The following is an 88,973-nucleotide window of genomic DNA, read 5'->3' as shown; positions in this document are numbered from 1 at the left end:
TCCCCCTCTCCCTCCCCCCCCCCCCCCCCCCCCCCCCCCCCCCCCCCCCTCCCCCCCCCCCCCCCCCCCCCCCCCCCGCCGCCGGAGCGCTCAGGCGGCGCTGAGCACCGGCACCTTCGCCAGCGCGCGGATGCACGCGGCCACCTCGTCGGCGCGCTCGTAGGGCAGCATGTGCCCGGCCTTCGGGAAGTAGACGAACCTGGCGTCGGGCAGTTCGTCGGCGATCACCCTGGCGTGCGGGACCGGGCACAGCCGGTCCAGCTGCCCGGCGAGCACGACCGCCGGCGTGCCGCGGAGGGCGGCCAGCGCGAGCCGGCGGTCGTGCCGGGTGATCGCCTCCAGGAAGCCCGCGATGCTCGCGGGATGCGCGCGCAGGGCCTGTGCCGAAACCTCCAGCACGTCCGCCCGAGCCGCCCCCCTGCCGAACGCGAGCCAGCGGGTGAACGGCGCCAGGAACCCCGGACTCCCTGGCAGGGTGTCCTTGCGCCGTCGTTCCAGCAGGCTCCTCACCCGCGGTTCAGCCCTCGTCACGCCGCGCCCGGCGAGGCCGGGCAGGCCGAGGGTGAGCCGGTTCATCTCGCCGGACGAGGTGGCCACGAAGGCCACCCCGGCCACCCGGCGCGAAACCAGATCGGGATGCCGCTCGGCCAGCGCCATGATCGTCATCCCGCCCATCGAGTGCCCGGCGAGCACCAGCGGGCCGTCCGGCACCACCGCGCCGAGCACCTCGGCCAGGTCGTCGGCGAGCTGCTCGATGGTCGCCGTGCCGGGCGTCGCCGGCGCGGACGCGCCGTGCCCCCGGTGGTCGTACCGCAGCAGCCGCTGCCCGCGCAGCCGGTGGACCACCGGTTCCCAGCAGGTCAGGTCCTGCGTCCAGCCGTGCACCAGCACCACCGTCGCCGGGGCGTCGTCCGGACCGCTCAGCTCCAGGTGCAGCCGCGTGCCGTCGGCGGTGGTGAACTCGCGCGGGCTCATCGGGCCGGGAGGAGGAAGGACTTCCTCCAGAAGTGCATCCCCGGTTTGCCGATCAGGCCGGACTCGTCGAGGAACGGCATGATCTTCTCGCCGGCGAAGGCGATGGTCTGCTGCCAGTTCGGGTTGTTCAGCGCCGCCCGGACCCCGTCGCGCGGCCGGATGCCGACCGCCTTGTAGACGTACGGGTTGATGAACGCCCGCGTGACGAAGTACGAGATGAGCGCGATCAGGAACTGCTGGTAGACCAGCTCGGACCGGCTCAGCTTGGCCATGCCGCGGGTGACCTCCTCCCGCGCGAAGGTCACGTGCCGCGCCTCCTCCAGCACGTGGATCCGGTTCACCATGCGCACCAGCGGCTGGATCTCCGGGTCGTTCATCTGCTCCCGCTGCAGCCGGTCCAGCACCTCCTCGGCGACCAGGATCGCGCCGTAGCGGGCGGGCCCGTAGCTGATCGCCGGCAGCAGCTTGGCCGTCTGGCGCAGCGTCGGCACCGGGCCGTACGCCGGGCAGCCGATCCGGTCGGCCAGCCGGGCGAACATCGTCGAGTGGCGGCACTCGTCGGCGACCTCGGTCAGCGCGTACTGCGCATGGCTGGAGGTCGGGTCGGTTTCGTAGACCTCCTTGAGCAGCATCTGCATCAGCAGGATCTCGAACCAGAGCCCGGTGGTCGCCACGCTGGCGATCTCGTGCTTGCCGAGTTCGATCCGCTGCTCGGGGCTGAGCTTCTCCCACAGCTCCGTGCCGTAGAGGCTGGACCGGTGCTCCGGGATGTAGCGCTTGCCCGGCACCAGTGGCGCGTCCCAGTCGATGTCCACTTCGGGGTCGTAGAACTTGTTCGCCGACGACTTGAGCAGTCGTTCCGCGGTCTTCTCCCGACCGGCGTCCTTGAGCGTCCGCGTCATTGCCGACCTAGCCTTCCCACACCCGCACTTGTGTGTAACTTGAGGTAACAGTTACCTCTGGTAGCATGCGGAACATGGTCGGCCGTGTCAAGCGCAACAGCAAGCAAGCCAGCAAGCAGGTCCCGTCCGGCGAGCCGGAGACCGGGGACGCCAGGCGCGACCGCTGGCGCAAGCACCGCATCGCCCGGCGCGCGGAGTTCGTCGAGGCCGCGCTGCGGGCGCTGGACCAGCACGGGCCCGACCTCGGCATGGAGGACGTCGCCGCCGAGGCCGGGGTGACCAAGCCCGTGCTGTACCGGCACTTCGAGGACAAGGCCGACCTCTTCGTCGCACTCGGCCAGCGCGGTACGAACATCCTGTTCGAGCGGCTGATCCCGGCGATCAACGCCGAACTCGCGCCGCTGCCGCGCATCCGGATGGCGCTCGACGCGTTCTTCGGGGTGATCGAGGAACACCCGAACCTGTACCGGCTGCTGGCGCGCGGGTCGTGGCCGGACAAGCCGGTGGACTCGGACGTGGTCGCCGAGGACAAGGAACTGATCGCCACCGCGCTGACCTCGCTGCTCGGGGACTACATGCGGATGTTCGGCATGGACTCGGGCGCGGCGGAACCGTGGGCGCACGGCATCGTCGGGCTGGTGCAGAACACCGGGGAGTGGTGGCTGGAACGGCGGTCGATGAGCCGGGACAGCGTGGTCGAGTACCTGACCCAGCTGATCTGGGCGGCGATCGACGGGCTGCTGCGCCAGCGGGGCGTGGTGGTGGACCCGAACCTGCCGCTGGAGCAGAACAAGGTCGTGCAGATGGCACGGGGAAAGGAAGAACCGGCGTGAGCGCACACGAACACGACGACGAAGACGGCTACACCGGCGAGGCGACCGTCGTCGTCGGCGAGACCGAACTGGCGGTGCGGGTCCAACTGCGCGGTCACTTCCAGCCGATCGACGGCTACTACCACTGGTACGGCCGCATCAACGCCTCCGCGGAACTGTCCGAACTGCTCGGCGGCAAGAAGACCAAGGCCGAGATCCGCACCCCGGAGGGCAGCGCGGCCGGCGAACTGTCCGATCCGGACCCGTGGGACCGCTACCGCGTCATGGGCACCAGCACCCCGCCGTTCCGCGTCCCCACCACACTGGCCGAAGTGGAAGCCGCCACCGCCTGACCCCGTTCCCGCGAACCACCTCCGCGGAGGTGGTTCGCGGGCGGGTCAGGCCACGCGCTTGGGGAGGAGTTTGACCGGCCAGCGGGAAGCCTGGTGCAGGACCCACTCCAGCGGGCCCCGGCCGACCCACTTCTTCCAGGCGACCGCGAAGACCAGGGCGACCCCGCCGAACCACAGCCAGTGCGACAGGCTGAACGCGTCCTTTTCCCGGAACAGCAGCCAGATCGCCACGAAGTGGCCGGCGTAGGCGGTCAGCGCGATCGACCCCAGGTCGGCGACCGGCCGCAGCAGCCTGCCGAACCGGCGCGTGAGCAGCAGGCACCCGCCGATCACCACCGCCGCGACGCCGATGCAGCCCACCAGGTCGAACGGGGTGTAGGAGTGCCCGTTCGCGACGAACTCCCAGGCCAGCGTGGTGGTCGGCGGCGTGCCGAACGACTGGTTCACGTTCAGGTCGTAGTACTCCGCCGGGCTCATCCCGGCCGCACCCGCCGCCGGGATGAGCGAGCGGTAGATCTCCTCGCGGCCGCCCAGCACGTCGGTGGCCAGCCACGACGAGGTGTACGCCACCGCCGCCGTGATCGCACCACCGGCCACCAGCCGGCGGCACACCAGCTCCGAGCGCAGGTCCATCCGCCCGATCGCCATGCCGGCGAAGACGTACGCCAGCAGGCTCAGCGCCGGGAACGTGCCGGTGAGCAGCAGCACCTGCAGGATGTAGTCGAACGACGCCGTGCTGAACGTCTCGACGGTGGCGTCCGGGAGCCACAGCACCAGGTCGCGCGGCGCGATGTGCGAGCGGATGGCGAACGAGAGGAACGGCAGCACCGTGGCGCAGAACGCGGCACCGGCGATCAGCGCCGGGATGCCGAGCCGCAGGAACGGGATGGCCAGCACGAAGCAGGCGCCGTAGTAGGCCAGGATGACCAGGTAACCGGTGTGCAGGTTGGTCAGGAACAGGCCCAGCGCGATCAGCAGCGGCGCCCTGGTCAGCAGCCGCAGCACCACCTGCGCCCACGGCCTGCCGGTCTTCGGCACCTCACCACCGGACATCAGCGCTATCGACACCCCGGCGAGCACCGCGAACAACGCCGCGGACCGGCCCTCGAACGGCAGGAACGCCAGGTTCAGGCCGCCGTGCGCGGGGTGCGGGCCGACGTGCACCGCGTACATGCCGAGCACCGCGACGCCCCTGGCGACGTCGACCCCGGTCAGCCGCAGCGTCCGCTGCTCGGGCAGCGGGCTCTGGTCCAGCACGCCGGCGCGTGCCTGTGCCGCAGTGACGCCGTCCACCCCATTTCTCCGCATCGACGGCCGGAGGGCCCCGGAAAACTCCGGTCCAGTGTGCCCTGTGTAGCTGATGCGGTGCTGAGGGTGTGGCAAAAATAACGATGTGAACACTTCCGGGGGAAGCCGCTGGCGGCCTCCCCCGGTCAGCGGCTATGCGCCGACGGCGAAGCCGACCTTGCGCACGTCGTTCGGCGCGATCTCGACGTACGCGATGCGGTCGGCGGGCACCAGGAACTTGCGGCCCTTGTCGTCGGAGATGCGGAACAGGCCGTCGGCGGCGTTCAGCGCCTCCGAGACGAGCTTTTCCACCTCCTCGGCGGACTGGCCGCTGGACACCACGAGTTCACGTGGGGTGTCCTTGATGCCGATCTTGACCTCCACCTGGGACCTCCGCCCGAAATCAACAACAGGGAAACGACAAATCCCAGGCTAACCGAGTCCGAGCACCTGCATCCGCTTGGTGTGACCCTGCTGGAGGCGCCGGAACAACTGCGCGATGCCGGAGAGGTCACCCGAACCGCTGACGATCAACTCGGCGAGCCCGTCGCGCTCGGCGACCACGTACTGCGCCTGGGTCAGCGCCTCGCCCAGCAGCCGCCGCCCCCACAGGGCGAGCTTGTCGCGCTGGGTGCGCTCGGCCTCGATCGCGGCGGCCACCTCCTGCTCGGCGAAGGCCGAGTGCCCGGTGTCGGCCAGCACGGTGAGCACCAGGTCCTTGGTCTCCGGGTCCAGCCAGTGCGCGATCTCGCGGTACAGGTCGGCCGCCAGCCCGTCCCCGACGTACGCCTTCACCAGTGATTCCAGCCACGATTTCGGCGCGGTCGAGGCGTGCCAGGCGTCCAGCGGGCGGACGAACGGCTCCATCGCCCGCTGCACCGCCACGCCGTGCCTCGACAGGTACTCCGACAGCTGCTCGTAGTGGCCGATCTCGGCGGCCGCCATGCACGACAGCGCGGCGCGCCCGCCCAGCGTGGGGGCCGATCTCGCGTCCTCGGCGAGGCGGTCGAACGCGGACAGCTCGCCGTACGCGAGCACCCCGAGCAGATCGACGACACCCTCGCTGATCTTGTCTTTTCCGTCGGTCACGCGGTGAGCCTAGCCGCCCTCAACGGGTGACAGAGATCACGTGGCGGGCGCGGCGTGTAGTCGTTCCCGGAATTCGACGGGGTACACTTCGCGTTGGATCAAGAGGATCTGCCGCACCACGACGGCGCGTCCCCTGGCGGAAGGCCGGGGCTCGGAGCGCCGGGGTAGCGGTGACATGTGTGCGTACGCCTCCACACCGACGGCATTCCCGCGAGGGCCAACCCGCGGTCGAGTGTCACGAAGCCAGGCAGTGCGCGCTGGTACGAGAGAGGCGATCACCCTGACCGCAAGCGAAAACCACGAAGAGAACATCACTGCCGGTAGCGATCCGGTCGCGCTGGAGCACAGCGAGACCGGCCTGCCGGAGACCGACCCGTCCCACCCGCTCCAGGCCGGCGCCCCGGTCGAGCCCGAAGCACCCACGTTCGCCGAGTTCGGCGTGCGCCCGGAGATCGTGCGCGCACTGGCCGAGAGCGGTATCGAGCGCACCTTCGCCATCCAGTCGCTGACCCTGCCGCTGGCCATGGCCGGTGACGACCTGATCGGCCAGGCCCGCACCGGCATGGGCAAGACGCTGGGCTTCGGCGTGCCGCTGCTGCACCGCATCGTCACCCCCGGCGACGGCACCCCGCAGGCGCTGATCGTGGTGCCCACCCGCGAGCTGTGCCTGCAGGTCGCGCGCGACCTCACCGACGCGGGCAAGCACCTGGGCATCCGCACCCTGGCCATCTACGGCGGCCGGCCGTACGAGCCGCAGATCGCCGCCCTGCGCAAGGGCATCGACGTGGTCATCGGCACCCCCGGCCGGCTGCTCGACCTCGCCGAGCAGCAGCACCTGGTGCTGGGCAAGGTCCGCAACCTGGTGCTGGACGAGGCCGACGAGATGCTCGACCTCGGCTTCCTGCCGGACATCGAGCGCATCCTCGGCATGGTCCCCGAACAGCGCCAGACCATGCTGTTCTCGGCCACCATGCCGGGCCCGATCATCACGCTGGCCAGGACCTTCCTCAACCAGCCGACGCACATCCGCGCCGAGGAGAACGACGCGGGCGCGGTGCACGAGCGCACCACCCAGTTCGTCTACCGGGCGCACTCGCTGGACAAGACCGAGCTGATCGCCAAGGTGCTGCAGGCCGAGGACCGCGGGCTGTGCATGATCTTCACCCGCACCAAGCGCACCGCGCAGAAGGTGGCCGACGAGCTGGCCGAGCGCGGCTTCGCCGCCGCCGCGGTGCACGGCGACCTCGGCCAGGGCGCCCGTGAGCAGGCGCTGCGCGCGTTCCGCGCGGGCAAGATCGACGTGCTGGTGGCCACCGACGTCGCCGCCCGCGGCATCGACGTGGACGACGTCACGCACGTGATCAACTACCAGACGCCCGAGGACGAGAAGACCTACGTGCACCGCATCGGCCGCACCGGCCGGGCGGGCAAGACCGGGGTCGCGGTCACCCTGGTCGACTGGGACGAAGAGGCGCGCTGGAAGTTCATCTCGGACACCCTCGGCCTGGACAAGCCGGAGCCGGTGGAGACCTACTCCACCTCCCCGCACCTGTTCACCGACCTCGGCATTCCGGAGAGCGCGTCGGGCAGGCTGCCGCTGGCCAAGCGCACCCGCGCCGGGCTGTCGGCCGAGCCGGAGGAGAACCTCGGCGGCAAGCGCCGCGGGCGCTCGGAGACCGAGTCCACGGTCAAGCGCACCCGCCGCCCGCGCCGCCGGACCCGTGGCGGGGCCGACGCGGCCGCCGCCATCGAGGCCGCGGACGCCGCCGCCGCGAAGCCCGAAGCCGAGAGCGGTGGCGAGGAGCGCACGCGCCGCCGCCGCACGCGTGGCGGGGGCAGCAAGCCGAACGGCGATGCCTCGGCCACCAACGAGAAGCCCGAATCCGCGGCCGGGGAGAGCGGCGAGCGCCCGGCGCGCCGCCGTCGCCGCCGCCGCGCCGGTGCCCCGGCCAACACGGCCGACACACCGGCTTCGGCAGACTGAGCACGTGCCTGAGCCCCACCCGACCGAAGACGTGCTGGCCGCCTCCACCCCCGCCGGGGAGGAGGCGGCCTTGCCGGTGGAGAAGCCGGTGGAGAAGCCGGGCAAAGCTCGCAAATCGCCGTGGAGCCGTGGCCGCGACAAGGCGATCGCCGTCGGCCTCGCGGTCGTGGTGCTGCTCGCCGCCGGGGTGGTCTGGCTGACCAGCGACAGCCGCGCCACCGTCTCGGAAACCGCGGACGCGGCGCCGTCGCTGCCGGACGCGCCCGCCGAGGTGCCCGGCACGCTCACCGAGGTGTGGCAGGCCCCGAGCGCGGCCACGCCGATCCCGGTGGCCGAGGGCACGTCGGTGGTCACCGGCGACGGCGGTGAAGTGGCCGGCCGGGACCCGATGACCGGTGCGGTCCGCTGGCGCTACGCCCGTGACCTCCAGCTCTGCACGGTCGCCGGGGTGTGGTCGAAGGCGCTGGCGTTGTTCCGCAAGGACCACGGCTGCAGCGAGGTCACCCAGCTCGACCCGGGCACCGGCAAGCGCACGGCGTTGCGCAACGGTGACGCCGAACTCGGCACCCAGCTGGTCGACGACGGCTCGCACGTGACCACCAGCGGCACCAGGCTGCTCAACACCTGGCGCGACGACCTGGTGCGCAGCCTGGAGTACGGCGAGGTCCCGGCGCTGACGAACCCGGGCAAGCAGCCGCGCACCGGCTGCGCCTACTCCTCGGTGGCCGCCGGTTCCGGCAAGGTCGGCGTGGTCGAGCAGTGCCCGGAGGACCCGGCCGACCGGCTGACCCTGCTGAAGTCGACGCCGAAGGAGAGCGACGAGCCCGAGGTGAACTTCAGCTCGGTCACCGCCGGGCGCGGGGTCCGGCTGGTGGCCGTCTCCGGGGAGGCCACCGCGGTGGCGTTGCCGGAGCAGAACCTGCTGGTCATCTACGACCAGGACGGCAACCAGCGCACCGCCTACCCGCTGGAGCTGCCCGCGGCGGACCGGTCGGCCCCGCAGGGCCCGGTGCAGCCGGTGACCAGGGGCACCCGCGGCTTCTACTGGTTCACCGGTTCGAAGACGGTGGCGCTGTCCAGGGACGGCCTGAGCCCGCAGTGGACGCTGAACGGCACGCTGGGCCCGGCGGTGAGCTTCGCCGGGCAGCTGGTGGTGCCGGTCCCCGGCGGGCTGGCGGTGATCGACGAGGGCACCGGCCGCACGCTCCGCACCATCGGCGTCGACCGGCACGGCTACCGCGGTCCGGTCCGGCTCGCCTCGATCGGCCCGATCCTGCTGGAACAACGCGGCACGACGCTGGCCGCACTGCGCTAGGGGAACGCATGGGGATGCATCCGGGACTGGCCGACGGCACACCGCCGCGGCCGTCGCAGCTGTGGCCGCACCAGGCCGAACGCACCGAGTTCACCGGTCCGCACGGGCCGATCGCGGCCCTGCGCACCACCGGCGGCGCCAAGGCGACGGCGTTGCTGCTGCCGGGCTACACCGGGTCGAAGGAGGACTTCGCACCGCTGCTCGACCCGCTGGCCGACGCCGGTTTCCGGGCGGTCGCCATCGATCTGCCCGGCCAGTACGAGTCGCCGGGGGTGGACGACGAAGCCGCCTACACCCCGGCGGAGCTCGGTGCCGTGGTCGCGGGCCTGGTGGCCGAGCTGGGCCCGGACCCGGTGCTGCTGCTGGGACATTCGTTCGGCGGCCTGGTCGCCAGGGGTGCCGTGCTGGCCGGCGCCCGGGTCGCCGGGCTGACGCTGCTGGACAGCGGCCCCGGCCAGCTGCCGGAAGGCGGTCGCCGGGCGGCGCTCGGCCTCGGCGAACCGCTGCTCCGGCGGGACGGGCCGGCCGCCGCCTACGCCGTCCGCGAGGAGGTCAGCGCCCGCTTCCCGGCCTGGGCGCTGGTGCCGGACGAGGTCAAGGCGTTCCTGCGGGAGCGGTTCGTGCGCTCCAGCGCGGCCGGCCTGCTCGGCATGGCCGGCGTGCTGCGGAACGAGCCGGACCGGGTGGCGGAGCTGGCGGGGTCGTTGCGGGAGCACGACACCCCGAGCCTGGTCGTGGCCGGCGAGAACGACGACGCGTGGAGCATCCCGGCGCAGCGGGACATGGCCGAACGGCTGGGCGCGCCGTTCGTGCTGGTGCCGGGCGCCGCGCACTCACCCAACACGGAGAACCCGGACGGCCTGCTCGCGGTGCTCGTACCGGCGTGGCGCGCCTGGACCAGCTAGACGAGCGAGTCGGAAGTGATCAGTGGTCATCGGCCACCAGCGAAGGACCGGCCACTCGCCCCGGCGGCGTTTCTCGCGTTTGCGGCCCGGTCGGAGCAGCTCGATACCGCGCGACGCGAACCCCTTGTCTGCGACGAGCGGTGCCCCGGGCCGGAGTGGCTGGCGCAGTAGCCGTAACCGGCCCAGCCGGCCGGGTTGGAGCATCGGACGTTCAGCAGTGCCCGGGACTCACCCGGCTAGGCCCACCAGAAGAACCAGAGCGTTCCCAGGGTCAGCACGACCACGGCGATGCCGCACGCCGCCGCGCGGCGGCCGATCAGCTTGTCGGCGAAGTACTGCGCCACGACCACGGCCGCGGCGGCGGCGAAGTGGCCGATCAGCGACGGCAATCCCGGGCCCGGTGAGTCGACGAACTGGGCGTAGATCTGGATGACCACCTCGGCGGCGAACAGCATGCCCATGCCCGCGGCGATCGCCCCGGTGAGCCCGCGCCACCAGCGGCGCGGCCGGACCACCGGGCGCGGCTCGGGTCCCGAAGGCGCCGGAGAAGGCACCGGGGGCACCGCCAGTTCATCGGTCGGCGCGTTCGCCGGGGTCACGAACTCGTCGGTCCGGGCGTTCGCCACCGGATCGGCGGGCGGCCGCCGGGAACCCGGCCTCTGCCGTGCGGAGCTGGGGCCAGAAGCGTGCACTTGGGGAATCTCTCGCTATTCGTCGTCTTCCAACGGCGCCAGCAGGTCCCACGGCCGCGCTTCCGGCGCGGCCTGCTGGCCCTCGGCGCAGCTGGGCCGGAAGTCGCACCAGGAGCAGTGGCGCCCGGTCCTGGCGGGGAACAGCTCTTGCCCGTCACCGCCGTCCGCCAGGGTATCCGTCGCCTTCTGCAAGTCGGCGGCGGTCTCCTCCGCCCGGGTGACGTGCCGCTTCAGGCTCTCCGGGGTGTGCTCCGCGGCGGCGACCGTGCCGCTGGGCACGTGGTGCAGCTCCACCCGGTGGCACGGCAGGCGCAGCGTGCGCGTGGCCGCCACGGCGTACATCGCCAGCGCCTGCGCGCTGCGGGCCTCGTACTCGTCCGGCTGGCGCCGCCCGGTCTTGTAGTCGACGATCACCAGCTCACCACCGCGTTCGTCGATGCGGTCGGCGCGGCCCTCGACGATGATGGTCGGCCCGCCCAGCCCGCCCCCGGTCGGCGCGGACACCCACCGCTCCAGCCCGATCGGGTCGAAGCCGACGTCGTTGCGCTCGACGTACTCGGTGACCCACTCCTGCGCGCGGCGGCGGTACTTCCCGGCCTGCACCTCGTCGAGGAAGCCCGCGTCCTTCCAGTGCTCGGCCACCAGCGCCGCGGCCCGCTGCGGGCTGCGGCGCTGGACCGGCAGGTCGAACAACGCCTTGAGCGCGTTGTGCACCACCGCGCCGAGCGTGCTGTGCGCCCAGGCGCCGGTGCGCTGCGGGGTCGGCCGGTCCAGGTAGGCCAGCCGGTACCGGCGGGCGCAGTCGTCGAAGGTGGCCAGCTTGGCGGGCGTCACCCTGGTCAGCCGCCGCGGCTGCTGGGCACCGAAGTCGAAGCCGATCTGGGACACGACACCCAGCGTACGCACCACCACCGACAGTTCCGGACTCAGCTGCCGGAGATGAACCCCTTCACCGAATCGGCCACCAGCTCCACCGCGATCGCGGCCAGCAGCAGACCGGCCACCTTCGCCAGCAGCGTGATGCCGGACTCGCGGATCAGCCGGATCACCACGCCCGAGTACCGCATGCACATCCACAGCACGAAGTGCACGGTCACGATGGCCAGCGCCAGCGCCACGTAGGCCCCGGCCTGCCCGTCCGCCTGCCGCACGAACACGATGGTCGCGGCGATCGCCCCCGGCCCGGCCAGCAGCGGCGTGCCGAGCGGCACCAGCGCCACGTTGACGTCCTCGGCCACCTCGGGGCTGGTGCTGCCCTTGCCGGTCAGCAGGTCCAGCGCGATGAGCAGCAGGAGCAGCCCGCCGGCGCCCTGCAGCGCCGGGATGCCGATGTGCAGGTAGGCCAGGATCGCCTGCCCGGCGATGGCGAACAGCGAGATCACCAGCAGCGAGACCAGCACCGCCTGCCGGGCCGCGCGGGCCCGCACCGCCGGTGACTTCCGGCCGGTCAGGCTGAGGAACACCGGCACCGTGCCGGGCGGGTCCATGATCACCACCAGGGTGATGGTGGCCTCCATGAACAGCGTGGCGTTGAAGAAGTCCGAGACCGCCATCAGCCGGTCACCAGTTGCGCGCCGCTGGCCTGCCCGACCAGTTCCTCGAACGCCTCGGGCGCGGTGAGGTCCTGGCCGAGCTCGAGGGTCTTGTTGGTGCCGTGGTAGTCGCTGGAGCCGGTGGGCACCAGGTCCAGCTCACGGGCCAGGCCGCGCAGCCGCTCGCGATCGGCGGGCTCGTGGTTCGGGTGGTCCACCTCGAGCCCGGTCAGCCCGTGCGCGGCCAGCTTGGCGATGGCCTCCTCGCTCAGCGTCGGGCCGCGGGTGTGCGCGAACGCGTGGGCCAGCACGGTCACCCCGCCGGCCGCGGTGATCATCTCGATCGCCGTCTCCACCCTGGTGTCGGCTCCCGGCACGTAGTAACCGCGGCCGCTGGCCAGGTACCGCGCGAACGCTTCGTCCACAGTGGACACCAGCCCGGCGCGGACCAGCGCCTGCGCCAGGTGCGGGCGCCCGGCCGGGGAGTCCTCGGCGAGCAGGCCGAGCACCTCGTCCGGGTCCACCGGCAGGCCGTCGGCGGCCATCCGCTCGGCCATCGTGCGCACCCGGGACCGCCGCTGCGCCCGCAGCCTGCGCTGCTCGACGACCACCGCTTCGGCGGCCGGGTCGAACAGGTAGCCGAGCAGGTGCACGCCGATCCGCGCGCCCGGCTCACCGGACACGCAGGACATTTCGGCACCCGGCACCAGGGTCAGCCCGCGCGGCAGCGCTTCGATGGCGGGCTGCCAGCCGGCGGTGGTGTCGTGATCGGTCAGCGCGATCACGTTCAACCCCGTGGCGGCGGCAGCGGCCATCAGCTCGGCCGGACTGTCCGTGCCGTCGGAGACCGTGGAGTGGGTGTGCAGATCTATGCGCACAGCGTCCATTCTGGACGATGTCGCGGGTCACACCGCAATCAACCCACCATGCGCTTGCCGCGGGCGGCGCGCTGCGCCTTGATCATCGAGAACCGCTCGGCCTGCTTCTGCTTGTCGCCGAAGACCAGTTCGGAGATGGTGTCGTAGAACTCCTCCGGCCGCGGGAGGTAGTCGATCTTGTTCAGCGCCTGGATCTGCCCGGCCGACTCGACCACCATGGTGCCGTAGCCGAGCACCCGGCCCCAGGCCGTGCGCTGGTAGGTGAGGTCGGTGACCTTGGTGATCGGCATCATCAGCACCTTGGTGGTGAACACCCCGGTGGTCATCACGAACCGCTTGTCGGTGACCACCAGCCGCTCCACCCACCACTCCATCACCAGGTAGGCGAAGCGCAGGATGACCAGCAGCGCGGCGTACCAGAGGATGTTGTTGATCAGCCACATCGACGGCGGCAGCACGTACGACACCAGCACGCAGATGGCCAGCAGGGCCGCCGCCTCGAAGCTGTCCCACAGCAGCGTCGCCCAGTGGCGCCGGATGCGGATCACCCGGCGCTCGGTGTCGAGCAGGTACTCGTCTGGGTCGCGGGGAGCGAACATCAGCCCAGGCTAACCCGTGTCACCTCAGCTGAACACGTTGCTGACGAAGGTGATCACCGATTCGGCCGATTCGCGCAGGAAGGTGATGATGTTCGTGACGAGACCCGCCGCGCCCTGCGGCTGGGCGATCACGAAGAACAGCACCAACGCGATACCAGCGAACGTCAGGAGCTTCTTCGCGTTCATGACGATCAATCCCGTCTCTGTGTCCGGACCCTGTCCGCCAAGGTAGCCAACGCCAGGGTGGCCAATAACGTTGTACCGCACCGCGCCGCTCGACGGGAAGAATGTCCCGCGCTTGGGTCAGCGGCCGCGGGCGATGGTACCGGAGCACTACTCTAGGTGACCTGGAAGGTCGCTCGAAGATCATTCGGCCGCGCCCCAGCCCAGGAAGGCGCAGTTCCGGGCCGGTGCGGCGGCTGCGCTCGGTCACCGGCCCGAGCCACCCCGATCCCACCGGTCGAAGATCGACTCGGGTGGTGGAGGTCACATTCACCCGGTGCGACAATCCGTCGGATGAACCAGTCCAGGATCCGCTGCGTAGGCGGCATCGCGTTGCGCCCCGACGGCCGCCTCCTGCTGGTCCGGCGGGCCAACGACCCCGGCGCCGGCCTGTGGTCGCTGCCCGGTGGCCGGGTGGAAAGCGGCGAATCGGACAATGACGCGCTGGTCCGGGAAATGCGCGAGGAAACCGGGCTCGAGGTGCGGCCGGGCGAGCTGGTCGGCGTGGTGGCGCGGGGCCCGTACGACATCTACGACTACCGCTGCACGGCCGTCTCCGGCGACCTGAGCCCGGGGGACGACGCCACCGCGGCCCGGTGGGTCACCGGCCCGGAGTTCGCCGAACTGGACGACTCGGGGGCGCTGGTACCGCTGCTGGCGGAAACACTGCGCGCCTGGTCGGTGGTACCCGGGTGACGGTGACCCACTGCCGCTGACCGGCACACCGCCCCCGCTGGCCGGATGCCGCGCTCCAAGGCCGTGGCGCCCGACCGGCTCCAGGCGGCGCGGGTGCGCTGCTCGCCGACGCTCTTTCCGCTGGCCCCCCGGTGAGCGCGCGGCCAAGGCCGCAACCGGCGGGCGAGCCGGAGCGCTAGAGCCAGGTCATGCGCTGGCCGTGGGGCGCGGTGCGCGCCAGCGCCGTGGCCCGTGGTGGGCCGTCGCCGAATTCGACCAGGGCCAGGGTGCTGGTCCGGGTGTCGGCGAAGCGCAGGTCGTCGCGGCCGGGGAGGAGGGGTTCCAGCGCCACCTCGTACGCCTCCTGGCTCACCCACCACACCGGCCGCCCCAGCGCCGACACCGCCTCGACGAAGGCGTCCCGCTTCTCCCGCGGCAGGTAGGTGATGGTGTGGCTGGTCAGCAGCACCAGCGGCAGTTCCGCGGGCAACCGGCCGGCCGCGGCCGCCAGGTCGTCCACCAGGTCCCCGGTGACCAGCTCCGGCGGCTTCTTCCGCTGCGCGGCGGCCGCGGTCCGCAGCAGGCGGATGCGGTCGGGCTGATCGGCCCACACGCACGCCTCCAGCCACGCCAGCTCGTCCTCGTCGGCCAGGTCCACCGGCGCGCGGTCCAGGCCGAGCTTCGCGCCGACCGCCAGCTTCTTCGGCACCTTCGGCGCCACCGCACCGTCCGCCAGCTCCAGCGCGCAGTGCAGGCCGACCGCCGCCTTGGCCGGACCGGCGGTGAGCTGGTCGCCACCGCACTGGTACCGGTAGCCGAAGGTGTCCAGCCCGAGCAGCAGCCCGGCGCTGCACCCGGCTTCGAGCAGCGCGACCTTGCCACCCGCGCCACCCGCCGCCTTGGCCGCCAGCGCCACCGCCGGGTACAGCAACGCCGCCCGCCGGACCTCGTTCGTCTGCGTGTACCGCGACGAAATCAGCGCCTTCGCCCGGTCCGCCCGTTCGACCAGGAAACCGCGGAACTCCGGCCACGTCCCGCCGTCCACCCCGTCGAACCCGCCGAGCGACGGGTAGTAGCGCGACAGCGGGTGGATCGGCTCCGCCTGGATCAGCCGGTGCGCCGCGGCGAACAGCAGCGGTGCCCGCGCGTCCTCCGGCATCGGGGCGGCGAGCAGCAGTCCGGCGACTTCGTCGTCCTCGGCGGCGTGGGTGGCCAGGTGCTCGTAGAGCGGCGAGACCCCGGCGGCCTCCTTTTCGGCGAAGGCGGCCAGCCGGCGTTTGACCTCGGCCAGCCGGTCACTCATGCGGCACCGGGCGGCCGGGCTGCTCGCCGCCCCTGGCCTCGCCGTAGGACCGCTTCGGCACCATCACCTTGCGCCGGAACACGCACACGATGGTGCCGTCCTGCTTGTAACCCCGCGTTTCCACGTACACCACCCCGCGGTCGTCCTTCGACTTCGACGGCGTCTTCTCCAGCACCTCGGTTTCGCCGTAGACGGTGTCACCGTGGAACGTCGGCTTGACGTGCCGCAGCGATTCGACCTCCAGGTTGGCGATCGCCTTGCCCGAGACGTCCGGCACCGACATGCCCAGCAGCAGCGAGTACACGTAGTTGCCGACCACCACGTTCTTGCCGAAGTCGGTGGTCTCCCCCGCGTAGTGCGCGTCGAGGTGCAGCGGGTGGTGGTTCATGGTCAGCAGGCAGAACAGGTGGTCGTCGTACTCGGTGACCGTCTTGCCCGGCCAGTGCTTGTACACGGCCCCGACCTCGAACTCCTCGAAATAGCGCCCGAACTGCACGCGGCTTCCTCCTCGGCCGGTAACGCCACACCTACCTGCGGCGACAAGGACTCGTGTCGAGGAGTACCCTTGACCATCGGTGTCGGTGCGTCAACGCGAGCAGCGACACGTCACGCGAAGTCCCCGGCCGGAGGAGGTGAGGTACGCGGTGAGTACTGGCGATAGTCCGCTCCCTAGTAAGACCAGCGTCCTCGTGTTCCGGTCCGGCTCGCGTTCTCCCAGGTAGGCCGCCGCGCGGACGCTGGCGCTGCCGGAGCGTCGCGTCCCCCTCGCTCCGGCTGGTCGTAGACAGTCACCCTGCTCGACGTCAGCCCTGGAGTAGCCATGCCTTCTCTTCCCTCCCTCCGTGGTCGCGGCAACGGCCGTGGTGACGGTCCGCGCCCGCTGCCCGTCCCCCTTTCGGCGTACGTGGTCGATTGCGCGGTGTACGACGGGGGTGCGCGGCTGTCCGGGCGCTGGACGCACTCCGAGGCGATCGAGGAGGTCCGGCGGCGCGGTTCCGGGTTCGTCTGGATCGGCCTGCACGAACCGGACGAGGAGCAGATCCAGGGCGTCGCGGAGACCTTCGGGCTGCACGAGCTGGCGGTGGAGGACGCGGTCCACGCGCACCAGCGCCCGAAACTGGAACGCTACGACGACACGCTCTTCCTGGTGCTGAAGACGGTCCGCTACGTCGAGCACGAATCACCCAGCACGGCCAACGAAATCGTCGAGACCGGCGAGCTGATGGCGTTCCTGGGCAAGGACTTCATCGTCACCGTGCGCCACGGCAACCACTCCGGCCTGGCCCGGCTGCGCCGCGAGCTGGACAGCGAACCGGAGCGGCTGCACCTCGGCCCGGCCGCGGTGCTGCACGCCATCGCCGACCACGTGGTCGACCACTACCTCGACGTGGTCGACCACCTGGAGGAGGACATCGACGAGATGGAGGCGGAGGTCTTCGCGCCGCGTTCGTCGGTGACCGCCGAGACGATCTACTTCATGAAGCGCGAGGTGCTGGAGATGCGCCGCGCGGTGATGCCGCTGGCCACCCCGCTCAAGCGGCTCGCCGAGGGGCACAGCAGGCTGGTGCCGGACGAGGTGCGCTCCTACTTCCGCGACGTCGACGACCACCTCACGCAGGTCACCGAGCGGGTGGTCAACTTCGACGAACTGCTCACCACCCTGGTCGACGCCACGCTGGCGAAGATCACGCTGCAGCAGAACACCGACATGCGCAAGATCACCTCGTGGGCGGCGATCATCGCGGTGCCCACCATGGGCGTCGGCGTGTACGGGATGAACTTCGACTACATGCCCGAGCTGCACTGGCGGTTCGGCTACCCCATGGTGATGGGCGTCATCCTCGTCGTCTGCCTGATCCTCTACCGAATATTCCGGAAGAACCGCTGGCTCTGAGTCCCGCTCCTTCCCTGGAATCCTTCGAGGAGGTCCCGATGGTCCGCCTGTTCACCAACCTCAAGTTCTGGGCGCTGGCCCTGTCCTTCACCTGGCTGGTCGTGGTGATCGCGATCATCGCGAAGAACCCCGACTTCGCCCACGGGGCGCAGTGAACCCGACCCGGCGGCGGGCGCTCCGGATCGCACTGGTCGTGCTCGCGGTGGCGTGGGTCGGCTACCTCACCACGCTGATCGCGACCGAACCCGAGCCGGGCGCCGATTCGGCCGAGCAGCTCCGGGGCAGGCTGGCCTCGGCGCTGAACGAACGCGACGCCGCCGGGCTCGCCGCCCTGCTGGACTACCCCCGGTCCGGCCGGGAGGACTTCGCGCGGTCCTATGTCGACGACCTCGGTGCCGCCGGGGTGCACGGGGTCCGGGTCACCGTCCGCGGTGGGCTCGCGGTGGTGGACGGTGTGCGGGGCGACGGCACACCGGTCAGCTACGCGTTGTCCGTCCGGGAGAGCGGCGGGCGCTGGACGGCCGGGTTTTCGCCGCCGGTGGGTTGAGTTCCGCTGTCGTAGGCTGGGCGCATGCTCCGCGCGCTGGTGGTGGCCGACGAGGTGGACGAGCGGCTCTGGGCGGGTGCGGTCGGCGGGATCGCCGTCGACCTGGTCCTCGCCGCCGGTGACCTGCCGTTCGACTACCTGGAGTTCCTGGCCACCGCGCTGGACCGGCCGTGCGTTTTCGTGCCCGGCAACCACGATCCCGATCTGTCCGGCTTCACCAGGTACGGAGGTCTGTCCATGCGGGACGGTTTCCCGGTGCGGTGGCCCGGCCCGGCGGGTGCGGTCAACGCCGACGGGCGGGTGGTCGACGTCGCCGGCCTGCGCATCGCCGGGCTCGGCGGTTCCGTCCGCTACAACGAGGGGCCGAACCAGTGGACCCAGGGCCAGCAGGCGCGCCGGGCCCGGCGGCTGGTGCGCCGGGCCGGGCGGCGGCGCCGTCGTGACGGCCGCGGCGTCGACGTGCTGCTGACGCACTCCCCACCGCGGCACCTCGGCGACCGGGAAGATCCGCCGCACCACGGTTTCGACTGCCTGCACCGCACCACCGAGAAGCTCGCGCCGCGCTGGTTGCTGCACGGGCACATCCACCCGCACGGGCAGCCGACCCCGGACCGGCGCATCGGCGGGACCGTGGTGCGCAACGTGGTCGGCCGCCACATCATTTCCTTCGAGGAGACGGGCCGATGAACCGCGACACCGGTTTTCCCAGGGCTGACGCCGAAAGCGACTTCCTGCGCGCGCGGCGGCGGCAGGTGCTGTCCCGGCTGGCCAACTGGCTGCGGCGGGAACCCGACGACGTCAACATCATGCTGCCGTTCCACGAGGTGGTGGACGCGCTCGGCTGGGTCAGCGAGCGCCGGATCGGGCTGCGGGTGGTCCAGCTCGAGTCCATCGTGGGCAGCGTGGACCGCGGCCGGGACTTCGACCGCCGGTTCCGGCCCACCTCCGGGCGGGTGCGCGAACGCTGGGAGCGGCTGGCGCTGGCGGCCCGGCGCGGGGAGAGCATTCCGCCGATCGAGGTCTACCGGATCGGCGAACTGCACTTCATCATCGACGGCCACCACCGCGTCTCGGTGGCGCACGCGCTGGGATTGTCCACAATAGACGCCCAGGTGACCGAGGTGCGGACCAAGCTGGACCCGGCCGGCATCCGGTACCGCGGTGACCTGATCGTCAAGGACTACCGGCGCCTGTTCCTCGAACGCGTGCCGCTGACCGGGCAGGCACGGGCGTCGGTGCTCGTCTCGGACCCGTGGGACTACGCCGAACTCGGTGAACACGTGGAAGCGTGGGGTTTCCGGCTGATGCAGGACGAGGGCGCCTACCTCGACCGGGCCACGGTCGCCGCGCGGTGGTACGCCGAGGAGTACGAGCCGGTGGTGCGGATGCTGCACCAGGCCGACCTGATCGGGGGACGCACGGAGGCGGAGGCGTACATGTGGGTGGCCGGGGAGCGGTACCGGCTGATCCGCACCCACCGCTGGGACGATGAGGTCATCGAAACCCTGCGCACGCGACGCTGAGGGTGCTAGGTTCCCCCGCGGACACGTTGGCCGGGAGCTGGGGAGCGTGCATGACAGGCCCGTCGTTGCCACCTGAGCAGCCGTATTCGCAGGGTCGACCGGGTGACCCGGCACCCAGCCAAGGCGAGCAGGGTGCCCCTTCGGCCCAAGGTCGGCAAGGTGACTCACCGGCCTCGCCCGCCCAGGACCGGCAGGACGGCCCACCACCAGCCCCACCCACCCGAAGCGGGCAGGGCGAGCCGCCATCGGCCCCACCCACCCAAGGCGAGCCACCCCAGGACCGGCAGGACAGCCCGCCACCAGCCCCAGCCACCCAAAGCGGGCATGGCGAGCCGCCATCGGCCCCACCCACCCAAGGTTGGCAAGGCGGCCCCTCAGCGCCGCCCACTCAAAGCTGGCCAGGCGGCCCACCACCAGCACCACCCAGCCAAAGCTGGCAAGGCGACCCCTCAGCCCCGCCCACTCAAGGCTGGCCAGGCGGCCCACCACCCCACCAGAACTGGCAGGGCCACCCACCAGCCTCATCCACCCAGGGCTGGCCAGGTAGCCCACCACCGCCCGCTCAAGGCGCGTGGCTCGGGATACTGGCGCTGGTGCTGGGCATCCTCGGCTGCGTGCTGCCCCTGGCGCCGATCGACCTCACCGGCGTGCGCGGTTACCTGCCCTGGATCTTCGGCCTGCCCGGGCTGATCGCCGGCGCCGTCGGCTGCCTCGGGCCCCGTCGCGGCAAGCCATTGGCGATCACCGGAATCGTGCTCAGCGTGCTCGCCCTGCTGCTGGGGTTCGGCAGCTTCACCAGTTCCCTGCTGAACTGAAGCCTTCGGCAGCCGCGGCGTCGAGGAGGAGTTCGTCGAAGGTGGGGAAGGAGACCGGCTCCGGCGAGACGGACGCCGACAGGCGGACGCCGGTTGGACGGCGTCGTACGCACGCAGGCCGTGCACGCCGGACAGGCGGGCGGCGGTGTCCAGCACCAGGTCCGAGGCGCCCACCGGGGCGAACCGCGGTGGTTCGCCGGCGGTGCCGCAGTAGTCCGCTTCGAATGCGGCGGCCAGCACCGGGCACCAAGAGCGCTCAGCTCGCCCAGCCGGTGCTTGCGCCAGCTCGCCGACGGCACCTCCACCAGCGCGTCCAGCGAACGGACCGACTCCGGCACGTACAACTCGACCAGGGCCGACGAGTCGGCGAACACGGTCACCGCGGGCCGCGCCCCTCGCCGACCAGGGCGGACAGCGGGGTGCCCGCCGCGGCCTCACGCCCCGCCGCGGCGACGGCCCCGGCATCCGGGCGGACCCGCGGCTGACCGGCAGCCATGGCAAAGAACTGCCCCCGGGGCCGGAACCCCGGGGGCAGCGAAACTCAGCCGGCGTAGGTCAGGTTCTTGCCCGAGGAGGGGTCGAAGATCTGCACCTTGTCGGCGTCGAACCAGACATCGAGGGGTTCGCCTTCCTTGGCGCCCGAGGAGGCCGAGAGCCGCGTGACGATGGCCGAACCGCTGTCCGGGACGTCGGCCGAACCGCTGTCGGCGGCCAGGTCGGCCAGGTCCGACGAGGTCGCCTGCGAGCCTTCGACGGTGAAGTGGGCGTACTTCTCCGAGCCCATCGACTCGAGCACGTCCACCGTCGCGGTGAAGGTGAGGCCGCCGCGCTTCTGCGCGTCGTCGAGCAGCGCGGCGTCTTCGAAGTGCTCCGGCCGGACACCGGCGATCACCTCGCGGCCGCCGTTGGCCGCCTCCACCAGCCGTCGCACCCGGTCGCTCAGCTCGATCCGGCCGAACGGGCTCTGCAACGCGCCGTCCTCCAGCGTGGCAGGCACGAAGTTCATCGACGGCGAGCCGATGAACCCGGCCACGAACAGGTTCGCCGGGTTGTCGTAGAGGAACTGCGGCGAACCGATCTGCTGCACGTACCCGCCCCGCAGCACCACGACCCGGTCACCGAGGGTCATCGCCTCGGTCTGGTCGTGCGTGACGTAGAGCGTGGTGGTGCCGAGCTGCTTCTGCAGCTTCGACACCGAGGTCCGCATCTGCCCGCGCAGCTTGGCGTCCAGGTTGGACAGCGGTTCGTCCATCAGGAACGCCTTGGGGCTGCGCACGATCGCCCGGCCCATCGCCACGCGCTGCCGCTGGCCACCGGAGAGGTTGGCCGGCTTGCGGTCCAGGTGCTGGGTCAGGTCCAGGATGCGCGCCGCTTCATCCACCTTGGACTTGACCGTGGCGTCGTCCACCTTGGCCAGGCGCAGCGGGAAGGCCATGTTCTCCCGCACGCTCATGTGCGGGTAGAGCGCGTAGGACTGGAACACCATGGCGATGTCGCGGTCCTTCGGCGCCTTCTCGTTCACCCGCTGGCCGTCGATGCGCAGCTCCCCGGAGGAGATGTCCTCCAGACCGGCCACCATGTTCAGCGTGGTCGACTTCCCGCAGCCCGAGGGCCCGACCAGGATGATGAACTCGCCGTCGGCGATCTCCAGGTTCACCTCGGACACCGCGAGCGCACCGTCGGGGTAGCGCTTGCTCACATTCTCCAGAACGATCTCAGCCATTTCCGCACTTACCCCTTAACGGCGCCGGAGGTCAGCCCCGCCACGATGCGACGCTGGAAGAACAACACGAACAGGATGATCGGCACGGTGATCACCACGGCCGCCGCGGAGATCGTGCCCGTGGGGTCCTCGAACTGCGAGGAACCGGTGAAGAACGACAGCGCCGCCGGGACCGTGCGCGAGGACTCGGTCGAGGTCAGCGAGATGGCGAACAGGAAGTCGTTCCAGCAGAAGATGAACACCAGGATCGCGGTGGTGAACACCCCGGGCGCGGCCAGCGGCGCGATCACCCGGCGGAACGCCTGCGCCGGGGTCGCCCCGTCCATCTTCGCCGCCTTCTCCAGCTCCCAGGGGATCTCCCGGAAGAAGGCCGACAGCGTGTAGATCGCCAGCGGCAGCGCGAAGGTGATGTACGGCAGGATCAGCCCTGGCCAGGTGTCGAACAACCCGAGCTCCCGCTCGATGTTGAACAGCGGGGTGACCAGCGAGACCTGCGGGAACATCGCGATCAGCAGCGAGATGCCGACCAGGAACTGCTTGCCGGGGAAGTCCAGCCGCGCGATCGCGTAGGCCGCCATGGTGCCGAGCACCACCGCGATCACCGTGGCGATCACCGCGATGCCGATCGAGTTGACCAGCGCCCGGATGAACTCCGTGGTGGCGAAGATGTCCGCGTAGTTCTGCAGCGTCCACTCGGTCGGGATGAAGCTGCCGTCGTTGAGCGTTTCCTTGCTCTTCAACGACAACGACAGGATCCACAGCACCGGGAACAGCGCGTAGACCACCACCACGATGTCGATCAGGGTCCACTTGAGCTTGCGGCTGCCGGTGACCGCTCCTCCGATGGCCATCAGCGCTTACCTCCCGGATCGCTGCCCGGCGCGGCGGTGCCGAACACCTTGATGAAGATGAAGGCGATGATGGCCACGGTGAGGAAGATCAGCACGGCCATCGTGGACCCGATTCCCAGGTTGAGCCCCTTGATCAGGTTGTTGTAGGTCTGCATCGACACCGACGACGTGTCCTGCGCCCCGTTGGTGAGCACGAAGATGTTGTCGAAGATGCGGAACGCGTCGAGCGTGCGGAACAGCAGCGCGACCAGGATGGCCGGCTTCATCACCGGCAGCATCACCTTGGTGAACCGCTGCCAGGCGCCCGCCCCGTCCATCGACGCGGCCTTGAGCAGGTCGTCCGGCACCAGGGCCAGCCCGGCCATCAGCAGCAGGGCCATGAACGGCGTGGTCTTCCACACCTCGGCCAGCACGATGATGGCCAGCGACGGCAGCCGCTCGGTGAGCAGCGCCGACTCCGGCGCGATCAGGTTGGCCAGGTAACCGGTCTCCGGCGTCCACGCGTAGTACCACGAGAACGCGGCCACCACGGTGACGATGCCGTACGGGATCAGCGAAACCGTGCGGACCAGGCCCCGGCCGACCAGCGTCCGGTGCATGATCAGCGCCAGCGCCATGCCGAGCACCAGCTCGATCGCCACCGACACCACGGTCAGCAGCATGGTGGTGCCGAAGGAGGTCCACCAGTAGGAGTTGGTCAGCACGGCCACGTAGTTGTCCAGGCCGACGAACTCCTGCTGCCCGGGGAAGCGGAGGTCGTACCGCTGCAGGGACAGCCAGATCGAGTAGATGATCGGCCAGCCGGTGACCGCGAGCATGACGATCGCGGCGGGCGCGCAGAGCAGCAGCCCGAGCCGCCGCTCCGCCCTCTTGCCTTCGCTCAGCGGCGGCTTCCCGCGTTTGCCACCGTTGACGGCGGAGGCCGCGGGCGCCGTGGGTTCGGCGACGGTCACGGGATCACTCCCTTCGACTCGAGTGCGTCGGCGAGCTGCTTGCGCAGTTCCTCGGCGGTGGCCTGCGGATCGATCGCCGACGGCGGCGAGAGCAGCTTCGACATCACCGTCGAAGCGTTCTGGTAGGCCGGGGTGAGCGGGCGGACCGCGGCGTTCTTCAGCGCTTCGAGAATGGTCTCCCGCATCGGGTACTGCGTGTCCATGCTCGGGTTGTCGTCGCCGGCCGGCTTGCTCGGGTCCAGCGGCGTGGTGTCGGTGTAGAGCGCTTCGATGGTCGGCGGCACGCCGTCGTTGAGCGCGGAGAACTTCTGGCTTTCCGGGCTGCGCAGGCACAGCGCGGCTTCGAACGCCTCCGGCTTGTGCCGCGAGGCCGTGCTGACCGCCAGGTCGTACCCGCCGATCGTGGTGCGCGCGGGCTGGCCGGGCACCACCGACGGGTAGGTGGCCCACTTGAAGTGGGCGACGTCCTCCGGCTTCTCCTTCTTGAAGGAGGGGTAGACGAACGGCCAGTTCAGCTCGAAGGCACCGGTGCCGCGCTGGAACTGCTGGCGGACCTCGTCCTCCTTCTGGTTGGTCAGCGAGGCGTTGGTGACGCCGGACGAGGTGACCCGCTTGAGGATCTCCAGCGCCTTGACCGCACCCGCGTCCATCACCACGGACTTGCCGTCCTCGGACAGGATCCGGCCACCCGCCGATTCGACCAGGGTGTTGTAGATGACCACCAGGCCCTCGTACTGGGCACCGGTGAACAGGATCTCGCTCGGCTTGCCCTGCGCCTTGAGCGCCAGCGCCTGGTCGATCATCTCGTCCCAGGTCTCCGGCGGCTTCGGGGTGACCCGGTCGTCGTACCAGAGCAGCTGCACGTTGGTGTTCTTCGGCGCGGCGTAGAGCTTGCCGTTCCACGTCGCCGTCTCAAGTGGACCGGGCAGCACGCCGGCCGAAGCCTGCGCCTTGTGCTCGCCGGTCCACTCCTCGGCCCAGCCCGCCTCGGCGAACTCCGCCACCCAGTTCACGTCGAGGCCGAGGATGTCCAGGCCCTCGTCGCCGGCGGCCAGGCGGCGCACCATCTGCTCGCGCTGGCCGTCCGCCCCACGCGGCAGTTTGTTGTAGACGATCTCGTAGCGGCCGTTCGCCTTGGTGTTGCACTGGTCGACGACCTTCTGGAAGTTGTCCTCCGGTGCGTAGTAGATGTTGATCTTCAGGCCGCCGCTCGACCCGCAGGCGGTGAGCAGTCCGGCGGCCATCAGCCCCGCGCCCAGCACCGACAACGCCCGCCCCGGCGAACGTCCTCGCCGGTTCCTGGCGTTCGCTTTCCCCATTCGGCCTCCTTCCCAGCGTGCACGCTCGGTGGGAACAAGGCGCGGTGTCCTCCAGAGCCACGCCAGCGCACCCCGACGTGCATGGCGTCGGGCTGGCGCGAAAAGACCGCCTCGCGCGGGCCCGACCGGTGCACTGCAACTTATGCCCGGCGATCACCCGCCGCAAGCAGTGACCGTAACGATTCAGCGATTTAGGCTGAACTTAGGGAAATCTTGCGGTATACAGCGAAACGGCACAGCGTAGCGGCAACAAAACCGGGCAGCCACCCGGGGCCGGTCAGCCCGGCGAGCGCATCGCGTGCTTGGCCAGCAAGTCGCGGGCCTTCTCCGCGTTGCGCGGCTGGCACAGCACGTCGTAGCGGCCGGCCACCAGCTGGCTGGTCGAGGAGAAGTCGCGGCGGCCCTTGGTCAGCGAGTAGCTCATCGCCGCGGTGATCAACCCGAACAGCACGCCCGCGGCCAGCCCGACCAGGATCGGCGGTGCCGGGCTGCTGCCCGGCGGGGAGAACACGCTCAGCAGCAACCCGATCAGCAGGCCCAGCCAGGCCCCGGAAATCGCGCCGGTGCCCAGCACCTTGCCCCAGGACAGCCTGCCGACCACCCGCTCGACGAGCATCAGGTCCACGCCGACGATGGTCACGTCGCGCACTTCCAGCTCGTTCGAGGCCAGGTGCTCGACCGCGCTCTGGGCCTCCTCGTAGGTGCCGTACGACCCCACCGGCCAGCCGGTCGGCGGGGTGGGCAGGCGGGGCTGTCCCGGCGCGGGGCGCCCGGCGGAGGGGGAGAACGGACCGGTCACGGGTCCATCCTGCCAACACCGGACGCTCCTGGCTAACCAGGTACCCCGATCAGCCTCGGGATTTGTACTCGCGCAGCAGGCCCCGGCTGATGATGGTCTTCTGGATCTCGCTGGTGCCCTCGCCGATGAGCAGGAACGGGGCTTCGCGCATCAGCCGCTCGATCTCGTACTCCTTGGAGTAGCCGTAGCCGCCGTGGATGCGGAACGCCTCCTGGGTCACCTCGGCGCAGTACTCGCTGGCGAGCAGCTTGGCCATGCCCGCCTCGACGTCGTTGCGCGCCCCGGAGTCCTTCAGCCGGGCCGCGTTGACCATCATCAGGTGCGCGGCCTCGACCTTGGTGGCCATCTCGGCCAGCTTGAACGCGACCGCCTGGTGCTCGGCGATCGCCTTGCCGAAGGTCCTGCGCTGCTGGGCGTACTCCACGGCCAGTTCGAACGCCCGGATGGCGATGCCGCAGGCCCGCGCGGCCACGTTCACCCGGCCGACCTCGACACCGTCCATCATGTACGCGAAACCCCGGCCCGGTGCCTCGCCGAGCACCTTGTCCGCGCCGATCCGGAAGCCGTCGAACACCGCTTCGGTGGTGTCGACACCCTTGTACCCCATCTTCTCGATCTTGCCGGGGATGGTCAGCCCCGGTGCCACCTCGCCGAAGCCCTCCGGCTTCTCCACCAGGAAGGTGGTCAGGTTCTGGTGGGCCTTCTCGGCACCCTCGTCGGTGCGCACCAGCAACGCGATCAGGTTCGAGCTGCCGCCGTTGGTCAGCCACATCTTGGCGCCGTCGATGACGTAGTCGTCCCCGTCGCGCCTGGCCTTCGTCTTGATCGCGGCCACGTCGGAGCCCAGGTCCGGCTCCGACATGGAGAACGAGCCCCGCACCTCACCGGTGGCCATCCGCGGCAGGAAGTGCTGCTTCTGCGCCTCGGTGCCGTGGCGGGAGATCATGTGCGCCACGATGAAGTGCGTGTTGATCACCCCGGACACGCTCATCCAGCCGCGGGCGATCTCCTCCACCACCAGCGCGTAGGTCAGCAGCGACTCGCCGAGGCCGCCGAACTCCTCCGGGATGGTGAGGCCGAACAGCCCCATCTCCTTCATGCCTTCGACGATGTCCGCCGGATAGGTGTCCGCGTGCTCCAGTTCCTGGGCGTGCGGGATGACCTCCTTGTCGACGAACGAGCGGACCGTGGCGAGGATCTCGGACTGCACGTCGGTCAGTCCGGCGGTCTGGGCGAGGCGGGCCATCATCGGCTCCTTCGGTCTCGGCACGGTGGCATCTGGGTGACATTGCGTGTTACTGACGAGTATGACCTGACCCGTTCCGGACTGCTATGAGCGCGCTCACCACCGGAGCGCTACGGTTGTCGCCGATCAACGGCACGACGAGGGGGCGCGATGAGCAATCCACAGGACCCGTACGGCGCACCGGACCCGCAGGGCGGCCACCCGTCGGGACCGTTCCCGCAGCAATCCGGCGGCTACCCCCAGTACCCCCAGCCGGGGTACGGCCCGCCGGGGGCCCCGCAGAGCCAGGAGACCGGGCTCGCGGTCGGTTCGCTGGTCTGCTCGATCGTCGGCATCTTCATCTGCCCCGCCGTGCTGTCCATCGTCGGTATCGTGCTCGGGCACATCGCGGTCGGCAAGGCGGACCGCGGGGAGGCGGGCGGGCGCGGCATGGCGCTGGCCGGGATGATCATCGGCTACGTGACGATCGCGCTGATCGTCGTCGCCGTCATCGTCGCGATCGCGCTCGGCGCGTTCGACCGGTAGCGGGGTCCGGTCGTGAGTCATCCCCAGGACCCCTACGGTCAGCAGCCGTCCTACGGCCCGCCGTCCGGTGGTTACCCGCAGCAGCCCTACCCCCAGCCGGGGTACGGCTACGGCTACGGCCCGCCGGTGCAGCAGCAGGACCAGGGCATGGCCATCGCGGCGATGATCTGCGCGATCGTCGGCGTGGTCGGCTGCGGTGGTGTGCTGTCCATCGTCGGGCTGGTGCTCGGCCACATCGCCTACGCCAAGGCCAAGCGCGGTGAGGCGGGCGGCAAGGGCATGGCGCTGGCGGCCATCATCATCGGCTGGATCGTGGTGGCGCTGATCGTGATCGCGGTGGCCATCTTCGTCATCGTCGGGTTCGCCACGGACTGGGACTTCGACTAGGACCCGTCCTCGCGCGGTGCCTTGGCGGCGCTTTCCAGGAAGCGCAGCAGTTCCACCGGGAACGGCAGGACCAGCGTCGAGTTCTTCTCGGCCGCCACCTGCACCACGGTTTCCAGTAGCCGCAACTGCAACGCGGCCGGGGTGTCGGCCATGGTGGCCGCCGCCTCGGCCAGCTTGTGCGACGCCTGCAGCTCGCCGTCGGCGGAGATCACCCGCGCCCGCCGCTCCCGTTCGGCTTCGGCCTGGCGGGACATCGAGCGCTTCATGCTCTCCGGCAGCGCGACGTCCTTGATCTCCACCCGGTCGATGTGGATGCCCCAGCCCAGCGCCGGGCTGTCGATGAGCAGTTCCAGCCCCTCGTTGAGGCGCTCGCGGTTGGACAGCAGGTCGTCCAGCTCGCTCTTGCCGATGATCGAGCGCAGCGAGGTCTGCGCGACCTGGCCGACGGCGCTGCGGTAGTCCTCCACGTTGACCGCGGCCAGCACCGGATCGGTCACCCGGAAGTAGACCACCGCGTCGACCTTGACCGAGACGTTGTCGCGGGTGATGCCGTCCTGCGCGGGCACCGGCAGGGTGACGATCTGCATGTTGACCTTCTGCAGCCGGTCGGCGAACGGCACCAGCACCACCAGCCCGGCTTCGCGCACCTTCGGCCGCACCCGGCCGAAGCGGTAGACCAGCCCGCGTTCGTACTGCTTGACCACGCGGACCGTCGAGGCCATTCCGGCACCGGCCAGCACGACGACACCGGTGAGGATCTCCAGCAGCATGGCGGCTCCCGGGACGCGAAACCCCCTCGCCTCGATGCTACGCCCGCTGGGAAGCTGTCCAGGTGGCCGAATTCGAAGTTCCCGCCCCGTTCCGCGAGCGGATCTCCCGGCGCGAAGGCGGAGCGGGCCGGGAGTGGCTGGCCCGCCTGCCCGGACTGGTGCACCGGTACCTGGACCAGTGGGCGCTGACCGTCGACGGTCCCGCGCGGCACGGGTACGCCGCGGTGGTGCTGCCGGTGCGCCGGGACGGTGGCGAACCGGCCGCGCTGAAGCTGAGCTGGCTGGACGCCGACACCGCCGACGAACCGGTGGCACTGTCCACTTGGCACGGTCGGGGCGCGGTGCTGCTGCTGGCGCACGAACCGGGGGCGCTGCTGCTCGAACGCCTCGACGGCACGCGCACGCTCGAAACCGAGCCGATCGAGTCCGCGCTGGCGGTCATCACCGGCTTGCTGACCGAGATGACCGTGCCCGCACCCGCGTTGCGGCGGCACCTGCGCACCGAAACCGAGCGCTGGATCGACGAACTCCCCCGCGAATCGCACGCGCTCGGCCACCCGCTGCCGCGACGGCTGGTCGACGCGGCGGTCGGCTTCGCCCGTGAGCGCGGGCCGGAGACCGCCTCGCTGCTGGTGAACCAGGACCTGCACTTCTCGAACGTGCTCGCCGGGACGCGGCGGCCGTGGCTGGTCATCGATCCGCAGCCGATCGCGGGTGACGCCGAGTTCGGCGTGATCCCGCTGCTGTGGAACCGGGTCGGCGAGACGCCGGTGGCGGACCGGCTGCGGGCGGTCGTCGACGGGGCCGGGCTCGACCCGGCGCTGGCCCGGTCGTGGGTGGTGTTCCGGTTGGTCGACACCTGGTTCTACGCGCTGGACGCCGGGGACCGGTGGCTGCTGGACGCGCTGCGCCCGCTGCTCGACTGGGCCGAGCGGCTCCCGGCGAACGGCCGTGGCCTCGGTTAGTCTTCGGCTATGGCCGCCGTGAACCGCGTTTTCGCTGCTCAGTTGGCCGGTTTACCGGTGTTCGGCCCGGATGGTGAGTCCATCGGCAAGGTGCGCGACCTGGTCGCCGGGCTCCGGCTGGACCAGCAGGCCCCCCGCGTGCTCGGGCTGGTGGTGGAGCTGGCGACCCGGCGGCGGGTGTTCGTGCCGATGTTGCGGGTCACCTCGATCGAGCCCAACGCGGTGACCCTGGCCACCGGCTCGGTCAACATGCGCCAGTTCCACCGGCGGCCCAACGAGGTGCTGGTGCTCGGCCAGCTCGCCGACGCGCACGCCGCGCTGGCCGGGTCGGGTGTGCGGGTCACCGTGGCCGACGCCGCGATGGAGCCGACCCGCACGCGGGACTGGGTGCTGGCGAAGCTGGCCGTCCGCGAACGCAGTTCACGCCTCGGCCTCGGCCGCCGCCGGTCGTCGCTGCAGGTGCTGCCGTGGACCGAGGTGTCCGGGCTGGGCCTGGCCGACCTCGCCGGGCAACCGCAGGGCGCCGGGCAGCTGCTGATGCTGTTCGACACCATGCGGGCCGTGGACGTCGCCGCCACGCTGCGGGACCTCCCGGTCAAGCGGCGGCACGAGGTCGCCGACGCGATGGACGACGAGCGCCTCGCCGACGTGATCGAGGAGATGCCCGAGGACGACCAGAAGGACCTGCTCGGTTACCTCGCCGAGGAACGGGCCGCCGACATCCTCGAGGCGATGAACCCCGACGACGCCGCCGACCTGCTCGCCGAGCTGACCCCGGCGGACCAGAGCCGGCTGCTGGAGCTGATGGAACCGGAGGAGTCCGAGCCGGTCCGGCGGCTGCTGGCGTACTCGTCGGACACCGCGGGCGGGCTGATGACCCCGGAACCGGTGGTGCTCGCCCCCGACGCCACGGTCGCCGAGGCGCTGGCCCGCATCCGCAACCGCGAACTGCCTGCCGCACTGGCCACCATGGTCTTCGTCTCACGCCCGCCGCAGGCCACGCCGACCGGCCGGTACGTCGGCTGCGTGCACTTCCAGCGGTTGCTCCGGGAACCACCGGCCGAGCTGGTCGCCAGCGCGATCGACACCGACCTGCCCGCGCTGCACCCCGAAGCCTCGCTCACCGAGGTGACCCGCTACTTCGCCGCGTACAACCTGGCCTGCGGGCCGGTGGTGGACAGCGGCGACCACCTGGTCGGCGCGGTCACCGTGGACGACGTGCTCGACCACCTGCTGCCCGAGGGCTGGCGGGAGACCGGCCTGCACGACGTGACGGTCAAGGAGCGGGAACGTGCCTGAGCCGCACCACCGCCGCCGGCTCGACCAGCCGCGCGCGGGCCGCCGCCGGATCGGCCTGCGGCTGGACCCGGACGCCTTCGGCCGCGCCACCGAGCGGGTGGCGCGCTTCCTCGGCACCGGCACCTACCTGTTCTGGCAGACGCTGGTGGTCATCGTCTGGATCACGCTGAACCTGGTCGCGGTGTCCCTGCGGTGGGACCCGTACCCGTTCATCCTGCTCAACCTGGCCTTCTCCACCCAGGCCGCGTACGCCGCACCGCTGATCCTGCTGGCGCAGAACCGGCAGGACGACCGGGACCGGGTGTCGCTGGAGGAGGACCGGACGCGGGCCGCGCAGACCAAGGCGGACACCGAGTTCCTGGCCAGGGAGCTGGCCGCGCTGCGACTGGCCATCGGCGAGGTGGCCACGCGCGACTACCTGCGCGGCGAGCTGGACAAGCTGCGTGAGGACCTCGACACCAAGCCGCGCAAGAGCCGGGCTCGGACCGGCACTACCGATACGTAACATGGAGGGGTGACCAGCACTGGACAGCTCCCGACCGCCGACGACGTCCGCGAGGCGCTGAAGACCGTCTACGACCCGGAGATCAAGAAGCCGATCACCGAGTTGGGCATGGTCAAGGACGTCACCATCGGCGAGGACGGGGTGGTGACGGTCGCGGTCTACCTGACCGTGGCCGGATGCCCGCTCAAGGACACCATCACCAGGGACACCACCGCCGCGGTGGAGAAGCTCGACGGCGTGCGGAGCGTGCGCGTCGAACTGGACGTGATGAGCGACGAACAGCGCACCGAACTGCGCAGGTCGCTGCGCGGGGACGCCAAGGAGCCGGTCATCCCGTTCGCCCAGCCCGGTTCGCTGACCAGGGTGTACTGCGTGGCCTCCGGCAAGGGCGGGGTCGGCAAGTCGAGCGTGACGGTGAACCTCGCCGTCGCGATGGCCAAGCGCGGGCTGTCCGTCGGCGTGGTCGACGCGGACATCTACGGGCACTCGGTGCCGCGCATGCTGGGCGCGGGCGAAAAGCCGACCAAGGTCGACACGATGATCATGCCGCCGCAGGCGCACGGCGTGAAGGTGATCTCGATCGGCATGTTCACCCCCGGCAACACCCCGGTGGTGTGGCGCGGGCCGATGCTGCACCGCGCGCTGCAGCAGTTCCTCGCCGACGTGTTCTGGGGCGACCTGGACATCCTGCTGCTGGACCTGCCGCCGGGCACCGGGGACATCGCGATCTCGGTGGCGCAGCTGATCCCGAACGCGGAGATCCTGGTGGTGACCACCCCGCAGCAGGCCGCCGCCGAGGTGGCCGAGCGGGCGGGCGCGATCGCGCTGCAGACGCGGCAGCGGGTGGCCGGGGTGATCGAGAACATGTCTTGGCTGGAGCAGCCGGACGGCACGCGCCTGGAGGTCTTCGGCTCCGGCGGTGGCCAGGCGGTCGCCGACTCGCTGTCGAAGTCGGTGGGCTCCACCGTGCCGCTGCTCGGCCAGGTCCCGCTGGACCCGCGCCTGCGTGAACAGGGCGATGCCGGCACGCCGATCGTGCTGGCCGCCCCGGACGCCCCCGCCGCTCAGGTGCTCACCGGGGCCGCGGAAAAGCTGTCGGTCCGGGCGCGCGGGCTGGCGGGCATGATGCTGAACGTGACTCCGGCGGGGCGGTAACCCCGGTTCTCGCGGGCCGCCCGGTCAGGTCAGGTGGCGTCCGGGTCGACCGGGGGCTTTTCACCCGGCTTGAGCGATTCCGGCGAGGACGAGGTGGCGGCCGGGTGGCCGTTCGGCTTGGTGACCTCGGAGCCGCCGTTCAGGCCGAGCGGGTCCGAGTCGCCGTCGAAGAGGTGCTGGGTGACGGCGCGCTTCGGGTCGAAGTTGCGCAGTTGCCGCAGGTCCTCCAGCGGCTTGCGGTACTCCTCGAACTCCGGGCCCATCTCGTCCTTGAGCTGCTGGCGTGCGCCACTGGCGAAGTCACGCACCTTGCGCATGCTCTTGCCCAGCCACGCCGCCGCTTCCGGCAGCCGCTCCGGGCCGAGGATGAACAACCCGGCCACGATGAGGACGAGGATCTCGCCCCAGCCCACGCTCTCGAACACCCGGTGACCTCCGCCTCGTGCACTGCGCCAAGCTCAGCGTACCGCCCGATCCGGTGACGATCCCAGGGTCAGTCCGAGCCCAGGGTGACGTCGACCACCAGTTGCCTGCCCTGGCGCGACAACTGCACCGGCACCACGTCGCCGATGCCGTGCTCCCGCACCACCACGGTCAGCTCGGTGGCCGTCCGCACGATCCGGTCGCCGACCTTGGTGATCACGTCGCCCTCCGCGATGCCGGCCGCCGCCGCGGGACCGCCGGGCGCGACGTTCTGCACCTGCGCGCCCTCGGAGGTGTTCGCCGCCACCGACGCCGCGTTCAGGCCCAGGTCGGCGTGCTTGACCGAACCCTGCTCGATCAGCGAACGGCTGATCCGGATCGCCTGGTCGATCGGGATGGCGAAGCCGATGCCGATGTTGCCGCCCTGGCCCTCACCACCCCCGAGGATGGAGGTGTTGATGCCGACCAGCGCACCGGTCGAATCCACCAGCGCCCCACCGGAGTTGCCCGGGTTGATCGGGGCGTCGGTCTGGATCGCGCCGTAGTTCGACGGCGGGCCGCCGTTCTCGCCCGGCATGCCGATCGGCCGGTTCAGCGCGCTGACGATCCCGCTGGTCACCGTGTTCTCCAGGCCCAGCGGCGAGCCGACGGCCAGCACCGAATCGCCGACCGCGAGGTCCGAGGACTTCCCGATCTGGACCACCACCGGATCCGGCACGTTCACCTTGACCACGGCGAGATCGGTCTTCGGATCGGTGCCGACCACCCTCGCCTCGGCCCGCGCGCCGTTGATGAACACCGCGGTGATCCTCGCGGACTGGTCCTTGACCGCCATCGAGACCACGTGGTCGTTGGTGAGGATGTAACCCTGCGGGTCGATCACCACGCCGGACCCGCTGCCGCCGCCCTCGCCGATCCGGATCTCCAGCGACACCACCGCCGGCGCCACGCGCTGCGCGACCTCGGCCACCGAACCCGGCGGGCGCTCCTTGCCCGCCTCGGCCTCGGCGATGTTCAGCTCCCCGGTCAGCGCGTCCCCGCGGTCGGACAGCCACCAGCCCGCCAGCCCGCCGACCGCGCCGATCAGCAGCGCCAGCACACCGAGCAACGCCAGCGCGGTGGGCTTCACCCGGCGGCCGAACAGCACCTCGGGCAGGCTGAGCATGGCACCACGCGGGCGCTCTTCGGGGTCTTCCTTCGGCGGTTCCCCGGTCGCGACCGCCGGGCCGCCCAGCAACGCGCCCGCGTTCGGGTCGCGCCAGGGGTCCGCGGGCTTCGACCACAGCGGCGCCTCGGGCTCGGTGGCGCCGCTGCCGCCCTGGTCACCGGCGGGGCGCTGCAGCACCACCCCGGCGGCCTCCGGCGGACGGCGGAACGCCTCGGCCAGCGACTCCGGGGGCGGCGGCGCCAGCTGGACCGGCGCCTTGCCGTTGCGTGAATCCGGGGTGTAGAGCCGGTCGAAGGCGCCGTCGACGCCCCGGGGCCTGCCGAAGACCGACGCCTGCGCCGGATCCACCGGCGGGCGCTCCAGTGGCCGTGGGGCGAGCCGGTCCTCGCGCCGCGGCGCGCCGGACGGGTCCTGCTGCGGATTGGGCTGCTGGCTCATTCATTCCTCGACGCGTGACCGGCCGTCGGCGCGACGAATACGCCGGACGTTTGCCGCGAATTCTGCCGTCCGCCCGGTGAAGTGGGCGTTGCGCCCTGATCAGCGACCGGCGGGCACGCCGGACGTGGTGGGCGTCGCACCGGCCGTCGTGCTGGCCGTCGTGCTGGCGGACGGCGGCGGCACCAGGCTGGGCGCGGGGTTCGCGCCGAACTGGGCGGGCAGCACGCCGGAGAGCGGGTCCTGCTTCGGGTCGGTGGCGATGTCACCGCCGTCGGTGCCGGAGGTGACCACCAGGGCGAGCGCGCTGAGCACGAGCCCGGACACGACCACCCCGGCGCCTTGCGCGGCCCGCCGCCCGGAGACGCCGAACCGGCCACCGCCGAGCACGTTGCGCGAGTTGCCCAGCGGCGCCGAGGAGCCGAGCGGGGCCGAGCCGTCACGCAGACCGGCCACCCGGTCGGGGCGCTGGATGGCGACCAGCTGACCGTCCTCGGTGATCGCCAGGTTGTCCGGCGTGGTGCTCAGTTCGGTGTGCTGGGGGATGTCCCGGAGGCTGGCCAGGAAGCCCGCCGACATGGCGGGGGCGTCCGCGCGCTTGACCTCGGCGCGGGCCTGGCGCTGCGCGGCCACCTCACCCGCGCACGACGGGCAGCGGGCGAGGTGGCTCGACGCGCGGTCCCGCGCGCCGAGGGAGAGTTCACCGTCGACGAACGCGACCACCGCGTCGGGCAGCAGGTGCGACTCGGGCAGTCCCCAACCGCGCGCTTCGGTCATGCCGGTGCCCCCACGGGGGACGGCACGGGGATGGCCTCGCGCTTCATCGCCCGCGCGCGCTCCAGCGAGGCGCGCAGGGCCTGGCGGCCGCGGTGGATCCGGCTGCGCACGGTGCCGAGCTTGACCCCGAGCGTGGCGCCGATCTCCTCGTAGGACAGGCCCTCGACGTCGCAGAGCACCACGGCGGCGCGGAACTCCGGCGGGAGCTCGTCCAGCGCGGCCTGCAGGTCGGGGTCGAGGTGGGTGTCGGAGTAGACCTGCTCGGGGCTCGGGTCGTCGCCCACGATGCGGTCGGTGTCCTCGGGCAGGCCCTCCATGCGCACGCGGGAGCGGCGGCGGGCCATGTCGAGGAAGAGGTTGGTGGTGATGCGGTGCAGCCAGCCCTCGAAGGTGCCGGGCTTGTAGTTGGCCAGCGAGCGGAACACCCGGATGAACGTTTCCTGGGTGAGGTCCTCGGCGTCGTGGGTGTTGCCGGTGAGGCGGTAGGCCAGGCGGTAGACCCGGTCGGCGTGCTCGCGCACGACCTCGTCCCAGGACGGTGGCGTCCAGGGGGTCTCAGCGGCGTCGTCGACGGCCACCGGCTCGACCTGCGTGCTCTTCTGCATCGTGGGGGAAGGCACCTCCATCAGGCTGATCTCCCAACTACTCCCCCTAACGCTGTCCCGGCGCAGGGTGTTCCCGGTTCGTTGCTCGTAGTCTGTCCGGCTTCCTTATGGTTGTAGTGAGACGGCGCTGAGAGGAGCCTGAGAAGTCCTCGGGGTGGATCTGCGGACCTGCCCGGCGGCCTGCGCTGATTTGTCGACAGGCACCGCTAACCTCACTGGCGTGCATTCCGACACACACCTGGCCGACCTGGGCCTCTTCGTCGAGGGCTACCTGCCCGACGACGAAGTCCTGGTCGCGTCGCGGGCCAGGTCGGCCGAACTGGGCTGCGATCCGGTCGGTGCGCCCTGCGGGGCCACGCTGAGCTTCCTCGCCGCGACGCTGCAGGCCAGGGCGGTGGTGGAGATCGGTACCGGGGTCGGGGTCAGCGGGCTGTACCTGCTGCGCGGCATGGCCGAGGACGGAGTGCTCACCTCGATCGACATAGAACCGGAATTCCACCGGGCGGCACGCAAGACGTTCTCCGAAGCCGGGCTGCCGCCCGGGCGCACGCGCCTGATCATGGGCCGGGCCCTGGACGTCCTGCCACGCCTCACCGCCGGCGGTTACGACCTGGTGTTCGTGGACGCGGCGCGGGCGGAGTACCCGAACTACTTCGAAGAGGGTGTGCAGCTGCTGCGGCCGGGTGGGGTGATCGCCTTCCACAACCTGCTTTCGGGGGTGCGGAACGGGCGTGACCCGGAGACGCTGGCCATGCGGGACGTGGCCAGGGCGGTGCGGGAGGACGACCGGCTGGTCCCCGCCGTGCTCCCGGTGGGTGGCGGGCTGCTGGTGGCTTCGGTTGCGTCAGCGACTTGAGGGGTGGCTGATCGCTTCGGCTGAGCAGCGGCCTTGAGCCGGGTGGGTGCTTTGGCCGGTGGGCCGCTTTGGCTGGGCCGGCTGCTTCGGCTGGGCTGGCTGCTTCGGCTGAGCAGGCCGCCTCAGCCGGGCAGACCGCATCAGCCGGTCAGGTGCGTTGGCCGAGTGGGCCACCTCGCTGGGCTGGCCGCCTCAGCCGGGCAGACCGCATCAGCCGGTCAGGTGCGTTGGCCGAGTAGGCCACCTCGCTGAGCTGGCCGCCTCAGCCGGGCTGGCTGCCTCGCTGGGCTGGCCGCTTTGGCCAGACAGGAGCATTTCGGCCGGAGTAGGCCGGGTCAGCCGAGCTGGCTGGGGCGGGCCGCTTCGGCCCGGCTGGTCGCGTCGGCTGGTCGGAGCGCTGGACAGGCATGAGGAGCGGCGGCCAAGCCGCGCGTCCGTCGGTGGCGGTGAGGGCGTGCCGCCAGGTGAGGTGCGGGGTGCGCCGCAGTCAGGCTGCGGATCGGGCGTGGCGGGGGCGGGAAGCCAGCAGGGAGAGCACCAGGGCGAGCAGCAGCCAAGCCGAGGTCAGGGCGATGAGCCAGCCCCAGCCCGCGTGCCCGTACACCGTCGCGCCGATGGTGCCGCCGAGGCTGCTGCCCAGGTAGTACGCCAGCGTGTACAGGCCGCCGACCTGGCCGCGGGCGGTCGGGGGTGCTTCGGCCGCGGCCCAGCCGTTGGCCACGGCGTGCGCGGCGAAGAAGCCACCGGTCAGCACCACGAAACCCACCGCTACGCAGGCCAGCGAGTCGAAGACGGTCAGCGCCGCGCCGAGCACGGTGGTCACCAAGGCCCCGGAGAGGGTGCGGAGCCTGCCGAACCTCGCGACCAGGCGGCCCGCGTACCCCGAGGTGAACGTGCCCATGGCGTAGGCGAGGAAGACCAGCGACGCGATCGCGGGCGGCAGGTCCAGTGGTTCGCCGGTGAGCCGGAACCCGGCCGCGTTGTACAGCGCGACGAACGAGCCCATCGCCAGCAGCGCCACCGAGTACTGCGCCAGCAGCACCCGGCTCGACAACGCCACCCGCAGGCCGCTGAGCGGGGCCTTGCCCGGTGAGGCGTCGGATTTCGGCAGGGTGAGCACGGTCAGCAACGCGCAGACCAGCGCGAGCGCCGCGGTCAGGCCGAGGGCGCCGGGCCAGCCGAGCCAGCCGGCGGTGAACCCGCTGGACAACCGGCCGAGCATGCCGCCGACGGTGTTCCCGGCGATCATCGCGCCCACCGCCGCGGCCACGCCGGCCTTGCCGAGGCGTTCGGCCAGGTAGGCGGCGGCGACCCCGGCGAAGCCCGCGATGGCGATCCCCTGCAGCGCCCGCAGGCCCAGCAACAGCGGGAAGTTCGGGGCGAACGGCAGCGCCAGCCCGAGCAGCACCGACGAGATCACCGACACCAGGATCACCCGCCGCCGCCCGATCACCTCGGACAGGGTGGCGATCGGCAGGACCGAGACCGCCAGCGCGCCGGTCGCCACGCTGACCGCCAGTGAGGCACCACCGGGCTCCAGCCCGAACCGCTCCGCAAGCTGCGGCAACACGGGTTGCGGCGCGTAGAGCAACGCGAATGATGAGATGCCAGCCGCGGCAACGGCCACGGTGACGCGTCGAGCGGGGGCGGCGGTCTGCTGAGCGGCGGCTTGTTCGGTGGCGGACCCCCGGGCGGCAGTTCCCTGGGTGGCAGTTCCCTGGGCGGCAGTTCCCTTGGCGGCGGCTTCTTCGGTGGCGGGCCCCTGGGTGGCGCTCTCCCGAGCGGCAGCCTCGTCGGCGGCGATCCCTCGGCTGGCGCGCTCCCCGGCGACAGCCTTCTGCGCAGCGCTTTTCCTGCCAGGAGTCTCCTGGGTGGCGCGCTCCTCGGCGGCGGCCTTTTGGATGACGCGCTTCTTGGTGGCGGCCTTTTGGATGACGCGCTTCTTGGTGGCGGTCTCCCGATCGGCAGTCCCCATGTTGGTGGCCTCTTCGGTGTCCGCCTGAGCAGCGGCCTCCCCAGCGACAGTCCCCCCGGCGGCTTCCCGAGTGTCACTCTCCCGGGCGGCCTCCCGAACGGCCGCCCCCTGGGTGGCCCCCTGGGCTCCGGTCCCTTGGCCTCCAGTCTCCCGAGCGGCACCCTCCCGAGCGGCCGTCGCATGGGCGCCCATCTCTCGGGCGGCCACCTCCCGAGCAGCCGTCTCCTGGGCGGCGGTGGTTCTCACCCCTCGAAGCTAAGCCGAGCTAATCAATACGTCTAATTCGGTTTCATGCGAGCATCGATACCGTGCTGAATGAATGGACCGACCAGCGGTTTGTCCAGGAGCTGGCCCCCGACCTCGCACTGCTCGCCGCGCTCAAGGTGACCGGGAACATAACCCGGGCAGCGGAACGGGTGGGCCTCCCGCAGCCGACCGCCAGTCGTCGCCTGGCTGCGCTCGGGCGTCAGCTCGGTGCCGCGTTGACCGTGCCGGACGGGCGCGGGATTCGGCTCACCCGGACCGGGCTGCTGCTCGCCGAAGCTGCCGAGAGAGCGGTGCTCTTTTTGGAGAGCGGTGCTCGACAAGTTCGGGAGGAGATCCACCCCGACCGCGGGCACGTCGTGCTCGGGTTCCTCCACCTGCTCGGCCGCTCCCTGGTGCCCTCGCTGCTCGCCGGATTCCGGCAGAAGCACCCGCGAACACGGTTCACCCTGGTCCAGGGCTCCCGCCAGGACGTGCTCGACCGCCTCGGCACCGGCGAACTGGACCTCGCGCTGGTCGCCCCGCTGCCCGCGGACCCCGCCTTCGACTCCGCCACCCTCACCCACGAGGAACTCCGCCTGAGCGTCCCCGCCGGGCACCCGCTGGCCGGCCGCGAACGCGTCCACGCCGCCGAGCTGGCCGACGAACCCTTCGTCACCCTCGAACCCGGCTACGGCCTCCGCCAGATCACCGACGAACTGTGCGCCGCCGCCGGGTTCAGTCCGGACATCGCGTTCGAAGGGCAGGAATCCGACACCGTCCGCGGGCTGGTCGCCGCCGGGCTGGGCGTCGCGCTGCTGCCGCGGTTCGCCCCCGGCACACCCGCCGGCGTCGCCGAGGTCCCGCTGGAACCGCCGGTCACCCGCACCATCGGGCTCGTCTGGTCAGCGGGCGACGACCTCACCCCCGCGGCGCGCGCCTTCCGCGCGCACGTGCTCGATCACGCGTAGGCGGCGGCCAGTTCGACCAGCGTGCGCGCGGCGAACCCGGTGCCGCCCGGCACCACGTCGGCGTAGGTGCGGTCCGCCCGCGCCGGCCCCGCGATGTCCAGGTGCGCCCACGGCACCCCGCCGGTGAACTCCCGCAGGAACAACGCCGCGGTGATGCCGCCGGGACCGCCGGGGGCCTGCTTGACGTCCCCGAGGTCACCCTTGACCGCTTCTTCGTGCACCTCCAGCAACGGCATCCGCCACCACGCCTCACCCGCCGCTTCCCCGGCCGCGGCGATCCGCGCGGCGAGGTCGTCGTCGGTGGCGAACAGGCCGCCGGTGCGCAGGCCGAGCGCGACCTTCATGGCGCCGGTCAGCGTGGCCACGTCGACCACCGCGTCCGGCTTGAACCGCTGGATGCCGTAGGCCAGCGCGTCGGCGAGCACCATGCGGCCCTCGGCGTCGGTGTTGCCGACCTCGGTGGTCCGGCCGCCGTAGTGCCGGACGATGTCACCGGGCCGGTAGGCGGACCCGGAAACGTGGTTCTCCGCGGCGGGCACCAGCGCGCTCACCCGCACCTTCAGCCCGAGCGCGGCGATCGCGCGGACGGCGGCGATCACCGCGCCACCACCCGCCATGTCGGTGCGCATCAGGTGCATGCCGTCGGCGGGCTTGATGGACAGGCCGCCGGTGTCGAAGGTGATGCCCTTGCCGACGTAGAGCAGGTGCTTGACCGCACCCCGCGGCCGGTAGTCCAGTTCGATCAGCCGCGGCGGGCTGGCCGAGCCGCCGCCGACCGCGAGCACCCCGCCGAAGCCCTGTTCGGCCAGCCACCGCTCATCCCGGGTGGTGGCGGTCAGCCCGGGCAGCCCAGCGGTGACCCGCTCGGCGGTGCCCGCCAGCCAGGCCGGGTCCTTCACGTTGGACGGTGTGTTCGCCAGGTCCCTGGCGAGCGCGGCCGCCGCGGCGAGGGTCCGCGCGCGGTCGACGGCTTCGGCGAACGCGGGCACGGCGCGTTCGAACCGCGGGATGAGGCGCAGCGTCCTGAGCCGGGGCTTCGGCTCCTCCTCGGTGACCCGGTAACGGTAACCGCCGAGCATCGCCCCCATGGCCAGCTCGTAGGCGGCCTCGGTGGTCGCGTCCTCGGCCAGTGCCACCTGCACCGCCTTGACCGGCTCGTGCTCGGCGTGGGCGTCGGCGGCCCTGGCCAGCGCGGCACCGGCGGCCCGGTAGCTCGCCGCCCCGCCGTCCCCGACGCCGACCAGCCAGCGCACCGGGGCGTCGCCGGGCACCAGCTTGACCTCACCCGCCTTGGCCGACGGCCGGACGCCGGCGATCGGCTCGAGCTCGGCCTCCTCGGCGGGTTGCGGCACCAGCACGGCCTCCAGCGCACCGCGCCGGGACACGTCCAGCACCTCGATGTCGACCAACCGGCCGGGTACGGACGGTAACGGAACGCGCGCCATCAGCGACCTCCAAGGAGTGCGGAATCCGGGCAGAAGTCAACCCCGGTCTCCGCGGACGGGGACCGGGGCATGGACCGGAAGCTGGTTCAGCCGGTGGCTTCCTGGAGCGCCGCGCCGAGATCCTTCGCTTCCTCGGCCGAGAGCTCGACGACGAGACGCCCACCGCCCTCGACCGGTACGCGCATCACGAGGCCCCGCCCCTCCTTAGTCACTTCGAGGGGACCATCTCCGGTCCGGGGCTTCATGGCCGCCATAGCGTGCTCCCTCCGTATCCACCGGCGCGCCCGGGGTCGCGCTCGCCAAAGCCAACCGGGTAGTAACCATTCTCCCTCATCAGCGAGCGCCCGCGCGCGCGGACCGATCTTTTCACACATCATCCGTGCTGGTATGCGGCTCGCCGGAGTGCCAGACTCGCCAGTCGGAAACCCCGAGGAACCACAGGAGCCGCAGTGACCACAGAGGACGTTCTCCTCATCGGCAACAGCACGGACAGCACCGGCACACCCGGTGTCCGCACGCTCACGCTGAACCGGCCGAAGGCGTACAACTCGCTGACCGTCGAACTGAAGGAGCGGCTGCTGGCCGCCCTGCGCGACGCGGCCGCCGACGAAACCGTGCGCGCGGTGGTGCTGACCGGCTCGGGCAAGGCGTTCTGCGCCGGGCAGGACCTCAAGGAGCACGTCGGGCTGCTGCAGGCGAACGACCCGTCGCCGCTACGCACGGTAGCCGAGCACTACAACCCCATCGTCGAGTTGATCACCGGCATGCCGAAGCCGGTCATCGCCGCGGTGAACGGGGCCGCGGCCGGGGCGGGTGCCGCCTTCGCCTACGCCTGCGACCTCCGCATCGCCGCGTCGTCGGCGAACTTCCTGATGGCCTTCGCCAACGTCGGCCTCGGCCCGGACTCGGGTGCGTCGTGGACGTTGCAGCGGCTCATCGGCTACGGGCGCGCCGCGGAACTGATGCTGCTGGCGCGGAAGGTGGAGGCCGACGAAGCCCTCTCCCTCGGCCTGGTCAGCGAAGTCGTGGCGGACGAGGACCTCGCCGCCCGGGCGCAGGCCGTGGCCGCGAAGCTCGCGGCGGGTCCGACGGTCGCCTACGCCAAGATCAAGGAGGTGCTCTCGGCCGCCGCCGAAAGCACCCTCGCCGAAGCGCTGGCCGCGGAAGAAGCCGCCCAGGCCGCGCTGGGTGGCACGGCCGACCACGCCGAAGCCGTCGACGCCTTCGTCAGCAAGCGCCGCCCGGACTTCCGGGGCCGGTGATCAGCGGGCGTTGAGCCGGGCGGCCTGCCGCGTCAGGTGCTGGCGCTCGGCGAGGTTGGCCGCCTGCACCGCCGCCTCGGCGTAGAGCCGGGCGGCGGTCGCGAGGTCACCGTCGCGTTCGTGGAGGTGGGCCGCCACCGCGGTGTACCGCGGCAGCTTCCGGTCCAGTTCCGCGAGCGCGGCCAGCCCGGCGCGTGGTCCGTCGGCCTCGCCGACGGCCACCGCCCGGTTGAGCCGGGCCACCGGGTTCGGCGTCAGCCGCACCAGTTCGTCGTACCACTCGACGATCTGCACCCAGTCGGTTTCCCCGGCGGTGGGCGCGTCGGCGTGGAGCGCGGCGATGGCGGCCTGGGCCTGGAACTCCCCCAGCTGGTCGCGGGCGAGAGCGGCCTGCAGGATTTCCACGCCCTCCGCGATCATCGTGGTGTCCCACCGGCCGCGGTCCTGTTCGGCCAGCGGCACCAGGCTGCCGTCGGCCGCGATCCGGCCGGCCCGCCGGGCGTGGTGGAGCAGCATCAACGCGAGCAGACCGGCCACCTCGGGGTGGTCGATCGCGGCCGCCAGCTGCCGGGTGAGCCGGATGGCTTCGGCGGCCAGGTCCACGTCACCGCCGTACCCCTCGTTGAACACCAGGTAGAGCACGCGCAGCACGGTGGCCACGTCGCCGGGCTGGTCGAGCCGCACGCCGGAAACGGTGCGCTTGGCCCGGCTGATGCGCTGCGCCATGGTCGCTTCGGGCACCAGGTACGCCTGCGCGATCTGGCGGGTGGTCAGCCCGCCGACCGCGCGCAGGGTGAGCGCGACCGCCGACGACGGCGTCAGCGACGGGTGCGCGCACAGGAAGTACAGCTGGAGCGTGTCGTCCGCGGACGGCGTCGGCCCCGGCTCCGGTTCCACCGAGTCGGCGAAGTCCTCACGGCGGCGGCGGGCGGCGTCCGCCCGGGTCGCGTCGAGGAACTTCCGCCAGGCCACGGTGACCAGCCAGCCCTTCGGGTCCCGCGGCGGCTCGGCCCCCCAGGTGCGGAACGCCTCGACCAGCGCCTCCTGCACGGCGTCCTCGGCCGCCGCGAAATCGGCTCCGCGGCGGACGAGGATGCCGAGCACGCCCGGGGTGAGGGCCCGGACCAGTGCTTCGTCCATCTCGCGGGTCACTCGGTGATGGCGGGGGGCGTGCCGTAGAACGGGCGCAGCTCCAGCCACTCGTGGATCGGCTCGCCGCCCGCCCCCGGCGCGGCCGACAGCTCCCCGGCCAGCTCGACGGCGCGTTCGTAGCTGTCGACGTCGATCACCATCCAGCCGGCGATGAGGTCCTTGGTCTCGGCGAACGGCCCGTCGGTGATCGGCGGGCGGCCTTCGCCGTCGTACCGGACGAAGGTGCCCTCGGGGGAGAGCGCCTGCCCGTCGACGAACTCGCCGGTCTCCCGCAGCCGGTCGGCGAACTCGTTCATGTACTGGATGTGCGCGGTGACCTCCTCCGGCGCCCACTTCTCCATCGGCACGTCGTTGACCGCGGCCGGGGCGCCGCGGTAGTGCTTGAGCAGCAGGTACTTGGCCATGGTGGTACTCCTTCGCGGTGGTCGCGGCCCATTCTGGCCGCGTTCGGCCCTGGGACGGAGCCGGGCACCGGATCTCGACACACCCGCCGGAATTTTTTTCAGCGGGCCCGGAAGCAGCCGGCCACGTGGTCGTCGACCATGCCGGTGGCCTGCATGAGGGCGTAGCAGGTGGTCGGGCCGACGAAGGCGAAGCCGCGCTTCTTCAGCTCCTTCGCCATGGCGCGGGACTCCGGGGTGATGGCCGGGACGTCCGCCATGGTGGCCGGTCGCGGCGGCGAGTCGGGCGCGAAGGACCACAGCAGTTCGTCCAGTGGCTGGTCCAGGGCGGCCACCGCCCTGGCGTTGCGGATGGTGGCCTGGACCTTCAGCCGGTTGCGGACGATGCCCGCGTCGCCGAGCAGCCGGGCCACGTCGTCGTCGGTGAACTCCGCGACGACGGCGGGGTCGAAGCCGGCGAACGCCCGGCGGAACGCCTCGCGCTTGCGCAGGATGACGATCCACGAAAGGCCCGACTGGAAGGCTTCCAGCGAAAGGCGTTCGAACAGGGCCTGCTCACCGCGCAGCGGCACCCCCCATTCGGTGTCGTGGTAAACGGCGTAGTCCGGGGCGGAATTGCCCCACGCACACCGGGGAACACCGTCCTCGCCGACCAGGTTCACCGCTCCCCCACCGAATAGGACTCCGCGAACCGCGCGAAGCGGTCCAGTGAATACCGCACGCCCAGGGCGAACACCGGTTTGGCCACCGGCCAGCCGAGCTGCCCGAGCGGGCCCAGCGGCAGCTTCAACTGCTCCGACCACACCAAAGTGGACCGGTCGGCGCCCTGCGCGTGCACGTGGAACGCACCGGTCCCGCGCACCACCCGGCCCAGGTGCCGCACCGTGCAGCGCACCGGCGGCTCCCACCCGGTGATCTCCATCGGGTCGGTGAAGCCGATACCCCCGATCCCGGTGAACGCCGCCAGCCGCGAGCCGACGCTGCGGCCGTTGCCCTCGGTCACCTCGACGCGGGTGCCGAGCATCCACTCCGCCTGCCGCGCCCAGTCGGTCAGCGCCAGCCAGGTCGTTCCGGCGGGTGCGGCCACCGCCACCGACAGCACCAGCTCCGGCATCAGACCGCGTCCTCCCGGCGCCCGTGCAACTCCGCCTCCAGCCGCGCCACCCGCGCCCGCAGTTCGTCCAGCTCCAGGCCGGCCCGCCGCAGCACCCAATCCACTTCGGACATCTTGTACCCGCGCAGCACCAGCTGGAAGCGCACCGCCCGCAGGTCCTCGCCGGTCAGGTCCTCGGCGGGCAGCCGGGTCGGCGACGCGCCGGGCGCCAGCGGGGCCAGTTCCTCACCCCGGCCGAACACGACCGCGGCCAGCAGGAACACCACGGCCGCGACCAGCAGCATGATGACGAGGTAGATCAGCGCGGTGGTCACGCCACGATCGTGACACAGGCGCGCCAGGACCGTCGCGCCAGCACGACCAGCCGGGCACTGATCAGCATCGAGAGCAGGCCGACCACCGCACAGGGCCACGACAACAGCAGCAGGCCGGGATCGATCGCCCCGCTCACGCCCACCAGCACCAGCCGGATCAGCAGGTCGGCGCCCACCGCGGTGGCCGCCACCAGCGAAACCCAGCGCCCGGCCCGCGCCGATCGCGCGTACCGGCAGAGCACCCGCGCCACCAGCAGCGCGAGCAACCCGGCCGCGGCCATCACGTAACCGGTGTAGTCGACCGCCAGCGCCAGCGGGCCATACCACTCGGGCAGCACCACGCCGGTATTGCTCCACGAGCCGAAGGTGGTCATCCGCGTCAGTTCCCACAGCACGTGCATCAGCGGCAGGGCCAGGGCGAGCGAGCGCAGCGCCTGGACCCCGGTCGCCAGCCCCAGTTCGGCCTGGTAGTCCACGCGCACCTCGGCCACCGAACCGAAGTCCGCGACCGCGCGCCGCTGCGCTTCGTCCTCGGACCAGCCCGCCGACCGGTACCGCTCGGTGGCGTCGTCGAGGCTGTCGCGGGCCTCGGCGAGCAGGTCGGACTTGCGCGGGGGCGAGCCGTAGAGCGAACCGGCCAGGTCCTCCAGGTAGCGGTCGATCACGCCTGCGCCGGCCATGCCTGCCCTCCCAGCACCGCGCCGATCACCGAGGTGAACTGCTGCCACTCGGCGCGTTCGGCGGCGAGCGCCTTCTGCCCGGCGCGGGTCAGCCGGTAGGTGCGCCGCTTCCGGCCGGACACCACGTCCCACTCGCTGGCCAGGAAACCGGCCCGTTCGAGCCGCCGCAGCGCCGGGTAGACGGTGCCGGTCGGCAGGTCGAGCGCGCCGCCGCTGCGGGCCTGCAGTGCCTCGATGATCGCGTAGCCGTGCAGCTTGCGACCGTCCAGCACGGCCAGCAGCAGGGCGTCCAGATGTCCGCGCAACGCGTCCGCCTTCATGCATAGGCACTCTACTGGTGCGGGCATCGGGGAGGTACCGGAGCCGACCCTGACTTTTCCCCGACCTCATAGATTTTGCCGCTACATGTAGCCTAGCTACATGTAGCCTGCGACACCATGGAGGCCCTACCGATCGCGCGGTGGCAGTTCGCCACCACCACCTCGTTCCACTTCCTGTTCGTGCTGCTCACCCTCGGCCTGGTCACCCTGGTGGCGATCATGCAGACGCGCCACGCGCTCGGCGGGCAGCCGGTGTTCGCCAGGATGACCCGGTTCTGGGGCAGGCTCTACGTGGTCAACTACGCACTGGGAATCGTCACCGGAATCGTGATGGAATTCCAGTTCGGGTTGAACTGGAGTGGTTTGTCCAGTTATGCCGGTGACGTCTTCGGCGCCCCGCTGGCCATCGAGGCGCTGGTCGCCTTCTTCCTCGAATCCACCTTCCTCGGGCTGTGGATCTTCGGCTGGGACCGGCTGGGCAAGTGGCTGCACCTGGCGTTGATCTGGCTGGTCGCGCTGACCGCGTACGCCTCGGCGTTCTGGATCATGGCCGCCAATTCGTTCCTGCAGAACCCGGTCGGCTCGGTCGAGGAGAACGGGGTGCTGCGGCTGACCGATTTCGGGGCGCTGCTGACGAATCCGACCTTCGTTTCCGCATTGCCGCACGTGCTCAGCGGTGCCCTGTTCACCGGCGGTGTGTTCGTCGTCGGCATCAGCGCCCACCACTTCCTGCGGCGCACCGGGGAGGTCGACTTCTTCCTGCGGTCGATGCGGCTGGGGGTGGTCGTGACGCTGCTCGCCGTACCGGTGGTGCTGGGCTTCGGTTTCGCGCAGTTCCCGGCGGTTTCCGAGGTGCAGCCGGACAAGTTCGACAGCGGCGCGGTCGGGTTGCCGCTGGGGCTGATGATCACGATCGGCGAGCTCTTCCTGCTCGCCGCCCTGATCGCGTTGCCGTTGCTGGTGAAGAACCGGATCTCCCGGGTGCGGCCGTTGCTGCACCTGATGGTCTGGGGCATCCCGCTGCCGTTCGTCGCGGCGATCTGCGGCTGGCTGGTGCGGGAACTCGGCAGGCAGCCGTGGCTGGTGTTCGGCAAGCTGACCACCGCCGACGCCGTCTCCGACCTGGGCGCCGGTCAGGTGCTCACCTCGTTCGTCGTGTTCACCGCGCTCTTCGCCGCACTCGCCGTCGCCGACTGGGTCCTGCTGTCCCGGCTGGCCCGCCGTGGCCCGGAGCCCGTCCTCTCGGGGGTTTGATCCGTGGAACTGTTCTTCTGGGGCCTGCTCGGGCTGCTGCTCGCCGGGTACTTCGCGCTGGCCGGTTACGACTACGGCGTCGGGATGCTGCTGCGGGTGTCCGGCCGCGACGAGGCCGGGCGCCGCCGGGTGCTCGGCTCGTTCGGGCCGTTCTTCCTCGGCAACGAGGTGTGGCTGGTGGCCGCGGTCGGCCTGCTGTTCGGGGCCTTCCCGCTGCTGGAGGGCAAGCTGTTCCGGCAGAACTACCTGGTCGTGGTGGCGTTGCTGCTGGGGCTGGTGGCGTTCACCGCCGCCGTGCAGCTGCGGAGCAGGCGACCGGGGGCCGGGCGCGGTGGCTGGGACCTGCTGGTCACCGTTGGTGCGCTGGTCACCACGGTGTCGTGGGGGGTGTTCTTCGGGAACCTGGTGCGCGGGCTGCCCGCGACCGGCCCGGTGCCCGTCGCCGATCCGTATTCGCTGGGGTGGGGGCTCGGGTTCGTGGCGTTGTTCGCCCTGCACGGCGCGGCTTTCCTGCGGGTGCGCGGAGACGCCGGGACGGCGGTGCGGGCCGGGCGGCTGGTGCGGTGGCTGGTTCCGGTGGTGGCGGGCTTCGTGGTGGTGATCGCCGGGTGGACGGCGCTGACGGTCACCGCGGAGCGGCCGTGGGTGGCGTGGGCGGTCTTGGCGGCGGCGGTGCTCGCACTGGTGGTGGCCCGGCTGGGGACGCCGCGGGTCGCGCTGGCCGGGACGATGGCGCTCGCCGTGCTGCCGGTGGTGCTGGCGGGCACGCTGCGCTTCCCGTACCTGCTGCTGTCGCTGGACCTGCACCGGGCGGCGGCCTCCCCGGCGACGCTGCGGTTGCTCACCTTCGTCGCCGTGCCCGCGGTCGCCGTGGTGGTGCTGGTGCAGTGGCTGACCTGGCGGGCGAACCGGTGGCCGCTCGGCGACCGTTCGCTGCTGCACTTCTGAGGGGGACGGGAATGCGCCCGATCGACCCACGCCTGCGTGAGGAACTCCCCGGCTTCTCGCGGTACCTCGCCGCGCTCGGGGTGCTCGCCGCGCTGACCGCCGTCGCCGTCCTGGTGCAGGCCGAACTGCTGGCCGGGCTGCTGATCGCACCGGCGGCGGGCACGGCGGCCCTGCTCGGCGGCGCGGTGCTCGGCCGGACCGCGCTGACCCGGGCGGGCGGTGCCCTGGCTGACCGGTACACCGCCACGGTCAAGACCACGCTGCGGAACCGCGTGCTGACGCGGTCGCTGCACACCCCCGACGCCGGGCGCACGGCCACCCTGGTCACCCGCGGCATCGACGGCGTGCACGGTTACTTCGCCGAGTACCTGCCGAAGCTGGCCGGCTCGGTGGTCATCCCGCTGGCCGTGCTGGCGCGGCTGCTCACCGCGGACCTGGTGGCGGGCCTGACGGTGGCCGTCACGCTGCCGCTGGTACCGGTGTTCGCCGCCCTCGTCGGCGCGCACACCCGCGCCCGCACCGACCGGCAGTGGCGGCTGCTGTCCACTTTGGGCGGTCACTTCCTCGACGTGGTCAGCGGACTGCCGACGCTCAAGGTGTTCGGCCGGGCGAAGGCGCAGGCGGACACCGTGCGCCGCATGGCGGACGCCCACGCGAGCGCGACCATGCGCACGCTCCGGGTGGCGTTCCTCTCGGCGCTGGTGCTGGAACTGGTCGCGACGCTGTCGGTGGCGCTGGTCGCCGTGCCGGTCGGCCTGCGGTTGCTCGACGGCGGCATCACCGTGCAGACCGCGCTGGTGGTGTTGCTGCTGGCGCCCGAGGCGTACCTGCCGCTGCGGGCGGCGGGCGCCAAGTTCCACGCCAGCGCGGAGGGGCTGGCCGTGCTGGCGGAGGTGCGTGCCCTTCCCGAAGCCCGGCCGAACGGGAGCGAACAGCCCGGCCGGGGGGAGATCCGGTTCGACGGGGTGACCGTGCGCTACCCCGGCCGCGACCACGACGCGCTATCCGATGTGGACTTGACGATCGAGCCGGGAGAACGCATCGCGCTGGTGGGGCCGAGCGGGGCGGGCAAGAGCACGCTGCTCGCCGTGCTGCTCGGCTTCGTCCAGCCGACCGGGGGCCGGGTCCTGGTCGACGGCGTCGACCTGCGTGACCTCGACCTGACCGCCTGGCGGGCCCGGCTGGCGTGGGTGCCGCAGCGGCCGACGGTGTTCCCGGGCAGCCTGGCGGACAACATCAGCCTGGGCGCCGATGGGGACGTCACCGCCGCCGCCGGAGCCGCCGAGATCGATTTCGACCGGGCGACCGGGATCTCGTCCGGGCAACGCCAGCGCGTCGGCCTGGCACGGGCGTTCCTGCGGCCCCACGCCGAACTCCTGCTGTTCGACGAACCGACCGCCCACCTGGACACCGAGACCGAGGCCGCGGTCCTGCGCACCGCCGCCCGGCTGGCCGAGGGCCGGACCGCGGTGCTGGTCGCCCACCGGCCGGCCATGGCCGCACTGGCCACCCGGGTGGTCGAACTGCGTCACGGCCTGCTGCGGGAGGAAGCATGAAACTGCTCTGGGCGGCGCTGCTCGCGACCGCCGCCGAACTCGCGGGACTGGCGCTGATGGGGCTCGCGGCCTGGTTGCTGTTGCGGGCGGCCGAGCAACCGCCGATCACCGCGCTGACGGTGGCGATCGTCGCCGTGCGGGCGCTGGCGCTGCTGCGGGGTTCCCTGCGGTACGCCGAACGCCTCGCCGGGCACCGGGTCGTGCTGTCGACGATCGGCGAGGTGCGGGCCAGGGTGTACCGCGCGCTGCTGCCGCACCGGGACCCGCTGGCCTCCGACGCCGACCTGCTCGCCCGCGTGGTGTCCGATGTGGACGCCGCACAGGACGCCGTGCTGCGGTGCCTGCTGCCCGCCGGGGTGGCCGCGCTGACCGGCGCGATCGCGGTCGGGGTCAGCGCGCTGTTCTCCCCGCCCGCCGCGCTGGCACTGGCGACCGGGCTCGGGCTCGGCGGCGTCGTGCTGCCGTGGTGCTGCGCCCGGTTGACGGCCGTGGCCGCGGCTCGGAGCGCGCCGGCCAGGGCCGCGGTCGGCGAGCACGCCGTGGACCTGGTCCGCGGTGCGGAAGAACTGCTCGCCCACGGGGCCGATCGGCGGGCGCTGGCCGCGGCGGCGAAGGCGGTCGGCGACCTGGCCGCCGCCGAACGCGCCCACTGGGTGCCCGTGCTCGCGGCGGCGGGTGTCGCGCTGCAACTGGGCACCACGCTGGCGATCTGCCTGGTCGCCGGAGTTCCCACCCCGTTGACGGCCGCGCTCGCCCTGGGGGCGCTGGCGGCGTTCGAGGTGGTGTTGCCGCTGCCCGCCGCCGCCCAGCGGTGGGTCCAGTGCCGGACGTCGATCCGGCGCCTGCGGGCGTTGCTGGCCGAACCCGCTCCCGAACCCGGCACCGCCGTCGTGCCGGACGGCCCGGTGCACCTGCGGCTCACCGGGGCCACCGCCCGCGGTCTGCCGCTGGCCGACCTCGACCTGCCGCCGGGCAGGCGGGTCGCCCTGCTCGGGCCGAGCGGTTCGGGCAAGTCCACGGTGCTGCACGTGCTGCTCGGCCTGCTCGAACCCCAGACGGGCGGGGTCACCGTGAACGGGCGCGCCCTCAGCGGGTTCGACCCGGACCAGCTCCCCCGGATCGTCAGCGGCGCCACCGCGCACGCGCACGTCTTCCAGCTCACCGTGAAGGAGAACCTGTTGCTGGCCGCCCCCGAAGCGGCCGACGCCGAACTCCGCCGCGCCTGCGAAGCCGTGGACCTGGACTGCGCCTGGGAAATCGACGCGACCACGCTCTCCGGCGGCCAGCGGCGGCGGCTCGCGCTGGCGCGTGCCGTGCTCGCCCGGCCGCGGGTCCTGGTGCTCGACGAACCGACCGAGGGCCTGGACCCGGTGCACGCCCGGCGGGTGCTCGACGGGGTGTTACGGGCGTGCCCCGGGGCCACCGTGGTGCTGGCCACCCACGACCCCGCCGAGGCGCGCGGCTTCGAGCATCGGCGGCCGGTCCGCGATGAGCACCTCGGTGACGTCGGGCAGCCACTCCCCGGAGACCTGCACGAACTGGGTCAGCTCACCACCGGCCTGGTCGATGCCGCAGCGCGCGAGCGTGGTGCCGAGGATCTGCCTGGCCATCACGCCCAGCTGCAGCAGTGACCGGTTGCGGTGCTTGCGCACCCCGAGGTTGACCTGCGCCAGCCCGTCGACGCCGTACCGGGCCTCGGCGTCGAGCAGCAGCCCGATCTCCACCCCGTACCCGGCGGCGAACGGCACCGACTCGAGGAATTCGCGGGTGGCCGCGTACTCCCCGCCGAGCGGCTGGACCAGGCCGCCCAGCTGCGGGCGCAACGCGGACAGCAGCGGGCGGGCCAGCAGTTCGGTGACCCGGCCGCCGCCGGTGCTCTCCAGCCGCAGCGGACGGCGGTAGAAGCCCTTCACCAGGTGCACGCCCGGCGCGGTGAGCAGCGGCCCGAGCAGCGACGGCACGAACGCCGGATCGGGGTCGACCAGGTCCGAGTCGAGGTAGACGACCAGGTCGCCGCTGGTGGCCGCGAGCGCCCGCCAGAGCACCTCGCCCTTGCCGGGCCACGGCGGCAGGTGCGGCAGCACGTCCTCGCGCCGCACCACCCTGGCACCGGCGCGGGCGGCGACCCCCACGGTGTCGTCGGTCGAGCCGGAGTCGACCACGACCAGTTCGTCGACCAGGGAACCCGTGTGCGGCAGCACCGAGGCGATCACCCCGGCGACCGTTCCGGCCTCGTCGAGCGCGGGCAGGACCACCGAAACCGTGCGGCCCGCCTTCGCCGCCACGAGCTCGGCGGCGGACCAGCGCGGTTCCTGCCACGTCCTGGGATTACTCATGAGTACAACTGTATGGCGCCCGAACCGTTACGCCGCGGCGGCCGGTCCGCCGGTACCGTCTGCACCGGCATGGACCACAGACGCATTCGAAGATCCCTGGCCGGTTTCGGCGTGGCCGCCCTGCTGGCCGGTTGCGGCTCCGGCCCCGTCGATCCCGGTACGCCCAGCACCTCGAGCCCGCCGCCGCCCCCCGAACCGATGCCGGTGCGGACGCTGCCCGCGCCGAGCGGCCCCGACTACCGCACCCCGGCCTTCGTCGCGCAGGGCGTCGCCCAGGGCACCAGCACCCGGTTCCGCGGACGCGCCGAAATCGCCGGCCGCACCACGCTCGGGGTGGTGCTGCGGATCTCCGAGCTGCGCGGGGAGGTGACCGGTGACGCCGTGCTGCCCGCCTCGGTGCACTTCCCCAGCAGCGGGGTCTGCGCCCCGATCTCGCTGTCGGACTGCGGTGCCCAGTTCATCGCGTTCGGCAGCTTCGCCCCGGAACCCAAGGCCCGCGCCGATTCCGAGGTGCTGCGTGAAGGCGCGACTTCGGCCACCGAAACCCGGTTGCGCGAAGGCGTCTCGTACTACGTCTCGGCCTACGCCGACGTGCCCGCGCAGATCGACCTGAGCCGCACCGAGATCTGCTTCAGCGGCGGCGAGGACTCGTGCCTGCCGGTGGCCGGGCTGCCGAACATCTACCGGTTCGGCGTTTGACCGCTCCACTTGTCCACGACGACGCCGGCAACTTCACCGTGCGAGGCGAAAGCCGCCAGCAACACCCGGGGGTCCTCGTCCACGGTCACCATCTCGCGGTGCTGCGGCCGCAGGAACCCCTCGTCCACCATGTGGTCGACGAACTTCCGCAGCGGCTGGAAGTACCCCGCGACGTCCACCAGGCCGAGCGGTTTCGCGTGCAGTCCCAGCTGCGCCCAGGTCCACACCTCGAACAGCTCCTCCAGGGTGCCCGCACCACCCGGCAGCGCCAGGAAACCGTCGGACAGCTCGGCCATCATCGCCTTGCGCTCGTGCATCGTGTCCACCACGTGCAGCTCGGTCAGCCCGTGGTGGCCGACCTCGGCGGTCATCAGGTGCCCGGGGATCACCCCGATCACCTCACCGCCCGCGGCCAGCGCGGCATCGGCGACCACTCCCATGGTGCCCACGCTCGCCCCGCCGTAGACCAGCCCGATGCCGCGCTCGGCGAGCAGCTCCCCCAGTGCCGCGGCCCGCTCGGTGTAGACCGGCCGGTTGCCGGGCGAGGAGCCGCAGAAAACGCAGACCCGCTTCACTAGTGGGCTTCCTCCCATGCCTTGTACGCCTCCTGCACCACCGCCACCGCGTCGTCGACGTCGTCGGTGACGTGCAGCAGGTCCAGATCCTTCTGCCCGATCTTGCCCTCGCGCAACAGGGTTTCCGCGATCCAGTCGTACAGCCCGCCCCAGTAGTCGCTGCCGAAGAGCACCACCGGGAACTTGGTCACCTTCTTGGTCTGCACCAGGGTGAGCGCCTCGAACAGCTCGTCGAGCGTGCCGAAGCCGCCGGGCAGGCAGATGAACGCCTGGGAGTACTTGATGAACATGGTCTTGCGGGTGAAGAAGTACCGGAAGTTCACCCCGAGGTCGACCCACGGGTTCAGGCCCTGCTCGAACGGCAGCTCGATGCCGAGGCCGATGGAGAACCCGCCCGCCTCGGAGGCCCCGCGGTTGACCGCTTCCATCGCCCCCGGCCCGCCGCCGGTGATGGTGGCGAACCCGGCGTTGGCCAGCGCACCGCCGATCTTGCGGCCCAGCTCGTACTCGGGGTGCTCACGCGGCGTGCGGGCGGACCCGAACACGGTCACCGCCCGCGGCACCTCGGCCAGCGCGCCGAAGCCCTCGACGAACTCGGCCTGGATGCGCAGCACCCGCCACGGGTCGGTGTGCACCCAGTCGGACGGGCCGCGGGAGTCGAGCAGCCGCTGGTCGGTGGTGGTGGCCTCGGAACGCTGTCCGCGTCGCAGGACGACCGGGCCACGGTGCTTCTCCGGCGGGTGCTCCGGGTAGTTCTCGCCGGGCACCTCTGCAGTTCGTTCAGTCACCGTCCCGAGCTTACGGACTCGGGGTGCCGGGGGCAGTGGGGAACCGGCTAGCTCAGGAAGGCCCGCAGCACCTTGGTCACCTGGGTGATGTCGGCCACCGCGACGTGCTCGCCCTTGGTGTGGGCGAGCGCCGGGTCGCCGGGGCCGAAGTTGACCGCGGCCATGCCCAGCGCGGAGAACCGCGCCACGTCGGTCCAGCCGAGCTTCGCCACCGGCTGCCCGCCGGCCGCCTCGACCAGCTGGGCCGCCGCCGGGGCGTCCAGTCCGGGCAGCGCCCCCGGCGAAACGTCCACAACGGACAGTTCGAAGCCGTCGAAGACCTTGCGCAGGTGCTGTTCGGCCTGTTCCGGGGAGCGGTCCGGGGCGAACCGGTGGTTGATCTCCAGCACCGCCTCGTCCGGCACCACGTTGCCCGCCACCCCGCCGTGCACCCGCACCGCCTGCAGGCCCTCGCGGTAGGTCAGCCCGTCGATCTTCGGGGTGCGCGGCTGGTACTCGGCCAGCCGCCGCAGCGGTTCGACCAGGCCGTGGATGGCGTTCTTCCCGCGCCAGGCCCGCGCGGTGTGCGCCCGCTGCCCCTTGACCGGCAGCCGCACCCGCATGGTGCCCTGGCACCCGGCTTCGATCACCGCGTTGGACGGCTCGCCGACGATCGCCAGGTCGGCCCGCAGCCAGTCCGGCAGCTCCCGTTCGATGCGGCCGAGGCCGTTGCGCGTGGCTTCGACCTCCTCGTTGTCGTAGAAGACGAAGGTCACGTCGTGCTTCGGCTCGGTGATCTCGGCCGCGAGGTGCAGGAACACCGCGTCGCCCGACTTCATGTCCACCGTGCCCAGCCCGTGCAGGTGCCCGCCCTCGCGGCGGGACGGCAGGTTGTCGTTGGCGGGCACGGTGTCCAGGTGCCCGGCGAAGAGCACCCGGCTCGGCCTGCCCAGGTTCGTGCGGGCCAGCACCGCGTCGCCGTTGCGGACCACCTCCAGGTGCGGGGCGTCCCGGCGCAGCGCCGCCGCCACGGCACCGGCCAGTTCCGCCTCCTGCCCGGACTCGCTGGGCACGTCCACCAGTGCCGCGGTCAGGTCGATCGGGTCCGCACGCAGGTCCAAAGCCATGCCCGGCAACCTACCGAAGTACGGTGGGCCCCGTGCGCACCCGCCGTTTCACCCCCGCACTGCTCCTGCTCGCCCTGCCGGCGCTGACCGGCTGCGGCACCGAAGACCCCGCGCCCGCCCGGCCGAAGCCCGGCCAGGTGAGCCCGGCGGACCTGCTCACCAAGGCCAACGCGCTCACCGCGGACCCCTGCTTCCGCGTGCCGGAGCAGCAGAAGCACTGGCTCTGCGAGAAGTACGTCACGCAACTCGGCAGCTTCACCGGAACGGTGAACGAACTGGCCCAGAACTTCGTCGCTCTCCGTGATCCCGGGGAGCAGCTGCGCACCGGCATCGACTCCTATCGAGGTGCTGGTTGCGAGGCGGAAACCGCACCTCAACCGGCCGTCTGCAGCCGTCAGCTGGAGCAGTTGCGGGTCGCGCTGGACACTGTGCGTACACGCCTGCGGGAAGCGCCCACGGCGACAGAGTGACTCCCGCTCGGTTACCGTCACTGCCGTGACCGAGAACTCTTCACCCGAGACCACCGGGGCCAGCGGCGTCGGGCTGGCCACCATCAGCACCGACGGTGTGGTGCTGGACACCTGGTACCCCCAGCCGAAGCTGGCGGAGGCGGGCACCGGCGGCACCGAACGGCTTTCGCGGGAGGAAGCCGCCGAGGTGCTCGGCGAGGCCGCGGCCGCGCTGCTCGGTGAGGACACCGACCGCGGTGTCGAGGTGGTCGCCGTGCGCACCCGCATCGGCGACCTCGCCGCCGCCCCGGCGGACACCCACGACGTCTACCTCCGCCTGCACCTGCTCTCGCACCGGCTGGTCCGGCCGCACGGGCAGAACCTGGACGGCATCTTCGGCCTGCTCGCCAACGTGGTGTGGACCAACCACGGCCCGTGCCCGGTCGAGGGCTTCGAGGCGACCCGCCTGCGGCTGCGGGCGCGTGGCGCGGTGACCGTCTACGGCGTGGACAAGTTCCCGCGGATGGTCGACTACGTCACCCCGACCGGCGTCCGGATCGCCGACGCCGACCGCGCGCGGCTCGGCGCGCACCTGGCCCCCGGCACCACGGTGATGCACGAGGGCTTCGTGAACTACAACGCCGGCACGCTCGGCGCGTCCATGGTGGAAGGCCGGATCTCGGCGGGCGTGGTGGTCGGCGACGGCAGCGACGTCGGCGGCGGCGCCTCGATCATGGGCACGCTCTCCGGTGGCGGCAAGGAGATCATTTCGATCGGCGAGCGGTGCCTGATCGGCGCCAACGGCGGCATCGGCATCTCGCTCGGCGACGATTCGGTGGTCGAGGCCGGGTTGTACGTCACGGCGGGCACCAAGGTGGTCTTCGACGGCAAGACGGTCAAGGCGCGGGAGCTGTCCGGGATCTCCGGGGCGCTGTTCCGGCGGAACTCGGCCACCGGTGCGGTGGAAGTGGTGCCGCGCACCGGGTCGGGCATCGAGTTGAACGCGGCGCTGCACGCGAACTGATTCGCTTACCATCGAACAGATGGCCACCGTGACGCCTCCTCGCCCCCAGGTCAGCACGCCGGTCGAGCTCGGCCTCCCCGCCGAGCCCCCGAAGGTGCGGGCGGGTGATCCGCCGGTGGCGCACGTGCGGGCGAAGCTGGACCGGCAACTGCGCGTGGTGCTCGAGCACGAGCCGGGCACCCGCGCGGGCACCGATCCCGAGCACCTGCACCAGCTGCGCGTGGCCGTCCGGCGGATGCGCAGCGTGCTGAAGGTCTCCGGCGGGCTGCTCGGCCCGACGGCGGAGGAGGTGCGGGCCGAGCTCGGCTGGCTCGGCAACGCGCTCGGTGAGGTGCGGGACTTCGACGTGCTGATCGAGCACCTGCGGGAGGTGGTCGCCGAGTTCGAGGCCACCGACCAGCTGGCCGCCCGGCAGCTGGTCGCGCGGTTCGTCGCGCAACGGGGCCAGGCCAAGCGGCGGCTGACCAGGGTGCTCAACGGGGGCCGGTACCGGACGGTGCTGACGATGACGGCGCAGCTGGCGCGGCCGGGCGAGGTGGAGCCGGGGGCGCCGGAGGGCGCTCCGGCGGCCGAGGTGGATCTGGTCGGGGCGCTGCGGAAGCCGTACCGGAAGCTGGCCAAGGCGGTGGCGGCCCTGCCGGAGGATCCCCCGCACGACGACCTGCACGCGCTGCGGATCCACGGGAAGCGGTTGCGGTACGCGGGTGAGCTGGCCAAACCGGCGGCACCGGGGAAGTCGGCGAAGAAGGCGGTGAAGGGGCTGGTGCGGGCCGCGGAACGGCTGCAGACCGTGCTGGGGGACCACCAGGATGCGGTGGTGGCCGCTTCGCGCGTCCGGACGCTGGCCGCCGACGCCGATCCGGCGGTCGCGTTCATCGCGGGGCGCGTGGTGGAACGGGAGAACCTGCGGTGCGCGGTGGCGCGGTCGGTGTGGCCGGAAGTGGTCGCCGAGATCGACGCGGCGGCTGAGGCGCTGCTCAAACGCTGAGTCTCGGGGTTGCGCGGACGTCGGCCTGATCGAGCTGGCAGGCAGGTCACCAGGGCGAGCAGCCAACCAGTTCCTTGCTGGATTGTTCAACGATCCTCCCGGCAGGCGCTGGCTTGATCCAGCCGACAGGCAACTCCCGGAACAAAGGTCAACCGGGCTCTTGTGGGATTGTTCAACAATCCCCTAGGTGCGCGTAGAGCCGATCCAATCGGCAGACATGACATCGAACGAATGACCTTGTTGGATTGTTGAACAATCCAACAAGAGGATTCGACTCATCGACTCCCCAGACTATTGAGCCTCGACGGATCGGCGGAGAGTTCGGATTGTTGAACAATCCTCCCCGCCTATGTTCCGCCGATCCGTCCGGCCACATGATCACCGAGGTACCCGTCCGAACATTGGACTCAAGCCGTGATCGAGCCGATGTAACCGTCCGGGCGCACCCGCACCACCGTCCCCGGCTCCACGTCGTAGATCGACAGGGCCTCCCCCGTGATGCCGTATGCGTGCGCCTCCTCCGGAGCCGGGCAGCCGAACGCCAAAGTCGTCCAATGTGGACCCCGGAACAGGTCGAACAGGCGCGTCTTCCCGTCCACCGGCCCATCCGGCGCACGGTCACCGGCGACCACCCGCCCCGGCCGCGAACGGTTGTCGTGGGCCAGCGGCCCCCCGGCATAGCTGATGCCCAGCTGGTGGAACTCCGTCCCCCGCCGGTGCGCGTCGGCGTCGCCGTCGGTGTACTTCTTCAGCGTGGCCGTGGCCAGCCCCAGCACCGAGGCCGCCACCGGCAGGCGTTCCGCCTCGTAGGTGTCCAGGTGCTCCTCGGCGGCCAGCTTCCAGCCCAGGTTGACCGCGTCCTGCACCCCGGTGTTCAACCCCTGCCCCCCGGTCGGCGGGTGCACGTGCGCGGCGTCCCCGGCCAGGAACACCCGCCCCTCCCGGTACCGCGCGGCCAGCCGGGCGTTCGGCCGCCACACCGTCGACCAGGTCAGGTCGTGCAGCCGGATGCCCATCCCGCCGGACACCCGGTCGAGCAGCGCCTGCAACCCGGCCAGCGTCGGCTCGCCGTCCTGCGGGGCGGCGAACTGGAACTGCGCCCCACCGGGCAGCGGGGTCAGCATGATGCCCTCCCGCGGATCGGCGCTCGGCCCGAAGAAGTGGGCGTAGTCGTGGTCGAGCCCCTCGGCGGCGACATCGCCCTGCAGGATCCGGATCGACTCGTCCGTGTCGCCCTCGAACGGGATCCCGAGCGACTTCCGCACGAAGCTCCGCCCGCCTTCGGCGCCGACGAGGTAGTCCACCCGCACCCGCTCGACGCCGTTCAGCTCCGCGTCCACCCCGGCCTCGTCCTGGGTGAACCCGGTCAGCTCGGTGCCGAGTTCCACCCGCACCCCGAACCCGGCCAGCCGCTCCCGCAGGATCGCCTCGGTCCGCGACTGCCCCAGCATGCAGCCGTTCGGATAGGGCACGTCCGCCGTCGGCTGCCGCGGCTCGAACGTCATCCGCTGGCCGATGAACTCCCCGGCGACGTGGACCCGGATCGGCGGCGGCACCGAGATCGCGGCGTCGAGCACGGCTTCCACCACACCGAGGTCGTCGAAGACCTCCAGCGTGCGCGGCTGCAGGCCGTCGCCACGGGACCCGGCGAAGAACTGCTCCGCCCGGTCCACCACCCGCACCTCGACCCCGCGCCGGGCCAGGTCGATGGCCAGGGTCAAGCCGGTCGGCCCGGCTCCCGCGATGAGCACCTTCATACTGAATCTCCATTCACTGAATACAGATTCAGTATTGCGGGCATGACTGTGCCCCGTCAAGGAAGCGGGAGGAACTACGAGAGCCGCTCGACGGCGGTTTCGATGCGCTCGTCGGTGGCCGTCAGCGCGATGCGCACGTGGCGCCCGCCGGCGGGACCGTAGAAGGTGCCCGGCGCGGCCAGGATGCCGCGGTCGGCCAGCCAGTCCACCGTCTGCCAGGCGTCCTCGTCCCTGGTGGACCACAGGTAGAGCCCGGCCTCGGAGTGGTCGATCCGGAAACCGCTGTCCTTGAGCGCCTTCCGCAGCGGCTCGCGCCGCCGGGCGTACCGCTCGCGCTGCGCGGCCAGCGCCTCGTCGTCGGTCAGCGCGGCGACCATCGCCTCCTGCACCGGCCGCGGCACGATCATGCCCGCGTGCTTGCGGATGGCCAGCAGATCGGCGACCAGCTTCGGGTCACCGGTGACGAACCCGGCGCGGTAACCGGCCAGGTTCGCCGACTTCGACAGCGAGTGCACGGCGAGCAGCCCGTCGAAGCTGCCGCCGTGCACCGACGGGTGCAGGATCGACAGCGGCTCGGCCTCCCAGCCCAGCGCCAGGTAACACTCGTCGGAAACGACGATGGTGCCGCGCTCGCGCGCCCAGTCGACCACCTTGCGCAGGTGCTCGACGCCGAGCACGCGACCGGTCGGGTTCGACGGCGAGTTCAGCCACAGCAGCGACGGCCGCTGCGGGCCGAGCTGGGTCAGGCCGTCGGCGCGGACCAGGGTCGCGCCGGCGAGCAGGGTGCCGACCTCGTAGGTCGGGTACGCCAGCTCGGGGATGACCACCAGGTCACCGGCGCCGAGGCCGAGCAGCCGCGGCAGCCAGGCGACCAGTTCCTTGGACCCGATCGTCGGCAGCACCGCGTCCGGCTCGATGCCCGCCACGCCGTGACGGCGGCGCAGCGCGTCGATCGCCGCCGCGCGCAACGCCGGGGTGCCGTGGGTGGTCGGATAACCCGGCACGTCCGAGACCGACGCGAGCGCGTCGCGGATGCCCGCCGGGACCGGGTCCACCGGCGTGCCGATGGACAGGTCGACCACACCGTCCGGATGTGCCTGCGCCTTCGCCTTGGCGGCGGCGAGTGAATCCCAGGGGAAGTCGGGTAGGGGGACCCGGCTCATTCGCCCTGCGGGGGGAGGTTCTTCACGAACGCGGGGTCGTGGCTGGTCTTGCCGACCTTCGACGCCCCGCCCGGCGAGCCCAGCTCGTCGAAGAAGTCCACGTTCGCCTTGGTGTAGGCGGCCCACTCGTCGGGCACGTCGTCCTCGTAGTAGATGGCTTCGACCGGGCAGACCGGTTCGCACGCACCGCAGTCCACGCACTCGTCGGGGTGGATGTAGAGCATCCGATCACCCTCGTAGATGCAATCGACGGGGCACTCGTCGATGCACGCCTTGTCGAGCACGTCGACGCAGGGCTCGGCGATCACGTAGGTCACAGTGCTCTCCTGCTTGTGTCTGTTCGGTCTGGCCGCACGGCCGACATTACGCGGTCACGAGGTGTCCGTGGCGGTGAGGCGACCCTTATTCCGCCCCCTGAACGCCTCGATTCCGAGTCACCATACCCGGAGTACGCCGGTCACCGGGAGCGTCGATTCCGCTTCGGGTCCCGCTGGTCCCCCGTGATCACAAAAGCGGGCTGGTCCTGGCCGCCCTCACCGGATTCCGGCTGCTTCGCGCGCACCGCCCTGCTGAAGCCTTCGGCGATCTCGGCGACCAGGTCCTCGTTGTGCCGGTCGTCCTTGCGGGAGACGCTCATCCGTTCCTCCTCGGGTCGGCGCCCACGGGCAGAATCCAGCCCGTGGAACCAGCGGAAACACTAGAACTCCAGTGTGCCCTCGCCTGGCCGCCGGTGACCGGCGAACGGCTGGGCCGGTGGTGGCTGCGGGCGGCGGACGGCTTCACCGGCCGCGCGAACACCGCGCTGGCCATCGGGGACCCGGGCCTGCCGATGGCCGACGCGCTGCACCGCGTCTGTGACTTCGCCCACTCGCACGGGCTCGACCCGGCCGTGCAGGCGGTCCGCGGCGGGGCCGTCGAGCGGGCACTGGAACAGCACGGCTGGGTGCCGCACGTGGCCCACCCGGCCGGCCACGAGGTTTCCGTATTGGTCGGACCACTCGGCGAACCGGGCGGAGCCGCGCGCGTGCTCACCGAGCCGACGTCCGCATGGTGGGAACTGTGCGCGGGCACCACCGAACCGACCGCGGCGCAACGGCACGTGCTGACCACCGCGCCCGCGGTCGGCTACGGGGTCGTCGAGGTCGGGACCGAGACGGCGGGCGCGGTCCGCGGCGCCGTCGTGGACGACGTGCTGCACGTGGCCCGGCTGGCGGTCCGCCCGGCTCACCGGCGCACCGGGCTCGCGCTCGAGTTGATGGGAGCCGTCGGCGGCTGGGGGGCCGCGCGCGGGGCCACCCGGTGCGCGCTCCAGGTGGCGGTGGGGAACGCCCCGGCGCTCGCCCTGTACGAACGGCTGGGTTTCACCGAGCACCACCGGTACCGCTACTGGGTCCCCGCCACCGGCTCGTGCGAGGATCGCTCCTCGTGAAGGTTGTCGTTGTAGCCGGCGGGGTGGGCGGCGCCCGCTTCCTGCTCGGCGTGAAGGCCGCGCTCGGCCTGCCCCCGATCGGTCCCGCCCCCGATGGCGCCCCGCACGAGGTCACCGCGCTGGTGAACACCGGTGACGACGTGTGGATGCACGGGCTGCGGATCTGCCCGGACCTGGACACCTGCATGTACACCCTGGGCGGCGGCATCGACACCGCCCGCGGCTGGGGGCATGCCGGGGAGACCTGGGCGGTCAAGGAGGAACTGGCCGCCTACGGCGCCGAGCCGGACTGGTTCGGCCTCGGTGACAAGGACATCGCCACGCACCTCATCCGCTCGCGGATGCTGCGCGCCGGTTACCCGCTCTCGGCCATCACCGAAGCGCTGTGCGACCGGTGGCAGCCGGGCGCGCGGTTGCTGCCGATGACCGACGACCGGGTCGAGACGCACGTGGTGGTGGACGACCCGGACACCGAGGGCGGCCGCAAGGCGCTGCACTTCCAGGAGTGGTGGGTGCGCTACCACGCCGAACTGCCCGCGCACTCCATCGTGGCGGTGGGCGCCGAGGAGTCCACCCCGGCGCCCGGGGTGCTGGAGGCCATCACCGAGGCCGACGCGGTGCTGCTGGCGCCGTCGAACCCGGTGGTCTCGGTCGGCACCGTGCTTTCCGTGCCCGGTATCCGCGACGCGTTGCGCAAGACCAGTGCCGGGGTGGTCGGCGTTTCGCCGATCATCGACGGGAAACCGTTGCGCGGCATGGCCGACGCCTGCCTGACCGCGATCGGCGTGGAGACCTCGGCGCAGGCGGTCGGCAGGCACTACGGTTCGCGCCAGACCTCGGAGGGCCTGCTCGACGGCTGGCTGATCCAGCGCGGCGAGACCGCCGACGTGCCGGGCGTCGCGGTCCGGCCGGTGCCGCTGCTGATGTCCGATGTGGACGCCACCGCCAAGATGGCGCTGGCGGCGCTCGACCTGGCCGGGGTGGACGTTGACTGACCACGCCGCACCGAAGCTGGAGGTCCTGCCGGTCACCGGGCTGCCCGAGTTCCGCCCCGGCGACGACCTGACCGGCGCCGTCGCCGGCGCGGCCCGCTGGCTGCGGTCCGGGGACGTGGTGGTGGTGACCAGCAAGGTGGTCTCCAAGATCGAGGGCAGGCTGGTCTCCGTGCCCCGCGACCCCGAAGCCCGCGACGCCGCCCGCCGCAAGCTGATCGAGGACGAGTCGGTGCGGGTGGTGGCCAGGATCGGCCGCACGGTGATCACCGAGAACCGCAACGGGCTGGTGCAGGCCGCCGCCGGGGTCGACGCGTCCAATGTGGACTCCGGGGAGGTGGCGCTGCTGCCCGCCGATCCGGACGCGTCGGCGCTCGCCCTGCGCAACGGCCTGCGCGACCGGCTCGGCGTGGAGGTGGCGGTGGTGATCACCGACACCATGGGCCGGGCGTGGCGGGTCGGCCAGACCGACGCCGCGATCGGGTCGTCCGGGCTGCGCGTGCTGCACTCCTACGCCGGTGAGGTGGACGAGCACGGCAACGAGCTGGCGGTCACCGAGGTCGCCGTGGCCGACGAACTGGCTGCCGCGGCGGACCTGGTCAAGGGCAAGCTCGGCGGCACACCGGTGGCGGTGGTGCGCGGGCTGCGCATCGAGGACGACGGGTCCACCGCGCACGACCTGGTGCGCCCGGCGGACTACGACCTGTTCCGCCTGGGCACCAGCGAATCCATCGCGCAGGGCCGCCGGGAAGCGGTGCTGGTGCGGCGATCCGTGCGTGCGTTCACCGAGGAACCGGTGGAGCCGGAGGTGATCCGCCGGGCGGTCGGCGCCGCGCTGACCGCACCCGCGCCGCACCACACGCGGCCGGTGCGCTTCCTCTGGATCCGCGACCACGGCAAGCGGCAGGCGCTGCTGGCGGCGATGCGCGAGCACTGGCGCGCCGACCTCGAAGGCGACGGCTTCACCCCGGCACAGGTGGAAAAGCGCCTCGCCCGCGGCAACCTGCTGTTCACCGCGCCCGAACTGGTGCTGCCGTTCCTGGTGCCCGAAGGCGCGCACACCTATCCCGACGACCGCCGCAACGCCTGTGAACGCACCATGTTCACCGTCGCGGGCGGGGCCGCGGTGCAGGGTCTGCTGGTGTCGCTGGCCGCCGAAGGGCTGGGCTCGCTGTGGGTCGGCTCGACCATCTTCTCCGCCGGCGTGGTGCGCTCGCAGCTCGGGCTGGACGAGCGCTGGCACCCGCTGGGCGCGGTCGCCATCGGGCACCCGCTGGACGGCCCGTCCGGCCCGCGCCCACCCCGTGAACTCGCCGAAGGGCTGGTCGAACTGTGAGCCTGCACGCCGACACGCTATCCACTTTGGACAACTGGAAGGCGCCGACCGCGGCGCAGGAGTCGCTGCGGCAGGCGTTCCTGGGCTTTGTCGCGGCCAGGGCGGACGCGTGCGCGCGGTCCTGCGAGGCCGGGCACGTCACCGCTTCGGCGGTGGTGCTGGACCACACCGGGGAACGGGTGCTGCTGACCCTGCACCCGCGCGTCGGCCGCTGGCTGCAACTGGGCGGGCACTGCGAGCCGGGTGACACCGCGCTGGCCGAGGCCGCGTTGCGCGAGGCGGCCGAGGAGTCGGGCATCACCGGGCTGACCATCGACACCGAACCGGTCCACCTGGACGTGCACCCGATCACCTGCTCGCTCGGCGTGCCCACCCGCCACTTCGACGTGCGGTTCACCGCGCACGCCCCACCCGGCGCGGAACCGGTGCGCAGCGCCGAGTCGGACGACCTGCGCTGGTGGCCGATCTCCGCCCTGCCCGCCGGTTCCGAGGAACTGACCGAACTGATCGCGGCGGCCGTCGAACACGCTTGATTTTGTGTCGACCTTTGTGTCATCGTCCTGCTACAGGGAATGACACAGGGGAAACATGACCAGCGGGTTCGCGGCACCGCCGGCGGTGGGCGGGTTCCAGTTCGCGTTCGCGCGGGCGTGGCTGTTCAAGCAGGGCATCCACGCCGAGCCGACCTGGTTCGTCGCGATGCGGCTGGCCGGGCGGGGAGCTGTCCGGCACCAGAACTTCCTCGGCAGGCACCCGGTCGCGTCCGTGCTGATCGCCGTGGTGCCGGTGGTGCCCAGCGTGCTGGGGGTTCGCGCCACGGGCGCCTGGTACGTGTTCCTCCTGGGCTTCACCCCGTCGCCGTGCTCGCCTGGTTCAACCACGAGCAGGCGGTCGGCGAGCGCCGTGTCGCGGCGGCCCTGTCCCGCCGCGTCGCCCGCCCGGTCGCGCCGAAGTGGACCGACTTCCTCAACGGCCCGCTGCTCTGCGCGCTGGTGCTGGCCTACCCCGGCGGGCTCGGACCGGCCGCGGCCTGATCGCAGTGGGCGAGGTACTGGCAGGCAGCCTGCTGGCCGGGGTGGCGCTGCTCGGCGCGGGCGGCACGGCCTGGCGGGCAAGACGGGCGCTCAACCGCCCGGCCCTGGCCGAAGACGGACTCTCCCTGCTGGTCGACGACCGGCTGCGCGCGGAAGAGGTGGGCCGCGCGGGCTTTCCGGTGGCTGCGCTCGCCTTCGGGATTCCGACGAACTTCACCGATCTGGTCGCCGTCCAACTCACCCTGTTCGGGCTGATGGTCGCTTCGCTGGCGTGCTTCTTCGTCGGCTGGCGGAGGGCCGGGCGTAAGGTGGTCGCAACATGATGCTCAGCGTGGACAGCAACTCCCCCGTGCCGCCGTACGAGCAGGTCCGCTCCTCGCTCGCCCGGCAGATCAACGACCGCACGCTGCCGGTCGGCACCAAGTTGCCCACCGTCCGCAAGCTCGCGGCGGACCTCGGCATCGCGCCCAACACCATCGCGCGGGCCTACCGCGAACTCGAGGAAGCGGGCCTGATCGAGACCCGCGGCCGGGCGGGCAGCTTCGTCGGCGCCTCCGGTGACCAGAACCGCCGCCGCGCCCAGGAAGCGGCGGCGGAGTACGCGGCCGTGGTGCGCAAGCTCGGGCTCAGCCAGGGCGAGGCGCTGTCGATCGTGTCCGCCGCGCTGGACGGCGGCGGGGCCGGTGCCCCGGCCGCGGCGCGGTTCACCCCGCGTCCCGCGCGGTAGCCGGTCACCGCATAGGCTCGGGCCGACCGTTCGGAGGAGAGCCCATGGTTTCCCTGCTGATCCTGCTGGTGCTGGTGTTCCTGGTGGTCGGCGGCATCGTGCTGACCGTCGTGCTGGTGTCGAACAGCTCGAAGAAGAAGGCCCGCGTGATGCAGCAGTACCCCTACCCGCCGCAGTACCCGCCGGGTCAGTACCCGCCGAACCAGCAGCCCCCGTACGGCGGGCGCTAGCTCACATCGCGCGGTAGTCGCGGATCGGCATGCGCGGGCCGAACCGCGGCCGCGTCACCCCGGCGGCTTCCAGGTAGCGCACGGCCCGCTGCCGGTGCGGGGCGTACGGGGCCAGCACCTCCGCCATGCCCCGGTCGTCCAGCGCGCGCCCGACCAGGGCGTGACCCACGATCGACGGGATGTGGAAGTCGCCGAAGCTGACCGCGTCCGGATCACCCCAGGCGCGCTGGGCGATCTCGGCGGCGGTCCACACGCCGATGCCGGGCACCTCGCGCAACAGCGCCCGGCCCTCGGGCCCGCGCAGCGAAGCCGCCCGCTCCAGCTGGTGGGCCACCCCCGCGGCGGCGACCAAAGCCGTGCGGCGCTTGAGGTCCACGCCCGCCCGGTGCCACTTCCAGTCCGGAATGGACCGGATGGCCGCCGGGGTCGGCGGCACCCGGAGCACGGCGGGCGCCGGACCGGGGGCCGGCTCGCCGAACCACCGGCACAGCTCGCGCCACGACCGGTGCGCCTCGATCCCGGTCACCTTCTGCTCCAGCACCGCGGGCACCAGCGAATCCCACACCCGCCCGGTCGACGGCAGGCGCAGGCCCGGCCGCCGGTGCCGGGCGTCGGCGACGACCGGGTGGTGCGCGACGAAACCGGTGTCGTCGTCGAAGGCACCCAGCAGGGCGGGCACACCGTCGAGCAGCACGGCCGCACCGGTACCCCACGCCACGGCCTCCACCTCACCGTCGGCCAGGCGGCGCAGGCCGAGCGTGCCGGGGCCGTCCGCGGTGTTCGCGGTCAGCCACACCCGGCCGGGCGCGTCCCAGTGCACGGTCGGATCACCCGGTCCACGCCGCAACGGCGCCAGCACGCGCTTGAGGTCCAGCGCGTACGGCGGGCGCCAGCGGCGTGTGTCAGGCATCGCTCGAGAATCGCACGGCCCCGTCCGCGATGGTCATCCCGGGCCAGACGCGGGCGCCGTCGAGCAGCTCGCAGCCCGCGCCGACGACCGCGCCGTCCCCGAGCACCACCCCGCGCAACACCGTGCCCGCCCCGACCCGCGCGCCCCTGCCGAGCACCGAGCGCTCGACCACCGCGCCGTCACCGACCACCGCGCCGTCGAACAGCACCGAACCGGAGACCCGGGCGCCCGCCCCGACTTCCGCACCGTCACCGAGCGTGGAACCGCCGGTCACCGAAGCGTTCTCGGCGACCTTCGCGCCGTCCAGCAGCAACGCGTCGCCGACCGGGCCCGGCAGCGCCGAGGTGGGCGCGATCCCGCGCACCAGGTCGGCGGAACCGCGGACGAACGCTTCCGGGGTGCCGACGTCGAGCCAGTACGACGCGTCCACGAAACCGTGGATGTGCGCCCCGGCTTCGAGCAGGCCGGGAAAGGTTTCGCGTTCCACCGAAACCGGGCGACCCGCCGGAATCGACCCGATGACGGAGCGCTTGAACACATAACACCCGGCATTGATCTGATCCGTCGGCGGATTGGGCGTCTTTTCCAGGAACGCGGTGACGCGGCCTTCGGAATCCGTTGGAACCGAACCGAAACGGCTGGGGTCGTCGACCCGCTGCAGGTGCAGGGTGACGTCCGCGCCGGTCGACCGGTGCGTGCCCACCAGCGCGCCGAGGTCCGCGCCGGAGAGGATGTCGCCGTTGAACACCACCGCGTTCTCGGCGCGCAGCCGGTCGTGGACGTTGCGGATCGCCCCACCGGTGTCCAGCGGTGTTTCCTCCACCACGTATTCGAGTTCCAGTCCCACCGCGGACCCGTCGCCGAAGTGCGCCTCGAACACTTCGGCCCGGTATGAGGTACCGAGCACGACGTGGGTGATCCCGGCCTCACGGATGCGGGAGAACAGGTGGGAAAGGTAGGGCACCCCCGCGGTGGGCAGCATCGGCTTCGGTGCGGACAGGGTCAGCGGCCGCAGCCGCGTGCCCTTGCCACCGACCAGAACGACGGCATCGACCTCCGGCGCGGCAGTCATTCACGCATCCCTTCCTCCGGCTTCTTCGAACACCTGGTGACAAACCGCCGGAAACGCTGACGCGGGCGGCCCGGAGGGCCTACCCTAGACAGCACACAGGCGGCCCCGGTTGGAGAGGGCCTCGGGTTGATCGGGAGGCCGAGGGGATGGACCCCCGCGATCGGGCGGACGCCTTGCTTTCTCGGGCACGGGCCCGCGGGGCCTTCGTGGTCACGCCGGACGACGCCACTTCGCCGATGGACGCGGCGAACACCCAGCAGATCCCGAGATCCGTGGTCGCGGACATCGACGCGCAGGACCCGGACAGCACCACCAAGGTCCCGGCCGCGACGATCGAGGCCAACGACCACCACCTGGCCAGCCCGGAACCGACCTCGCGGCTGGAGCCCCCGCGCGGGCACCGCCCGACGCGGCCGATGCCGGTGCCCTCGTTGTTCGAGGCGCAGCCCGCCGAGCCGGTGATCGAGGAGCAGGACGTGGGCGGGCTGATCCCGACCACGACCCAGACCAAGCGCTCGAACCTCTCGCGCCGCCTCGACGGGATCTAGGGAAACCCCGGCTCCCGCCGACCCGCAGGTGCTCGAACGACCCGAGCCGGACGTCTTGCCACCCCACCCGAGGCCAGACCGTCAGCCTCCGCCAACCCACCGCTGCTCGAACAGCCCACGCCAGACATCTCGCCACCCCACCCGAGGCCAGACCGTCAGCCTCCGCCAACCCACAGCAAGACCGAAAACCCTGGCCGATGAACGCAGCACGCCGCCGAACCAGACGGGCGCGCCGGCGCAGCCGCCCCTCGGCGGAAGCCAAGCCCGCTTGGCGTCAGCCGTCCCGCAGGGTGGCCAGCTTCAGCCGGGCCGCCAGGCCGAGCTTGACCAGCGCCAGCACCGGCAGCCACCGCGGGCCGCGGTGCCGGTCGGCCAGGTAGCGGTAGGCGCTCTTGTGGTGCGCGGCCAGCATCTTCGCCGACGCGCGTTTGGTGGCCTGGCCGCCGATGTGCATCACCGAGGCCGAGGGCGCGTAGACGTTGAGCCAGCCCGCGCGGCCGAGGCGGTCACCGAGGTCGACGTCCTCGAAGTACATGAAGTACCGCGGGTCGAAGCCGTCGACCGAGTCCCACGCCTCGCGCCGGATCAGCTGGCACGACCCGGAAAGCCAGCCCGAAGTGCGTTCGGCGGGCTTCGCCGTCTCCTGCCGGTACTGCTTGGTCCACGGGTTCCCGCGCCAGACCTTGCCGAGCGCCGCGTGCCCGATGCCGCGGCCGAGCGAGGGCAGCAGCCGCGCCGACGGGTAGACCGTGCCGTCCGGCTCCTGGATCAGCGGGCCGAACGCGCCACCGCGCGGCCAGCGCTCCGCCACCGAGAGCAGTTCGTCCAGTGCGCCGGGGTGCCATTCCAGGTCGGGGTTGGCGATGACGATCCAGCCGTACCGGTCGTCCAGTTCGGCCACACCGCGGTTGCACGCGCGGCCGTAGCCGAGGTTCTCGCCGATGCGCAGCAGGTGCACGTTCTCCCGCTCGGCGGCCCGGTCCAGCGAGGTGTCCGAGGCGTCGGTGTCGTTGTCGGCGAGCACCACCTTCACCTCGCGCGTGGTGGCCTTTTCGAGCGTGTCGAGGAACGGTTCCAGGGTCTCGCCGGGGAAGTAGGTCACGACCACGACGGCGACCTCATCGCCATACTTGGAGTGCACGACACCACATTGTGCCCTGCTCACCCAGCGCTACCGGGGCGCCCCACGCGAGCGCCAGCTCTGCCACGCCCGGCCGTAGGCCTCGCGGTGGCGTTCGGCGGTGACCGCCCAGGAGAACTCCTTGGCCCGGCGCTGCGCCGCGGCCGCGAGCGTGGCCCGGCGGGCCGGGTCGTCGAGCAGCTCCCCGATCGCCGCCGCCACGTCACCGGCGCCGACCCCGCAGTAGGCCACCGCGTCCCCGCCGACCTCGGGCAGCGACAGCCGCCGGGTGGTCAGCACGCACGCGCCGCAGGCCATCGCCTCCAGCACCGGCAGCCCGAAGCCCTCGCCGAGGCTGGGGTAGGCGACCATCTCGGCACCGCCGAGGAACCCGGCCAGCGTGCCGAACGGCAGGTAACCGGCCCGGATCACCCGCAGCCGGTGGGGCACGCCTTCGAGCGCCTTCTCCACCTGCGTGTCCCAGCCCGGCTGCCCGGCGAGCACCAGCGCGGGCGGCTCGGCCCGCCCGGCCATCGCCTTGGCGTAACCGCGGATCAACGCGGGCACGTTCTTGCGGGGTTCGAGCGCGCCGAGGAAGGCGATGTAGGGCGTGCTGCCCAGCCCGATCGCTTCGCGGGCGGCCCGCACCTCCTCCGGTGACGGCGGGTGGAACCGCTCGACGTCGACCCCGTGCTGGATGACCTCCAGCTCGGACGCCCGCACGCGGGTCACCTTCGCCAGTTCGGCCGCCGTGGCCTCGCTCGGCACCACGCACAGCGACGCCCGCCGCAACGCGGCCACCGTCCACGCCCGGAAGAAGCGGGCCTTCACGGAAGAGTGAAGCACCGCGTCGGTGAAGAAGGTCGCGTCGTGCAGGGTCACCACCGACGCCTTGTTCAGCGCCAGCGGCATCGTGTAGTGCGGCGAGTGCACCACGTCCACGCCGAGCCGCCTGGCCAGCATCGGCAGGTTGGTCTGCTCCCAGGTCAGCCGGGCCGTGCGGGTCGAGGTGGACTCGGTGGCGGGCAGCACCCGGGAGCCCGGCGCGAGCTGCGAGTACAGCCGGAAGTCGCGGGGCTGGCAGACCACCGAGATCGGGGCGCCGTCGGCGTCCAGCGCGGCGACCAGCGAGTCGACGTACCGGCCGACGCCCCCGCGGTCCGCGGGCACGGCGGTGGCGTCGATCAGCACACGAGGTTCACCTGGTACCACGCCCAGCAGCGTACGGCCGTTCAACGAACGCGGGGTCAGGAACCACCAAACTCGGCCGGCGCCCCGGTCCCTTCCGCCGTATGCACTGACCAGAGCGTTCTGGCGGCTGTCAGCCAGTCGAATTCACTCGATCGAGTGAGGCCACGACTACGCATGGTCGCCCGCAGCGACGGCGACCCGAGCACCTCCCGCAGCGCGTCGGCCAGCGGGCCGGCCTCCCCGCACGGCACCACCCTCGCCGCACCCCCGGACACCTCGGCCAGTGCGGGCACGGCGGAGTGCACCACCGGCACCCCCGCCGCCATCGCCTCCAGGACCGGCAGCCCGAACCCCTCGGCGAGGCTCGGCACGGCCAGCACGGACGCCCCGCGCAGGACCGCCGCCAGCTCGGCGTCGGACAGGCGGCCCAGCACCCGCAGGCGGTCGGCGGGCAGGCCGTGCCGGCGGGCCAGCTCGGCCGGGTCGAGCCCACCCCAGCCGGGCTGCCCGGCCAGCAGCAGCGGCGGGCCGTCGACCCGGGCCATCGCCTCGACCAGCAGCGCGATGCCCTTGCGCGGTTCGAGCGTGCCGATGGCGAGCACGTACTCCGCGGGCAGGTCCAGCTCGACCGGCTCGTCCGGCAGTTCGGTCACGCCGTGGCCGATGACGTGCACCGGCACCTTGCCCGCCACCCGCGCGGCCAGGTCGTCGGCCACCGCCCGGGTCGGCACGACCAGCGCGTCCGCCCGGCGCGCGGCCCGCGCGACCATCGACCGGTGCCAGGACACCCCACGCGGGGTGAGCGTCTCGGGGTGCGTCCACGGCACGGTGTCGTGCACGGTCACGCTCAGCCGCCGTCCCCGCGGCGCCCGCGGCGGGGCCAGCGGGGTGGTGGCGTGCACCACGTCACCACCCGGCCACCAGGGCAGGCCCAGCTGCCACGCGGCGGCCAGCGCCCTCGGCGGCAGCGCGAGCCGCCGCGGCCCCCCGACGCCGGGCACCTCGGCCGCGCCGGCGTCGGCGTGCCGCGCGACCACGCTCGACAGCGTCCAGCCGGGTGGCGCGGTCGCGGCCAGCGCCCGCAGCAGCTCGGCCGTGTAGCGCCCGGTCCCCCCGGGAACGGGCGCGAGCAACTGCTCCGCGATGACCACCAGCTCGGGCACCCGCCTATTGTGCTCAGCGTGTCCTCCCCGCCCCGCAGCACGGTCGTGGTCGTCACCTGGCGCGGCGCCGGGCACCTCGGCGCCTGCCTGGACGCGCTGGCCGCCCAGGATCGTCCACATCGGACCCTGGTGGTGGACAACGCGTCGGACGACCGGACCGCCGAGCTGCTCGCCGCGCACCCGTCGCGGCCCGAGGTGCTGCGGCTGCCGCGCAACACCGGGTACGCCGGTGGCCTCGACGCGGCGTTGCCCCGGGTGGGCACCCCGTTCGTGGCCTGGCTGAACGACGACGCCGCCCCCGGCCCCGGCTGGCTCGCCGCGCTGGAGGACGCGCTGGGCGCCGCCCCCGACGCGGCGGCCGTGACCTCGACCCTGGTGCTGCCCGACGGCACCACCCAGTCGACCGGCGTCCGGCTGACCGCCGACGGCCACGGCGCCGACCGCACCGATCCGGCGGCCGAGGTGTTCGGCTTCTGCGGGGGTGCGGTGCTGCTGCGGACCCCGGCGTTGCGGGCCGCCGGCGGGGTGCCGTCGAGCTTCTTCTGCTACTACGAGGACACCGACACCGCCTGGCGGCTGCGGCTGGCGGGCTGGCGCGTGCTCGGCTCGCCCGCCGAGGTGCGGCACCTCCACGGCGCCAGCACCCGCCCCGGCTCCCCCGCCTTCCACCGCTGGAACGAGCGCAACCGCCTGCTCACCCTGCTGCGCTGCGCCCCGGCCGGGGTGGCGCTGCGCGAGCTGGCGCGGTTCGCCGCGATCACCGCACTGCTCCCGGTCAAGCGGGACGTGCCGGACGCGGCCAACTTCCGGCTCGGCCTCCGGCTGCGCGTGCTCGGCGGGGTGCTGCTCCGGATGGCGGGCACGCTGGTGGCGCGACGGCGGATCGGCGCGCGCGCCACGATCGCCCGAGGCGCGGTCTGGCAGCGCTGGAGCGGCGGTTAGGCTTCCGGAAACCCCAACGCGAAGGAGTCAGGCGTTGACCCAAGGCGCGCTGCCCCTGGTCTCGGTGATCGTGGTCAACTTCCGGGGCGCCGACGACACCGTCACCTGCCTGCGCTCCCTCGCCGAGGTCGACTACCCGCGCCTGGAAGTCATCTGCGTGGACAACGCCTCCGGTACCGGTGACGCGGCCAGGATCAGCGCCGCCGTGCCCGGGGTGAAGCTGGTCGAATCGGCGGAGAACCTGGGCTTCGCCGGCGGCTGCAACCTGGGCGCGAAGCACGCCGAAGGCACCGTGCTCGCCTTCCTGAACAACGACGCCAGGCCGGACCGCGGCTGGGTGCGGGCCGCGGTCGCCGAGCTGGCGGCCGATCCTCGGGTGGGGGCGGTGGCCAGCAAGGTGCTCGACTGGGACGGCACCGGCGCCGACTTCGTCGACGGCGGGCTGACCTGGTTCGGCATGGGTTACAAGCGCCACGCCGGTGGCCCGCTGGCCGACGTGCCGCCCGCCGAGCACGAGGTCGCCAAGGACGTGCTGTTCGGCACCGGCTCGGCGCTGTTCGTGCGCACCGGGGTGTTCACCGAGCTGGGCGGTTTCGACGAACGCTTCTTCATGTTCTACGAGGACGTCGACCTCGGCTGGCGGATGAACCTGCGTGGCTGGCGGGTGCGCTACGTGCCGGAGTCGCTGGCCTACCACCGCCACCACGGCACGATGGACGCGGTCGACGCGGCGGAGACCGGGCGCGAGACCTTCCTGCTGGAGCGCAACGCGCTCGCCGCGCTGTACAAGAACCTCTCCGACCAGACCCTGGCGAAGGTGCTGCCCGCGGCGCTGGCGCTGACCGTCCGCCGGGCGACCGCCCGCGGTGACCTCGACGCGACCCAGCTGGACCTGCAGCGCGGCGTCGGCCCGGTGGAGACCGGGCCGGTGGCCGTTCCGCGCACCTCGCTGGCCGGGGTGCTGGCGATCGACCAGTTCGTCGAGCTGATGCCGTCGCTGGCCGCGTCCCGGGCCGTCGAGCAGGCCGCGCGCGTGCGGACCGACGCCGACCTGATTCCGTTGCTGCGCAAGGCGTTGGAGCCCGCGTACCCGTTGCCGCGCTACCTCGACGCACACGAGGTCCTGGTCAGGGCGTTCGGCATCGAGGAGGTGTTCGGGCAGCGGCGGCGGGTGCTGGTGATCACCGGCGACGCGCTCACCGAGCGCATGGCGGGCCCGGCGATCCGCGCCTGGAACATCGCCGCGTCGCTGGCCGGGGAGCACGAGGTGCGGCTGGTCACGGTGAACCCGCTGGCCGACCCGCCGCCCGCGCCGTTCGCGGTGAGCGCGGCCACGCGGCGCGACCTGACCGAACCGGTCGAGTGGGCGGACATCGTCATCCTGCAGGGCCACGTGTTGGAAATGGCGCCCCAGCTGAAGAAGGCCGATTCGGCCAAGATCGTGGTCTGCGACCTCTACGACCCGATGCACCTGGAACTGCTGGAGCAGGGCCGCGGTGTGCCCGACGACAAGCGGGCCGCCGATCTCGCCGGCGTGACCAAGGTGCTGGCAGCCCAGCTGGAACGCGGCGACTTCTTCCTGTGCGCCTCGGAACGGCAGCGGTTGTTCTGGCTGGGCCACCTGGCCGCGATGGGCCGCCTCTCGCCGCGCCTCTACGACGCCGACCCGACCACGCAGTCGCTGCTGTCGGTGGTGCCGTTCGGCCTGCCGCCGGAACCCCCGCGCCGCACCGGGCCCGGACTGCGCGCGCAGTTGCCCGGTATCGCCGGGACCGATCACGTGGTGCTGTGGGCGGGCGGGGTGTACAGCTGGTTCGACCCGCTGACCCTGGTGCGCGCGATCGACCGGCTGCGTGAGCGGCGCGGTGACGTCCGGCTGGTGTTCCTCGGCATGAAGCACCCGAACCCCGAGGTCGCCGAGATGGACATCGGCGCCCGCACCATCCGGCTGGCCGACTCCCTCGGGCTGACCGGCAAGCACGTGTTCTTCAACGAGCAGTGGGTGCCCTACGGCGAGCGGCAGAACTGGCTGCTCGACGCCGACTGCGGGGTCACCACGCACTACGAGCACGTGGAGACCACCTTCGCCTTCCGCACCCGGGTGCTGGACTACCTGTGGTCCGGCCTGCCGATCGTGACCACCGACGGCGACGCCTTCGCCGACCTGGTGCGCGCGGAACGGCTCGGTGTGGTGGTGCCCGCCGAAGACGCCGAAGCGCTGGCGGACGCGCTGGAGAAGGCGTTGTACGACACCGAGTTCGTCAACGGGGCCCGGGAGCGCATCGCCGAGGTGGCGCAGCGGTACGCGTGGCCGCGGGCGCTGGAACCGCTGGTCGAGTTCTGCCGGGACCCGCGGCCGGCCGCCGACCGGCTGCCCGGGGCGAGCGATCTGGCGCCGTCGGACCCGTTGCGCGGCACCGAGGTGCTCCGCCGCGATCTGGCGCTGGTCAAGGAGTACCTGGCTGACGGCGGGGTGCGGGAACTGGCCAGGCGGGTCGGCGGCCGGGTGCTGAAGGTGGCCAGGCGCAATGGCTGACCGGCCGCTGCGCGTCCTGCTCGACGGCACCCCCCTGCTCGGCGTCCGGACCGGCATCGGGCACTACGTGGCTTCGCTGTCCGAGGAACTGGCTTCCTTGTCCACTGTGGACACCCGGGCGGTGGCGTTCACCCTGCGCGGCTGGCGGCGGCTGCGGCACGTGCTGCCGCACGGGGTGCGGGCGCGGGGCATGCCGGTGGCGGCGCGGCTGCTGCGGCGGTCGTGGCTGCGCGGCGACTTCCCGCCGGTCGAGCTGTTCGCCGGCTCGACCGACGTGGTGCACGGCACGAACTTCGTGCTGCCGGGCATCGCGCGGGCGGCCGGCGTGCTGACCATCCACGACCTGGCGTTCTTCGACGCGCCGGCGGAGCTCTCGCCGTCGGACGCCGATCTGCCGGTGCTGGTGCGCCGGGGTGCCGCCCGCGCCGACGTGATCTGCACGCCGACCGCCGCCGTCGCCGACGCCGTGGTGGCCCGGCTCGACGTGCCGCGGGAGAAGATCGTGGTGACCCCGCTGGGCGTGGACCCCGCGTGGTTCACCGCGCGGCCGCTGTCGAAGGAGCAGCGCGAGCGGCTGGGGCTGCCCGCGGAGTACCTGCTCTTCGTCGGCGCGGCGGGCCCGCGGAAGGGCCTGCCGTGGCTGGTGGCGGCCCACGGCGCCGCCCCCGACCTGCCGCCGCTGGTGTTCACCGGGCCGGGTGAGTTCGAGCTGTCGGACCGGTCGCTGCACCTGGGTTACCTGCCGCCGGTCGACCTGCGCGCGGTCGTCGCCGGGGCCGCGGCACTGGTGCTGCCGTCGCGGGACGAGGGCTTCGGCCTGCCCGTGCTGGAGGCGATGGCGTGTGATGTCCCGGTGGTCTGCACCGACATCCCCGCGCTGGCCGAGGTCTCCGGGGGCTACTCCCGGCTGGTGCCGTACCAGGACGTGGACGCACTGGTCGAGGGCCTGCGCGCCGCCGTCTCGGAACCGCACGCCGCCTCGACGTCGATGTCCCGGCGCGCGCACGCCGCCAGCTACACCTGGCGGCTGTGCGCGGAGAAGACCGTGGACGCCTACCGCCAGGCCGCGGCGCGCTGACCACCCCGGCGCTCGAGGCCCGGTCCGTTCGCAGCCGGGCCTACGCGGCGAAGTAGGCGGCCAGCGCCTCTTCCCACGAGCGCAGCGGGGTCAGGCCCGCCTCCTGCCAGGACTTGCCGGACAGCACCGAATAGGCCGGGCGCGGCGCCGGGCGGGGGAATTCCTCCGTGGTGCACGGGGAAATCCGGGCCGGGTCGGCGCCGAGGTGCCGGAAGACCGCCTGCGCGAAGCCGAACCAGGTGGTCTCCCCGCCGCCCGTGCAGTGCAGCACGCGCGCGGCCGGGCCGTGGCCGCCGGCGATCGCGCCCGCCAGTTCGACCAGGCCGGCGGCGAGGTCGGCCGACCAGGTCGGCGTGCCCCGCTGATCGTCCACAACGGACAGCGTGTCCCGCGAGGATTCCAGCGACACCATGGTCTTCACGAAGTTGTTGCCCTGCTTGCCGTAGACCCAGGCGGTCCGGACCACCCAGGCCGAGGCGCCCGAGCCGAGCACCGCGTCCTCGCCCGCCGCCTTCGTCCGGCCGTACGCGGTGCGCGGACCGAGCGGATCGGCGGGCTCGTAAGGGGAATCGGCGTCGCCGGGGAAGACGTAGTCGGTGGACACGTGCACCAGCGGCACCCGCCGCGACGAGCACGCCGCCGCCAGCACGCGCGGGCCGTCGGCGTTGACCGCGAAGGCGCGCTCCTCGTCGGTCTCGGCCCGGTCCACCGCGGTGTACGCCGCCGCGTTGACCACCACCGGCCGGGTGCCCGCCGCCGCCGCGCGGTCGACCAGGGCGGTCACCGCCTCGATCACCGCACCCGGCCGGGTCACGTCCAGCTCGGCCGACCCCGGCGCGGTCACGTTCAGCCCCGGCCCGGCCAGCGCCGCCAGGTCGTGCCCCAGCTGCCCCGAACCACCCGGGACCAGCAGCTCCAGCCCGGCGCTCATCGGGCCCCCAGCGCGGCCCGCTGCTTGAGCGGCTCCCACCAGGACCGGTTCTCCTGGTACCACCGCACGGTGGCGGCCAGCCCCTCGTCGAACGGCACCCGCGGCCGGTACCCCAGCTCGGCCGAGATCTTGCCGATGTCCACCGAGTACCGCCGGTCGTGGCCCTTGCGGTCGGTCACCGGCTCCACCCGGTCCCAGTCCGCGCCGACGGCGGCCAGCAGGCGCTCGGTCAGCTCGCGGTTGGTCAGCTCGGTGCCGCCGCCGATGTTGTAGATCTCGCCCGGCCGCCCGCCCTCGGCCACCAGCTGGATGCCGTGGCAGTGGTCGTCCACGTGCAGCCAGTCACGCACGTTCAGCCCGTCGCCGTAGAGCGGCACCTTCCGCTCGTCGAGCAGATTGGTGACGAACAGCGGGATCACCTTCTCCGGGAACTGGTACGGACCGTAGTTGTTCGAACACCGGGTAATGCACACCGGCATTCCGTGCGTGCGGTGGAACGCCCGCGCCAGCAGGTCCGAGGACGCCTTCGACGCCGAATACGGCGAATTCGGTTCCAAAATGTGATCTTCGGTCCACGACCCCCGTTCGATGGACCCGTAGACCTCGTCGGTGGAGACGTGCACGAACTTGCCGACCTCGGCGTTCAGCGCCGCCTGGAGCAGGGTCTGCGTGCCGAGCACGTTGGTCAGCACGAAGTCCGCCGAACCGTCGATCGACCGGTCCACATGCGATTCCGCGGCGAAGTGCACGACCAGGTCGACGCCCTTCATCACGCCCGCGACCAGCCCGGCGTCGCAGATGTCCCCGCGGACGAAGCGCAGCCGCGGGTCGGCGGCGACCGGGGCCAGGTTGGTCTCGGTCCCGGCGTAGGTCAGCTTGTCCAGCACCACGACCTCGGCCTCGGCCAGCGCCGGATAAGCGCCGGTCAGAGCCTGTCTCACATAGTGCGAACCGATGAACCCCGCGCCACCGGTGACCAGAACCCGCATAGACTCCACCTTCTCGTGTTCTCGCAGTCCGTACGGTCGGACTCATCGCCGCGGGGCAACCTTTCGTGACCCCACGGACGTCACACACGGGACACAGTAGGGTGACCGGGTAGCGCGGGTGTCCGGCGGGCTGGCCGGTGCCGGGGGTGGACGCGCCGATCCGTTCGACGTTTCGATGATCAACAGAGCTGGGCCCGGGATCGTTGACCGGCTGGGAGGAGCGCGCGTGGTGACCGAGGGGCCGCCGCGGCCGTACACCGAATCGGCGGTAACGCCGTCGCGCAGGCGCAGCGCGCCCGCCGCGTTCGCGCTCTGGAGCGGGAGAACCCTGGTCGCGCTGGTCTCCGCGGTCGTGCTGACGATGACTTGGTACGGCTCCCAGGTGCTCGGGGAACTGAACAGCGGGCTGACCACCACCGACGTGATCGGCGGCGGGTTCCAGAAGAAGCCGCTCGACGGCGCCGTGGACATCCTGCTGGTCGGCCAGGACAGCCGCACCGACAACGAGGGCAACCCGCTGCCCCGCGAGGTGCTGGACATGCTGCACGGCGGCAAGGCCGACGGCGAGCGCCAGACCGACACGATGATCCTGGTGCACATCCCGCAGAACGGCGAGCGGGCGGTGGCCATCTCCTTCCCGCGCGACTCGCTGGTCGAGCTGTCCGGCGGCTACGGCAAGCACAAGCTGAACAGCGCCTTCGTCTACGCCTACAACGACACCTCCAGCACCCTGCAGCAGCAGGGCGAGGCCGACCTGAAGAAGGTCGACGAGCAGGCCAAGGTGGCCGGCCGCAAGAACCTGATCAGCACCATCGAGACGCTGATCGGCAAGCCCGGCATGATCGACCGCTACGCCGAGGTCAACCTGCTCAGCTTCTACGAGGTCACCAAGGCCATCGGCGGCGTCGAGGTGTGCCTGAACCAGCCGGTCAAGGAGTGGCGCTCGGGGGTGGACCTGCCTGCCGGGCTGCAGACGGTGGAGGGCAAGCAGGCGCTGTCGTTCGTCCGCCAGCGCTACGACCTGCCCAACGGCGACCTGGACCGGATCGCGCGCCAGCAGGCGTTCCTGTCCGGCCTGGCGCGCAAGGTGCTCTCGCCGGAGGTGCTGATGAGCCCCTCCCGGATCACCGACGTGATCAACGCGGTGAAGAAGTCGGTCATCCTCTCCAAGGACTGGGACCTGCTGGAGTTCGCCGAGCAGATGCGCGGCATGACCGGCGGCCGGGTGGAGTTCCGCACCATCCCCACCGAGGGCAACGGGAAGTTCGGCGGCGCCGACATCGTCAAGGTCGACACCGGCAAGGTCAAGGCGTTCGTCGACGAGCTGACCGACGACGGCACCCCCGAGCCGGAGCAGCCCGCCACCGACCCCGGCGGCAGGATCCCCGGCGCCGAGCGCACCACGGTCGACGTGTTCAACGCCAGCGGCAGCGCGAACACCGCCACCCAGGTGAAGGAACTGCTGCGCACCAAGGGCTTCCTCGAGGGCGCGAGCACCCAGCTGGACGGTCGCTCGACCACCGTGCTGCGGTACGCGCCGGGTGAGGAAGCGGGCGCCGAGGCGGTCAAGCAGGCGTTGGGCGGCAAGGTGCAGGCCGAGCCGGACGCCGACGTGCCCGCCGGGCACGTGCGGGTGCTGCTGGGCCGCGACTACAAGGTGGACGCCAGCAACGGCGCCGCGGGGGCCGGGCAGTCCTCCGCACCGCCGACCGCGCCGGTCGAGCCGGTCGAGCCGCCCGCCGCGCAGCCACCGGCGGGCCCGCCGCCGATCACCGCCGGTGGGGTGCCCTGCATCAACTGATGCGGGCACCCGGGTCACCCCATCGGGTTGGTGCCTTAGCCTTGTCCGAGGGGGCGCGGACGCGGGAAGAACGGGGAGGTGACCGGCGTGGGCGACCAGGAGCGCGACGACGAGCAGGAGACCGGGACACCGGCCGCCGGATCACCCGAACCGTCTGATTCGGACAGTGCTACCGGTGATGACGACGCCGGCCTTGCCGAGGAGCGGAAGTTCGTCCCGTCCCCGGTGCCCCGCAGCAAGCCGCCGGCCGAAGAAGAACCCGAACCCGTGCCCGTCAAGCGGCGCCCGGTCCGGACCACCGGCAAGGTGTTCCTGGCGCTGCTGTCCGTGGTGGCGCTGGCGGCCACCGGTTACGCCTACACCACCCTCGACGACTTCCAGGACAACGTCGGCACCACCGACGCGCTGATCGTCGACCCCGACGACCCGGCCGCCCCACCCGCCGACGACGGCGCCACCGACATCCTGCTCGTCGGCGCCGACTCGCGCACCGACATGCAGGGCAATCCGCTGCCGCCGCGGGTGCTCAAGGAACTGCGCACCGAGGAGAAGGCCGGGGTCAACACCGACACCCTGATCATCCTGCGCATCCCGAAGGACGGCGGCAAGCCCGCCGCCGTGTCGATCCCCCGCGACACCTGGCTCGACGTGCCGCAGGGCGGGCAGGCCAAGATCAACTCGGTGTTCGGCGTGACCAAGGCCGAGACCGCCGCCGAACTGCGCCGCCAGGGCGGGCGCGACGACGCGGCGGTCGAGCGCGAATCCGACCAGGCCGGCCGGGCCGCGCTGGTCAAGACCGTGCAGGACTTCACGCAGATCCGCCTCGACCACTACGCCGAGGTCGGCCTGCTCGGCTTCTACCTGCTCACCGAGGCGCTCGGCGGCATCAAGGTGTGCCTGAACCACGCCACCGAGGACAAGGACTCCGGGGCGAACTTCCGCAAGGGCGTGCAGACCGTCTCCGGCGGCGAGGCGCTGTCGTTCGTGCGCCAGCGCAAGAACCTGCCCGGCGGCGACCTGGGGCGCATCCAGCGGCAGCAGGCGTTCCTGTCCTCGGCGCTGCACCAGGTGCTCTCGGCAGGCACGCTGACCAACCCGGACAAGCTGAACCAGCTGATGGAGGCGGTGGAGAAGTCGATCGTCGTGGACCCGGGGCTGGACCTGCTGGAGTTCGCCGGGCAGGCCCGCGACATCGCCTCCGGTGAGCTGGCCTTCCAGACCATTCCGGTGGTGTCGGTGGGCGCCCGCAGCGACGACGGCCAGAGCATCATCGTGGTGGACCTGCCCGCGGTGCGGCAGTTCGTGGCGGGCCTGGTCGGCCGCGGGGTGCAGCCGCCCGCCGGTGGTGGTTCGGCGGCGGGACGGCAGAACGACGCCGACGGCGTCACCTGCGTGGATTAAGGTCGGCGGGGTGAGCCTTACCGACGCGCTGCTGCGCCCGCACCTGTCCAGCCCGGCGAAGCCGCTGATCACGCACTACGACGACCGGGTGGGCAGCCGGGTCGAACTGTCGGTGACCACGCTGGTGAACTGGGCCGCGAAAACGGCGAACTGGCTGGTCGAGGAGCCGGAGATCGAACCGGGCGACCCGGTGGCCGTGGCGCTCCCGGCGCACTGGCAGACCGCCGGGGTGCTGCTCGGCGCGTGGTGGTGCGGGGCGCACGTGGTGGCCGAGGCCGCCGGGGCGAAGGTGGCCTTCACCGGACCGGACCAGCCGGGCAGCGAGGCCGAGCTGACCGCGGTGGTGTCACTGGACCCGATGGGCCGGGGGCTGGGCGGTGCCCCGGGTGCGGACGCCGTCGACTTCCTCGCCGACGCCCGCACGGCCGGTGACACCTTCTCGCCGCTGTTCCCGGTCGACCGGGACACCCCGGCGCTGTGTTCGTCCACTGTGGAGGAAGTGGTGGCGCGGCTCCGGGAGCGGGCCGACGACCTCTCGGCCCGCGATCGCATTCTGTCCACTGTGGACTGGGACCTGCCCGGCGGGGTGACGCGCGGCCTGCTGGTGCCGCTCGCGGCCGGGGCTTCGCTGGTCCAGGTCAGCAACCCGGATCCGGCGAAGCTCGCCGACCGCGGCGGGGCCGAGCGCACCACCCGCGAACTGCGGTGATCAGGCGGTCTGGGCGGAGAGCCGCTCGGCCCCGTTGTGCTCCCGCTTGCGGGCGAAGAGCAGGTGGTCGAGCGAGAGCCTGCCGCCGTTGAAGCCGATCGCCAGCGCGGCCAGCGTGAGCACCAGCACCAGTTCGTAGCCGCCCTGGCCGGTCAGGCCGTTGTCGAGGTGCACCGCGAAGATCGCGCCGACCCCGACGACCGCGTAGCCGATGCCGACCAGCGGCAGCGCGATGCCGAGCACGAAGGCGATCGACCCCAGGATCTCCACCGCGATGGTGAACAGCGCCGCCACCGTGGGCAGCGGCAGGCCGAGGTTCTCGAACATGCCGGCCGTGGCGTCCACGCCGTTGTTCCACTTCTGCAGGCCGTGCGCGAAGAACACCACGGCGATCCCGATCCGGCCGGCCAGTGCGGCGACATCCTTGACTCGAGCGAACATGCGCTACCAACTCCCGGTGTGTGAAGTTTCAACCAACCGGGACCCTAGTGAGCAAACTCCCGGGAGTCGCCCTCCCACAGTGACCGGACAGCGAGTCGACAGCTTGCCGACAGGTTTCAGTCCCGGTGGGCCCAGGCCGCGCCGAAGCAGTATGCGCCGAACGCCGCCAGCCCCGCCGCCACCGCGATGAGCAGCACCGGGCCGAACGGCTGATCGGCCAGCGTGCGCAGGGCGGCGTCGAGGCCACCGGCCTGGTTGGCATCGTGGTTGAGCGCGGCGTACCCGATGAGCACGCCGACCACGCCGAACACCACGCTCTTGGCCAGGTAGCCGACGCGGCCGAGGCGTTCCACCCAGCGCCGGGTGCCACTGGGCAGGGACGAGAAGTCGAGGTCGTCGAGGAAGGTCTTGCGGATGCCCTTGACCGCCGCCGCCACGGCGACGCCGAGCACGACCACCGCCACCACGGTGACCAGGAACGGCCCCGCGGGCAGGGCGAGCAGCTTGGCGGTGAACTCCTGTTGCTGCTGGTCGCTGGAGTTCCCCCCGGACCCGGCGGCGACCCGGATGGCGTAGACACCCAGCGAGATCCCCACCACGCAGCGCGCCACCGACGCCACCCGCTTCATCACCTGGCGTCGCTGCTTGGTCACCCACGAGTAACCGGTCGCCGCCATCAGCGCCTGCCAGAGCCCGTAGGCGATCAGGCCGATGGCCACCAGCCAGAGCAGGAACCCGCCGAAGCCGGTGGAGCCGATCTCGCTGATCGCCCCCTTCCCGTCGGCTTCCTGCCCGCCGCCGGACGCGACGATGCGGATCGCCAGGTAGGCGATGATCAGGTGGACCACGCCGTAGCAGGCCATGCCCACCCGCCCGAGGACCTGCACGGGCTTGCTCTGTCTGGCCTGGGACGCTTTGGTGCTGCTGCTCGGCATTCGCTCAGCCCTCCTTGTGCTCTCTGACCGAGTGTCGTGCCAACGATCGCCGCCCGCTGTGCAACTACTCCATCCAGCCCAACGGGGGTAGGTAGTCCAGTGGCCGCGATCACGATCCCGCCCCGCGGTGGCTCTTCGGCGCGGGCGGAGGCCGGGGTGGGGCACGGGCGAGGCGTGAGTGAAGGTGCGGCGGGAGCGGGTGCGGAAGCGCGGGCGCAGCCGCGGTGGGACACGGACAGAGCCGCGAGCGAGAGCACGAGTGAAGGCACACGCGCAGGCGCGCGACGAGAACGCGGGCGAGGTCGTGGACAGGGCCACGAGTGGAGGCACGGGCGAAGCTGCGGGGCAAAGGCGCGGGGCGAAGGCACCCGAGCAGACGCGAGCGAAGGCGCGGGGCGCAGGCGCGGGGCGCAGGCGCGAGCGAAGGCACGCAAGCAGACGCGTGCGCAGGCGCGAGCGAAGGCACCCGAGCAGACACGGGCGAAAGCGCGGGGCGCAGGCACAAGCGAAGGCACCCGAGCAGACGCGTGCGCAGGCGCGAGCGAAGGCACGCGAGCAGACGCGTGCGGAGGCACGGGCGAAAGCGCGGGCGCAGGCACGGGCGGGAGCACCGGTGAAGGCGCGGGCCGAGTCACGAGTGAAGGCACGCGCCTCCGCGCACGGAACCGCGGGTGGATCAGTCCGGTTCGATCGGGGTGGCGGCTACGCGGAAGTGCCGCACGGTGTTCTCGATGGCCTCGATGATTTCGGCGCTCGTCGAGCCGCGGAAGCGGAAGCGGCCGCCGACGTGTTCGTAGAAGGCGGCGGCGTTCGGCAGGATTTCGCCGACTTCCAGCACCCGCTCGGCGTAGGGGCCCGGGGTCAGGCCCAGCACCGGGGTCGACTCGGTGATCAGGCACGGGCGTTTCGCCGGGGCGGCGACCAGCATCCAGCCGGCCAGGTCCTTGTCCTCCAGCGCGTCCGCGACCTGCGGCAGCTGCCCCAGTTGCAGTTCGAAAGCCGCGCGCATCAGGTCGTAACCGTGCACTTCCCGCCACAGGAACGGGATTTCCGCACCGCCCACCCGCGCGCCGACTTCCAGGAACTGCACTTCGAAACCGCCGTCTTCGGCCGGGGCGACGAAGACCTCCAAGTGGAAAGCCGTCGGTTCGTCCGTCAGTGCCGAAATGAACTGGGCCGTCGCGTTCCCGATGGCTTTGAGGCGTTCCGGGTCGTCGTCCTCGACCGAACCCAGAATGCCGCCACCGCGGAAGGTCAGGCAGGTGTTCAGGTACTGCGCCGCGCTCCAGCGGCGGACCGCCACCCCGTCGAAGTAACCGTCCACGTGGAACACCGTGTGGTCCACGAACTTCTGCACCATGCGGGAATCGTCGAGGTCGAGCGTCGCCAGGTGCTCGGCGTCCCGGACGATCACCACGCCCGCGCTGCTGCTCTCGCTCCGCGGCTTCACGATCACCGGCCAGCCGTGCTCCTCGGCGAACTCCAGCACCAGCGACCCGGTCCCGGCCGGTCCGAACGCCGGCAGCGGCAGGCCCGCGTCCCGGATCACCCCGCACATCACCAGTTTGTCCCGGAACGGCACAAAAGCCGACACCCGCGGACCCGGGCAGCCGAACTCCTCGCGCAGCGCCGCGCCCACCTCGAGGTCGTCTTCCTTCAGCGCCACGATCCCGGCGGGACGGCCGAAGCGCGCCGCCAGTTCGACCACCTTCGCCCGCACCTCGTCGAGGTCGTCGGTGTTCACCACGAGCGCCGTCGCCGCCGCGTCTTCCGGAACGCCTTCGATGCCGACATCAGTGGTGATGTAGGTCACGTTATAAGCAGAATGGTCCAGGTATTCCGCGTATTCGGCATAACGCTCGCGCCAGCGGTGGATGATCGTGACGTGCGGCTTCATCGATTCCCCTGTGGCTCGCGCAGACGTTTTCCACCTCAGGATAATGCGTTCCGCACGCCCGGAAAATCGTTCTCGAGCCATTCCTGACCGGCGCTTGAGCGGCTTTCCCGGCGAACCACCGGGAAAGCCGCTCAGCCCGTCAGCAGTTCGACGGGGCGGTCACGCCGTTGAACCGGTCCACGATCCACTTGTGCGCGTCACCGTTCCCGGCGAAGATGCCGGTCAGGTGCTCGGCCACGTAGGTGTTCCACTGCAGGGTCACGCCCTTGCCGCAGTAGGTCTTGTGCAGCGCGTCCGCCTGCGGGGTGTTCACGATCTCGTCCACCGCCGCGTGGTACTGGAACACCGGCACCTTCGGCGGGTTGCCGCCCAGCTTGTTCTGCGCCAGCCGCGCCTGCCAGGTCGGCGTGTCCAGCGGGTTGCTGGTGGTGTAGTCGCTGATCTTCTTGAACGGGTAGTTCGCCAGCAGTTCCACCACGCACGCGGTGTCCTTGGCCTCCTCCAGTTCCGTGCGCCCGGTGTCGTTCAGGTAGGAGTCCAGCTTCAGGTCCGGGTACGCGGTGTCCAGGCCGACCGCGGCGAAGGCGAGGAAGCCGAAGCCGAGGTAACCGTCGAGGCCCTTGGCGACCTCGTTCAGGTCGGCGGGCACCCCGCCGGCCACGGCACCGACCAGGTTCAGCTCCGGCGCGTACGACGGCTGCTTCTCCGCCGCCCACAGCGCGGCCCCGCCACCCTGCGAGTAACCCTGGAAGACCACCTTCGCCGACTTCGACAGCTTCGCCGGGTTGAAGCCCTGCGCCGCGCGCACCGAGTCGATCACCGCCGGGCCCATGGACTGGCCGACGATGTAGGTGGGGATGGTCTGCGGCGAGTAACCCTCGTAGTCGGTGACCGCGACGGCGTACCCGGCGCTCAGCGAGTCGTTGATGGCGGGCTGGTCGTACAGCGTGCCCCGGGTGATCGCCTTGGACGGGGTGCACTTGAACGCCGGGCCCTGCGTGCCGACGGCGAAGCCGACGATCGGGGCCTTCGCCGGGTCGACCCCCTTCGGCACCAGCACCGTGCCGGTCACCGCGTTCGGCTCGCCCAGCGCGTTGACCGAGAGGTACATGATCTCCCAGGCGTTCGCGTTGAGCGCGTTCAGCCCGGGCACCGACGGCCGCCACCGGATCACGTCACCGGCCTTGCCGGACGGCAGCGGGGACGGCGGGGTGTAGAAGGAGTCGTCGAACGGGCCGGGCAGCCCGATCGCGGCGGCGCCCGCGTCGGCGGGTGCCGCCTGCTCGGTGGCCGAGGAGACCGTGCTGGTCACCGAAAGCGCCAGCAGCGCGGTGATCGCGCAGGCGCCGGCCCGCAGGGCCCGGCCGATTCTGTGCTTGCTCAAGGTATTTCCCTCCGATTTGGACGAACGGTCAGGCGGGCAGCCCGAGTGCGGGTGCCAGCACCGGCCAGGAGTTGTGCAGCGCGCGTTCCCAGTACGGCCAGCTGTGCGTGCCGTCGCCGTAGTAGTCGACCGTCGCGGGGATCCCCCGCGACTTGAGCCGATCGGTGAAACTGCGCGACGTCAGCTCGGCCGCCGGTTCCAGCACGTCGCTCTGCCCCGGCGGATCGAGCGGTCCGGTGCGGCCGTTGCCGCAGGAGATGTAGAGCGCGGTCCCGCGCAGGTCCTCGACGTGGTCGAACGGGTTCCGGTCCGACCAGGTGAAGATGTTGGTGATCTCGTGCCCCCAGAGATCGAACCAGTTGTAGAAGCCCTCGCGGACCAGGATTCCCTTGATCACCGCGGGGGTGCCGGGGAACAGCGTGTTCGGCATCCCGCTGTAGGACGCCGCCGCGCCGAACATCCCCTGGTGCCGGAAGGCGTAGGCCATCGCGCCGTACCCGCCGATCGACACCCCGCCGACCGCGCGCCGGGTGCCACCGCGGTACCCGCGCTCGACCAGCTGGCGCACCTCCAGCGTGTGGAAGGTCTCCCAGT

97 protein-coding genes and 1 pseudogene (1 of these 98 only partly in view) are annotated in these 88,973 nt (G+C 71.9%); 43 read left to right on the top strand and 55 right to left on the bottom strand.

The window, feature by feature from the left end:
* Positions 1-90: 90 nt before the first annotated feature.
* Positions 91-975, bottom strand: a complete 885-nt coding sequence (locus AC07EG_RS01975) for an alpha/beta fold hydrolase (RefSeq protein ID WP_478251065.1) — start codon at positions 973-975, stop codon at positions 91-93.
* Positions 972-1,877, bottom strand: a complete 906-nt coding sequence (locus AC07EG_RS01970; RefSeq protein WP_478251064.1) for an AurF N-oxygenase family protein — start codon at positions 1,875-1,877, stop codon at positions 972-974. Before AC07EG_RS01970 ends, AC07EG_RS01975 begins: the two co-directional genes overlap by 4 nt.
* 74 nt (positions 1,878-1,951) lie before the next feature.
* On the opposite strand from AC07EG_RS01970, the gene AC07EG_RS01965 reads away from it, so the two are divergent.
* Together AC07EG_RS01965 and AC07EG_RS01960 are read left to right on the top strand one after the other, a co-directional pair.
* Positions 1,952-2,710 carry a TetR/AcrR family transcriptional regulator gene (locus AC07EG_RS01965; protein WP_478251063.1) on the top strand — a complete coding sequence of 253 codons (759 nt, stop codon included), beginning with the start codon at positions 1,952-1,954 and terminating at the stop codon, positions 2,708-2,710.
* Complete coding sequence (locus tag AC07EG_RS01960) at positions 2,707-3,042, top strand: DUF4873 domain-containing protein (RefSeq protein WP_478251062.1); 336 nt, start codon at positions 2,707-2,709, stop codon at positions 3,040-3,042. Before AC07EG_RS01965 ends, AC07EG_RS01960 begins: the two co-directional genes overlap by 4 nt.
* Positions 3,043-3,087: 45 nt before the next feature.
* Here the strand turns inward: AC07EG_RS01960 and AC07EG_RS01955 are convergent, their stop codons facing one another.
* The 3 genes from AC07EG_RS01955 to AC07EG_RS01945 form a co-directional block, all read right to left on the bottom strand.
* Positions 3,088-4,335, bottom strand: a complete 1,248-nt coding sequence (locus tag AC07EG_RS01955) for a DUF418 domain-containing protein (RefSeq protein ID WP_478251061.1) — start codon at positions 4,333-4,335, stop codon at positions 3,088-3,090.
* Between the two features lie 147 nt (positions 4,336-4,482).
* Positions 4,483-4,713 carry a DUF3107 domain-containing protein gene (locus tag AC07EG_RS01950; RefSeq protein WP_478251060.1) on the bottom strand — a complete coding sequence of 77 codons (231 nt, stop codon included), beginning with the start codon at positions 4,711-4,713 and terminating at the stop codon, positions 4,483-4,485.
* A gap of 48 nt (positions 4,714-4,761) precedes the next feature.
* Positions 4,762-5,418: a ferritin-like fold-containing protein gene (locus AC07EG_RS01945; protein WP_478251059.1), complete on the bottom strand. Its 657-nt coding sequence runs from the start codon at positions 5,416-5,418 to the stop codon at positions 4,762-4,764.
* A 250-nt stretch (positions 5,419-5,668) separates the two neighbouring features.
* Here AC07EG_RS01945 and AC07EG_RS01940 point away from each other — a divergent pair, with 250 nt between their 5' ends.
* The 3 genes from AC07EG_RS01940 to AC07EG_RS01930 are packed head-to-tail and all read left to right on the top strand — an operon-like array spanning position 5,669 to position 9,622.
* Positions 5,669-7,402 (top strand): DEAD/DEAH box helicase, encoded by a 1,734-nt coding sequence (locus tag AC07EG_RS01940; protein WP_478251058.1) that lies wholly within the window; start codon positions 5,669-5,671, stop codon positions 7,400-7,402.
* A gap of 4 nt (positions 7,403-7,406) precedes the next feature.
* Positions 7,407-8,717 (top strand): Rv3212 family protein, encoded by a 1,311-nt coding sequence (locus AC07EG_RS01935; RefSeq protein WP_478251057.1) that lies wholly within the window; start codon positions 7,407-7,409, stop codon positions 8,715-8,717.
* Positions 8,718-8,725: 8 nt separating this feature from the next.
* Positions 8,726-9,622 carry an alpha/beta fold hydrolase gene (locus AC07EG_RS01930; protein ID WP_478251056.1) on the top strand — a complete coding sequence of 299 codons (897 nt, stop codon included), beginning with the start codon at positions 8,726-8,728 and terminating at the stop codon, positions 9,620-9,622.
* A gap of 236 nt (positions 9,623-9,858) precedes the next feature.
* Here AC07EG_RS01930 and AC07EG_RS01925 read toward each other — a convergent pair whose 3' ends face one another.
* From AC07EG_RS01925 to AC07EG_RS01900, 6 genes are all read right to left on the bottom strand, one after another.
* Entirely contained in the window at positions 9,859-10,248 is a 390-nt protein-coding gene (locus tag AC07EG_RS01925) for a hypothetical protein (RefSeq protein ID WP_478251055.1), read from the bottom strand.
* A gap of 81 nt (positions 10,249-10,329) precedes the next feature.
* Complete coding sequence (locus tag AC07EG_RS01920; RefSeq protein ID WP_478251054.1) at positions 10,330-11,202, bottom strand: RecB family exonuclease; 873 nt, start codon at positions 11,200-11,202, stop codon at positions 10,330-10,332.
* A 38-nt stretch (positions 11,203-11,240) separates the two neighbouring features.
* Positions 11,241-11,867, bottom strand: coding sequence for a MarC family protein (locus tag AC07EG_RS01915; protein ID WP_478251053.1), 627 nt, complete (start codon positions 11,865-11,867; stop codon positions 11,241-11,243).
* On the bottom strand, positions 11,867-12,733 hold the full coding sequence (locus AC07EG_RS01910) for a PHP domain-containing protein (protein WP_478251052.1): 867 nt from the start codon (positions 12,731-12,733) through the stop codon (positions 11,867-11,869). Before AC07EG_RS01910 ends, AC07EG_RS01915 begins: the two co-directional genes overlap by 1 nt.
* Before the next feature lie 29 nt (positions 12,734-12,762).
* Positions 12,763-13,323 carry a PH domain-containing protein gene (locus tag AC07EG_RS01905; protein ID WP_478251051.1) on the bottom strand — a complete coding sequence of 187 codons (561 nt, stop codon included), beginning with the start codon at positions 13,321-13,323 and terminating at the stop codon, positions 12,763-12,765.
* A gap of 24 nt (positions 13,324-13,347) precedes the next feature.
* Positions 13,348-13,509, bottom strand: a complete 162-nt coding sequence (locus AC07EG_RS01900) for a hypothetical protein (protein ID WP_113696211.1) — start codon at positions 13,507-13,509, stop codon at positions 13,348-13,350.
* A gap of 330 nt (positions 13,510-13,839) precedes the next feature.
* On the opposite strand from AC07EG_RS01900, the gene AC07EG_RS01895 reads away from it, so the two are divergent.
* On the top strand, positions 13,840-14,241 hold the full coding sequence (locus AC07EG_RS01895) for an NUDIX hydrolase (protein WP_478251050.1): 402 nt from the start codon (positions 13,840-13,842) through the stop codon (positions 14,239-14,241).
* A 175-nt stretch (positions 14,242-14,416) separates the two neighbouring features.
* Here the strand turns inward: AC07EG_RS01895 and AC07EG_RS01890 are convergent, their stop codons facing one another.
* Together AC07EG_RS01890 and AC07EG_RS01885 are read right to left on the bottom strand one after the other, a co-directional pair.
* Positions 14,417-15,523, bottom strand: a complete 1,107-nt coding sequence (locus AC07EG_RS01890) for a DUF2332 domain-containing protein (RefSeq protein WP_478251049.1) — start codon at positions 15,521-15,523, stop codon at positions 14,417-14,419.
* The gene (locus tag AC07EG_RS01885) at positions 15,516-16,019 is read right to left on the bottom strand and encodes a MaoC family dehydratase (RefSeq protein WP_478251048.1); all 504 of its coding nucleotides are present in this window, start codon (positions 16,017-16,019) and stop codon (positions 15,516-15,518) included. Before AC07EG_RS01885 ends, AC07EG_RS01890 begins: the two co-directional genes overlap by 8 nt.
* 324 nt (positions 16,020-16,343) lie before the next feature.
* On the opposite strand from AC07EG_RS01885, the gene corA reads away from it, so the two are divergent.
* From corA to AC07EG_RS01860, 5 genes are all read left to right on the top strand, one after another.
* Positions 16,344-17,417: a magnesium/cobalt transporter CorA gene (corA, locus tag AC07EG_RS01880; RefSeq protein ID WP_478251047.1), complete on the top strand. Its 1,074-nt coding sequence runs from the start codon at positions 16,344-16,346 to the stop codon at positions 17,415-17,417.
* A 151-nt stretch (positions 17,418-17,568) separates the two neighbouring features.
* Positions 17,569-17,964 carry a Cif family virulence factor gene (locus AC07EG_RS01875; protein ID WP_478251046.1) on the top strand — a complete coding sequence of 132 codons (396 nt, stop codon included), beginning with the start codon at positions 17,569-17,571 and terminating at the stop codon, positions 17,962-17,964.
* 24 nt (positions 17,965-17,988) lie between these two features.
* Positions 17,989-18,651, top strand: coding sequence for a metallophosphoesterase family protein (locus AC07EG_RS01870; RefSeq protein ID WP_478251045.1), 663 nt, complete (start codon positions 17,989-17,991; stop codon positions 18,649-18,651).
* Complete coding sequence (locus tag AC07EG_RS01865) at positions 18,648-19,487, top strand: chromosome partitioning protein ParB (protein ID WP_478251044.1); 840 nt, start codon at positions 18,648-18,650, stop codon at positions 19,485-19,487. The genes AC07EG_RS01870 and AC07EG_RS01865 overlap by 4 nt, the downstream gene beginning before the upstream one ends.
* Positions 19,488-20,080: 593 nt before the next feature.
* Entirely contained in the window at positions 20,081-20,302 is a 222-nt protein-coding gene (locus tag AC07EG_RS01860; protein WP_478251043.1) for a hypothetical protein, read from the top strand.
* A gap of 541 nt (positions 20,303-20,843) precedes the next feature.
* Here AC07EG_RS01860 and AC07EG_RS01855 read toward each other — a convergent pair.
* The 6 genes from AC07EG_RS01855 to AC07EG_RS01830 all read right to left on the bottom strand — a co-directional run bounded on the left by AC07EG_RS01855 (position 20,844) and on the right by AC07EG_RS01830 (position 27,193).
* On the bottom strand, positions 20,844-22,025 hold the full coding sequence (locus AC07EG_RS01855) for an ABC transporter ATP-binding protein (RefSeq protein WP_478251042.1): 1,182 nt from the start codon (positions 22,023-22,025) through the stop codon (positions 20,844-20,846).
* Positions 22,026-22,033: 8 nt separating this feature from the next.
* Positions 22,034-22,876, bottom strand: coding sequence for a carbohydrate ABC transporter permease (locus AC07EG_RS01850; protein ID WP_478251040.1), 843 nt, complete (start codon positions 22,874-22,876; stop codon positions 22,034-22,036).
* Positions 22,876-23,829, bottom strand: a complete 954-nt coding sequence (locus AC07EG_RS01845) for a carbohydrate ABC transporter permease (RefSeq protein WP_478251039.1) — start codon at positions 23,827-23,829, stop codon at positions 22,876-22,878. Before AC07EG_RS01845 ends, AC07EG_RS01850 begins: the two co-directional genes overlap by 1 nt.
* Entirely contained in the window at positions 23,826-25,148 is a 1,323-nt protein-coding gene (locus tag AC07EG_RS01840) for an ABC transporter substrate-binding protein (RefSeq protein ID WP_478251038.1), read from the bottom strand. Before AC07EG_RS01840 ends, AC07EG_RS01845 begins: the two co-directional genes overlap by 4 nt.
* Positions 25,149-25,425: 277 nt before the next feature.
* Complete coding sequence (locus tag AC07EG_RS01835) at positions 25,426-25,947, bottom strand: YflT domain-containing protein (protein ID WP_478251037.1); 522 nt, start codon at positions 25,945-25,947, stop codon at positions 25,426-25,428.
* Positions 25,948-25,996: 49 nt separating this feature from the next.
* Entirely contained in the window at positions 25,997-27,193 is a 1,197-nt protein-coding gene (locus AC07EG_RS01830) for an acyl-CoA dehydrogenase family protein (RefSeq protein WP_478251225.1), read from the bottom strand.
* Between the two features lie 150 nt (positions 27,194-27,343).
* Here AC07EG_RS01830 and AC07EG_RS01825 point away from each other — a divergent pair, with 150 nt between their 5' ends.
* Positions 27,344-27,718, top strand: coding sequence for a DUF4190 domain-containing protein (locus AC07EG_RS01825; protein WP_478251036.1), 375 nt, complete (start codon positions 27,344-27,346; stop codon positions 27,716-27,718).
* A gap of 12 nt (positions 27,719-27,730) precedes the next feature.
* Complete coding sequence (locus AC07EG_RS01820) at positions 27,731-28,105, top strand: DUF4190 domain-containing protein (protein WP_478251035.1); 375 nt, start codon at positions 27,731-27,733, stop codon at positions 28,103-28,105.
* Here the strand turns inward: AC07EG_RS01820 and AC07EG_RS01815 are convergent.
* Positions 28,102-28,875 (bottom strand): slipin family protein, encoded by a 774-nt coding sequence (locus AC07EG_RS01815; protein ID WP_478251034.1) that lies wholly within the window; start codon positions 28,873-28,875, stop codon positions 28,102-28,104. The genes AC07EG_RS01820 and AC07EG_RS01815 overlap by 4 nt on opposite strands.
* 62 nt (positions 28,876-28,937) lie before the next feature.
* Here AC07EG_RS01815 and AC07EG_RS01810 point away from each other — a divergent pair, with 62 nt between their 5' ends.
* The 4 genes from AC07EG_RS01810 to AC07EG_RS01795 are packed head-to-tail and all read left to right on the top strand — an operon-like array spanning position 28,938 to position 32,799.
* Complete coding sequence (locus AC07EG_RS01810; RefSeq protein ID WP_478251033.1) at positions 28,938-29,840, top strand: aminoglycoside phosphotransferase family protein; 903 nt, start codon at positions 28,938-28,940, stop codon at positions 29,838-29,840.
* Positions 29,841-29,849: 9 nt separating this feature from the next.
* A complete protein-coding gene (locus AC07EG_RS01805; RefSeq protein WP_478251032.1) occupies positions 29,850-31,139 on the top strand; it encodes a magnesium transporter MgtE N-terminal domain-containing protein in 1,290 nt (429 codons plus the stop codon).
* On the top strand, positions 31,132-31,644 hold the full coding sequence (locus AC07EG_RS01800) for a DUF1003 domain-containing protein (protein ID WP_478251031.1): 513 nt from the start codon (positions 31,132-31,134) through the stop codon (positions 31,642-31,644). The genes AC07EG_RS01805 and AC07EG_RS01800 overlap by 8 nt, the downstream gene beginning before the upstream one ends.
* A gap of 9 nt (positions 31,645-31,653) precedes the next feature.
* Positions 31,654-32,799: an Mrp/NBP35 family ATP-binding protein gene (locus AC07EG_RS01795; protein WP_478251030.1), complete on the top strand. Its 1,146-nt coding sequence runs from the start codon at positions 31,654-31,656 to the stop codon at positions 32,797-32,799.
* 29 nt (positions 32,800-32,828) lie between these two features.
* Here AC07EG_RS01795 and tatB read toward each other — a convergent pair whose 3' ends face one another.
* The 4 genes from tatB to sigE all read right to left on the bottom strand — a co-directional run bounded on the left by tatB (position 32,829) and on the right by sigE (position 36,228).
* On the bottom strand, positions 32,829-33,224 hold the full coding sequence (gene tatB, locus AC07EG_RS01790; RefSeq protein WP_478251029.1) for a Sec-independent protein translocase protein TatB: 396 nt from the start codon (positions 33,222-33,224) through the stop codon (positions 32,829-32,831).
* A 68-nt stretch (positions 33,225-33,292) separates the two neighbouring features.
* Positions 33,293-34,828, bottom strand: a complete 1,536-nt coding sequence (locus tag AC07EG_RS01785) for a S1C family serine protease (protein WP_478251028.1) — start codon at positions 34,826-34,828, stop codon at positions 33,293-33,295.
* A gap of 99 nt (positions 34,829-34,927) precedes the next feature.
* Positions 34,928-35,602 carry an anti-sigma factor family protein gene (locus AC07EG_RS01780; RefSeq protein ID WP_478251027.1) on the bottom strand — a complete coding sequence of 225 codons (675 nt, stop codon included), beginning with the start codon at positions 35,600-35,602 and terminating at the stop codon, positions 34,928-34,930.
* A complete protein-coding gene (sigE, locus tag AC07EG_RS01775) occupies positions 35,599-36,228 on the bottom strand; it encodes an RNA polymerase sigma factor SigE (RefSeq protein WP_478251026.1) in 630 nt (209 codons plus the stop codon). The genes AC07EG_RS01780 and sigE overlap by 4 nt, the downstream gene beginning before the upstream one ends.
* Before the next feature lie 199 nt (positions 36,229-36,427).
* Here sigE and AC07EG_RS01770 point away from each other — a divergent pair, with 199 nt between their 5' ends.
* Positions 36,428-37,063, top strand: coding sequence for an O-methyltransferase (locus AC07EG_RS01770; protein WP_478251025.1), 636 nt, complete (start codon positions 36,428-36,430; stop codon positions 37,061-37,063).
* 487 nt (positions 37,064-37,550) lie between these two features.
* Here the strand turns inward: AC07EG_RS01770 and AC07EG_RS01765 are convergent, their stop codons facing one another.
* The gene (locus AC07EG_RS01765) at positions 37,551-38,690 is read right to left on the bottom strand and encodes an MFS transporter (RefSeq protein WP_478251224.1); all 1,140 of its coding nucleotides are present in this window, start codon (positions 38,688-38,690) and stop codon (positions 37,551-37,553) included.
* A gap of 656 nt (positions 38,691-39,346) precedes the next feature.
* On the opposite strand from AC07EG_RS01765, the gene AC07EG_RS01760 reads away from it, so the two are divergent.
* A complete protein-coding gene (locus tag AC07EG_RS01760) occupies positions 39,347-40,252 on the top strand; it encodes a LysR family transcriptional regulator (protein WP_478251024.1) in 906 nt (301 codons plus the stop codon).
* Here the strand turns inward: AC07EG_RS01760 and AC07EG_RS01755 are convergent.
* A complete protein-coding gene (locus tag AC07EG_RS01755; protein WP_478251023.1) occupies positions 40,243-41,697 on the bottom strand; it encodes a leucyl aminopeptidase family protein in 1,455 nt (484 codons plus the stop codon). The two genes, AC07EG_RS01760 and AC07EG_RS01755, sit on opposite strands and share 10 nt — an antisense overlap.
* Before the next feature lie 86 nt (positions 41,698-41,783).
* Entirely contained in the window at positions 41,784-41,951 is a 168-nt protein-coding gene (locus tag AC07EG_RS01750) for a DUF3117 domain-containing protein (RefSeq protein WP_113698116.1), read from the bottom strand.
* Between the two features lie 195 nt (positions 41,952-42,146).
* Here AC07EG_RS01750 and AC07EG_RS01745 point away from each other — a divergent pair, with 195 nt between their 5' ends.
* The gene (locus AC07EG_RS01745; RefSeq protein WP_478251022.1) at positions 42,147-42,959 is read left to right on the top strand and encodes an enoyl-CoA hydratase-related protein; all 813 of its coding nucleotides are present in this window, start codon (positions 42,147-42,149) and stop codon (positions 42,957-42,959) included.
* On the opposite strand, the gene AC07EG_RS01740 is transcribed toward AC07EG_RS01745, so the two are convergent.
* The 7 genes from AC07EG_RS01740 to AC07EG_RS01710 all read right to left on the bottom strand — a co-directional run bounded on the left by AC07EG_RS01740 (position 42,960) and on the right by AC07EG_RS01710 (position 46,940).
* Entirely contained in the window at positions 42,960-44,099 is a 1,140-nt protein-coding gene (locus AC07EG_RS01740) for an RNA polymerase sigma factor (protein ID WP_478251222.1), read from the bottom strand.
* 8 nt (positions 44,100-44,107) lie between these two features.
* Positions 44,108-44,515 carry a YciI family protein gene (locus tag AC07EG_RS01735; protein WP_478251021.1) on the bottom strand — a complete coding sequence of 136 codons (408 nt, stop codon included), beginning with the start codon at positions 44,513-44,515 and terminating at the stop codon, positions 44,108-44,110.
* 98 nt (positions 44,516-44,613) lie between these two features.
* A complete protein-coding gene (locus AC07EG_RS01730) occupies positions 44,614-45,174 on the bottom strand; it encodes a DNA-3-methyladenine glycosylase I (RefSeq protein ID WP_478251020.1) in 561 nt (186 codons plus the stop codon).
* A complete protein-coding gene (locus AC07EG_RS01725) occupies positions 45,171-45,626 on the bottom strand; it encodes an SRPBCC family protein (protein WP_478251019.1) in 456 nt (151 codons plus the stop codon). The genes AC07EG_RS01730 and AC07EG_RS01725 overlap by 4 nt, the downstream gene beginning before the upstream one ends.
* Entirely contained in the window at positions 45,626-45,940 is a 315-nt protein-coding gene (locus AC07EG_RS01720; protein WP_478251018.1) for a DivIVA domain-containing protein, read from the bottom strand. The genes AC07EG_RS01725 and AC07EG_RS01720 overlap by 1 nt, the downstream gene beginning before the upstream one ends.
* A complete protein-coding gene (locus tag AC07EG_RS01715; protein ID WP_478251017.1) occupies positions 45,937-46,620 on the bottom strand; it encodes a permease prefix domain 1-containing protein in 684 nt (227 codons plus the stop codon). Before AC07EG_RS01715 ends, AC07EG_RS01720 begins: the two co-directional genes overlap by 4 nt.
* Positions 46,602-46,940 (bottom strand): helix-turn-helix transcriptional regulator, encoded by a 339-nt coding sequence (locus AC07EG_RS01710; RefSeq protein WP_113696176.1) that lies wholly within the window; start codon positions 46,938-46,940, stop codon positions 46,602-46,604. Before AC07EG_RS01710 ends, AC07EG_RS01715 begins: the two co-directional genes overlap by 19 nt.
* A gap of 117 nt (positions 46,941-47,057) precedes the next feature.
* Between AC07EG_RS01710 and AC07EG_RS01705 the strand changes: the two genes are divergently transcribed.
* The 4 genes and pseudogenes from AC07EG_RS01705 to cydC all read left to right on the top strand — a co-directional run.
* The gene (locus AC07EG_RS01705; protein ID WP_478251016.1) at positions 47,058-48,194 is read left to right on the top strand and encodes a cytochrome ubiquinol oxidase subunit I; all 1,137 of its coding nucleotides are present in this window, start codon (positions 47,058-47,060) and stop codon (positions 48,192-48,194) included.
* Between the two features lie 3 nt (positions 48,195-48,197).
* Positions 48,198-49,142 (top strand): cytochrome d ubiquinol oxidase subunit II, encoded by a 945-nt coding sequence (locus AC07EG_RS01700; protein ID WP_478251015.1) that lies wholly within the window; start codon positions 48,198-48,200, stop codon positions 49,140-49,142.
* An 11-nt stretch (positions 49,143-49,153) separates the two neighbouring features.
* Complete coding sequence (gene cydD, locus AC07EG_RS01695; RefSeq protein WP_478251014.1) at positions 49,154-50,698, top strand: thiol reductant ABC exporter subunit CydD; 1,545 nt, start codon at positions 49,154-49,156, stop codon at positions 50,696-50,698.
* A pseudogene (gene cydC / locus AC07EG_RS01690) lies at positions 50,695-52,089 on the top strand (thiol reductant ABC exporter subunit CydC); the annotation flags it as partial. The gene cydD and the pseudogene cydC, both read left to right, overlap by 4 nt.
* 9 nt (positions 52,090-52,098) lie before the next feature.
* On the opposite strand, the gene AC07EG_RS01685 reads toward cydC, so the two are convergent.
* Positions 52,099-53,034, bottom strand: a complete 936-nt coding sequence (locus tag AC07EG_RS01685) for a glucosyl-3-phosphoglycerate synthase (protein WP_478251013.1) — start codon at positions 53,032-53,034, stop codon at positions 52,099-52,101.
* A 69-nt stretch (positions 53,035-53,103) separates the two neighbouring features.
* Here AC07EG_RS01685 and AC07EG_RS01680 point away from each other — a divergent pair, with 69 nt between their 5' ends.
* Positions 53,104-53,733: a hypothetical protein gene (locus AC07EG_RS01680; protein WP_478251012.1), complete on the top strand. Its 630-nt coding sequence runs from the start codon at positions 53,104-53,106 to the stop codon at positions 53,731-53,733.
* Here AC07EG_RS01680 and AC07EG_RS01675 read toward each other — a convergent pair.
* The 3 genes from AC07EG_RS01675 to dapE are packed head-to-tail and all read right to left on the bottom strand — an operon-like array spanning position 53,715 to position 56,202.
* Positions 53,715-54,308: an LOG family protein gene (locus AC07EG_RS01675; protein WP_478251011.1), complete on the bottom strand. Its 594-nt coding sequence runs from the start codon at positions 54,306-54,308 to the stop codon at positions 53,715-53,717. The genes AC07EG_RS01680 and AC07EG_RS01675 overlap by 19 nt on opposite strands.
* Positions 54,308-55,096, bottom strand: coding sequence for an LOG family protein (locus AC07EG_RS01670; RefSeq protein WP_478251010.1), 789 nt, complete (start codon positions 55,094-55,096; stop codon positions 54,308-54,310). Before AC07EG_RS01670 ends, AC07EG_RS01675 begins: the two co-directional genes overlap by 1 nt.
* A 47-nt stretch (positions 55,097-55,143) precedes the next feature.
* Positions 55,144-56,202, bottom strand: a complete 1,059-nt coding sequence (gene dapE / locus AC07EG_RS01665; protein ID WP_478251009.1) for a succinyl-diaminopimelate desuccinylase — start codon at positions 56,200-56,202, stop codon at positions 55,144-55,146.
* A 32-nt stretch (positions 56,203-56,234) separates the two neighbouring features.
* Here dapE and AC07EG_RS01660 point away from each other — a divergent pair, with 32 nt between their 5' ends.
* From AC07EG_RS01660 to AC07EG_RS01650, 3 genes are read left to right on the top strand one after another with little or no spacing between them, the layout of a single operon-like run.
* Positions 56,235-56,672, top strand: a complete 438-nt coding sequence (locus AC07EG_RS01660) for a hypothetical protein (RefSeq protein ID WP_478251008.1) — start codon at positions 56,235-56,237, stop codon at positions 56,670-56,672.
* A 25-nt stretch (positions 56,673-56,697) separates the two neighbouring features.
* Positions 56,698-57,675 carry a 2,3,4,5-tetrahydropyridine-2,6-dicarboxylate N-succinyltransferase gene (gene dapD / locus AC07EG_RS01655; RefSeq protein ID WP_478251007.1) on the top strand — a complete coding sequence of 326 codons (978 nt, stop codon included), beginning with the start codon at positions 56,698-56,700 and terminating at the stop codon, positions 57,673-57,675.
* 19 nt (positions 57,676-57,694) lie between these two features.
* Positions 57,695-58,663 (top strand): CHAD domain-containing protein, encoded by a 969-nt coding sequence (locus AC07EG_RS01650; protein WP_478251006.1) that lies wholly within the window; start codon positions 57,695-57,697, stop codon positions 58,661-58,663.
* Positions 58,664-59,070: 407 nt separating this feature from the next.
* Here AC07EG_RS01650 and AC07EG_RS01645 read toward each other — a convergent pair whose 3' ends face one another.
* The 4 genes from AC07EG_RS01645 to AC07EG_RS01630 all read right to left on the bottom strand — a co-directional run bounded on the left by AC07EG_RS01645 (position 59,071) and on the right by AC07EG_RS01630 (position 62,220).
* A complete protein-coding gene (locus AC07EG_RS01645; RefSeq protein ID WP_478251005.1) occupies positions 59,071-60,420 on the bottom strand; it encodes an FAD-dependent monooxygenase in 1,350 nt (449 codons plus the stop codon).
* Between the two features lie 74 nt (positions 60,421-60,494).
* A complete protein-coding gene (dapC, locus tag AC07EG_RS01640; protein WP_478251004.1) occupies positions 60,495-61,583 on the bottom strand; it encodes a succinyldiaminopimelate transaminase in 1,089 nt (362 codons plus the stop codon).
* The gene (fdxA, locus tag AC07EG_RS01635; protein WP_478251003.1) at positions 61,580-61,900 is read right to left on the bottom strand and encodes a ferredoxin; all 321 of its coding nucleotides are present in this window, start codon (positions 61,898-61,900) and stop codon (positions 61,580-61,582) included. The genes dapC and fdxA overlap by 4 nt, the downstream gene beginning before the upstream one ends.
* Before the next feature lie 140 nt (positions 61,901-62,040).
* Entirely contained in the window at positions 62,041-62,220 is a 180-nt protein-coding gene (locus AC07EG_RS01630) for a hypothetical protein (protein ID WP_478251002.1), read from the bottom strand.
* A 42-nt stretch (positions 62,221-62,262) separates the two neighbouring features.
* Here AC07EG_RS01630 and AC07EG_RS01625 point away from each other — a divergent pair, with 42 nt between their 5' ends.
* Genes AC07EG_RS01625 through AC07EG_RS01610 form a run of 4 tightly spaced genes read left to right on the top strand, consistent with a single transcriptional unit; the run spans position 62,263 to position 65,873 of the window.
* A complete protein-coding gene (locus tag AC07EG_RS01625) occupies positions 62,263-63,012 on the top strand; it encodes a GNAT family N-acetyltransferase (protein ID WP_478251001.1) in 750 nt (249 codons plus the stop codon).
* Positions 63,009-64,007, top strand: coding sequence for a 2-phospho-L-lactate transferase (gene cofD / locus AC07EG_RS01620; RefSeq protein ID WP_478251000.1), 999 nt, complete (start codon positions 63,009-63,011; stop codon positions 64,005-64,007). Before AC07EG_RS01625 ends, cofD begins: the two co-directional genes overlap by 4 nt.
* Positions 64,000-65,340: a coenzyme F420-0:L-glutamate ligase gene (locus AC07EG_RS01615; protein ID WP_478250999.1), complete on the top strand. Its 1,341-nt coding sequence runs from the start codon at positions 64,000-64,002 to the stop codon at positions 65,338-65,340. Before cofD ends, AC07EG_RS01615 begins: the two co-directional genes overlap by 8 nt.
* The gene (locus tag AC07EG_RS01610) at positions 65,337-65,873 is read left to right on the top strand and encodes an NUDIX hydrolase (RefSeq protein WP_478250998.1); all 537 of its coding nucleotides are present in this window, start codon (positions 65,337-65,339) and stop codon (positions 65,871-65,873) included. The genes AC07EG_RS01615 and AC07EG_RS01610 overlap by 4 nt, the downstream gene beginning before the upstream one ends.
* A 30-nt stretch (positions 65,874-65,903) precedes the next feature.
* Here AC07EG_RS01610 and AC07EG_RS01605 read toward each other — a convergent pair whose 3' ends face one another.
* Positions 65,904-66,158 (bottom strand): hypothetical protein, encoded by a 255-nt coding sequence (locus AC07EG_RS01605; protein ID WP_478250997.1) that lies wholly within the window; start codon positions 66,156-66,158, stop codon positions 65,904-65,906.
* A 42-nt stretch (positions 66,159-66,200) separates the two neighbouring features.
* Between AC07EG_RS01605 and AC07EG_RS01600 the strand changes: the two genes are divergently transcribed.
* From AC07EG_RS01600 to AC07EG_RS01585, 4 genes are read left to right on the top strand one after another with little or no spacing between them, the layout of a single operon-like run.
* A complete protein-coding gene (locus AC07EG_RS01600; protein ID WP_478250996.1) occupies positions 66,201-66,374 on the top strand; it encodes a hypothetical protein in 174 nt (57 codons plus the stop codon).
* Positions 66,375-66,379: 5 nt separating this feature from the next.
* Positions 66,380-66,697, top strand: coding sequence for a hypothetical protein (locus tag AC07EG_RS01595; protein WP_478250995.1), 318 nt, complete (start codon positions 66,380-66,382; stop codon positions 66,695-66,697).
* The gene (locus AC07EG_RS01590) at positions 66,694-67,101 is read left to right on the top strand and encodes a GntR family transcriptional regulator (RefSeq protein WP_478250994.1); all 408 of its coding nucleotides are present in this window, start codon (positions 66,694-66,696) and stop codon (positions 67,099-67,101) included. Before AC07EG_RS01595 ends, AC07EG_RS01590 begins: the two co-directional genes overlap by 4 nt.
* Before the next feature lie 44 nt (positions 67,102-67,145).
* On the top strand, positions 67,146-67,331 hold the full coding sequence (locus tag AC07EG_RS01585) for a hypothetical protein (RefSeq protein WP_478250993.1): 186 nt from the start codon (positions 67,146-67,148) through the stop codon (positions 67,329-67,331).
* 1 nt (position 67,332) lies between these two features.
* On the opposite strand, the gene AC07EG_RS01580 is transcribed toward AC07EG_RS01585, so the two are convergent.
* Positions 67,333-68,241 carry a DNA-3-methyladenine glycosylase family protein gene (locus tag AC07EG_RS01580; protein ID WP_478250992.1) on the bottom strand — a complete coding sequence of 303 codons (909 nt, stop codon included), beginning with the start codon at positions 68,239-68,241 and terminating at the stop codon, positions 67,333-67,335.
* Positions 68,234-69,313 carry a mannose-1-phosphate guanylyltransferase gene (gene manB / locus AC07EG_RS01575; protein WP_478250991.1) on the bottom strand — a complete coding sequence of 360 codons (1,080 nt, stop codon included), beginning with the start codon at positions 69,311-69,313 and terminating at the stop codon, positions 68,234-68,236. The genes AC07EG_RS01580 and manB overlap by 8 nt, the downstream gene beginning before the upstream one ends.
* A gap of 146 nt (positions 69,314-69,459) precedes the next feature.
* Here manB and AC07EG_RS01570 point away from each other — a divergent pair, with 146 nt between their 5' ends.
* Positions 69,460-69,861, top strand: coding sequence for a hypothetical protein (locus AC07EG_RS01570; protein ID WP_478250990.1), 402 nt, complete (start codon positions 69,460-69,462; stop codon positions 69,859-69,861).
* A gap of 274 nt (positions 69,862-70,135) precedes the next feature.
* On the opposite strand, the gene AC07EG_RS01565 is transcribed toward AC07EG_RS01570, so the two are convergent.
* The 3 genes from AC07EG_RS01565 to AC07EG_RS01555 are packed head-to-tail and all read right to left on the bottom strand — an operon-like array spanning position 70,136 to position 73,335.
* Entirely contained in the window at positions 70,136-71,002 is an 867-nt protein-coding gene (locus tag AC07EG_RS01565; RefSeq protein ID WP_478250989.1) for a glycosyltransferase family 2 protein, read from the bottom strand.
* A 30-nt stretch (positions 71,003-71,032) separates the two neighbouring features.
* On the bottom strand, positions 71,033-72,172 hold the full coding sequence (locus AC07EG_RS01560; protein ID WP_478250988.1) for a glycosyltransferase family 4 protein: 1,140 nt from the start codon (positions 72,170-72,172) through the stop codon (positions 71,033-71,035).
* Between the two features lie 56 nt (positions 72,173-72,228).
* A complete protein-coding gene (locus tag AC07EG_RS01555; protein WP_478250987.1) occupies positions 72,229-73,335 on the bottom strand; it encodes a glycosyltransferase family 4 protein in 1,107 nt (368 codons plus the stop codon).
* Positions 73,336-73,353: 18 nt separating this feature from the next.
* On the opposite strand from AC07EG_RS01555, the gene AC07EG_RS01550 reads away from it, so the two are divergent.
* The 3 genes from AC07EG_RS01550 to AC07EG_RS01540 are packed head-to-tail and all read left to right on the top strand — an operon-like array spanning position 73,354 to position 77,891.
* On the top strand, positions 73,354-74,277 hold the full coding sequence (locus tag AC07EG_RS01550) for a glycosyltransferase family 2 protein (RefSeq protein ID WP_478250986.1): 924 nt from the start codon (positions 73,354-73,356) through the stop codon (positions 74,275-74,277).
* 34 nt (positions 74,278-74,311) lie between these two features.
* A complete protein-coding gene (locus AC07EG_RS01545) occupies positions 74,312-76,813 on the top strand; it encodes a glycosyltransferase (RefSeq protein ID WP_478250985.1) in 2,502 nt (833 codons plus the stop codon).
* Positions 76,806-77,891: a glycosyltransferase family 4 protein gene (locus AC07EG_RS01540; protein WP_478250984.1), complete on the top strand. Its 1,086-nt coding sequence runs from the start codon at positions 76,806-76,808 to the stop codon at positions 77,889-77,891. Before AC07EG_RS01545 ends, AC07EG_RS01540 begins: the two co-directional genes overlap by 8 nt.
* 40 nt (positions 77,892-77,931) lie before the next feature.
* Here the strand turns inward: AC07EG_RS01540 and rfbD are convergent, their stop codons facing one another.
* Together rfbD and rfbB are read right to left on the bottom strand one after the other, a co-directional pair.
* Positions 77,932-78,822: a dTDP-4-dehydrorhamnose reductase gene (rfbD, locus tag AC07EG_RS01535; RefSeq protein ID WP_478250983.1), complete on the bottom strand. Its 891-nt coding sequence runs from the start codon at positions 78,820-78,822 to the stop codon at positions 77,932-77,934.
* Positions 78,819-79,811, bottom strand: a complete 993-nt coding sequence (gene rfbB, locus AC07EG_RS01530; RefSeq protein ID WP_478250982.1) for a dTDP-glucose 4,6-dehydratase — start codon at positions 79,809-79,811, stop codon at positions 78,819-78,821. Before rfbB ends, rfbD begins: the two co-directional genes overlap by 4 nt.
* A 229-nt stretch (positions 79,812-80,040) precedes the next feature.
* Here rfbB and AC07EG_RS01525 point away from each other — a divergent pair, with 229 nt between their 5' ends.
* From AC07EG_RS01525 to AC07EG_RS01515, 3 genes are all read left to right on the top strand, one after another.
* Positions 80,041-81,612, top strand: coding sequence for an LCP family protein (locus tag AC07EG_RS01525; RefSeq protein ID WP_478250981.1), 1,572 nt, complete (start codon positions 80,041-80,043; stop codon positions 81,610-81,612).
* An 87-nt stretch (positions 81,613-81,699) separates the two neighbouring features.
* A complete protein-coding gene (locus AC07EG_RS01520; RefSeq protein ID WP_478250980.1) occupies positions 81,700-83,013 on the top strand; it encodes an LCP family protein in 1,314 nt (437 codons plus the stop codon).
* Between the two features lie 10 nt (positions 83,014-83,023).
* Complete coding sequence (locus AC07EG_RS01515) at positions 83,024-83,722, top strand: TIGR03089 family protein (RefSeq protein WP_478250979.1); 699 nt, start codon at positions 83,024-83,026, stop codon at positions 83,720-83,722.
* Here AC07EG_RS01515 and AC07EG_RS01510 read toward each other — a convergent pair whose 3' ends face one another.
* The 5 genes from AC07EG_RS01510 to AC07EG_RS01490 all read right to left on the bottom strand — a co-directional run.
* Positions 83,723-84,163 (bottom strand): DoxX family protein, encoded by a 441-nt coding sequence (locus AC07EG_RS01510; RefSeq protein WP_478250978.1) that lies wholly within the window; start codon positions 84,161-84,163, stop codon positions 83,723-83,725.
* A 116-nt stretch (positions 84,164-84,279) separates the two neighbouring features.
* Positions 84,280-85,098: a DUF1206 domain-containing protein gene (locus AC07EG_RS01505; RefSeq protein WP_478250977.1), complete on the bottom strand. Its 819-nt coding sequence runs from the start codon at positions 85,096-85,098 to the stop codon at positions 84,280-84,282.
* A 676-nt stretch (positions 85,099-85,774) separates the two neighbouring features.
* Positions 85,775-86,995, bottom strand: coding sequence for an ATP-grasp domain-containing protein (locus AC07EG_RS01500; RefSeq protein WP_478250976.1), 1,221 nt, complete (start codon positions 86,993-86,995; stop codon positions 85,775-85,777).
* Positions 86,996-87,134: 139 nt separating this feature from the next.
* Complete coding sequence (locus AC07EG_RS01495; protein ID WP_478251221.1) at positions 87,135-88,307, bottom strand: lipase family protein; 1,173 nt, start codon at positions 88,305-88,307, stop codon at positions 87,135-87,137.
* A gap of 100 nt (positions 88,308-88,407) precedes the next feature.
* Positions 88,408-88,973 carry the 3' portion of an alpha/beta hydrolase gene (locus AC07EG_RS01490; protein ID WP_478250975.1) on the bottom strand. 412 nt of this gene lie beyond the right edge of the window, so only the last 566 of its 978 coding nucleotides appear in the window; its start codon lies off the right edge, out of view; its stop codon occupies positions 88,408-88,410.

Source organism: Amycolatopsis sp. NPDC045836 (assembly GCF_056431745.1).
The sequence above is the reverse complement of the archived record's forward strand: the minus strand, read 5'-3'. Positions and strand labels throughout refer to the sequence as shown.

Excerpts from the sequence above, each read along its gene's own strand:
- AC07EG_RS01975 (WP_478251065.1), bottom strand. The coding sequence starts at position 975 with ATGAGCCCGCGCGAGTTCACCACCGCCGACGGCACGCGGCTGCACCTG.
- AC07EG_RS01970 (WP_478251064.1), bottom strand. The coding sequence starts at position 1,877 with ATGACGCGGACGCTCAAGGACGCCGGTCGGGAGAAGACCGCGGAACGA.
- AC07EG_RS01965 (WP_478251063.1), top strand. The coding sequence starts at position 1,952 with ATGGTCGGCCGTGTCAAGCGCAACAGCAAGCAAGCCAGCAAGCAGGTC.
- AC07EG_RS01930 (WP_478251056.1), top strand. The coding sequence starts at position 8,726 with ATGGGGATGCATCCGGGACTGGCCGACGGCACACCGCCGCGGCCGTCG.
- AC07EG_RS01915 (WP_478251053.1), bottom strand. The coding sequence starts at position 11,867 with ATGGCGGTCTCGGACTTCTTCAACGCCACGCTGTTCATGGAGGCCACC.
- AC07EG_RS01910 (WP_478251052.1), bottom strand. The coding sequence starts at position 12,733 with ATGGACGCTGTGCGCATAGATCTGCACACCCACTCCACGGTCTCCGAC.
- AC07EG_RS01905 (WP_478251051.1), bottom strand. The coding sequence starts at position 13,323 with ATGTTCGCTCCCCGCGACCCAGACGAGTACCTGCTCGACACCGAGCGC.
- AC07EG_RS01900 (WP_113696211.1), bottom strand. The coding sequence starts at position 13,509 with ATGAACGCGAAGAAGCTCCTGACGTTCGCTGGTATCGCGTTGGTGCTG.
- AC07EG_RS01895 (WP_478251050.1), top strand. The coding sequence starts at position 13,840 with ATGAACCAGTCCAGGATCCGCTGCGTAGGCGGCATCGCGTTGCGCCCC.
- AC07EG_RS01890 (WP_478251049.1), bottom strand. The coding sequence starts at position 15,523 with ATGAGTGACCGGCTGGCCGAGGTCAAACGCCGGCTGGCCGCCTTCGCC.
- corA (WP_478251047.1), top strand. The coding sequence starts at position 16,344 with ATGCCTTCTCTTCCCTCCCTCCGTGGTCGCGGCAACGGCCGTGGTGAC.
- AC07EG_RS01870 (WP_478251045.1), top strand. The coding sequence starts at position 17,989 with ATGCTCCGCGCGCTGGTGGTGGCCGACGAGGTGGACGAGCGGCTCTGG.
- AC07EG_RS01865 (WP_478251044.1), top strand. The coding sequence starts at position 18,648 with ATGAACCGCGACACCGGTTTTCCCAGGGCTGACGCCGAAAGCGACTTC.
- AC07EG_RS01855 (WP_478251042.1), bottom strand. The coding sequence starts at position 22,025 with ATGGCTGAGATCGTTCTGGAGAATGTGAGCAAGCGCTACCCCGACGGT.
- AC07EG_RS01850 (WP_478251040.1), bottom strand. The coding sequence starts at position 22,876 with ATGGCCATCGGAGGAGCGGTCACCGGCAGCCGCAAGCTCAAGTGGACC.
- AC07EG_RS01840 (WP_478251038.1), bottom strand. The coding sequence starts at position 25,148 with ATGGGGAAAGCGAACGCCAGGAACCGGCGAGGACGTTCGCCGGGGCGG.
- AC07EG_RS01830 (WP_478251225.1), bottom strand. The coding sequence starts at position 27,193 with ATGGCCCGCCTCGCCCAGACCGCCGGACTGACCGACGTGCAGTCCGAG.
- AC07EG_RS01825 (WP_478251036.1), top strand. The coding sequence starts at position 27,344 with ATGAGCAATCCACAGGACCCGTACGGCGCACCGGACCCGCAGGGCGGC.
- AC07EG_RS01815 (WP_478251034.1), bottom strand. The coding sequence starts at position 28,875 with ATGCTGCTGGAGATCCTCACCGGTGTCGTCGTGCTGGCCGGTGCCGGA.
- AC07EG_RS01805 (WP_478251032.1), top strand. The coding sequence starts at position 29,850 with ATGGCCGCCGTGAACCGCGTTTTCGCTGCTCAGTTGGCCGGTTTACCG.
- AC07EG_RS01785 (WP_478251028.1), bottom strand. The coding sequence starts at position 34,828 with ATGAGCCAGCAGCCCAATCCGCAGCAGGACCCGTCCGGCGCGCCGCGG.
- AC07EG_RS01780 (WP_478251027.1), bottom strand. The coding sequence starts at position 35,602 with ATGACCGAAGCGCGCGGTTGGGGACTGCCCGAGTCGCACCTGCTGCCC.
- sigE (WP_478251026.1), bottom strand. The coding sequence starts at position 36,228 with ATGGAGGTGCCTTCCCCCACGATGCAGAAGAGCACGCAGGTCGAGCCG.
- AC07EG_RS01755 (WP_478251023.1), bottom strand. The coding sequence starts at position 41,697 with ATGGCGCGCGTTCCGTTACCGTCCGTACCCGGCCGGTTGGTCGACATC.
- AC07EG_RS01750 (WP_113698116.1), bottom strand. The coding sequence starts at position 41,951 with ATGGCGGCCATGAAGCCCCGGACCGGAGATGGTCCCCTCGAAGTGACT.
- AC07EG_RS01740 (WP_478251222.1), bottom strand. The coding sequence starts at position 44,099 with ATGGACGAAGCACTGGTCCGGGCCCTCACCCCGGGCGTGCTCGGCATC.
- AC07EG_RS01735 (WP_478251021.1), bottom strand. The coding sequence starts at position 44,515 with ATGGCCAAGTACCTGCTGCTCAAGCACTACCGCGGCGCCCCGGCCGCG.
- AC07EG_RS01725 (WP_478251019.1), bottom strand. The coding sequence starts at position 45,626 with ATGCCGGAGCTGGTGCTGTCGGTGGCGGTGGCCGCACCCGCCGGAACG.
- AC07EG_RS01715 (WP_478251017.1), bottom strand. The coding sequence starts at position 46,620 with ATGGCCGGCGCAGGCGTGATCGACCGCTACCTGGAGGACCTGGCCGGT.
- AC07EG_RS01710 (WP_113696176.1), bottom strand. The coding sequence starts at position 46,940 with ATGAAGGCGGACGCGTTGCGCGGACATCTGGACGCCCTGCTGCTGGCC.
- AC07EG_RS01705 (WP_478251016.1), top strand. The coding sequence starts at position 47,058 with ATGGAGGCCCTACCGATCGCGCGGTGGCAGTTCGCCACCACCACCTCG.
- cydD (WP_478251014.1), top strand. The coding sequence starts at position 49,154 with ATGCGCCCGATCGACCCACGCCTGCGTGAGGAACTCCCCGGCTTCTCG.
- AC07EG_RS01685 (WP_478251013.1), bottom strand. The coding sequence starts at position 53,034 with ATGAGTAATCCCAGGACGTGGCAGGAACCGCGCTGGTCCGCCGCCGAG.
- AC07EG_RS01680 (WP_478251012.1), top strand. The coding sequence starts at position 53,104 with ATGGACCACAGACGCATTCGAAGATCCCTGGCCGGTTTCGGCGTGGCC.
- dapE (WP_478251009.1), bottom strand. The coding sequence starts at position 56,202 with ATGGCTTTGGACCTGCGTGCGGACCCGATCGACCTGACCGCGGCACTG.
- AC07EG_RS01650 (WP_478251006.1), top strand. The coding sequence starts at position 57,695 with ATGGCCACCGTGACGCCTCCTCGCCCCCAGGTCAGCACGCCGGTCGAG.
- AC07EG_RS01645 (WP_478251005.1), bottom strand. The coding sequence starts at position 60,420 with ATGAAGGTGCTCATCGCGGGAGCCGGGCCGACCGGCTTGACCCTGGCC.
- dapC (WP_478251004.1), bottom strand. The coding sequence starts at position 61,583 with ATGAGCCGGGTCCCCCTACCCGACTTCCCCTGGGATTCACTCGCCGCC.
- AC07EG_RS01630 (WP_478251002.1), bottom strand. The coding sequence starts at position 62,220 with ATGAGCGTCTCCCGCAAGGACGACCGGCACAACGAGGACCTGGTCGCC.
- AC07EG_RS01590 (WP_478250994.1), top strand. The coding sequence starts at position 66,694 with ATGATGCTCAGCGTGGACAGCAACTCCCCCGTGCCGCCGTACGAGCAG.
- AC07EG_RS01585 (WP_478250993.1), top strand. The coding sequence starts at position 67,146 with ATGGTTTCCCTGCTGATCCTGCTGGTGCTGGTGTTCCTGGTGGTCGGC.
- AC07EG_RS01580 (WP_478250992.1), bottom strand. The coding sequence starts at position 68,241 with ATGCCTGACACACGCCGCTGGCGCCCGCCGTACGCGCTGGACCTCAAG.
- manB (WP_478250991.1), bottom strand. The coding sequence starts at position 69,313 with ATGACTGCCGCGCCGGAGGTCGATGCCGTCGTTCTGGTCGGTGGCAAG.
- AC07EG_RS01570 (WP_478250990.1), top strand. The coding sequence starts at position 69,460 with ATGGACCCCCGCGATCGGGCGGACGCCTTGCTTTCTCGGGCACGGGCC.
- AC07EG_RS01540 (WP_478250984.1), top strand. The coding sequence starts at position 76,806 with ATGGCTGACCGGCCGCTGCGCGTCCTGCTCGACGGCACCCCCCTGCTC.
- rfbD (WP_478250983.1), bottom strand. The coding sequence starts at position 78,822 with ATGAGCGCCGGGCTGGAGCTGCTGGTCCCGGGTGGTTCGGGGCAGCTG.
- rfbB (WP_478250982.1), bottom strand. The coding sequence starts at position 79,811 with ATGCGGGTTCTGGTCACCGGTGGCGCGGGGTTCATCGGTTCGCACTAT.
- AC07EG_RS01510 (WP_478250978.1), bottom strand. The coding sequence starts at position 84,163 with ATGTTCGCTCGAGTCAAGGATGTCGCCGCACTGGCCGGCCGGATCGGG.
- AC07EG_RS01505 (WP_478250977.1), bottom strand. The coding sequence starts at position 85,098 with ATGCCGAGCAGCAGCACCAAAGCGTCCCAGGCCAGACAGAGCAAGCCC.
- AC07EG_RS01500 (WP_478250976.1), bottom strand. The coding sequence starts at position 86,995 with ATGAAGCCGCACGTCACGATCATCCACCGCTGGCGCGAGCGTTATGCC.